Source organism: Streptomyces doebereineriae (assembly GCF_031845645.1).
Classification (GTDB): domain Bacteria; phylum Actinomycetota; class Actinomycetes; order Streptomycetales; family Streptomycetaceae; genus Streptomyces; species Streptomyces canus.
Genome location: NZ_JAVREZ010000024.1, coordinates 1 through 115343, shown reverse-complemented (window position 1 = coordinate 115343; position 115343 = coordinate 1). Strand labels below are relative to the sequence as shown.

Annotated in this window: 104 protein-coding genes and 1 pseudogene (1 of these 105 running past the window's edge); 56 read left to right on the top strand and 49 right to left on the bottom strand. The window is 70.2% G+C overall.

What is annotated here, in order from left to right; translation table 11 throughout:
* From RNB18_RS43735 to RNB18_RS43715, 5 genes are all read left to right on the top strand, one after another.
* A protein-coding gene (locus tag RNB18_RS43735; protein WP_311719715.1) for a serine hydrolase crosses the window boundary here: on the top strand, positions 1-481 show its 3' portion. The gene continues 362 nt to the left of window position 1, outside the view; only the last 481 of its 843 coding nucleotides appear in the window; its start codon lies off the left edge, out of view; its stop codon occupies positions 479-481.
* Positions 482-529: 48 nt separating this feature from the next.
* A complete protein-coding gene (locus RNB18_RS43730) occupies positions 530-1555 on the top strand; it encodes an esterase-like activity of phytase family protein (RefSeq protein ID WP_311719714.1) in 1026 nt (341 codons plus the stop codon).
* 103 nt (positions 1556-1658) lie between these two features.
* Positions 1659-5372, top strand: a complete 3714-nt coding sequence (locus RNB18_RS43725; protein WP_311719713.1) for an ABC transporter ATP-binding protein — start codon at positions 1659-1661, stop codon at positions 5370-5372.
* 73 nt (positions 5373-5445) lie between these two features.
* Positions 5446-5835 carry a hypothetical protein gene (locus RNB18_RS43720; protein WP_311719712.1) on the top strand — a complete coding sequence of 130 codons (390 nt, stop codon included), beginning with the start codon at positions 5446-5448 and terminating at the stop codon, positions 5833-5835.
* A gap of 110 nt (positions 5836-5945) precedes the next feature.
* Positions 5946-7385, top strand: a complete 1440-nt coding sequence (locus RNB18_RS43715; protein WP_311719711.1) for a S28 family serine protease — start codon at positions 5946-5948, stop codon at positions 7383-7385.
* Positions 7386-7409: 24 nt separating this feature from the next.
* Here RNB18_RS43715 and RNB18_RS43710 read toward each other — a convergent pair whose 3' ends face one another.
* Positions 7410-8051: a hypothetical protein gene (locus tag RNB18_RS43710; protein WP_311719710.1), complete on the bottom strand. Its 642-nt coding sequence runs from the start codon at positions 8049-8051 to the stop codon at positions 7410-7412.
* Between the two features lie 133 nt (positions 8052-8184).
* On the bottom strand, positions 8185-9969 hold the full coding sequence (locus tag RNB18_RS43705) for a glycoside hydrolase family 3 protein (protein WP_311719709.1): 1785 nt from the start codon (positions 9967-9969) through the stop codon (positions 8185-8187).
* 550 nt (positions 9970-10519) lie between these two features.
* Between RNB18_RS43705 and aroA the strand changes: the two genes are divergently transcribed.
* The 6 genes and pseudogenes from aroA to RNB18_RS54210 all read left to right on the top strand — a co-directional run.
* On the top strand, positions 10520-11785 hold the full coding sequence (gene aroA, locus RNB18_RS43700; RefSeq protein ID WP_311719708.1) for a 3-phosphoshikimate 1-carboxyvinyltransferase: 1266 nt from the start codon (positions 10520-10522) through the stop codon (positions 11783-11785).
* Positions 11786-11791: 6 nt separating this feature from the next.
* Positions 11792-12424 (top strand): GNAT family N-acetyltransferase, encoded by a 633-nt coding sequence (locus RNB18_RS43695; protein WP_311719706.1) that lies wholly within the window; start codon positions 11792-11794, stop codon positions 12422-12424.
* Positions 12425-12996: 572 nt separating this feature from the next.
* Positions 12997-16389 (top strand): LamG domain-containing protein, encoded by a 3393-nt coding sequence (locus RNB18_RS43690; protein ID WP_311719705.1) that lies wholly within the window; start codon positions 12997-12999, stop codon positions 16387-16389.
* 241 nt (positions 16390-16630) lie between these two features.
* Complete coding sequence (locus tag RNB18_RS43685; RefSeq protein WP_311719704.1) at positions 16631-23140, top strand: RHS repeat-associated core domain-containing protein; 6510 nt, start codon at positions 16631-16633, stop codon at positions 23138-23140.
* Entirely contained in the window at positions 23122-23508 is a 387-nt protein-coding gene (locus RNB18_RS43680) for an SCO4402 family protein (protein WP_311719703.1), read from the top strand. Before RNB18_RS43685 ends, RNB18_RS43680 begins: the two co-directional genes overlap by 19 nt.
* A 106-nt stretch (positions 23509-23614) precedes the next feature.
* A pseudogene (locus RNB18_RS54210) lies at positions 23615-24411 on the top strand (IS630 family transposase); the annotation flags it as partial.
* A gap of 260 nt (positions 24412-24671) precedes the next feature.
* On the opposite strand, the gene RNB18_RS43665 reads toward RNB18_RS54210, so the two are convergent.
* Positions 24672-25106 carry a LysR family transcriptional regulator gene (locus RNB18_RS43665; RefSeq protein WP_311719702.1) on the bottom strand — a complete coding sequence of 145 codons (435 nt, stop codon included), beginning with the start codon at positions 25104-25106 and terminating at the stop codon, positions 24672-24674.
* A 51-nt stretch (positions 25107-25157) separates the two neighbouring features.
* Between RNB18_RS43665 and RNB18_RS43660 the strand changes: the two genes are divergently transcribed.
* Positions 25158-25736 (top strand): RBBP9/YdeN family alpha/beta hydrolase, encoded by a 579-nt coding sequence (locus RNB18_RS43660; protein WP_311719701.1) that lies wholly within the window; start codon positions 25158-25160, stop codon positions 25734-25736.
* On the opposite strand, the gene RNB18_RS43655 is transcribed toward RNB18_RS43660, so the two are convergent.
* Both RNB18_RS43655 and pdxR read right to left on the bottom strand, forming a co-directional pair.
* Positions 25720-26955 (bottom strand): MFS transporter, encoded by a 1236-nt coding sequence (locus RNB18_RS43655; protein ID WP_311719700.1) that lies wholly within the window; start codon positions 26953-26955, stop codon positions 25720-25722. The two genes, RNB18_RS43660 and RNB18_RS43655, sit on opposite strands and share 17 nt — an antisense overlap.
* A gap of 75 nt (positions 26956-27030) precedes the next feature.
* Entirely contained in the window at positions 27031-28440 is a 1410-nt protein-coding gene (gene pdxR, locus RNB18_RS43650) for a MocR-like pyridoxine biosynthesis transcription factor PdxR (protein WP_311719699.1), read from the bottom strand.
* A 77-nt stretch (positions 28441-28517) separates the two neighbouring features.
* Between pdxR and RNB18_RS43645 the strand changes: the two genes are divergently transcribed.
* A complete protein-coding gene (locus RNB18_RS43645; RefSeq protein ID WP_311719698.1) occupies positions 28518-28715 on the top strand; it encodes a hypothetical protein in 198 nt (65 codons plus the stop codon).
* A gap of 30 nt (positions 28716-28745) precedes the next feature.
* Here the strand turns inward: RNB18_RS43645 and RNB18_RS43640 are convergent, their stop codons facing one another.
* From RNB18_RS43640 to RNB18_RS43625, 4 genes are all read right to left on the bottom strand, one after another.
* The gene (locus RNB18_RS43640; RefSeq protein ID WP_311719697.1) at positions 28746-29546 is read right to left on the bottom strand and encodes a sugar phosphate isomerase/epimerase family protein; all 801 of its coding nucleotides are present in this window, start codon (positions 29544-29546) and stop codon (positions 28746-28748) included.
* A 438-nt stretch (positions 29547-29984) separates the two neighbouring features.
* A complete protein-coding gene (locus RNB18_RS43635; protein WP_311719696.1) occupies positions 29985-30917 on the bottom strand; it encodes a bifunctional helix-turn-helix transcriptional regulator/GNAT family N-acetyltransferase in 933 nt (310 codons plus the stop codon).
* A 77-nt stretch (positions 30918-30994) separates the two neighbouring features.
* The gene (locus RNB18_RS43630; protein WP_311719695.1) at positions 30995-31591 is read right to left on the bottom strand and encodes a dihydrofolate reductase family protein; all 597 of its coding nucleotides are present in this window, start codon (positions 31589-31591) and stop codon (positions 30995-30997) included.
* A 92-nt stretch (positions 31592-31683) separates the two neighbouring features.
* Positions 31684-32475, bottom strand: a complete 792-nt coding sequence (locus RNB18_RS43625; RefSeq protein WP_311719694.1) for a DUF4253 domain-containing protein — start codon at positions 32473-32475, stop codon at positions 31684-31686.
* A 91-nt stretch (positions 32476-32566) separates the two neighbouring features.
* Between RNB18_RS43625 and RNB18_RS43620 the strand changes: the two genes are divergently transcribed.
* Positions 32567-33238 carry a class I SAM-dependent methyltransferase gene (locus tag RNB18_RS43620; protein ID WP_311719693.1) on the top strand — a complete coding sequence of 224 codons (672 nt, stop codon included), beginning with the start codon at positions 32567-32569 and terminating at the stop codon, positions 33236-33238.
* A gap of 46 nt (positions 33239-33284) precedes the next feature.
* Positions 33285-33884: a DinB family protein gene (locus RNB18_RS43615; RefSeq protein WP_311719692.1), complete on the top strand. Its 600-nt coding sequence runs from the start codon at positions 33285-33287 to the stop codon at positions 33882-33884.
* 92 nt (positions 33885-33976) lie between these two features.
* On the opposite strand, the gene RNB18_RS43610 is transcribed toward RNB18_RS43615, so the two are convergent.
* Positions 33977-35023 (bottom strand): LacI family DNA-binding transcriptional regulator, encoded by a 1047-nt coding sequence (locus tag RNB18_RS43610; RefSeq protein ID WP_057609701.1) that lies wholly within the window; start codon positions 35021-35023, stop codon positions 33977-33979.
* A 264-nt stretch (positions 35024-35287) separates the two neighbouring features.
* On the opposite strand from RNB18_RS43610, the gene RNB18_RS43605 reads away from it, so the two are divergent.
* From RNB18_RS43605 to RNB18_RS43595, 3 genes are read left to right on the top strand one after another with little or no spacing between them, the layout of a single operon-like run.
* Positions 35288-36439 (top strand): Gfo/Idh/MocA family protein, encoded by a 1152-nt coding sequence (locus RNB18_RS43605; RefSeq protein WP_311719691.1) that lies wholly within the window; start codon positions 35288-35290, stop codon positions 36437-36439.
* Entirely contained in the window at positions 36436-37590 is a 1155-nt protein-coding gene (locus RNB18_RS43600; RefSeq protein WP_311719690.1) for a dihydrodipicolinate synthase family protein, read from the top strand. Before RNB18_RS43605 ends, RNB18_RS43600 begins: the two co-directional genes overlap by 4 nt.
* Positions 37587-38417 carry a sugar phosphate isomerase/epimerase family protein gene (locus RNB18_RS43595; RefSeq protein ID WP_311719689.1) on the top strand — a complete coding sequence of 277 codons (831 nt, stop codon included), beginning with the start codon at positions 37587-37589 and terminating at the stop codon, positions 38415-38417. The genes RNB18_RS43600 and RNB18_RS43595 overlap by 4 nt, the downstream gene beginning before the upstream one ends.
* A 54-nt stretch (positions 38418-38471) precedes the next feature.
* Here the strand turns inward: RNB18_RS43595 and RNB18_RS43590 are convergent, their stop codons facing one another.
* The 3 genes from RNB18_RS43590 to rbsD all read right to left on the bottom strand — a co-directional run bounded on the left by RNB18_RS43590 (position 38472) and on the right by rbsD (position 40235).
* Positions 38472-39176 carry a DUF1963 domain-containing protein gene (locus RNB18_RS43590; protein WP_311719688.1) on the bottom strand — a complete coding sequence of 235 codons (705 nt, stop codon included), beginning with the start codon at positions 39174-39176 and terminating at the stop codon, positions 38472-38474.
* Between the two features lie 32 nt (positions 39177-39208).
* Complete coding sequence (locus tag RNB18_RS43585; protein ID WP_311719687.1) at positions 39209-39343, bottom strand: hypothetical protein; 135 nt, start codon at positions 39341-39343, stop codon at positions 39209-39211.
* 436 nt (positions 39344-39779) lie between these two features.
* Positions 39780-40235 (bottom strand): D-ribose pyranase, encoded by a 456-nt coding sequence (gene rbsD, locus RNB18_RS43580; protein ID WP_311719686.1) that lies wholly within the window; start codon positions 40233-40235, stop codon positions 39780-39782.
* 92 nt (positions 40236-40327) lie between these two features.
* Here rbsD and RNB18_RS43575 point away from each other — a divergent pair, with 92 nt between their 5' ends.
* Positions 40328-41566: an RNA-guided endonuclease InsQ/TnpB family protein gene (locus tag RNB18_RS43575; protein ID WP_311719685.1), complete on the top strand. Its 1239-nt coding sequence runs from the start codon at positions 40328-40330 to the stop codon at positions 41564-41566.
* A gap of 29 nt (positions 41567-41595) precedes the next feature.
* Here the strand turns inward: RNB18_RS43575 and RNB18_RS43570 are convergent, their stop codons facing one another.
* The 4 genes from RNB18_RS43570 to RNB18_RS43555 form a co-directional block, all read right to left on the bottom strand.
* On the bottom strand, positions 41596-42585 hold the full coding sequence (locus RNB18_RS43570) for a ribokinase (protein ID WP_311719683.1): 990 nt from the start codon (positions 42583-42585) through the stop codon (positions 41596-41598).
* A gap of 66 nt (positions 42586-42651) precedes the next feature.
* Positions 42652-44601 (bottom strand): ABC transporter permease/substrate-binding protein, encoded by a 1950-nt coding sequence (locus tag RNB18_RS43565; protein WP_311719682.1) that lies wholly within the window; start codon positions 44599-44601, stop codon positions 42652-42654.
* A complete protein-coding gene (locus RNB18_RS43560) occupies positions 44591-46111 on the bottom strand; it encodes a sugar ABC transporter ATP-binding protein (protein ID WP_311719681.1) in 1521 nt (506 codons plus the stop codon). The genes RNB18_RS43565 and RNB18_RS43560 overlap by 11 nt, the downstream gene beginning before the upstream one ends.
* Positions 46108-47148: a LacI family DNA-binding transcriptional regulator gene (locus RNB18_RS43555; RefSeq protein ID WP_311719680.1), complete on the bottom strand. Its 1041-nt coding sequence runs from the start codon at positions 47146-47148 to the stop codon at positions 46108-46110. Before RNB18_RS43555 ends, RNB18_RS43560 begins: the two co-directional genes overlap by 4 nt.
* 195 nt (positions 47149-47343) lie before the next feature.
* Between RNB18_RS43555 and RNB18_RS43550 the strand changes: the two genes are divergently transcribed.
* From RNB18_RS43550 to RNB18_RS43540, 3 genes are all read left to right on the top strand, one after another.
* Positions 47344-47709 (top strand): cupin domain-containing protein, encoded by a 366-nt coding sequence (locus RNB18_RS43550; protein WP_280857751.1) that lies wholly within the window; start codon positions 47344-47346, stop codon positions 47707-47709.
* A gap of 235 nt (positions 47710-47944) precedes the next feature.
* Positions 47945-50200 (top strand): SF1B family DNA helicase RecD2, encoded by a 2256-nt coding sequence (recD2, locus tag RNB18_RS43545; protein ID WP_311719679.1) that lies wholly within the window; start codon positions 47945-47947, stop codon positions 50198-50200.
* Positions 50201-50431: 231 nt separating this feature from the next.
* Positions 50432-51721 carry a citrate synthase gene (locus tag RNB18_RS43540; protein ID WP_057609626.1) on the top strand — a complete coding sequence of 430 codons (1290 nt, stop codon included), beginning with the start codon at positions 50432-50434 and terminating at the stop codon, positions 51719-51721.
* 614 nt (positions 51722-52335) lie between these two features.
* Here the strand turns inward: RNB18_RS43540 and RNB18_RS43535 are convergent.
* The 3 genes from RNB18_RS43535 to RNB18_RS43525 all read right to left on the bottom strand — a co-directional run bounded on the left by RNB18_RS43535 (position 52336) and on the right by RNB18_RS43525 (position 55661).
* Positions 52336-54558 carry a heavy metal translocating P-type ATPase gene (locus RNB18_RS43535; protein WP_311719678.1) on the bottom strand — a complete coding sequence of 741 codons (2223 nt, stop codon included), beginning with the start codon at positions 54556-54558 and terminating at the stop codon, positions 52336-52338.
* Between the two features lie 69 nt (positions 54559-54627).
* Positions 54628-54867 (bottom strand): heavy-metal-associated domain-containing protein, encoded by a 240-nt coding sequence (locus RNB18_RS43530; protein WP_069764220.1) that lies wholly within the window; start codon positions 54865-54867, stop codon positions 54628-54630.
* 137 nt (positions 54868-55004) lie between these two features.
* Entirely contained in the window at positions 55005-55661 is a 657-nt protein-coding gene (locus RNB18_RS43525; protein ID WP_311719676.1) for a TetR/AcrR family transcriptional regulator, read from the bottom strand.
* Between the two features lie 122 nt (positions 55662-55783).
* Here RNB18_RS43525 and RNB18_RS43520 point away from each other — a divergent pair, with 122 nt between their 5' ends.
* Together RNB18_RS43520 and RNB18_RS43515 are read left to right on the top strand one after the other, a co-directional pair.
* Entirely contained in the window at positions 55784-58060 is a 2277-nt protein-coding gene (locus RNB18_RS43520) for an MMPL family transporter (protein ID WP_311719675.1), read from the top strand.
* Positions 58011-59054, top strand: coding sequence for a zinc-dependent alcohol dehydrogenase family protein (locus RNB18_RS43515; RefSeq protein WP_311719674.1), 1044 nt, complete (start codon positions 58011-58013; stop codon positions 59052-59054). The genes RNB18_RS43520 and RNB18_RS43515 overlap by 50 nt, the downstream gene beginning before the upstream one ends.
* On the opposite strand, the gene RNB18_RS43510 is transcribed toward RNB18_RS43515, so the two are convergent.
* From RNB18_RS43510 to RNB18_RS43495, 4 genes are all read right to left on the bottom strand, one after another.
* Positions 59035-59601: a GNAT family N-acetyltransferase gene (locus RNB18_RS43510; protein WP_311719672.1), complete on the bottom strand. Its 567-nt coding sequence runs from the start codon at positions 59599-59601 to the stop codon at positions 59035-59037. The two genes, RNB18_RS43515 and RNB18_RS43510, sit on opposite strands and share 20 nt — an antisense overlap.
* A gap of 139 nt (positions 59602-59740) precedes the next feature.
* On the bottom strand, positions 59741-59941 hold the full coding sequence (locus RNB18_RS43505) for a helix-turn-helix transcriptional regulator (RefSeq protein WP_020116516.1): 201 nt from the start codon (positions 59939-59941) through the stop codon (positions 59741-59743).
* A 451-nt stretch (positions 59942-60392) separates the two neighbouring features.
* The gene (locus RNB18_RS43500; RefSeq protein ID WP_311719670.1) at positions 60393-61253 is read right to left on the bottom strand and encodes a helix-turn-helix domain-containing protein; all 861 of its coding nucleotides are present in this window, start codon (positions 61251-61253) and stop codon (positions 60393-60395) included.
* Between the two features lie 161 nt (positions 61254-61414).
* Positions 61415-62332: a sugar phosphate isomerase/epimerase family protein gene (locus RNB18_RS43495; protein WP_266527891.1), complete on the bottom strand. Its 918-nt coding sequence runs from the start codon at positions 62330-62332 to the stop codon at positions 61415-61417.
* A gap of 131 nt (positions 62333-62463) precedes the next feature.
* Between RNB18_RS43495 and iolC the strand changes: the two genes are divergently transcribed.
* From iolC to RNB18_RS43455, 8 genes are all read left to right on the top strand, one after another.
* Entirely contained in the window at positions 62464-63414 is a 951-nt protein-coding gene (gene iolC / locus RNB18_RS43490; RefSeq protein WP_311719668.1) for a 5-dehydro-2-deoxygluconokinase, read from the top strand.
* The gene (locus RNB18_RS43485) at positions 63411-64292 is read left to right on the top strand and encodes a Cgl0159 family (beta/alpha)8-fold protein (RefSeq protein WP_266527885.1); all 882 of its coding nucleotides are present in this window, start codon (positions 63411-63413) and stop codon (positions 64290-64292) included. Before iolC ends, RNB18_RS43485 begins: the two co-directional genes overlap by 4 nt.
* Positions 64293-64302: 10 nt before the next feature.
* Positions 64303-65118: a 5-deoxy-glucuronate isomerase gene (gene iolB / locus RNB18_RS43480; RefSeq protein WP_057609616.1), complete on the top strand. Its 816-nt coding sequence runs from the start codon at positions 64303-64305 to the stop codon at positions 65116-65118.
* Positions 65115-66992, top strand: a complete 1878-nt coding sequence (iolD, locus tag RNB18_RS43475) for a 3D-(3,5/4)-trihydroxycyclohexane-1,2-dione acylhydrolase (decyclizing) (RefSeq protein ID WP_311719667.1) — start codon at positions 65115-65117, stop codon at positions 66990-66992. The genes iolB and iolD overlap by 4 nt, the downstream gene beginning before the upstream one ends.
* Positions 66993-67006: 14 nt before the next feature.
* Positions 67007-68509: a CoA-acylating methylmalonate-semialdehyde dehydrogenase gene (gene mmsA, locus RNB18_RS43470; protein ID WP_311719666.1), complete on the top strand. Its 1503-nt coding sequence runs from the start codon at positions 67007-67009 to the stop codon at positions 68507-68509.
* A gap of 165 nt (positions 68510-68674) precedes the next feature.
* Entirely contained in the window at positions 68675-71323 is a 2649-nt protein-coding gene (locus RNB18_RS43465) for an alpha/beta fold hydrolase (RefSeq protein WP_311719664.1), read from the top strand.
* Positions 71320-72186, top strand: coding sequence for an ABC transporter permease (locus RNB18_RS43460; RefSeq protein WP_311719663.1), 867 nt, complete (start codon positions 71320-71322; stop codon positions 72184-72186). Before RNB18_RS43465 ends, RNB18_RS43460 begins: the two co-directional genes overlap by 4 nt.
* Before the next feature lie 146 nt (positions 72187-72332).
* Complete coding sequence (locus RNB18_RS43455; RefSeq protein WP_311719662.1) at positions 72333-73853, top strand: vWA domain-containing protein; 1521 nt, start codon at positions 72333-72335, stop codon at positions 73851-73853.
* Positions 73854-73879: 26 nt separating this feature from the next.
* Here RNB18_RS43455 and RNB18_RS43450 read toward each other — a convergent pair whose 3' ends face one another.
* From RNB18_RS43450 to RNB18_RS43440, 3 genes are all read right to left on the bottom strand, one after another.
* Complete coding sequence (locus RNB18_RS43450) at positions 73880-74575, bottom strand: chaplin (protein ID WP_311719661.1); 696 nt, start codon at positions 74573-74575, stop codon at positions 73880-73882.
* A 230-nt stretch (positions 74576-74805) separates the two neighbouring features.
* Positions 74806-75081 carry a hypothetical protein gene (locus RNB18_RS43445; protein ID WP_311719660.1) on the bottom strand — a complete coding sequence of 92 codons (276 nt, stop codon included), beginning with the start codon at positions 75079-75081 and terminating at the stop codon, positions 74806-74808.
* Positions 75082-75156: 75 nt separating this feature from the next.
* Entirely contained in the window at positions 75157-75900 is a 744-nt protein-coding gene (locus RNB18_RS43440) for a hypothetical protein (protein ID WP_311719659.1), read from the bottom strand.
* Between the two features lie 466 nt (positions 75901-76366).
* Between RNB18_RS43440 and RNB18_RS43435 the strand changes: the two genes are divergently transcribed.
* The 3 genes from RNB18_RS43435 (at position 76367) to RNB18_RS43425 (ending at position 77809) form a co-directional block, all read left to right on the top strand.
* Positions 76367-76891, top strand: coding sequence for a hypothetical protein (locus RNB18_RS43435; protein WP_311719657.1), 525 nt, complete (start codon positions 76367-76369; stop codon positions 76889-76891).
* Between the two features lie 155 nt (positions 76892-77046).
* Positions 77047-77325 (top strand): hypothetical protein, encoded by a 279-nt coding sequence (locus RNB18_RS43430; protein WP_057609606.1) that lies wholly within the window; start codon positions 77047-77049, stop codon positions 77323-77325.
* A 199-nt stretch (positions 77326-77524) separates the two neighbouring features.
* The gene (locus RNB18_RS43425) at positions 77525-77809 is read left to right on the top strand and encodes a hypothetical protein (RefSeq protein ID WP_311719656.1); all 285 of its coding nucleotides are present in this window, start codon (positions 77525-77527) and stop codon (positions 77807-77809) included.
* Positions 77810-77938: 129 nt separating this feature from the next.
* Here the strand turns inward: RNB18_RS43425 and RNB18_RS43420 are convergent, their stop codons facing one another.
* The 6 genes from RNB18_RS43420 to RNB18_RS43395 form a co-directional block, all read right to left on the bottom strand.
* The gene (locus RNB18_RS43420) at positions 77939-78295 is read right to left on the bottom strand and encodes a hypothetical protein (RefSeq protein WP_311719655.1); all 357 of its coding nucleotides are present in this window, start codon (positions 78293-78295) and stop codon (positions 77939-77941) included.
* Positions 78296-78575: 280 nt separating this feature from the next.
* On the bottom strand, positions 78576-78884 hold the full coding sequence (locus RNB18_RS43415; protein WP_311719654.1) for a hypothetical protein: 309 nt from the start codon (positions 78882-78884) through the stop codon (positions 78576-78578).
* Between the two features lie 121 nt (positions 78885-79005).
* A complete protein-coding gene (locus tag RNB18_RS43410; protein WP_057609603.1) occupies positions 79006-79353 on the bottom strand; it encodes a hypothetical protein in 348 nt (115 codons plus the stop codon).
* A 37-nt stretch (positions 79354-79390) separates the two neighbouring features.
* Positions 79391-79636, bottom strand: a complete 246-nt coding sequence (locus tag RNB18_RS43405; RefSeq protein WP_057609602.1) for a hypothetical protein — start codon at positions 79634-79636, stop codon at positions 79391-79393.
* Between the two features lie 214 nt (positions 79637-79850).
* Complete coding sequence (locus RNB18_RS43400; protein WP_311719653.1) at positions 79851-81263, bottom strand: condensation domain-containing protein; 1413 nt, start codon at positions 81261-81263, stop codon at positions 79851-79853.
* A 268-nt stretch (positions 81264-81531) separates the two neighbouring features.
* Entirely contained in the window at positions 81532-81924 is a 393-nt protein-coding gene (locus RNB18_RS43395) for a rodlin (RefSeq protein WP_311719652.1), read from the bottom strand.
* Positions 81925-82170: 246 nt separating this feature from the next.
* Between RNB18_RS43395 and RNB18_RS43390 the strand changes: the two genes are divergently transcribed.
* The 3 genes from RNB18_RS43390 to RNB18_RS43380 all read left to right on the top strand — a co-directional run bounded on the left by RNB18_RS43390 (position 82171) and on the right by RNB18_RS43380 (position 83806).
* Positions 82171-82563 (top strand): rodlin, encoded by a 393-nt coding sequence (locus RNB18_RS43390; RefSeq protein ID WP_311719651.1) that lies wholly within the window; start codon positions 82171-82173, stop codon positions 82561-82563.
* Between the two features lie 199 nt (positions 82564-82762).
* Entirely contained in the window at positions 82763-83014 is a 252-nt protein-coding gene (locus RNB18_RS43385) for a chaplin (protein ID WP_311719650.1), read from the top strand.
* A gap of 105 nt (positions 83015-83119) precedes the next feature.
* Positions 83120-83806: a chaplin gene (locus RNB18_RS43380; RefSeq protein ID WP_311719649.1), complete on the top strand. Its 687-nt coding sequence runs from the start codon at positions 83120-83122 to the stop codon at positions 83804-83806.
* 73 nt (positions 83807-83879) lie between these two features.
* Here RNB18_RS43380 and RNB18_RS43375 read toward each other — a convergent pair whose 3' ends face one another.
* Together RNB18_RS43375 and RNB18_RS43370 are read right to left on the bottom strand one after the other, a co-directional pair.
* Positions 83880-85172: an NAD(P)-binding domain-containing protein gene (locus tag RNB18_RS43375; RefSeq protein WP_311719647.1), complete on the bottom strand. Its 1293-nt coding sequence runs from the start codon at positions 85170-85172 to the stop codon at positions 83880-83882.
* Positions 85172-86488: a carboxylate--amine ligase gene (locus RNB18_RS43370; RefSeq protein WP_311719646.1), complete on the bottom strand. Its 1317-nt coding sequence runs from the start codon at positions 86486-86488 to the stop codon at positions 85172-85174. Before RNB18_RS43370 ends, RNB18_RS43375 begins: the two co-directional genes overlap by 1 nt.
* Before the next feature lie 169 nt (positions 86489-86657).
* Between RNB18_RS43370 and RNB18_RS43365 the strand changes: the two genes are divergently transcribed.
* Complete coding sequence (locus RNB18_RS43365) at positions 86658-87941, top strand: glycoside hydrolase family 26 protein (RefSeq protein ID WP_311719644.1); 1284 nt, start codon at positions 86658-86660, stop codon at positions 87939-87941.
* 28 nt (positions 87942-87969) lie between these two features.
* Here the strand turns inward: RNB18_RS43365 and RNB18_RS43360 are convergent, their stop codons facing one another.
* From RNB18_RS43360 to RNB18_RS43320, 9 genes are read right to left on the bottom strand one after another with little or no spacing between them, the layout of a single operon-like run.
* Positions 87970-89091, bottom strand: coding sequence for a GNAT family N-acetyltransferase (locus tag RNB18_RS43360; protein WP_311719643.1), 1122 nt, complete (start codon positions 89089-89091; stop codon positions 87970-87972).
* Complete coding sequence (locus RNB18_RS43355; RefSeq protein WP_311719642.1) at positions 89088-89744, bottom strand: YveK family protein; 657 nt, start codon at positions 89742-89744, stop codon at positions 89088-89090. Before RNB18_RS43355 ends, RNB18_RS43360 begins: the two co-directional genes overlap by 4 nt.
* Entirely contained in the window at positions 89741-90895 is a 1155-nt protein-coding gene (locus tag RNB18_RS43350) for a glycosyltransferase (protein WP_311719641.1), read from the bottom strand. Before RNB18_RS43350 ends, RNB18_RS43355 begins: the two co-directional genes overlap by 4 nt.
* Before the next feature lies 1 nt (position 90896).
* Entirely contained in the window at positions 90897-91640 is a 744-nt protein-coding gene (locus tag RNB18_RS43345) for a polysaccharide deacetylase family protein (RefSeq protein WP_311719639.1), read from the bottom strand.
* A complete protein-coding gene (gene murJ / locus RNB18_RS43340; RefSeq protein WP_311719637.1) occupies positions 91624-93282 on the bottom strand; it encodes a murein biosynthesis integral membrane protein MurJ in 1659 nt (552 codons plus the stop codon). The genes RNB18_RS43345 and murJ overlap by 17 nt, the downstream gene beginning before the upstream one ends.
* Positions 93279-94592: an O-antigen ligase family protein gene (locus RNB18_RS43335; RefSeq protein WP_311719636.1), complete on the bottom strand. Its 1314-nt coding sequence runs from the start codon at positions 94590-94592 to the stop codon at positions 93279-93281. Before RNB18_RS43335 ends, murJ begins: the two co-directional genes overlap by 4 nt.
* A gap of 4 nt (positions 94593-94596) precedes the next feature.
* Positions 94597-96021, bottom strand: coding sequence for a sugar transferase (locus RNB18_RS43330; RefSeq protein WP_311719635.1), 1425 nt, complete (start codon positions 96019-96021; stop codon positions 94597-94599).
* Positions 96018-97193, bottom strand: a complete 1176-nt coding sequence (locus tag RNB18_RS43325; RefSeq protein ID WP_311719634.1) for a glycosyltransferase — start codon at positions 97191-97193, stop codon at positions 96018-96020. Before RNB18_RS43325 ends, RNB18_RS43330 begins: the two co-directional genes overlap by 4 nt.
* A gap of 48 nt (positions 97194-97241) precedes the next feature.
* Entirely contained in the window at positions 97242-97517 is a 276-nt protein-coding gene (locus RNB18_RS43320; protein WP_311719633.1) for a hypothetical protein, read from the bottom strand.
* Between the two features lie 254 nt (positions 97518-97771).
* On the opposite strand from RNB18_RS43320, the gene RNB18_RS43315 reads away from it, so the two are divergent.
* The 8 genes from RNB18_RS43315 to RNB18_RS43280 all read left to right on the top strand — a co-directional run bounded on the left by RNB18_RS43315 (position 97772) and on the right by RNB18_RS43280 (position 102782).
* The gene (locus RNB18_RS43315) at positions 97772-98011 is read left to right on the top strand and encodes a chaplin (protein ID WP_311719632.1); all 240 of its coding nucleotides are present in this window, start codon (positions 97772-97774) and stop codon (positions 98009-98011) included.
* Positions 98012-98257: 246 nt separating this feature from the next.
* The gene (locus tag RNB18_RS43310; protein ID WP_311719631.1) at positions 98258-98920 is read left to right on the top strand and encodes a hypothetical protein; all 663 of its coding nucleotides are present in this window, start codon (positions 98258-98260) and stop codon (positions 98918-98920) included.
* Positions 98921-99082: 162 nt separating this feature from the next.
* A complete protein-coding gene (locus tag RNB18_RS43305; RefSeq protein WP_311719630.1) occupies positions 99083-99364 on the top strand; it encodes a hypothetical protein in 282 nt (93 codons plus the stop codon).
* A 187-nt stretch (positions 99365-99551) separates the two neighbouring features.
* Positions 99552-100049, top strand: a complete 498-nt coding sequence (locus tag RNB18_RS43300; RefSeq protein ID WP_311719629.1) for a DUF5949 family protein — start codon at positions 99552-99554, stop codon at positions 100047-100049.
* Positions 100049-100633 carry a vitamin K epoxide reductase family protein gene (locus RNB18_RS43295; protein ID WP_311719628.1) on the top strand — a complete coding sequence of 195 codons (585 nt, stop codon included), beginning with the start codon at positions 100049-100051 and terminating at the stop codon, positions 100631-100633. The genes RNB18_RS43300 and RNB18_RS43295 overlap by 1 nt, the downstream gene beginning before the upstream one ends.
* A gap of 116 nt (positions 100634-100749) precedes the next feature.
* A complete protein-coding gene (locus tag RNB18_RS43290) occupies positions 100750-101265 on the top strand; it encodes a hypothetical protein (RefSeq protein ID WP_311719627.1) in 516 nt (171 codons plus the stop codon).
* Between the two features lie 178 nt (positions 101266-101443).
* Entirely contained in the window at positions 101444-101932 is a 489-nt protein-coding gene (locus RNB18_RS43285; protein WP_311719626.1) for a tyrosinase family oxidase copper chaperone, read from the top strand.
* Entirely contained in the window at positions 101916-102782 is an 867-nt protein-coding gene (locus RNB18_RS43280; RefSeq protein WP_311719625.1) for a tyrosinase family protein, read from the top strand. The genes RNB18_RS43285 and RNB18_RS43280 overlap by 17 nt, the downstream gene beginning before the upstream one ends.
* 87 nt (positions 102783-102869) lie before the next feature.
* On the opposite strand, the gene RNB18_RS43275 is transcribed toward RNB18_RS43280, so the two are convergent.
* Both RNB18_RS43275 and RNB18_RS43270 read right to left on the bottom strand, forming a co-directional pair.
* A complete protein-coding gene (locus RNB18_RS43275; RefSeq protein WP_311719624.1) occupies positions 102870-103214 on the bottom strand; it encodes a chaplin in 345 nt (114 codons plus the stop codon).
* A gap of 132 nt (positions 103215-103346) precedes the next feature.
* On the bottom strand, positions 103347-104306 hold the full coding sequence (locus RNB18_RS43270; protein WP_311719623.1) for a D-2-hydroxyacid dehydrogenase family protein: 960 nt from the start codon (positions 104304-104306) through the stop codon (positions 103347-103349).
* Between the two features lie 311 nt (positions 104307-104617).
* Here RNB18_RS43270 and RNB18_RS43265 point away from each other — a divergent pair, with 311 nt between their 5' ends.
* Positions 104618-105070 carry a hypothetical protein gene (locus tag RNB18_RS43265; protein WP_311719621.1) on the top strand — a complete coding sequence of 151 codons (453 nt, stop codon included), beginning with the start codon at positions 104618-104620 and terminating at the stop codon, positions 105068-105070.
* A 171-nt stretch (positions 105071-105241) separates the two neighbouring features.
* Here RNB18_RS43265 and RNB18_RS43260 read toward each other — a convergent pair whose 3' ends face one another.
* The gene (locus RNB18_RS43260; protein WP_311719620.1) at positions 105242-105805 is read right to left on the bottom strand and encodes a dihydrofolate reductase family protein; all 564 of its coding nucleotides are present in this window, start codon (positions 105803-105805) and stop codon (positions 105242-105244) included.
* A 323-nt stretch (positions 105806-106128) separates the two neighbouring features.
* Here RNB18_RS43260 and RNB18_RS43255 point away from each other — a divergent pair, with 323 nt between their 5' ends.
* Both RNB18_RS43255 and RNB18_RS43250 read left to right on the top strand, forming a co-directional pair.
* Positions 106129-106623 (top strand): hypothetical protein, encoded by a 495-nt coding sequence (locus tag RNB18_RS43255; protein WP_311719618.1) that lies wholly within the window; start codon positions 106129-106131, stop codon positions 106621-106623.
* A gap of 77 nt (positions 106624-106700) precedes the next feature.
* Complete coding sequence (locus RNB18_RS43250) at positions 106701-107246, top strand: hypothetical protein (RefSeq protein WP_311719617.1); 546 nt, start codon at positions 106701-106703, stop codon at positions 107244-107246.
* 360 nt (positions 107247-107606) lie between these two features.
* Here RNB18_RS43250 and RNB18_RS43245 read toward each other — a convergent pair whose 3' ends face one another.
* Entirely contained in the window at positions 107607-109277 is a 1671-nt protein-coding gene (locus RNB18_RS43245) for a glutamate--tRNA ligase (protein WP_311719616.1), read from the bottom strand.
* A 92-nt stretch (positions 109278-109369) separates the two neighbouring features.
* The gene (locus RNB18_RS43240; RefSeq protein WP_311719615.1) at positions 109370-109693 is read right to left on the bottom strand and encodes an ArsR/SmtB family transcription factor; all 324 of its coding nucleotides are present in this window, start codon (positions 109691-109693) and stop codon (positions 109370-109372) included.
* Between the two features lie 126 nt (positions 109694-109819).
* Between RNB18_RS43240 and RNB18_RS43235 the strand changes: the two genes are divergently transcribed.
* The 6 genes from RNB18_RS43235 to RNB18_RS43210 all read left to right on the top strand — a co-directional run bounded on the left by RNB18_RS43235 (position 109820) and on the right by RNB18_RS43210 (position 115313).
* Positions 109820-111052: an MFS transporter gene (locus RNB18_RS43235; RefSeq protein WP_311719614.1), complete on the top strand. Its 1233-nt coding sequence runs from the start codon at positions 109820-109822 to the stop codon at positions 111050-111052.
* The gene (locus RNB18_RS43230; protein ID WP_311719613.1) at positions 111015-111932 is read left to right on the top strand and encodes a TIGR03619 family F420-dependent LLM class oxidoreductase; all 918 of its coding nucleotides are present in this window, start codon (positions 111015-111017) and stop codon (positions 111930-111932) included. The genes RNB18_RS43235 and RNB18_RS43230 overlap by 38 nt, the downstream gene beginning before the upstream one ends.
* 76 nt (positions 111933-112008) lie before the next feature.
* Positions 112009-112947, top strand: a complete 939-nt coding sequence (locus RNB18_RS43225) for a LysR family transcriptional regulator (RefSeq protein ID WP_311719612.1) — start codon at positions 112009-112011, stop codon at positions 112945-112947.
* Positions 112948-113089: 142 nt separating this feature from the next.
* Positions 113090-114028 carry a DMT family transporter gene (locus RNB18_RS43220; protein ID WP_311719611.1) on the top strand — a complete coding sequence of 313 codons (939 nt, stop codon included), beginning with the start codon at positions 113090-113092 and terminating at the stop codon, positions 114026-114028.
* 163 nt (positions 114029-114191) lie between these two features.
* Entirely contained in the window at positions 114192-114782 is a 591-nt protein-coding gene (locus RNB18_RS43215; RefSeq protein ID WP_311719610.1) for a LuxR C-terminal-related transcriptional regulator, read from the top strand.
* Between the two features lie 111 nt (positions 114783-114893).
* Positions 114894-115313: a tautomerase family protein gene (locus RNB18_RS43210; RefSeq protein WP_311719608.1), complete on the top strand. Its 420-nt coding sequence runs from the start codon at positions 114894-114896 to the stop codon at positions 115311-115313.
* Positions 115314-115343: the final 30 nt, after the last annotated feature.

The window sequence follows — 115343 nt, the reverse complement described above, 5'->3', positions numbered from 1 at the left end:
CACCAAGTCGGACAACGACGCGACCAGCAAGCTGTGGCGGCAGCTCGGCCTGACGAAGATCAAGGGATTCCTCACCGCGGCCGGCATGACGCAGACCAAGCCCGGGGCGAACGGCTACTGGGGCCTGACCCAGATCACCGTCACCGACGAGCAGAAGCTGCTCAAGCTGGTCACCGCGAAGAACACGGTCCTGAGCGACAACGCCCGTGCCTACATCCTCAAGTTGATGGGCCAGGTCATCTCGTCGCAGCGCTGGGGCACACCGTACGGCGCCGGATCGGGCATCTCCTGGCACGTCAAGAACGGCTGGCTGCAGCGCTCCACCCACGGCTGGCGGGTGCACAGCGTCGGCACCTTCAAGGGCGGCGGCCACGACTACATGATCACGGTGCTCACCCACGGCAACAGCACCATGAACTACGGCATCACGACGATCCAGGGCGTCGCGAAGGTCATCCACCGGGATCTCGCGGCGAGCTGACGCCTGCCGGACTCCCGTACGTCACCGACCCGCCCTACGGTGACGCCCATGCAGCTGAGAACCGTACTCGCCACCACCACCGCGGCCCTGGCGGCGGCGGCCTGCCTCACGGCCACAGGCCCGGCGCAGGCCGCCGCGCCGGTGCGCCACGCCTGCTCCCCGTCCGTCTCCCTCGACCGCTTCTCCGACGCGCTCGACAAGACGACGTACGACGGCACCTTCGTCGGCAACCTCTCCGCGCTCGCGGTGGACCGGGACGGCTCGCTCGCCGCCCTCTCGGACCGCTCCTCGCTGTTCTCCCTGGACGCGAAGACCCTCGCGCCGACGGCGGTCGTCCCGCTCGCCGACGAGAAGGGCGCCGCGCTGGACTCCGAGGGCCTGGTGATCGACCGGGACGGCACCCGGCTGATCACGTCGGAGACCGAGCCGTCGATCCGCCGCTACGGCACCGACGGCACGATCCTCGACCGCCTCCCCGTCCCGGCCTCCCTCCAGGTGGCCCCGGCCGGCCGCGCCACGTCGAACCAGACCTTCGAGGGCCTGACCCTCATGAACGGCGGCCACACCCTGCTCGCCTCCATGGAGTACGCGCTCTCCGGCGACACGGCCGGCACCGTCCGCTTCCAGACCTGGCGGCGCCACCACGGCAGTTTCGAGCTCGCGGCCCAGTACGCCTACCGCACCGACGCCGCCTTCCTCGGCGTCCCCGAGGTCCAGGCCCTCCCCGACGGCCGCCTCCTCGTCCTGGAGCGCGGCTTCACCTCCGGCGTCGGCAACACGGTCCGCCTGTACCTGGCCGACCCCCGCCACGCGACGGACACGAGCGGCGTCGAGAACCTGGCGGGCCAGTCCGGTGTGCGCCTGATCAAGAAGACCCTGCTCACGGACATCGCGAGCTGCCCGACCCTGGGCGCGACGGCCAAGCAGCCCCAGCCGAACCCGCTCCTCGACAACATCGAGGGCATGGCCGTCACGGGCGTGAGCAAGGGCCGCCTCAAGGTCCTCCTGGTCAGCGACGACAACCAGAACACGGTGCAGACGACCCGGTTCTACTACCTCAGGGTGCGGGTCTGACCGGGTCTGACCCTCGAAAATGTTGCGGAGGGATGAAATCCGCTTAATTTCGCGTTGGTGCCTTCCGGTAGATCAGGTCGAGGGACAAACCGGAGGGCACCGCGTGGAACCGCAACGGGGATGGGCACGACGACTGGCAGGGTACGCCTGGCGCTACCCCAAGGACGTCGTCCTCGCTCTGGTCTCATCCCTCGGCGGCATGGCCGTCATGGCGATCGTCCCCCTGATCACCAAGGTGATCATCGACGACGTCATCGGCGACCACACCCGGGACATGGCCCCCTGGGCCGGCGGCCTGGTCGTCGCGGCAGTCCTCGTCTACGTCCTCACCTACATCCGCCGCTACTACGGCGGCCGCCTCGCCCTCGACGTCCAGCACGACCTCCGCACGGAGATGTTCGGCACGATCACCCGCCTGGACGGCCGCCGCCAGGACGAGCTGTCCACGGGCCAGGTCGTCGGCCGGGCCACCAGCGACCTCCAGCTGATCCAGGGCCTGCTCTTCATGCTGCCGATGACGATCGGCAACTTCGCCCTCTTCCTGATCTCCCTGATCGTGATGGCCTGGCTGTCGATCCCGCTCACCCTGGTCGCCCTCGCGGTGGCACCGGCCCTGTGGTGGATCGCGAGGCGCTCCCGCTCCAAGCTGCACCCCGCCACCTGGTACGCCCAGGCCCAGGCCGCCGCCGTCGCGGGCGTGGTCGACGGCTCCGTCAGCGGCGTACGCGTGGTCAAGGGCTTCGGCCAGGAGGACCAGGAGACCGGGAAGCTCAGGGAGGTCGGCCGCCGCCTCTACGCGGGCCGCCTGCGCACGATCCGCTTCAACTCGAAGTACACCCCGGCCCTCCAGGCCGTCCCCGCCCTCGGCCAGGTCGCGATGCTGGCCGTCGGCGGCTGGCTCGCGGTCCGCGGTCACATCACGCTCGGCACCTTCGTCGCCTTCTCCACCTATCTCGCCCAGCTCGTCGGCCCGGTCCGCATGCTCGCCATGGTCCTCACGGTCGCCCAGCAGGCCCGCGCCGGCACCGAGCGCGTCCTGGAGCTGATCGACACCGAGCCGTACCTGAAGGACGGCACCAAGGAACTCCCCGCCGACGCCCCGGCCACGGTCGAGTTCGACGACGTGTCCTTCGGCTACGACCACGAGCGCCCTGTTCTCGACGGCCTCAGCTTCGAGATCCGCGCCGGCGAGACCCTCGCGGTCGTAGGCTCTTCCGGCTCGGGCAAGTCCACCGTCTCCCTGCTCCTGCCGCGCTTCTACGACGTCACCCACGGCGCCGTCCTCATCGGCGGCCACGACGTCCGCGAGCTCACCCTCGACTCGCTGCGGGCCGCGATCGGCCTGGTCCCCGAGGACTCCTTCCTGTTCTCGGACACGGTCCGGAACAACATCGCGTACGGCCGTCCCGAGGCGACGCAGGAGGAGGTCGAGAAGGCCGCCCGCGCCGCCCAGGCGGACCGTTTCATCGCCGAGCTCCCCCTGGGCTACGACACCAAGGTCGGTGAACACGGCCTCACCCTCTCCGGCGGCCAGCGTCAGCGCGTCGCGCTCGCCCGCGCGATCCTCACCGACCCGCGCCTGCTCGTCCTGGACGACGCCACCTCCGCCGTGGACGCGCAGGTCGAGCACGAGATCCACGAGGCCCTGAAGCAGGTCATGGAGGGCCGCACCACCCTCCTCATCGCCCACCGCCGCTCCACCCTGAACCTCGCCGACCGCATCGCCGTCCTGGAGAACGGCCGCCTCGCCGACCTCGGCACCCACGAGGAACTCCAGCGCCGGTCGCCCCTCTACCGCCGCCTGCTCACCGACCCCGACGGCCTCGGTGGCACCTCCCCGGGCCACGCCCACCCGGTTGCCGTACAAGCCGCGGACGAGGACACCTCCGTACGCGACGAGCTGGACGCCGAGTTCGACGCCGAGCGCGGAGTCACCCCCCGCCTGTGGACCGGCGACCGCGAGCCCAAGGACACGGCGCTGGCCGGCACCCCGGCCACCCCCGAACTCCTCGCCGAGGTCGACGCCTTGCCCCCGGCGACGGACACCCCCGACATCGACGAGGGACGCGCGGTCACGCCCGAGGAGTCGTACGGCCTGCGTCGGCTGCTGCGGGGCTTCGGCCGCCCGCTCCTGATCAGCCTGGGCCTGGTCGCCGTGGACGCCGGCATGGGCCTGCTGCTCCCGGTGATGATCCGGCACGGCATCGACGACGGCGTGTCGCGGATGGCGATGGCCGCGATCTGGACGGCGACCCTGTTCGCCCTGCTCTCGGTCCTCGCCCAGTGGGCGGCTCAGATCGGCGAGACCCGGATGACCGGACGCACCGGCGAGCGGGTCCTGTACTCCCTGCGTCTGAAGATCTTCGCCCAGCTCCAGCGGCTCGGACTCGACTACTACGAGCGGGAGCTGACGGGCCGGATCATGACGAGGATGACGACGGACGTCGACGCCCTCTCGACCTTCCTGCAGACCGGCCTGGTCACCGCGTTCGTCTCGGTCGTCACCTTCTTCGGCATCATGGGCGCCCTGCTGGTGATCGACGTACAGCTGGCGCTGGTCGTCTTCGCGACGCTCCCGCCGCTGATCGTCGCCACGTACTTCTTCCGTAAGGCGAGCGTGAAGGCGTACGAACTCGCCCGTGAACGCGTCTCGGTGGTCAACGCCGACCTCCAGGAGTCGGTGTCCGGGCTGCGGATCGTGCAGGCGTTCCGCCGGGAGCGGGACGGCGGGGCGCGCTTCGCGGAGCGCAGCGACAGTTACCGCCAGGCCCGCGTCCGGGGCCAGTGGCTGATCTCGATCTACTTCCCCTTCGTCCAGCTGCTGTCCTCGGTGGCCGCCGCGGCCGTGCTGATCGCGGGCGCGGGCCGAGTGGACGCGGCGACCCTGACGACCGGCGCCCTGGTGGCCTACCTCCTCTACATCGACCTGTTCTTCGCCCCTGTCCAGCAGCTCTCCCAGGTCTTCGACGGTTACCAGCAGGCGACCGTCTCCCTGGGGCGCATCCAGGAGCTGCTCCAGGAACCGACGTCCACGAAGGCGGCCGAGGAGCCCCTGGACGTGCTGTCGTTGCGGGGCGAAGTGGCCTTCGAGAACGTGCACTTCGCGTACGGCGACGACGAGGAGGCCCTCGGCGGCATCGACCTGAAGATCCCCGCCGGTCAGACGGTCGCGTTCGTCGGCGAGACGGGCGCGGGCAAGTCCACCGTGGTCAAGCTGGTGGCCCGGTTCTACGACCCGACGGGCGGCCGGGTGACGGTCGACGGCACGGACCTGCGCGCCCTGGACCTGACCTCCTACCGCCACCGCCTCGGCGTGGTCCCCCAGGAGGCCTACCTCTTCCAGGGCACGATCCGCGACGCCATCGCCTACGGCCGCCCGGAGGCCACCGACGCCGAGGTCGAGGCGGCGGCCCGCGCGGTCGGCGCCCACGAGATGATCGCCACACTGGAGGGCGGCTACCTCCACGAGGTCGCCGAACGCGGCCGCAACCTCTCCGCGGGCCAGCGCCAGCTGATCGCGCTGGCCCGGGCGGAACTGGTCGACCCGGACATCCTGCTCCTCGACGAGGCCACGGCAGCCCTGGACCTCGCCACCGAGGCCCTGGTCAACCAGGCCACCGACCGTCTCGCGGGCCGCCGTACGACCCTCGTCGTGGCCCACCGCCTGACCACGGCGGCCCGCGCGGACCGGGTCGTGGTGATGGCCCACGGCCGCGTGGTCGAGGACGGAACCCACGATGAGCTGCTCGCGCTGGACGGGCGGTACGCCGAGTTGTGGCGGACTTTCGTGGGGGAGCCGGTCGAGGTGTCCGGCTGACGGTCGTGCAACCGTCCGACATATGTTCTGCGTCCGTACACCTGTACGCCCAAGAGCTGCGGGAGGGACGGCAGTGAAGAGTGGAGCGATACGGCGGCTGGCGGTGGGACTGGCCGTGACGGTGGCGGCCGGGATGCTCGGGGTCGCCGTGCCGGGACAGGCGCAGGCCGCGGCCTCGTCCTGCGAGGGGCGCAAGGTCAGGTCGTTCCCGTTCTCCACCGGCACCGTGGAGGTGTACAAGCGGCGCGGTTACGTGTGCGCGGTGACACTTCCCAAGCGCCCCGGGGTCCGGCAGCACATGAAGGTGAGTCTGCGGGCGTACGGGCTGCGGCCGGTCGAGGACGTGGGCCGGTACAAGTACCGGGCAGGTCCGGTCACCGTGCACGCCGGGCAGCGGAAGGTGTGGGTGAAGGGCGAGGTCGGCCGGGGCAAGTACGACTCGGACGGCTGGATTCGGCTCTGAGACACAGGTTTCTCACAGGGTTTTCCCCATCATGGCGTCACCTCCCCTGGTGCGGACCGGACTTGCGCCGCTAGCGTCCGGCGCACATCTGTACTCACAGGGGAGGGTGCATGCGCAAGGCGCTCAGATGGCTCCTCACGCTGGTCGTGCTCATCGGCACGGTCAGTACGGCAGGGGCGGCCACCGCCGCCGAGCCGGAGGCCGACGGCACCAGTGCCGCCACCGACATCAAGGACCAGCTCCTCGCCATCCAGGGGATGAGCCTGATCGAGGAGAAGCCGTACACCGGCTACCGCTTCTTCGTCCTGAACTACACCCAGCCGGTCGACCACCGGCACCCGTCCAAGGGCACGTTCCAGCAGCGCATCACCGTGCTGCACAAGGACGCCGGCCGGCCGACGGTCTTCTACACCGGCGGCTACAGCGTCTCGACGACGCCGAGCCGCCGCGAGCCGACCCAGATCGTGGACGGCAACCAGGTCTCCATGGAGTACCGCTTCTTCACGCCCTCCCGGCCCGACCCGGCCGACTGGACCAAGCTGGACATCTGGCAGGCCGCCAGCGACCAGCACCGCATCTTCAAGGCGCTGAAGAAGATCTACTCGAAGAACTGGATCTCCACGGGCGGCTCAAAGGGCGGCATGACCGCCACCTACTACGAGCGCTTCTACCCGCGCGACATGGACGGCGTCGTCGCGTACGTCGCCCCCAACGACGTGGTGAACAACGAGGACTCCGCCTACGACCGCTTCTTCGAGAAGGTCGGCACCGAGGAGTGCCGCGACCGGCTGAACGCGGTGCAGCGCGAGGCCCTGGTGCGGCGCGAGCCGCTGGAGAAGAAGTACGCCCAGTACGCGGCGGCGGAGGGCTTCACCTTCACCACCGTCGGCAGCCTGGACCGGGCCTACGAGGCCGTCGTCCTCGACTACGTCTGGGGCTTCTGGCAGTACAACCTGCTGGCCAACTGCGGCGACGACGAGCTGATCCCGCCGAACGCGAAGACCGCGACCGACGACCAGATCTGGAACTCCATCGACACCGTCTCCGGGTTCTCCTTCTACACCGACCAGGGCCTGGCACCGTACACGCCGTACTACTACCAGGCCGCCACCCAGCTCGGCGCCCCGACGATCCACTTCCCGCACATCGAGAAGAAGTACATCCGCTACGGCTACCAGCCGCCGCGCAACTTCGTCCCGCGGGACATCCCGACGAAGTTCCAGCCGTACGCGATGCGGGACGTGGACAACTGGGTGCGGAACAACGCCCGTCACATGCTCTACGTCTACGGCCAGAACGACCCGTGGGGCGCGGAGCGGTTCCGCGTCGACAAGGGAGCGAAGGACGCGTACGTGTTCACCGCGCCCGGCATGAACCACGGGGCGAACGTCGCCGGTCTGGTCGCCGACCAGAAGGCGTTCGCCACGGCCAGGATCCTGGCCTGGGCGGGCGTCCCGGCCGCGGCCGTTACCGAGGCGAAGCCGCTCGCGAAGTTCGACAAGAAGCTGGACGTCCGTGACGTGGAGCGCGAGCCCGCTCTGCGTCCGTAGTCCGCTCGCCGCGCCCGGCCGGGATCACAACGGCCGGGCGCAGCCCACCGGCTGAGCGCCGCCGAGCTGGACGTACAGGGCTGTCGACAGCGGGCACCGGCTGCGCTCGGCGACCGCCTGCACCACCTTGTACTGCGGTCTCTTCGCGCCCTTGCCGTCACACGCGGTCTCCCTGACCTGCCCGCTGCCCGAGCTGTACACGCAGTCGCCGACGATGGTCCGCGGCCCGCCCCCGCCGCCGGGGTCACCGGGGTGCGGCGGTTGCAGGTTGCGCATGCAGGCGTATCCCTGCGGCACCGCCCCGTCGCCGTCCTCGTCGGAGATCTGGCTCTGCTCGCTGATGTGCAGCACGAAGTCGGTGGTCGCCGGGCACGGCGGCCCGCCGGACGGGGTGCCGTCGTGCCGGGCCACGACCCGTGCCGCCGCCCGCTCACTGGTGCAGGGCACCTCGGTGAAGCTGGCCTTGCCGAAGGAGCTGCACTCGTCGACCGCGAGGAACACCGCGCCGAAACCGGAGGCCCGGGTCGCGGACGGCGAGACCGAGGCCGTGGCGCCGGTCGGGTCGTCGCTCTCCCCGCCGGCCGCCGGCTGGGTGCACCCCGTCAGCAGGGCGGCGAGCAGCGCCGGCAGTACACACACCACCCCCGTGGAAAACCTGTCGCGCATCGCCATCCCCCCGCACTACCCCCACCGCCCAGCGTGACCGTCGCGACGGGGCCACGCCAGACGTGTGGGGTCCTTTGCGCCTTTCGGGGGTGATGTACGAGTTGCGAGTCGTACGGGAACTACGTCCCGCGCGCTATCGGCCGTACGACAGCCCGTACCCGACCGGGTACAGCACCTTCGCCGGATCGTCCGCCCGCTGCACCGGCACCGGCAGCTTCCCGCGCGGTGCCGCCTTTCCGGCGATCACCCGTGCCGCCGCCCGCAGTTCGACATCGGTCCAGGAGTAGGCCGCCAGGTATGCCGGGACAGTGGGGAGTCGGGCCACGTCGTAGGGATTGCGGATCGCGACGGCCACCACCGGCCTCCCGGTCGCCACGAGCTGCTCGACGAGCGTCTTCTGGGCGGCCGTGATGTTGTACGTCCCCACGATCACCGCGTCCGCGTCCTGCGCGGCGGCGACGGCCTGGGCGACGGTGGCCGCCGAGGGGGCCGTACCGGTCGGCAGGGCGGTGGCCGTGAAGCCGAGTTCGGTGAGGGCGGTGGCCAGGACCCCGGTCGGCGGGCCCGTCGTACCGGAGGGAGAGGCGGGGTCGGCGCCCACCACCAGCAGCTTGCGATGGGTGCTGCGGTTCAGGGGCAGCAGTCGCCTCTCGTTGACCAGCAGGGTCGTCGTCCGCTCGGCGATCCGGTCGGCTTCGGCGAGGTGGGCCGGGGTGCCGACGGACCGGGTGACGCCGCCGTGGCTGACGTACGGCTCCTCGAAGAGCCCCAGCCGGGCCTTGAGCCGCAGGATCCGCAGGATCGACTCGTCCAGCCGCGCCTCGGTGAGCTCGCCGTCCTGTACGGCCTTCAGGACGGCGTTCCACGCGATGTCCAGGGAGGGCGGGTTGAGGAGCTGGTCCACACCGGCCTTGAGGGCGAGTACGGGGACGCGGTCGTCGCCGTACTTCGTGCGGACGCCCTCCATGCCGAGGGAGTCCGTGACCACGACCCCGTCGTAACCGAGTTCGCCGCGCAGGATGCCGGTGAGGATCGGGTGGGAGAGGGTGGCCGGGTCGCCGGAGTCGTCGAGGGCCGGGAACTGGATGTGCGCGGTCATGATCGAGTCGATGCCGGCGCGGATCGCGGCCCGGAAGGGAACGGCGTCCAGCTTCTCCCACAGTTCCCGGCTGTGGGTGATGACCGGGAAGCCGTAGTGGCTGTCGACGGCGGTGTCCCCGTGCCCCGGGAAGTGCTTGGCGGTCGCGGTGACCCCGGCGCCCTGGTACCCGGCGACCTCGGCGGCCACGAGCCCGGCGACCGCGCCGGCCTCGGAGCCGAAGGAGCGGACGCCGATGACGGGGTTGGCCGGGTTGACGTTGACGTCGGCGACGGGGGAGTAGTTCTGCCGGATGCCGATGGCTCGCAGTTCCTGCCCCGCGATCCGGCCGAGGGTGCGGGCGTCTTTGCGCGCGCCACCCGCACCGATCGCCATCGCGCCCGGGAAGAGGGTCGCGGGCTCACCTACCCGGCAGACGATCCCGTGCTCCTGGTCGGTGGAGACGAGGACGGGCAGTCCGCGCGGCTGTCGCAGTGACGCCTTCTGGATGCCGTTGGACAGGTCGGCCATCTGGTGCGGGTCACGGGTGTTGTGCGCCCAGGTGAAGTAGATGATCCCGCCCACCCGGTACCTGGCGATCATCTCGGCGGCCGTACGGACGCCGATCTCCTTGAGGTTGGCGTCGATGTCGGCCTGGTCGGGGGCGGTGGCGGAGTGGCCGTAGACCCGCATCACGAAGAGCTGGCCGACCTTCTCCTCGAGCGTCATACGGGAGATGAGGGAGCGGAGCTTCTTGTCGCTGGCGTGTGCGGTCCCGCTGATGGCGAGTGAGGCGGCGACGCCTGCTGTGGCGGCGAGGACGGTACGTCTGGAGGGCACGTGCGCTCCTTCCGGAGGTGATCCGCTGAAGGAAACTTCCGAGGGGTCACCAATATCCGGGAAGTTTCTGCCAGTCAAGGGAGCGCGCAGCAACCAGGGAGGGGCCGCCATCGGCGCAGTTGGAGGGGGGCGCGCCGATGACGGCGTGCTGCCGGCCGCAGTACGGAGGAGAGGGTTGGTCAGCGTTCGCAGCCAGCAGCGAGGCCGACGCCGTACCACGGTGACTCTCCGGCAGCTTGCGCATTGGACGAGCGGCGGCGGGGCGGGGTTCCCGGCTTTGGCCTGATTTCCCCAAGTTGGTGCGGCCGGGGTCAACGGGACGGATGAGCCGACATATCGGGCCGGCCACGCCCCCGCGCAGGGTCGGTGCATGGCGTGGCACGGGACGGCGGCCGACTCGTACTACGAGCTTCAGGTGCAGACGGACCGCAAGGCGCCGCTGCCGGACGACCGGTGGAGGCGGGGGCCACGCTCCGGGCGTCGCGCCTGACCGAGGTCCACCCCGTGGACGTCCCGGCGTCTGAGGTGGTCGTGGGCGATCATGAGGGGCATGCCCGCCGACACGCCCGCCCCGCAGACCCTCTCGCTCCCCGGCTCGAAGTCCATCACCGCCCGGGCCCTCTTCCTGGCCGCCGCGGCCGACGGAGTGACCACCCTCGTACGCCCCCTCCGCTCGGACGACACGGAGGGCTTCGCCGAGGGCCTGGTACGGCTGGGCTACCGGGTGGGCCGTACACCGGACGCGTGGCAGGTGGACGGCCGCCCGCAGGGACCGGCGCTCGCCGAGGCGGACGTGTACTGCCGTGACGGCGCGACGACCGCCCGCTTCCTGCCCACCCTGGCCGCGGCCGGCCACGGAACATACCGTTTCGACGCCTCGCCCCAGATGCGCAGGCGTCCCCTGCTGCCGCTGTCGCGTGCGCTGCGCGACCTGGGCGTGGACCTGCGGCACGAGGAGGCGGAGGGGCACCACCCGCTGACGGTGCGGGCGGCGGGCGTGGAGGGCGGCGAGGTGACGCTGGACGCGGGCCAGTCCTCCCAGTACCTCACCGCACTCCTGCTGCTGGGCCCCCTGACCCGCCGGGGCCTGCGCATCCGCGTCACGGACCTGGTGTCGGCGCCGTACGTCGAGATCACCCTCGCGATGATGCGGGCGTTCGGGGTGGAGGTGGCGAGGGAGGGCGACGTCTTCGTGGTCCCGCCGGGCGGCTACCGCGCCACGACCTACGCGATCGAGCCCGACGCGTCCACGGCGAGCTACTTCTTCGCGGCGGCGGCGGTGACCCCGGGCGCCGAGGTGACGGTCCCGGGCCTGGGCACGGGCGCGCTCCAGGGCGACCTCGGCTTCGTGGACGTGCTGCGGCGGATGGGGGCGGAGGTGTCCGTCGGCGCCGCGGCCACCACGGTCCGGGGCACCGGCGAACTGCGCGGCCTCACGATCAACATGCGGGACATCTCGGACACGATGCCGACGCTCGCGGCGATCGCCCCCTTCGCCTCCGCCCCCGTCCGCATCGAGGACGTGGCGAACACACGGGTGAAGGAGTGCGACCGCCTGGAGGCCTGCGCGGAGAACCTGCGGCGGCTGGGCGTGCGGGTGGCGACGGGCCCGGACTGGATCGAGATCCACCCGGGGGTGGCTCCTTCGGCAGACACCCGCATCACGACGTACGGCGACCACCGCATCGTCATGTCCTTCGCGGTCACCGGCCTTCGGGTACCGGGAATCTCGTTCGACGACCCCGGATGCGTGCGCAAGACTTTCCCCGGTTTCCATGAGGCGTTCGCGGAGCTGCGAAGGACCATCGGGGGTTGAAGGGCGTTGAGTTTCCAGTTGGAAGGGCCGGTCCTGGCAGGCGAGTTGGTGCGCCTGGAACCGCTGGACCACGGGCACACGGCGGACCTGGCCAGGGCGGCGGAGGAGAACCGCGGCACGTACGAGTTCACCTGGGTGCCCAGGGCCGACGAGGTCGGTGACTACGTCGACGCGCAGCTCGCGCGGGCGGCGACGGGGCGGCTCGCGCCGTACGCGCAGGTGTCGGTCGCGACGGGGCGGGCGGTGGGGGCCACGTCGTTCTGGGAGCCGCGGTGCTGGCTGTCGGAGGACCGACTCGACGCCGTGGAGGTCGGTTTCACCTGGCTGGCGGGCTCGGCGCAGGGCACGGGCATCAACGCCGAGGCCAAGCTGCTGCTCTTCCGGCACGCCTTCGAGGAGTGGGGCGTCGCACGCGTCGACCTGAAGACGGACGCCCGCAACGAACGCTCCCGCGCGGCGATCCAGAGCGTCGGCGCCCGCTTCGAGGGCGTCCTGCGGAACTGGTCGCGCTCCTGGGCGCCCGGTGAGGACGGACGGCTGCGGGACTCGGCGATCTTCTCGATCACGGCACAGGAGTGGCCGGGGTGCCGGAAGCGGCTGGAGGAGCGGGTGGCGGGGTTCGTGGCGCGGCGGGGGTAGTTGTGCCCCTGCGCTCTGGTTGGTTGTTTGGCAGCCTCACCCCGGCAACGTAGTCAGACATTCATATCCCGAACTGTGGACTGGTGGACTTGGGAGCCCGGATCGATTCCGCTCCTGACATGTGCCTGCCGAGTTCATCACTCAAAAGTGTTGACGTGCTGCACTCAGTGAACTTAGATCTTCAACTTATAAAGATCCTTTAAGGGTGGGGTGGCGGGGGCTATGGGGTGGGGTGTGTCGCGCCGTCATGTCGGCGTGCAGGGCAGTGGCCCGGAACGTAGACGGTGTGGCGGAAGGCGGTTCTTTGCTGGCGCGGCGGTGACGGCGTTGCTGGCAGGGCTTCCGGTCTTGGGGGTGTCCGTGCCGGCGGCTCGCGCGGATGCGACGTCGGAGGCGCAGGCTGCTTCGACGCAGGCGGCTGAGTCCGGTGAACGGGTCGAGGTGGTGGGCCAGCGCACTGAGTACTCGTCGACGTACGCCAACCCTGACGGTCTGACCTTCAAACTGGTGCAGTCGGCAGTTCCGTGCGGGCCAAGCTTCCTGATGGTTCGTGGGCGGCACCGGATGCGACGTTGGAACGGCGCCCGGACGGCTCGATCGGGCCGAAGGCGGCCGTGCTGAACGTCTCGCTGTCCGGTGGCGGCGATGGCGCCGATCTGGTGACGCTGGCTGACGACGGCATGTCCCTGTCGTTGGGCTGGCCTGGGGCGCTTCCCGAGCCGGCGCTGGAGGGTGCGTCCGCGCTGTATGCGGACGTGCTGCCGGGTGTGGACTTGCGCATGACGGCCACGGTCGAAGGCGTTCGGCAGGTGCTGGTGGTCAAGAGCGCGGCCGCGGCCGCCAATCCGCAGTTGAAGAAGCTCGATTTCTCCCTGCAGGCCAAGGGCCTCACCATCCGCGACGGGGGCGGGAGCCTGTCTGCGGTGGACGCCAACGGCAACACGGTCTTCCGTGCCCCGTCCGCGCAGATGTGGGACTCCGCAGGGGACTCGGTCTCCTCCTCGCCGAGTGCCTCGTCGGCGAACGCGTCGCAGGCTTCGTTCAGTCTGGCGTCGGCGGCCGGCACCTCGGCAGCGGACGAGGACGGGTCCGGTGAGGCATCGGCAGATCCGGCGGATGGCCCGGGCGAGGGCGATGCCTCGGTGATGTTGCCGGTGTCGGCGGATGCGGATTCGGTGACGGTGGTACCGAACGCGGAGCTCCTTACCGGCGAGGACACGGTGTACCCGCTGTATATCGACCCGGATGTGTCGTGGGGCGAGTCGGAGCGCACGCTGCTGTCCTCTGACGGGGACACGTTCTACAACTTCTCCGGCGGTGACGACGGCAAGGGCGTCGGCTACTGCGACACTTATGTGACCGGCGGCTACGCCTACTACTGCGGTTCGGGTTACAGGAACCGGATGTACTTCGAGTTCTCGCCGAGCCAGCTGGCGGGCAAGCAGGTGCTGGATGCAACCTTCCGGATCACCGAGCGATTCTCGATGTCCTGCGAACCGACCTGGGTGGATCTGGCGCGTACCGGGAACATCTCCTCGTCTACCAAGTGGCCGGGGCCGACGGCGAACTGGGACCTGATGGTCGACCGGTACGTATCGGCGGGCCGGGGTTCGGCCTGCGATCCGAGCCAGCCGGACGCGCCGATTGAGTTCAACGACAACCCGGACGAGACCAACGAGAACCTCACCTCGACCGTGAAGAAGTTCGCGGCCGGTGACATCTCCCGTCTCACTCTGATGCTGAAGGCGCACGACGAGTCCGACCCCAACGGCTGGAAGCGGTTCGACGACGACGCGACCCTGGACGTGGACTTCGTCGGCATTCCGGCCAAGCCCACCGCGATCGGCCTGGTCACCGGTGATGGCACCCAGTGCGAGACCGACCAGAGCGATCCGTTGATCGTCTCGACCCCCAAGGCCCGGTTGACCGCGACCGTGCAGACCGCCAAGGGCGGCGAGGAGGACGCGCTGCTGCGCGCGGCTTTCGACGTGGACAAGTACACCGCCAGCAGCAATTCCTGGTCTCAGGCGGTCGATGAGATGGAGCGGCCCACCAGCGGCCACGCCGCCGACAACGCCCAGTTGTTCGCGGACACTCCGACGCTGACGGATGGCACGCTGTACCGCTACCGGACCTGGACCCGCTCGTACTACAACAGCTACAACAGCCATCTGTCCTCGGCGTCCAACGCTGCTACGAACGACTGGTGTTACTTCAAGGTTGATTCGTCTCGCCCGAAAGCCCCCGGAATCGCGGTGGCCAGCCCGTACTCCCGGTGCGCGTCCACCTGCGTGCCGGGTGGCGGACCGGGCGTCGATGCGTCCTTCACCTTCATTCCATCTTCGGGGGACACGAACACCGCCTACATGTACAAGTTGTCCACGGAGGTCTCCTGGTCTGCTCCGATCCCCGGCTCGACCGTGACCAAGGTCATCACTCCATCGGCACCGGGTACGTACACCATCTTTGTGCGTGCCAAGGACACCCTCGGCTGGGGTGCCCAAAACGCGATCGATTTCGTGGTCGACGAGGGCCCCGGTCCGGTCGGGCAATGGCATTTCGACGAGCCCAGCGGGGCTGCCGTCGACTCCTCAACCACGGTGACGGCCAACCAGGACAACGCCGCCCTCTCCGCCTCGGGCGCCTCCCGTGACGGACGCGGCCGACGTGGCGTCATCACCAAGGACGCCACCGGCAACGACCTCGGCACCCCGGTGACCGACACCGGGCTGACCCTGGACGGCTCCACCGGCTACGCGGCGACCTCCGGCGCGGTATTGGAGACCCGGGCCTCCTACACGGTCTCGGCGTGGGCCCGCATCGCCTCGGCCCCGGCCCACAACTACGCCGTCGTCTCGCAGGTGAGCAGCGACGCCACCGCGTCGGGCTTCTCGATCTACTACTCCACCTCCTACAAGGGCTGGATCTTCAACTGGCACTGGCGGGACGCCGCGGGGACCTCGCACATCGTCCGCTCCTACGCCAACCAGACCTCGGTCCCCTTCGGCGTGTGGACCCACCTGGCCGGCGTTTACGACTCGAAGGCCAAGACCATCCAGCTGTACGTCAACGGCAAGCCCCAGGGCTCCCCGGTCGTCCTGGACAGCGGGCAGCCCACGGCCGCCAACGGAAGCTTCCTGATCGGCCGGAGCCTCTACACGGCCGGATCTCCCACCGACTACTTCGGCGGCCAGATCGACGAGGTCCGGGCCTGGCAGGTCAATCTCACCGATGCCCTGATTTCCACGGACGCACGGCTGATGAACTCCAACGGCTATGCGGGTGCCGAGCTGGTGGCGTCCTGGAACCCGGCCGATCACAGCGGCACCACCCTCGCGGACAGCGACTCCGGCTACGGCCGCGCGCTCACTCTCTCCGGTGGCGCCTCGTTGGACGGTGAAGGGATCGTCCTCCACGGCGCGGACAGCGCGGCCACAGCCTCCGGGCCGCTGGTGGATGAGACCGGCTCGTTCACCGCGACCACCGCCGTGCAACTGGACGCTGATGCGCTGCTTGCCAAGAACATCGGCTACACCGCGCAGGTGATCGGTCAGCCCAGCGCCGACGGGTCCGCCTGGGGGTTTTGGTACGAGCTGAAGAACACCGACACTGACCTGGAGACAGACAAAACGATCCCAGTCGGCCTCTGGCACTTTGGACGCCTTGACCCCAACGGCGGCTTCACCGGCGTCACGTCCGACGCAGCAGCCATGCTGGGCAGCCCGGTCCGAATGACCGGGGTGTACGACGCCCAGTCCGGCACAGTCAGCCTCTATCTGGGCCTCAACCAGAACGGTGACGACACCGCCTACACGGCCGTCGTCGGATCCGGCGACTTCGCGGTCGGCAAGGGGTTCGCGAACTCTGCCTGGGGCCACTACTTGCCGGGATCCGTCACCGACATCCGGGTCTGGGCCGGCGCCATGGCCAGCCAGGACCAGATCCGCAACACCGTCGGGGACTGACCCCGAAGCATGGCACGGCCGGGCGGCGGCACAGGTCGCCGCCCGCCTCACACCTCGTCCGCTGTCGTCACCCGTGACGCGTGTTGCCGCCCGTGCCACCACTGAGTCTGCTGGGTCGCTGCCCGTAGCCCACGCCGCACTCTCGGACTTTCCCGATCTTTCTTCGCCTGGGGGTTTCGTGCGTATCCGAATACCAGCCCGATGGACGCCACTTGTGGTGACCCTGTCCCTGTCTTTGACCGTGCCAGTCGCTCTGACACCCGTCGCGGCTGCCGCGACAGGCGGTGGCCTGGGCAAGCCCGCGGTGGCCGAGCAGCGGGTGAGCAAGGTCCGGGAGGTGACCGGCCTGGGCGCCAAGAAGGCCCGCGCCACGGTCGCCAAGGCCAAGGCGGCCAACGCCGCGCAGGCCCAGCGGGCCGCAGCGGAACAGAAAGCGTCCTGGCCCGCGGCAGCCGAGGACACCGCGCAGATCCCGGGACACGGCAAGGCCAAGGTTACTGCCGGCGGACTGCCGGTCACGATTTCCTCCTCCAGTGCGAAGGACGACGCAGCCTCGGGCCAGGCCCGGGTACGCGTTCTGAGCCGCGAGGCCGCCACAGCCGCCGGTATCAAGGGGGTTTTGCTCACCGCGGACGCCACCGCCCCAGGCACGGCCGAAGTGAGTGTCGACTACTCGGCGTTCGCGTCAGGGTACGGAGGCGGCTGGTCCGGCCGCCTCCGCCTGGTCCAGCTGCCCGCGTGCGCCCTCACCACGCCGAAGAAGGCGGCATGCCGAGTTAAGACTCCGCTCGACTCGAGTAATGACATCTCGGGCCAGACCGTTTCGGCCAAGGTTGACCTCACCTCTCCTTCGGCCACGACCGCAACCAGCCTGCAGAGCACCTCCCAGACGGCGGCCGACGCAGCGTCCTCCGGCACGGTCCTCGCATTGACCGCGTCCGCCGGCGAGTCCGCCTCGGGCGCGGGCAACTACGCAGCTTCCCCGCTGTCGTCGTCCTCGACCTGGGAGGCGGGCGGCTCCTCCGGCGCGTTCACCTGGTCGTACCCGCTGAGCACCCCCCCTGCCGCGGCAGGCCCTGCCCCGTCGCTGTCGCTGTCGTACGACTCCGGCAGCTCGGACGGCAAGACGGCATCCACGAACAACCAGTCCACGCAGGTCGGCGAGGGCTTCGACCTCACCTCCTCCTACATCGACCGCTCCTACGGTGCCTGCGACAACGACGGCCAGGACGACAAGTACGACCAGTGCTGGAAGTACGACAACGCCTCGCTGGTCCTCAACGGCAAATCCAGCGAACTGGTCAAGGACGACATCGACGGCAAGTGGCGGCTGAAGAACGACGACGCCTCCACCGTCACCCACTCCACCGGCGCCGAGAATGATGACGACGGCAACGACAACATCGACGGCAAAGGCGAGTACTGGACCGTCACTACCGGAGACGGAACAAAGTACGTCTTCGGCCTCAACAAACTCAGCGGCGCCGGCACCGAGCGGACCAACTCCGTATGGACCGTCCCCGTCTACGGTGACGACTCCGGTGAGCCCGGCTACAACCAGGGCGACTCCTTCTCCGGCCGCTCTCTCACCCAAGCCTGGCGCTGGAACCTGGACTATGTCGTAGACCCGCACGGTAACGCGATGACGTATTGGTACACCGCCGAGACCAACTACTACGCCAAGAACGGCGCCGCCACCGCCACCACCGCCTACACGCGCGGCGGCTATCTCTCCAAGATCCTTTACGGGCAGAACAAGGACACCCTGTTCAGCGGGGTCACCTCGGACAAGGTCACCTTCTCCTACGACGAGCGCTGCACCGCCTCCGACTGCTCCTCGCTGACGGACTCCACCGCCGACAACTGGCCCGATGTCCCCTTTGACTCCGTGTGCAAGCAGGACGCGGACTGCGACGCCAAGAGCCCGTCCTTCTTCACCCGCAAGCGCTTGACCGGCATCGACACCTACGCCTGGTCGGCCGCGTCGAGCGCCTTCACCGCCGTCGACTCCTGGACGCTCACCCAGAAATTCCTGGACGGCGGTGACCTGGACGGGGACACCTCTGACCAGACGCTGGCGTTGATGTCCATCCGGCACACCGGCAAGAACGGCACCGACATCGCGCTGGATCCGGTGACCTTCGATTACCAGATGCGCCCCAACCGGGTCGACTCCAACGACGACGACATCCTTCCGCTGACCCGCCCGCGCATCGAGACGGTGACGTCCGAGACCGGCGCGATCACCACCGTGACCCTCTCCGACCCGGAATGTGTGCGCGGCTCCAACATGCCGGTCGCCGAGGACAACGACACCAAGAGCTGCTACCCGACCTACTGGCACATCAACGGCGCCGCCGAGTCATTGATCGACTGGTTCCACAAGTACCGCGTAACCGCGGTCCTCTCCTCGGACCCGGCCGGCAAGAACCTCGCGGTCGAACACGCCTACAGCTACGCCAACCCGGCCTGGCACTACAACGACGACCCCATCACCCCCGCAGACGAGCGCACCTGGTCCATCTGGCGCGGCTACGGCAAGGTCACCGAGACCACCGGCGCCTCCGGCGGCACCCAGTCCAAGACCGTGTCGCTCTACCTGCAGGGCATGAACGGCGACAAGCAGAAGAACGGCACCACACGTCCCGCGTCCGTCGCCGGAATCGACTTCAGCGGCCTGGACGTCGCCGACCAGACAGACAGCGACCCCTACGCCGGCCAACTGCGCCAGCAGATCACCTACAACGGCTCTACGCCGATTGCGGTCACCGTCAACGATCCCTGGCTGAAGAAGACAGCCACCCAGCACAAGTCGTACGCCGACATCGAGGCGTACTACGTCCGCACCGCGAAGTCCTACACCCACACCTACCTCACCGCCACGTCGAAGTGGCGCACCAGCGCCTCCTCAACCACCACCTTCGACGACTACGGCATGCCCACCAAGGTCTACGACGAGGGCGACACTGCCGTCACCGGCGACGAGACCTGCACCCGCACCTGGTACGCCCGCAACGACACGCTGGGCATCAACTCCCTCGTCTCCCGCACCCGCACGGTCGGCCAGCCCTGCTCGGTCGCCGAAACCTCCCTGTCCCTGCCCACCTCCACTGCTACGCGCGGTGACGTCCTGGCCGACTCCGCCACCGTCTACGACACCGCCACCGCCACTTCGTGGACCGCCTCCCAGACACCGACCAAGGGCGAGGTGACCTGGACCGGCCGCGCCTCCGCCTATCCCGCCACGGCCAGCAGCGGCGAGCGCTCCCCGAGTTCCTGGCAGACGCTCTCCAAGCTGACCTACGACACCCTCGGCCGCGTCCTTACGTCGTCCGACGCCGCCAGCAACACCACGACCACGGCCTACACCCCCACGGCCGCCGGCCCGCTGACCAAGACCAAGGTCACCAACCCCAAGTCCCAGAACGTCTACACCTACGCCGACTACGCCCGCGGCACACCCACCAAGGTCAACGACGCCAACAACAAGATCACCGAGAGCAGCTACGACGCGCTCGGCCGCAAGACAGCAACCTGGCTGCCCAACCGATCCCGGTCGCTGGAGCAGACCCCCAACTACACCTACGCCTACTCCGTCTCGAAGACCGAACCCTCCTGGACGTCTACCTCGACGCTCAAGGCCGACGGCAGCACGTACAACACCACGTACACCGTCTACGACTCCCTGCTGCGCACCCTCCAGACACAGTCCCCGACGCCGGTCGGGGGCCAGTTGCTGACGGACACCCGCTACGACAGCCGGGGCCTGGCCTACGAGACGTACGCCGACATCTTCGACTCCACGGCGACCCCGTCGGGCACTTACACCCGGGCGGAGTACGGCGAAGCGCCCAAGCAGACAGAGGTCGTCTTCGACGGCGCCGGGCGCCCTACTTCCAGCACCCTGCTCGTCTACGGCGTACAGAAATGGACCGTATCCAGCAGCTACACCGGTGACTCCACCGCCACCACCGCCCCCTCAGGCGGCTCCGCGGTACGGACCATCACCGATGCGCAGGGCCGGACGGTACAGCGCCGCGAATACGCCAGCACCTCCCCTGCCGACACGGCCTACGGAGCCACGGTCGGGGCCGCCTACACCTCCACCGCGTACACCTACACCCGCGACGGCAAGCAAGCCTCGATCACCGGCCCCGACAGCAAGTGGACCTACTCCTACGACCTCTTCGGTCGTCAGACTTCCAGCACAGACCCCGACAAGGGCACCGCAACCACCGGCTACACCAACCTCGACCAGACGTCCTGGACCAAGGACGGCGCGGGCCGCGTCACCGTCTTCGCCTACGACGTCCTCGGCCGCACCACCGACACGTGGAGCGCCGCCTCGACCGCCGATCTGACCTCCACGCTGGAGGAACAGGTCGACGCGAACAAGCTCACCCACTACGCCTACGACACCCTGGCCAAGGGCCAGCAGGACTCCTCCACCCGCTATGTCGGCGGAGCCTCCGCAAGTGGCAGTGCCTACACCAAGCAGGTCACGGCCTACGACAGCCTCTACCGCGCGACCACCACCCAGGTGGTCCTGCCCGCAGGCGACGCCCTGGTGAAGTCCGGCGCGGTCCCGTCCTCGACGCTGGCCTTCTCGACGTACTACAACATCGACGGCACCCAGCAGTACACCTCCGAGCCCGCAGCGGGCGGCCTCAGCGCCGAAACCGTCAACACCGACTACAACGGGCTCGGTCTGCCCACCGCCGTCAGCGGTACCACCGGCTACCTGCTGGGCGCCAGCTATTCCGCTCTCGGCCAGAGCGAACAGCTCACTCTGGGCACGTCCTCTGCGTCCGGCACCAAAAAGGCGTACATCACTAACAAGTACGAAGAGGGCACCGACCGGCTGACCGAATCCATGGTCACCGACCAGACCCACAGCTACCAGTTGCAGGACCTCAACTACACCTACGACGACGCCGGCAACGTCACCGCGATCACTGACCCCACCACCCTGGGCGGCACCAGTGCGGCCGACAACCAGTGCTTCACCTACGACGGCTACCGCCGTCTGACCAACGCCTGGTCGCCGGCCACCGCCGACTGCTCCACCAGTAAGCGCATTACCGCCAACCTCGGCGGCGCCAGCCCGTACTGGACCTCCTACACCTACACCGACTCCGGCCTGCGCAAAACCGAGACCGCCCACACCGCCAGCGCCGACACCACCAAGACCTACTGCTACAGCGCCACCAAGCCCCACCAGCTCGCCGCCACCACGACCGGCAGCACCTGCACCGGCGTCACCCCCACCTACGTCTACGACGACACAGGCAACACCACCACCCGCCTCGACGGCACCACCTCCCAGACCCTGGCCTGGGACAACGAAAGCCGCCTCAACCGGCTGGTGGAAGGCAGCAGCACCACCGGGTACGTCTACGACGCCGACGGAAGCCTGCTCATCCGCCGCAACACAGCCGGCGAGACGGTCCTCTACCTCGGCGCCACCGAAATCCACCTGGACACCAGCACCTCCACCACCAAGTACTGGGCCCAGCGCTACTACTCGGCCGGCCCCGCCGCCATCGCGGTCCGCAGCAACAAGTCCGGCACCTCAACCCTCTCCTACCTCGCCGCGGACCACCACGGCACATCCAGCCTCGCCCTGGACGCCACCACCCAGGCCATCACCAAGCGCTACACCACCCCCTTCGGAGCCGCCCGCACCGGCGGCACCGGAACCTGGCCGGACGACAAGACCTTCCTCGGCAAGAGCCGTGATTCATCTTCCGGCCTCACCCACATCGGCGCCCGCGAGTACGACCCCGTCCTCGCCCGATTCATCAGCGTCGACCCGCTCCTGGAAACCGACAAACCACAGACCCTCAACGGCTACACCTACAGCGCCAACAACCCCGCCACCTTCTCCGACCCCACCGGCGAAGGACTCGCCTGCGGCGCCGGCTTCGACGTCGGCTGCGGCAACGGCGTCGTCACCCACGGTGACGGCAGCCTGTCCAAGAACGGCAACCCAACCGGCGGCGGAGTAGCACCCGGGTGGAACACCGGCACCGCTTACACCAGCAGCACTGGCTCCACGATCACCACCACGAGCACCAACGGAGGCGGTGACGATGACGGAGGCGGCGGCTTCCTCCATTGGGTCTCCGGGGCTGTGGACACCACCATCAACTACGGCACCGCCATCCTCAGCCAGCCCGACGTCTGGATCGGAGCCCTCGAGACGATCGGCAGCGTCGGCCTGATCAACTACGGCGGCGAGATGTTCATCGGCGGTGCCCTCATTTGCACAACCGTCGCGGGGTGCGTCGTCGGAGCCCCCGCAGCGGCAGGCGGCGCCACCCTCGTCGGCGCCGGCGTCATGGGCGGCGCCGACGGCATCAACCGCATCGACAACGGCCTCAACAAAGCCCTCAACCAGGCACAACAGAGCGGTAGTCAGTCGGCTGCCACTGCGCCTGCGGCACCCTCGTGGATTCCTCAATCCGCGACCAGTAAGGTGCCTAGCGAATTGGGATCTGGTAAGGCCACGAAGAAGGGCATCGGTTGGCGCTGGAACGATGGGAAGGGGAACGGCGTCAGGATCGACCAAGGGAACCTGAACAACTCCCAGAAATACCAGCAGGTCGATCACGTAGTGATCAATTCGGGAGGGAAGGTCATAGGCCGTGACGGTAAGCCCATAGCTGGCGACATCAAGGCTAATGCCTACGATGCGCATATTCCGTTGACGGACTGGCTCAAATGGAAGACATGGAACTCGCCGACATGACAGACGTCGAATTTCCCGAAATGAGAGAAAATGTTCTCTCTGCGGTGCGGGCATTGAGTGACGCGGAGTATCAGAACCGGGTTTGGATTCGTCGCGAATATCCCCACGAAGGATACTTCGACGATTTCAGCCTGAATCTGAACATCCTCTACGACGACACGCTTGTACTGGAGGACCCTGCGTTGGCCTTGGGGAAAGTCCTTAGGTCGCACGAAGAAGTATCTGTCATGGCGGAACTCGCTGAGAGGATTGATTTGGTACTGAGAGAGGAAGGATCTGGCCGCTCCGACGCCGAGTACCTGAGGTCACGTCACTGGGCAGGTGTACTAATCGCGGCATCTCGCGCCTACTCGGTTCTCGCTGCGTAGCCCGCCGCTGGGTCTGGCTGATCGGTAGCTGCTACTTGAACTTGATTGAGTGATGTCGGGACGGTTCGCCTGACAGCGGTCTGCTGGCTCCGGTAGGTCCTGGGTAGTGAGATACGCGCAGGGTGGTGGGCTGACCGACGCCGAGAGGGCCGCGCGGGAGGGGATTCGGTTGCAGGCCGTCGTCTGCTTCGAGCGCGGGGAGACGAACCGCGAGGTCGCTCGCCGCCGCTCTGCGGGTGAGCGAGCGGTCGGTGGAGCGGTGGCGTCGGGCCTGGCGTGAGCACGGCGAGGCCGGGGTCCTGTAGCAGGGCTCTCCGGGTCGGTCCCGGCTCGGCGAAACGCAGATCGCCAGGCTGGAGCGAGAGTTGGAGCGTGGCCCGCTGGTTCATGGCTGGGCGGACCAGCGTTGGACGCTGGCGGATCAAGACGCTGATCGGCCGACTGTTCCACGTCTCCTACACCGTCGAGGGCACGTGGCGGTTACTGAAGCGGCATGGCTGGAGCTGGCAGCAGCCAGCCAGACGGGCCATCGAGCGGGACGACGATGCGGTCGAGGCGTGGAAGAAGGAGACCTGGCCGCGGGTAAGAGCACCGCGGCGGAGCGCGGCGCCTGGATCGTCTTCGAGGACGAGGCCGGACAGTCGATGACTCCGCCGCGTGCCAGGACCTGGGGTCGGATCGGGCAGACCCCGGTCGTGCGGGTGCGGGGCCGGGGCTCCGGGCGGGTGTCGATGGCGGGCATGGTCTGCTTCAAGCCAGGCCAGTGGTCCCGGCTCATCTACGCGATCCGCGAGTACCGGGGCCGTAAGGACGAGCCGAAGTTCTTCGGCTGGCGGGACTTCCGCGACCTGGTCGTCCGCGCCCCGCATCCAGCTCGGGGGCCCGATCGTGCTGGTCTGGGACTGTGAGAATGACGGTGTCTCGTTCGAACCACGGTCTGGCTCGGTCTGGGACTGACCTTGCTGTCCAGAGAGTTGATCTGCCGACCGTGGTACGGACGGGCATGCCGACCCGGCGAACGGACGTGTCTCCATAGGGGCTTTCGTATTCAGCATCGTCACAGTCTTGACCGCCCGTATCCGTCGAGCCGGTTCACCCCAGCCAGTCCGGACGGAGGCACTCATGACAACGGCGTCGATCGATCAGCGTCCCAAAGCGGCTGTTCACGGCGGGTCCTGTGAACTCGTTCTGGGCGTCGATACCCATAAGGACGTCCACGTTGCCGCTGTACTCACCGCGCTGGGCGCCTTGCTGGCCACGCCGAGGATCCCGCTCGACAGACAGCCGATCGTCACCGACCCCCGCCCGCCCTCCCCGTACGCCCCCAAGTCGGCCCGCGCCCGCTCCAGTTGGGCCGCGATGGCGTCGGCGTGAGCCAGCAGCACACGCGCCTGACCGGTCAGCCGTACGCCTCGGCCGTCCTTCTCCGTCAGCGGTACGCCCGTCTCGCGGGCCAGCGCCGCGATCTGCTGCGAGACGGCGGACGGGGTGAGGTGCAGGGCCTCCGCCGTCCTCGCCAGACTGCCCCGGCGCTGGAGCTCGCGCAGGACGGTCAGCCGACGCAGATCGATGGTGAAGGGTTCGCTTACCTGTTCCACCGTGAAAGATTAACTGGACCTGCGCATCGGCGATCGGAAACCATCGACGCCATGACCGCCTACCTCATCCTCCACGGCTGGCAGAACCACCGGCCTGGCAACCACTGGCAGCACTGGCTCGCCGACCGCCTCACCGACCTCGGCCACCACGTCACCTACCCCCAGCTGCCCGACCCCGACGACCCCGACCTCGACACCTGGCTCACCGAACTCGCCCGGCATCTCGGTCGACTGCCCGCCGGCGGGGAGCGCGTCGTCATCGCCCACAGCGCCTCGGCCCTGCTGTGGCTGCACGCCGTCTCACGCGGGCTCGTGCGGCACGGCTCCGCCGACCGCGTGCTGCTCGTCGCCCCGCCCTCCGCCTCCGTCCTCGGACACCATCCCGAGGTCACCGAATTCGCCGCGCCCGCCCTGGAGTTCGCCCTCCCCGGGCCCACCCGCCTGGTCGCCGGCGACAACGACCCGTACTGCCCGGAGGGGGCCCGCGAGACCTTCGGCGAGCCGCTCGGCATCTCCGCCGACATCCTCCCCGGCGCCGCCCACCTCGACCTGGACGCCGGCTACGGCTCCTGGCCCGCGGTACTGGACTGGTGTCTGGACCCGGATGCGCGGATCACACCTCGTCCGTAGCCGGAACCGCCCGCAACTCCGGTGTGCTCACCCCGACATAGCCCACCGCCGCCACACACATGAGACCGCCCGTGATCAGCGCCGTCACGCCCGAGCTCCAGCCCGCGAGCAGGCCGCCGCGCAGGTTGCCGAGGTGCGGGCCCGCCTGGCCGACGATCATCTCGGCGGCCGTGACCCGGCCGAGCAGGGCGTCGGGGGTGCGGGTCTGGACGATGGTGGTGCGGGACAGGACGGCGAGGGCGTCCGCCGCTCCGGCCAGCCCCAGGAAGCCGAGGCCCGCCCAGGCGCTGGTGGTCAGGCCGAACAGCGCCAGGGCCGCACCCCAGGTCGCCGACGCGCACAGCATCACCGGGCCGGGGCGGGCCAGGCGCGTGACCGGGCCGGAGAAGACCGTCGCGGCGACACCGCCCACGGCGAGCGCGGACAGGAACAGGCCGAGCGTGCGCGGGTCGCCGCCGAAGCGCTCCTCGTTGACCAGCGGAAACAGGCTCACCGGCATGGACAGGACGGTGGCGGCCAGGTCGGTCAGCAGCGCGCCGCGCACCACCCGGTCGCCGGTGAGAAAGCGCAGCCCGTCCAGGACACCGTGCACACCGGGGCGGGACTTCTCGCCCTCGGGCGGCAGCGCGGGCAGACCGTAGGCGCCGTAGAAGGACATCGCGAAGCTCAGGGTGTCCAGGAGGTAGCAGACGCCGATGCCCCACCAGCCGAGTACGACCCCGGCGACGGCCGGCCCGACCAGCATCATCGCCTGGCCGGTGACCTGCTGGAGCGCGAGACCGGCGGCCACCTGCTCCCGGGGCAGCAGGCGCGGCACGAACACGCCGGCGGCGGGCGCGCCGAGCGCGGCGAAGGAGGTCTGCGCGGCGACCAACAGCAGGACGACGGCCACCGGCGCGTGCCCCGCGAAGCCCTGCACGGCCAGCAGCAGGGAGCAGACCGCCGAGCCGACGGTGCCCGTGAGGTAGACCCGGCGCCGGTCGGCCCGGTCGACCCAGGCGCCCGCGAACAGGCTGACCCCGACCATCGGCACCGCCTGAGCGACACCGACCGCGCCGCTCCAGATCGTGCTGTGGGTCATGTCCCAGACCTGGTACATGACGGTGACCATGGTCATGAAGGTGCCGAGCGTGGACACCGTGCGCCCGAACAGCAGCCGCCGGAAGACCGGGGAGGCGCGCAGGGGCCGTACATCGAGGAACGTACGGCTGAGGCTCATGACAGGGGGACCGGGGCAGGGGCGGGCTGATGCACCCCGGGACGGTAACGGGCCGCCACCGTCCCGGCCACCGAATTACCGGCTCTCCTCGATCGCCGCACGGAGGTGCCCCACCGCCTGCTCCACCATGCTGTCGGCGAGGTTGCCGTAGCCGAGGACCAGGCCGTGGCCGGCGTGGTCCTCGGTGGCGTGATAGGCGGCGAGGTCGGCGACGGACAGCGACCGGGCGGCCGCCGCCCTGACCACGGCCGCGGTGTCCACGGCGGCCGGCAGCCGCAGGATGAGGTGGAGCCCGGCCGCGATGCCGGACACGGGGGCGTCGGGCAGCTGTCCGGCGAGGGTCCGCACGAGCGTGTCGCGCCGGTCGCGGTAGCGCTGTCGACAGGCCCGAAGATGGCGGTCGTAGGCGCCCGACTCCAGCAGGGTGGCGAACGCGAGCTGGTCGAGGACCGGGGGATGGGTCGCCGCCTGGTCGATCCGGTGCAGGATGTCGGTCCAGCGCGAGGGCGCCACCAGCCATCCGATGCCGAGCGCCGGGGACAGAGTCTTGCTCAGGGACTTCAACAGGACGACCCGGGAGGGGTCCATACCCTGCAAGGCCGCGACCGGGCGGCGGTCGTAGCGGAACTCCGCGTCGTAGTCGTCCTCCAGTACGACGCCGTCCACCCGGCGGGCCCAGTCGAGCAGCGCGGCCCGCCGCTCGGGCACGAGCACGGTGCCCAGCGGGAACTGGTGCGCCGGGGCGGCCAGCACGGCCCGCAGCCCGGAGTGTCCGGCGAGGTCGTCCACGCGCAGACCGCCGCCGTCCGTGCGCACGGGCACCGGCTCCAGGCCGGCGGCGCGGATCACCTGGCGCAGTCGTGTCCAGCCCGGCTCCTCGCAGCCGACGGCGGTGATGCCCTGGGAGCGCAGGGCACGGCAGACGCGCCGCACCCCGTCCGTCACGCTCATGCACACCGTCACGTCCTGGGCGGTCGTCGAGACGCCGCGGGAACGGCCCAGGTACTCGGCGAGCAGTCCTCTGAGCCGGGGGTGACCGCCGGGCGGCGGATAGCCGAACTCAGTGAACGCCGTGTTCGTCACCTGGGCGCGGACGGCATCGGCCCACCGGCGGCGCGGGAAGGCTCGCAGATCCGGCAGGCCCGGCGCGAGGTCGAAACGGGCCTCGGAGACCTTGCGGGCCGCGGGGCGTTCGACGACGCCGTCCCGGTCGCCGGACCAGCGCACCCGGGTCGCGGAGCCGCTGCGGGCCTCCAGATACCCCTCGGCGACGAGCTGGCCGTACGCCTCGGTCACCGCCCAGCGGGAACAGCCGAGGTCACTGGCGAGCTGCCGGCTGGGCGGCAGGGCGGTGCCGACCTCGACCCGCCCGCTGCGGATCGCCGAGCGCAGCGCCCGCTTGACCCGTTCGTGCAAGGGGCCCTCGCCCGTCCGGCTCAGATCGATCAGGAGATCGCCCGCCAGATTGGTCTGTGATACCCGCATGCCATTGGACGGTAGCAGCGGACCGTTTCTCCCTACCTTCGACAGTGAGCTTCGGCAGACACACGAAGGAGGACGCGATGACCGCACCGAGGAGTTCGCTGCCCGGCCAGGACCACCCGCTGTTCCAGGGCGTGTTCAAGGACTGGCAGGCGAAGGCCGGTGTCCTGTCCGCGCTGCCGGACGCACCGGTCGTCCCGGACGACTGCGGGACGCAGCGGCCGGTGTGGCACCGGCTGCGGCCCCGCCCTGGACGGCGGAGCCTCAGCCCTTCCTGACCGCTTGATTGTTTGACCCCTCGATGCCGCTTACGCCGAGTCGTTCAGGAGTCGCGCCAGGTGCTCGCGGCCCGCCCCCAGCAGCTCCTCCAGCGGCGCGGCCGCCTCGTACCACCGCTTCTCGTACTCCCAGCACAGCCAGCCGTCCCAGCCGTGCCGGGAGAGGACCTCCACGCACTCCGAGAGCGGCAGGACCCCGGAGCCGAGCGCGACCGGGGTGGTGTCGTCGGCCGACGCGATGTCCTTGACCTGGACGTATCCGAGGTGCGGGGCGAGGGCCGCGTAGGTCTCGGAGGGCTGTTCGCCGCCGAGCCAGGTGTGCATGACGTCCCAGAGCGAGCCGACCTGACGGTGGCCGACCGGCCCGAGGATGCGGATCGCGTCGGCGCCCGTGCGGTGCGAGTCATGGGTTTCGAGGAGGATGCGTACGTCGAGGTCGCCGGCGTACTCCGCGGCGGTGCCGAGCCGCCGGGCGGCCGTGGCGTCGGCCTCCTCGCGGGACTGGTCGGAGGCGGCGCCGGGGAAGACGCGCACGAAGCCGGCGCCGAGGTCGCGGGCGAGGTCCAGGAGACGGTGGATCTCCTCCACGACGGGTTCGTCGTCGCCGGGCGCGGCCACGCGCGCGTACCCGGCGAGACCGAGGACCTCCACGCCCGCCGCCTTGAACTCGGCGACCGCGTCGGCCCGTTCGGCGAGCCCGATACCGGGGTGCACGGGCTCCTCCGGATGCGCGCGCAGTTCTACTCCGTGATAGCCGTGCGTGGTCGCGAGCCGTAGCACGTCGGTGAGGGGGAGGCCGGGGACACCGAGGGTGGAGAACGCCAGTTTCATGCGCCCTACTCTCACCCGGTCGAGTCGGTGAGGTCCAGTCCGGGCGGGTGGTGCGGGTGCGTGGCTGAGCCAATGGGTGACGCAGCCGCTGGGCGGATGGACCGCAGGCCGGCCGACCGGCTCCGCCACGCCCTGGGCGCGTGGCTCAGCCACTCCCGGGCCGACCGGCCGAGCGGCTCTCCGATGGAACGGCCGAGTGGGCCGAGCCGGTCATGCGGGTTGTGTGGCCGAGGGGGCCCGAGCCAGGTCACGCCGGCTGGCTGGCCGAGTGGGCGGAACAGGTCATGCCGGCTGGCTGGCCGAGTGGGCGGAACAGGTCATGCCGGGTGAGTGGCCGAGGGGGCCGAGCCAGGTCACGCCGATTGACTGGCCGAACGGGCCGAGCGGCTCTCCGGTTGACCGGCCGATCCAGCCGAGCCGCTCACCCGCCGCCCCACCTCACTCACCCGTGCCCGTCAGGTCCAGTCGCCAGTCCTGCCCGTTCAGGTCCCTGCCGAAGGAGCGGTGGGGTTTCTCGGCGGCCAGGACGAATCCGTGGCGCTGGTAGACGCGGCGGGCGGCGGCGAGGACGTCGTTGGTCCACAGGACCAGGTCGCGGTAGCCGACACCGCGCGCGAAGTCGACGACGGCCGCCACCAGCCGGTCCCCGATGCCGAGTCCGCGCGCGTCGGGCTCGACGAGGAGCAGCCGCAGGCGGGCCGTGGCGGGCGCTTCGTCCCGTACGCACATGACGCACCCCACCGGCCGCCCGTCCAGCTCGGCGATCCACACACGCTCCAGATGCGGATCGTGATCCTCCGCGAAGTCGGCGACGATCCTCGCGACCAGTCCCTCGTAGTCGGCGTTGAAGCCGTACTCGGCGGCGTAGAGGGCCGCATTGCGGGCCACGATCCAGCCGAGGTCACCGGGTCGCGGCTCGCGCAGCAGGACGTCCTCGCGGCGGGGAGGGCGGCCGTCGGACAGGAGCGTGCGGACGGTCCGCATCGCCTCGGAGAGCCGGGGCCGGTCGGCGGAGGGGACGGTCGCGAGGAGCGCGCCCACCGATTCGTCGGCGCGCTCGGCGAGCAGCGCGGCGGTCTCCCGGCCGCGCGAGGTGAGCGTGACCCGGCGCCGGCGCGGATCACGGGCCGAGGCCGTGCGCTCGATCAGTCCGTCCTGCTCGAACTTGTTCAGGATCCGGCTCAAGTACCCCGCGTCCAGAGAGAGTTCGGTGCGCAGATCGGCCGCGTCGGTGCGCGGCGAGTGCGCGAGTTCGTACAGGACTCGGGACTCCGTGAGGGTGTAGGGGGCGTAGAGCTGGCGGCTGTAGTCGAGAGCCCCGATGACGTTCGTGTAGAAGCGGTTGAAGGCGCGGATGTCCTGGACGGTCATGATCGGTCGACCCCCGGATGCTTGACTCAGTCAGAGATATCGATGGACTGAGCGTAGGACGTCCGCGCCCGCCGCGGCTACCCCTCGGTAGCGGGCCGGTAGACGCACACCTGCACGCCGGTCTTCCCGGTGACCGTGGACACGAGCTCGAACGGCCGCTTCCCACCGTCCTCCGGGAAGATCGACTTGCCGCCACCGAGCAGTACCGGCATCACGATGAGCTGGAGCTCGTCGACGAGCCCCTCACTGATCAGCGTGCGGACGAGAGTGGGGCTGCCCATCATCGCCAGGTCACCGCCCTCGCGCTCACGCAGCGCACGGATCCGCGCGACGGCCTCGGAGCCCGGAACCCGCTCGGTGTTGTTCCAGGTCAGCTCGGAGTCGCCGAGGGTGTCGGTCACGACGTACTTCTTCAAGGAGTTCAGCCGGTCGGCGAACGGGTCCCCGGCGCGCTCCGGCCAGGCCCCCGCCATCGTCAGATACGTCCGCCGCCCGTACAGCAGCGCCTCGGCCCGCTCCATCCCCTCGGTGAACGCCGGTCCGAGCACCTCCTCGTCGAAGTAGGGGTGCGACCAGCCGCCGTGCGCGAACCCGCCGTCGGTGTCCTCCTCGGGCCCGCCGGGCGCCTGCACGACCCCGTCCAGACTGATGAACTCACTGACCACGATGCGCATGGGACTCACTCCAGTTCCTAGCCGGTTACGGCGTTGCAGACCGAGGTGGGGCGGAAAACTCATCGGTGCGGGAGCGTACGGCGTCTTCCGGCTCAGTCCCACCAGAACCGCCACTCCGTCCGCCCGACGAGTTCGCGCGCGTACTCCGGGAAGGGCGTCGGCGGGTCGTCCACGATGTTGTCCGCGGTGGACAGCACATGCTCCAGGGCGAGCCTCTCGGCGTGTGCCGGGTCGAGGGGCGGGCGGGCGACGGAGACATACAGCTCACCGCCGTACGCGGCCACGACCCGGGCCCCGAACCGCTCCTCCCAGCTCCGCAGCAGGGCACCCATGAGCGGCATCGGCGGGCTGTCGGTCCACCCGATCACCGCCGGGACGTCGGCGGAACTGCGGGCGGGGACGAGGACCAGGCTGAGGGACGCCGCGTAGGGCCCGGTGCGCAGGAGGTCGGCGACGGTACGGCCCGCGGCCTCATCGGCGCCCGGACCGGTACCGGTGTCCGGACCGGCGGGCGCGAGCCCCGGCCAGCTCGCGAACGGTGGCCCCGGATCGTGCGGCCAGGGCTCGACGTCCTCCGGGGTGTCGTCCGGCTCCGCGGAGGAGGGATCGGACCAGAACGGCAGCCGCCGCTCCCGGTACTCCGTGAAGTCGGCCGCGAGGACCTCTTCCAGGCGTACGGCGTCGGCGGCGGCCGGATCCGCGGGGCGCGCGGGGTCGTCGGGCCAACAGAGATGCGGCTGCAGCCCGGTGACCGGGGCCCGCCCGAGCAGCTCCGCCCACACCTTCCCGACATCGTCGGGCAGTTCGTCGCAGATCCAGACCTCCGACGGGCCCCGTTGCTCGAACCGCCCCGAAGGCAGCCCGTCGGGCAGCGAAAAGACCATGCCGGGACGATAGAGGCGAGCACTGACAACGAACCGTGAGCCGTGAGCGAACGGCAGGCTGTGGCACCGGAGCGGTCCCTAGCATCCAGCCATGACGACAGCGACGTACGACGACCACGCGGACTGGTACAACGACTACATGTCGCCCTCCTCCGCCGGGGAGTTCATCGACAGGGTGCACACCACGCTCGGGCAACTGCTGGGCCCCGGCGAGGGAATCTGCCTGGACGTCTGCTGCGGCACCGGCGCGCACACGGCCCCGGTGGCGGCTCTCGGCTGGACACCGGTCGGCGTCGACCTCTCACGCGGCCAACTCCGCCACGCGGGCCACCGGTTGCCGGTCGTGGTCGGCGACGCGACGGCCCTTCCGCTGGCCGACGCTTCGGTCCCCGCCGCGATGTGCGTGCTGGCGAGCACGGACGTCCCCGACTACGCCGCGGTCCTGAGGGAGGTCGCCCGCGTACTGAGCCCCGGCGGCCGGTTCGTGCACCTCGGCGTCCATCCCTGTTTCATCGGCGCGTTCGCCGACTGGAGCGAGGGGACGAGGATCGTGCTGGACGAGCGGTACGCGGACCGCACCCGCACCCTCGACTCATGGAACCCGGCCGGGGTACGCGCCCGCGTCGGCGCCTGGCACCTCCCGCTGGCCGACCTGCTCAACGCCACGCTCGCGGCGGGCCTGCGCCTGGAGCGGACCACCGAGACCGGCTCGGGCGGGATCCCCAACCTGTTCGCATTCGCGGCGGTGAAGGCCCGCCACTGATCCGTTTATCGGTGGACAAAGATCGCGCCGACGACAGACTGACTCGATGACCGCAACAGACGCCGCCACCGACCTTCGCCTCTACCTCCAGGACGCCCGCGACTCCCTGCTCCTGAAGCTCGACGGCCTCTCCGAGTACGACGTCCGCCGCCCCCTCACCCCGACCGGCACCAACCTCCTGGGACTGGTCAAGCACCTCACCGGTGCCGAGGCGATCTACTTCGGCGAGACCTTCGGCCGGCCGCTCCCCGGGGCCCAGCCCCTGTGGATCACCGGCGCCGCCGAACCGAACGCCGACCTGTGGGCGACCGCCGAGGAGACCCGCGAGCAGATCGTCGACGGCTACCGCCGGGCCTGCGCCCACTCGGACGAGACCCTCGACTCCCTTCCCCTGGACACCGTCGGCCGCGTCCCCTGGCCCCCGCACTCCGAGCTCACCCTCGGTCGCATCCTGATCCACATGATCGCCGAGTCCCACCGCCACGTCGGTCACGCCGACGTCGTACGCGAACTCGCCGACGGGTCGGTGGGGCAGAGGGCGGAGGGGGACAACATGGCGCCGGGGGACGGGGATTGGTGGGAGCAGTACCGGAACAGGGTGGAAGAGGCGGCGAGGAAGGCTTCCGCAGGGGATTCGGACAACTGAACCCACCCAAGGGGCGCGGGGCCCTGTCGATCTGCGGCCGTCGCCGCGTGGGCGCGACCAGCTCCCACCGGCCCGCACCCGCCCACGCCTCCTCAGCCCCGAGGAACCCCCGACGACCCCCGCACCATCAGCTCCCCCCGAACCGTCGCGATCCCCCCGGGCGGCGGCTCCTCCCGTCCCATCGCGATCCGCCCCGCCCGGGCCCCCGCCTCCGCCAGCGGCAACCGCACCGTCGTCAGGGCAGGCACCGCGTCGATGCTGAACGGCAGGTCGTCGAACCCGGCGACGGACACGTCCTCCGGGATCCGCAGCCCGGAGTCCCGCAGGGCCGCGCACGCGCCCAGCGCGACGGAGTCGTTCGCGGCCACCACAGCCGTCAGCGACGGATCCCGCCGCAGCAGCTCCAGCGTGGCCTCGTACCCGGACCGCCGGTCGTAGCGGCCATGGACGGTCCACCGCGGGTCCTCGGTGATCCCGTGCGCCTCCAGCGCCGCCCGGTGCCCCTCCAGCCGGTGCCGGGTCGTCGTGCGCTCCTCCGGCCCCGCGATGTACCCGAGCCGCCGATGCCCGAGTCCGATGAGGTGCTCGGTGAGTTCCTTGCCCCCGCCCCGGTTGTCGAAGGTCAGCGCGAACGCCCCGGTCTCCGGCGCCGGCGGCCGCCCGCACAGCACGATCCGGGTCCCGGCGTCCGCGAGCTTGCGCAGCTTGGCGGACATCGCGGCCTTGTGCGGCGCGTCCTCCACCGCCCCACCCGTCAGGACGACCGCCGCCGCCCGCTGCCGCTGCAGCAGGGTGAGATACGTCAGCTCCCGCTCCGGAGAGCCCCCTGTGTTGCAGACGACCCCGAGCCGCTCACCGCCCGCGCGCCCGCCCGGCCCCCCGATCTCCGACTGGATCGCACCGGCCATGATTCCGAAGAAGGGGTCCGCGATGTCGTTCACGAGGATCCCGACCAGATCCGACGTGGCGGCGGCGAGCGAGCTCGCCGGGCCGTTGAGCACGTAGTCCAGCTCGTCCACGGCCCGCAGCACCCGCTCACGCGTGGTCGCGGCCACGGGGTAGTTGCCGTTCAATACGCGCGACACCGTCGCGGGGGAGACCTGGGCGCGGGCCGCCACGTCCGCCAGGGTCACCGTCATCTGTCGTCCTCCGGTCGCGCGCCGCAGCGCATCTCAGTCGTACTCCGTCGTACACGCGGGCACCAAGGTCCCGGTTCCGAGCCGACCTTAAGGCCATGACGCCCAGCTGTTCGCCCCCTCGAACAACTCACCCGGTTCACGCTCTTGTCCAGACCGCTGGTCAGAGGCTAGCTTCTTCCTAGATAGAAAGCGCTTGCTGTAACGCTCATCAGTGGAGCGTGCGCGGCGCGCACGACCGCGTACGACTCCTACGAAGGGAATGACGTGACACGCAAGACGGTGCGTATCGCCATGAACGGTGTGACAGGGCGCATGGGCTACCGCCAGCACCTCGTCCGCTCGATCCTCGCGATCCGCGAGCAGGGCGGTCTCGACCTGGGCGACGGCACGGTGCTGTGGCCCGAGCCGATCCTGGTGGGCCGCCGCGAGCACGCCCTGAAGGCCCTGGCCGAGCAGCACGGCATCGAGCACATCTCCACCGACGTGGACGCGGTCCTCGCCGACCCGACCGTCGACATCTACTTCGACGCGCAGGTCACCTCCGCCCGCGAGCAGGCGATCAAGAAGGCGATCGCGGCGGGCAAGCACATCTACACGGAGAAGCCCACCGCCACCGGCCTGGAGGGCGCCCTGGAGCTGGCCCGTCTCGCCAACGAGAAGGGCATCAAGCACGGCGTCGTCCAGGACAAGCTCTTCCTCCCCGGCCTGCTCAAGCTGAAGCGCCTCATCGACGGCGGCTTCTTCGGCCGGATCCTCTCGATCCGCGGCGAGTTCGGCTACTGGGTCTTCGAGGGCGACTGGCAGACCGCCCAGCGACCCTCCTGGAACTACCGGGCCGAAGACGGCGGTGGCATCGTTGTCGACATGTTCCCGCACTGGGAGTACGTGCTCCACGAGCTCTTCGGCCGGGTGAAGTCCGTCCAGGCCCTCACCGCCACCCACATCCCGCAGCGCTGGGACGAGAACGACAAGCCGTACGACGCCACCGCCGACGACGCCGCCTACGGCATCTTCGAGCTCGAGGGCGGCGCCATCGCCCAGATCAACTCCTCCTGGGCCGTCCGCGTCAACCGCGACGAGCTCGTCGAGTTCCAGGTCGACGGCACCGAGGGCTCCGCCGTCGCCGGTCTGCGCAACTGCCGTGTCCAGCACCGCAGCGCCACCCCCAAGCCGGTCTGGAACCCCGACATCCCCGCCACCGAGGTCTTCCGCGACCAGTGGCAGGAGGTCCCGGACAACGCCGAGTTCGACAACGGCTTCAAGGCCCAGTGGGAGCTCTTCCTCAAGCACGTCTACGCCGACGCCCCCTACCAGTGGGACCTCCTGGCCGGCGCCCGCGGCGTCCAGCTCGCCGAACTGGGCCTGAAGTCCTCGGCCGAGGGCCGCCGTTTCGACGTACCGGAGATCTCGCTGTGACGATCCGACTTCCTGCCGGTGACGGGGGATTCAGGGCCTACGAGCCCCGCAAGGAACCCCTCGCCGCCACCCCCGGCACCCCCTTCACCTCCCGTACGGTCTTCTCGGCGGCGCACGTCGTCGCCGACCCGTTCGCCGACTCCACGCCGGACTCCCCGGCCGCCGTCGACTGGGACGCCACCCTCGCCTTCCGCCGCCACCTGTGGTCGCACGGGCTCGGGGTCGCCGAGGCGATGGACACCGCCCAGCGCGGGATGGGCCTGGACTGGGCGGGCGCGGCCGAGCTGATCCGGCGCAGCGCCGCCGAGGCCAAGTCGGTCGGCGGCCTCATCGCCTGCGGTGTCGGCACCGACCAGCTCACCGGCCCCGCGACCCTGGACGAGGTCCGTGCCGCCTACGAGGAGCAGCTCGCCCTCGTCGAGGAGTCCGGCGCCCAGGCCATCCTGATGGCCTCCCGGGCCCTCGCGGCGGCGGCGAAGGGCCCCGAGGACTATCTGGAGATCTACGGCCACCTCCTGCGCCAGTCCGCCGAGCCGGTCGTCCTGCACTGGCTGGGCCCGATGTTCGACCCGGCGCTGGAGGGCTACTGGGGATCGAGCGACCTCGACGCAGCCACGGACACGTTCCTCGAGGTCATCGCCGCCCACCCGGACAAGGTCGACGGCATCAAGGTCTCGCTCCTCGACGCCCGGCGTGAGATCGACATCCGGCGCCGGCTCCCGCAGGGAGTCCGCTGCTACACGGGTGACGACTTCAACTATCCCGAGCTGATCGCGGGTGACGAGCAGGGCTTCAGCCACGCCCTGCTCGGCATCTTCGACCCACTGGGCCCGCTGGCGGCCGAGGCGGTGCGCGTCCTGGACACCGGTGACGCCAAGGGATTCCGCGAACTCCTCGACCCCACCGTCGAGCTGTCCCGCCACCTCTTCCAGGCACCCACCCGCTTCTACAAGACGGGCGTGGTCTTCCTGGCCTGGCTGGCCGGCCACCAGTCGCACTTCACGATGGTCGGCGGCCTCCAGTCGGCCCGCTCCCTCCCGCACTTCGCGCGCGCCTACGAACTCGCCGACGGCCTGGGCCTGTTCCCGGACCCGAAGCTGGCGGAGGAGCGGATGAAGAACCTGCTGTCCCTGTACGGGGTGAACCAGTGACCGACCTGTCCCGCTTCTCCATCAACCAGATGACGGTCAAGCAGCTGTCGCTGCCGGAACTGGTCGACGCCTGCCGCGAGTCGGGCGTCGGCAACGTCGGCCTGTGGCGGGAGCCCGTCCAGTCGTACGGCGTCGAGGAGACGGCCAAGCTGGTCCGTGACGCGGGCCTCACGGTCACCACCCTGTGCCGGGGCGGCTTCTTCACGGCGATCGACCCGGACGAGCGGGCCGCGGCGCTGGACGACAACCGCCGCGCGGTCGACGAGGCGGCGACGCTGGGCACCGACACCCTGGTGCTGGTCTCCGGCGGCCTCCCGGCCGGTTCCAAGGACCTGCACGGCGCCCGCGAACGCATCGCGGACGCCCTGTCCGTCCTGGGCCCGTACGCGGAGGAGCACGGGGTGAAGCTGGCCATCGAGCCGCTGCACCCCATGTACGCCTCGGACCGCTGCGTGGTCTCGACGCTCACCCAGGCCCTCGACCTGGCGGAGCGCTTCCCCGCCCAGCAGGTCGGCGTCACGGTGGACACGTACCACATCTGGTGGGACGACAACGCGCCCGCACAGATCGCCCGCGCGGGCGCGGGCGGCCGTATCCACACCTTCCAGCTCGCGGACTGGACGACCCCGCTCCCCGAGGGCGTCCTCAACGGCCGCGGCCAGATCGGCGACGGCTCGATCGACATGCGGGAGTGGCAGCGGTACGTCGAGGCGGCCGGGTACACGGGCGCGATCGAGGTCGAGCTGTTCAACGACGCGCTGTGGGCCCGGGACGGCCGCGAGGTGCTCGCCGAGACCGCCGAACGGTTCGTGGCCCACACCCTGTGAAGCGGGGGTCGGAGGGGAACCTCGGGAGTTCCCCTCCGGCCCCGTCCGGAGCCCCTACGGATTCCGGAAAACCGTCGTGAACGCGCGCTCGAAGCGCCGTGCCGCCAAGTCCGTGCGCTGGATCGACCAGTGGACGGTGGCGCCCTCCAAGCCGTCGATCCAGGGACCCCACTCGGCGAGCAGCACCCAGTCCGCGAGGTCGTCCGACACCGGCTCGCGACGGCCCGCTGCCGCCTCCTTCAGCGCGCAGGTCATCGCCGTCCCGACGGGGTCGGTGTCGACGGCCTCCTGGTCGGCGTACCCGCCGAGCCGGAGCCGCCCCGAGGAGGCGATGTCGTCGTGGGTCTCGGCCCACACCGCGGCCAGTTCCTCGGAGCGCGGATGCCCGGGCAGCGGTACCCAGCGGGGCTCCTCGGGTATCTCGACCCAGTAGTGGTACGGCAGCGAGACGTCGACCGTCGCCCTGAGCGTCTCCTGCGGGAACTGCGCGAAGACCTCCTGGTACTCGTCGTCGTTCGCGAACCAGGCCCATCCCTCCTTGTCCCGCTCCTCCACGGCGGCCCCCGCGGGGACGTACACCACGTTCCCCATGTCGGTCAGCTCGCCGAAGTCCTCGGGATAGGCGAACAGCAGCAGCCGGCCGTCGGGCGGCAGGGGGAGATCCGTCGCGTCCGCGGACAGGGTCGCGAGGTCGATGGACGCGACGAAGGGATGGCAGGGGTTGTTGCTGCTCGCCAGGGGGTGCGCACAGGTCGGCATTAGCTCGCTTGCGGCGCCCTGGGCTGTTTGGGCTAGCGTGGTTGTGCGACCTGGGACACCGGGTACGGCGTCAGCGTGCGGGGCCCCTGCTCCACCTGAGGATGGGTCAGGGCCTCCCCGTCGCCTCTGGCCGTACCGACCTGCCAGGTCGTGAGGGCTGTGTCCATCAGCGGCCTCCGGCCGCGGGGGCCTCCCGGGCTCGGACCGCGCACAGGATGCGTGTCGCCGCCCCGGGGTCGAGTACGCCGGGGACCAGCTCGCCCAAGACCGTTCGGGGCGCGCGGCTGAACGGACTCACTCCGCTCAGTCCACAGGAACGGTGTGGCATGCCGACGGGCAGCAGCGGCCTCCCGAACCGCCAGGGACGTAACCTGTCCCGCATTTCCTCAGGAGTCACAGAAGCCATGGGGGGAACCGTGGAGGCGGGCACCGACACCCGGGCATTTCGAAGGGGCCCGGTCGATGACCGGGCCCCCTCGGGTTTCCCTCCCCATCAGAACCCCCGCGATCCCCCCAGATCCCCCTCCAAGAGTCCTGATGCCAAGTACGACCCGCGAGGTCGGGAGAGGGTTGTACGGCTCTCCGGGTTTTTTTCTGCGGACGTCAGAAGAACACCCCGCACCTGAGGAGCACGTTCGCGTACGGCCGGGCCTCACCCGTGCGTACGACCAGCCGCGCGCCCGCCGACAGCTCCTTGAGCTTCGCGTGGGAGACCAGGTGCAGTTCGGGCAGCCGGGTGTCCAGCAGTTCCGCGGTCGCGGGATTGGCGCCCCGCACCTCCGCCGCCGCCGTCCCCCCTTCCACGACCAGCTCGGCGAGCAGCCCGTCGAGGACCTCCGCGAAGGACGGCACCCCGGCCCTGAAAGCCAGGTCGACCACGCGCGGCCCGTCGGGGATCGGCATCCCGGCGTCACACACCAGCACCCCGTCCCCGTGCCCCAGCTCGGCGAGCGCGCCGGAGAGATGACGGTTCAGCTTTGTTTCTTGCGAGGAAACCCGGGCGTTCACGCCCAGGATGTCTGCCCGGCCGCGGAGCAGCCGGGTCTGTGGTCCGGTCATGGGGTCGCCACACGGCCATGGGTGTCACTCGTTCAGGTGATCCACTTCGAACGTGCGGTGGTCTGTCGTGCGGGTGTGTAGGTTCGGTGCTTGTGAAGCTGGTGGTGCAGGTCAGGCTGCTGCCGACGCCCGAGCAGGCGGCGGCACTGGAGGCGACCCTGCACGCCTGCAACGAGGCCTCCTCCTGGGTGAGCGAGGTGGCTTTCGCGCGCGGTGAGTTCAAGAACTTCGCCCTGCGCCGACACACCTACGACACCGTCAAGTCGCGCTGGGGGCTGGGCGCGCAGGCAGCCCAGCACGTCATCAAGAAGACGTGTGATGCGTACACCACCTTGAGGGCGAACCTGAAGGCCGGAAACCTCGGCAGGCCCGGCTCCAAGCGCTACCGCCGGGCGACCGAGAAGCCGGTCGTCTTCCGCCCCGAAGGTGCGCAGCCCTACGACGACCGCATGCTGTCCTGGCAGGTCCCTGGCCGAACGGTGTCGATCTGGACCACCGGCGGGCGGGTCAAGAGTGTGGCGTTCACCGCCTCTGCGGAGCAGCTGGCCACCCTGGCCCTGTATCGCAAGGGCGAGTCCGACCTACTGGAGCGGGACGGCATGTGGTTCCTGAACGCCACCTGTGAAGTCCCCCAAGCGCCGCTGAACACGGAGCCGGTGGACTTCCTCGGGATCGACCTGGGCATCGTGAACATCGCCACCACGTCCGACGGCGAGATCATGGCCGGGCGCGAGCTCAACAGGATCCGCACCCGCGAGCGCGGCCTACGTAAGAAGCTGCAGAAGAAGAACACCCCGTCCGCCAAGCGGCGGCTGAAGAAGCGCAGGCGCAAGGAGGCGCGGCGGGCGAAGGACATCAACCACAAGATCGCGAAGCATATGGTGGCCGAGGCGGAACGCACCGGTCGTGGGATCGCCCTGGAGGATCTGACGGGCATCCGCGAGCGGGTACGGCTTCGCAAGCCCCAACGGGCCACCCACGCCAGCTGGTCCTTCGCTCAGCTGGGGCAGTTCATCGCGTACAAGGGCCGCAGGGCGGGGGTGCCGGTGGTGCACGTCGATCCGGCGTACACCTCCCGCGCCTGCGCCGAGTGCGGCCACATCGACAAGGCGAACCGGGTCTCCCAGGCCTGGTTCGCGTGCCGGAGCTGCGGATTCGTTGATCACGCAGACCGCAACAGCTCCCGCAACATCCGCGCCAGAGCGTGGGAGTTGTGGCGACGCGGGGCCCCGTCAACGGCCCCTGCCTCGCCCCGGACATCTCGGGGTGGGACTGGACGCAAACGCGGCATCACCGCCAGTGATGCCCGTTGTGCAAGCCCGGCGCTTTAGCGCTGGGTAGTTGCCTATTCCGGCCTTCTTCACCGGGACTCACCTCGCCGCGTCGCTCCGGGCGCCTCGTCCGGCCTTCTGCCGAGGGTCCGGGGGCCGCCCCCCGAGCCGGCACAGCACAGGTCGTCGACCTCATCCGCCGTGGGGAAGGAGTCCTGCGCACCCTTCCGGGTCACCGCGACCGCCCCGACCCGGGACGCGTAGGCGGCCGCCTCCGCCAGTGCGGAACCGGCCCCGAGCCGGAACGCCAGCGCCGCCGTGAAGGCGTCCCCCGCACCCGTCGTGTCCACGGCGTCCACCTTCACCGACGCCACCCGGGTCACCCCCGCCGAGGAGGCCACCAGCGACCCCTGCGCGCCCAGCGTCACCACCACCGACCGCGGCCCCTTCGCGAGCAGCAGCCGCGCCCAGTCCTCCGGCGCGTCACTCACGCACGCGTCCCCGAGGATCACCTTCGCCTCGTGCTCGTTGACGATCAGCGGATCACAGGCCGCGAGGACCTCGGTCGGCAGCGGCCGCGGCGGCGACGGGTTCAGCACGAACCGGCTGCCCGGCGCCAGATTCCGTACGACCTCCACGACCGTCTCCAGCGGGATCTCCAGCTGGGTCGACACCACCCGCGAGGCGTGGAAGAGGCTGATTGCGGTCCGTACGTCCCCGGGCGTGAGGCGCCCGTTGGCGCCCGGCGACACCACGATGCTGTTGTCCCCCGACGGGTCGACGGTGATCAGCGCGACCCCCGTCGGCGCCCCGCCCACCAGCACGCCCACCGTGTCGACCCCGGCCGCCCGCTGCGAGTCCAGAAGCAGCCGCCCGTGACCGTCGTCGCCGACGCGGGCCAGCAGCGCCGTACGCGCGCCCAGCCGGGCGGCCGCGACCGCCTGGTTGGCGCCCTTGCCCCCCGGATGCACGGCCAGGTCCGAGCCGAGCACCGTCTCTCCGGCCCCCGGCCGCCGCTCCACACCGATCACCAGGTCGGCGTTGGCCGACCCCACGACCAGAAGGTCGTAGTCGTCCATGAATGACTCCCCTAGTCAGTGACGCGGGGCGGGCAGTCGAAGGGACTGCCCGCCCGTGCGCCGTCGTCAGCCCGTGAAACCGGCCACGTTCTCCTTGGTGACCACCTTCACCGGCACCTTGATCGTCTCCTCGACCTTCTTGCCCTCGAGAGCCTTCAGCGCGTTGTCCACCGCGATCTTGCCCAGCTGGGAAGGCTGTTGTGCCACAGATGCGTACAGGGTGCCGTCCTTCACCGCGTTCAGGCCGTCCGGCGTGCCGTCGAAGCCGACCACCGAGACCGACGTGCCGGCCTTGGAGCCCAGCGCCTTGATCGCGCCGAGCGCCATCTCGTCGTTGGCGGCGATGACACCCTGGACGTCCGGGTGGGCCTGGAGCAGGTTCGACATCACGTCGAGCCCCTTGGTGCGGTCGAAGTCGGCGGGCTGCTGCGCGACGACCTGGATGCCCGGGTACGCCTTGAGACCCTGGGCGAAACCCTCCGCGCGCTCACGGGCGGCCGACGTGCCCGCCTGGCCCTGAAGGATCACGATCTTGCCCTTGCCGCCGAGCTTCTCGCCGATGGACTTGGCCGCGAGCTCACCGCCGGCGACGTTGTCGGAGGCGACCAGCGCGTCCACGGAGGCCTTGTTGACGCCCCGGTCCACCGCGATGACCGGGATCTTCGCCTTGTCGGCGGCCTTCACCGAGTTGCTCGCCGCGTCCGAGTCCACCGGGTTGACGATGATCGCGCCGAGGCTCGAACTGGTGAAGTTCTGGAGCTGGTTGGCCTGCTGGGAGGCGTCGTTCTGGGCGTCCGTGACGGTCAGGTCCACGCCCAGCTTCTCCGCCTCGGCCTGGGCGCCCGACCGGATCTGCACGAAGAAGGGGTTGTTGAGGGTCGACAGCGACAGACCCACCTTCGGGTTCGCCGTCGAGGACGAGCCGTTGTGCAGGAAGGAGGTCGCGCCGACGATCGCCACGGTGACCACGGCCGCGAGACCGTACGTCGCCGCCTGCCGCCCCTTGCCGCCCTGCGAGGCACCGGCCACCGGGGTCGCCCCGGCCTTGCGGCGCAGAGTGTCGAGCAGCACGGCCAGCGCGATGACGACACCGATGACGACCTGCTGCCAGAACGCGGACACGTTCAGCAGGTTGAGGCCGTTGCGCAGCACCGCCAGGATCAGCGCGCCGATCAGCGTCCCGGACGCCTTGCCGGTGCCACCGGCCAGTGAGGCACCGCCGATGACGACCGCGGCGATCGCGTCCAGTTCATAACCGTCGGCGGCCTGCGGCTGAGCGGAGGACAGCCGGGCGGCGAGCACGACACCCGCGACGGCGGCGAACACACCGGACATCGCGTAGATGGCGAGCTTCTGCTTCTTCACCCGGAGGCCGGAGAGACGGGCCGCCTCCTCGTTGCCGCCGATCGCGTACATCGAGCGGCCGATGTACGTCCGTGCGAGCACGAAGGCCGCGAGGAGCCCCATGACGACCATGACGAGCACGGGTACCGGCAGCCAGCCGCCCAGCGTGTCACCGAGGTGCGAGACCGAGTCGGGGAAGGCGATCGGGGAGCCCTCGGAGATCACCAGCGACAGACCGCGGGCCACGGAGAGCATCGCCAGGGTCGCGATGAACGGGGGGAGTTTGCCGTACGCGATCAGGAAGCCGTTGACGAGACCGGCCGCGATGCCGGTCACGACGGCCAGCAGGACCGCTATGAGGACCGGCACCCCGTGTGACGTCGCGCTCCAGGCGAGGACGGTGGCCGACAGGGCCGCCACCGAGCCCACCGACAGGTCGATGCCCGCCGAGACGATCACGAAGGTCACACCGAAGGCGAGGATGGCGGTCACGGCCGCCTGGACGCCGACGTTGAGCAGGTTGTCGGTGGTGAGGAAGTCGCCCGACAGCGCCGACATGGCGATGACGAGAACGATCAGCGCGGTCAGCGCGCCGTTGTCGAGGAGCAGCCGGCGCAGGCCGCCGGTGGCGCTATCAGCGCTCGATGTGCTCTTGAGCGTGTCAGTGGCCACGAGCGGCCTCCTTGTCGGTCGTGGGGTTGCTGACGGCGAGTGCCATCACGGAGTCCTGCGTGGCCTCGTCGGCGGCGAGTTCGCCGGCGATCCGGCCCTGGGCCATCACGAGCACCCGGTCGCTCATGCCGAGCACCTCGGGCAGATCGCTGGAGATCATGAGGACGGCGGCACCGGCCGCGGTGAGTTCGTTGATGAGCTGGTAGATCTCGACCTTGGCGCCGACGTCGATCCCGCGCGTGGGCTCGTCGAGGATCAGCACCTTGGTGTCGGCGAGCAGCCACTTGCCGATGACGACCTTCTGCTGGTTGCCGCCGGAGAGCGTCCGGACGTGCTGGTGCAGGCCCGCCATCCGCACCCCGAGCTGCTCGGCGATCCGCGCGGCGGCCTCCCGCTGCCCCTTGAGGTCGACGAGCCCCGCGCGCGTGGCGGCCCGCATGGTCACCAGCCCCAGGTTCTCCTCGACCGACTGGTCCAGCACCAGACCCTGGCCCTTGCGGTCCTCGGGGATCAGACCGATACCGGCCGCCATGGCGGCGCCCACGTCATGCCCCTTGAGGGGCGCACCGGAGACCTTCACGGCCCCCTGGTCGTACGGGTCCGCGCCGAACACGGCCCGCACCACCTCGGTACGGCCCGCTCCGACCAGCCCGGCGATGCCGACGACCTCTCCGGCGTGCACCTCGAAGCCGATGTCGTGGAAGACGCCGTCGCGGGTGAGCCCCTCGACCTTCAGAAGGGCCGCTCCGGCATCCCCGCGCTCGCGCGGGTACTGCTGCTCGATCGACCGCCCCACCATCAGGCGTACGAGCTCGTCCTCGGGCGTGGAGGCAGGCACCTGCCCGACCGACTTCCCGTCCCGGATGACCGTGACCCGGTCGCCCAGGGCGGCGATCTCCTCCAGGTGATGGGTGATGAAGACGATCCCGACCCCGTCCTCGCGCAGCCTGCGCACGATCGCGAAGAGCTTGTCGACCTCCTCGGAGGTCAGCACGGCCGTCGGCTCGTCCATGATCAGCACCCGCGCGTTCAGGCTCAGCGCCTTGGCGATCTCGACCATCTGGAGCCGGGCGATGCCCAGTTCACGCACACGCGCGCGTGGCGACACCTTGACTCCGACGCGCTTCAGCAGCACCTCGGCGTCGGCCTCCATCGTCTTCCGGTCGATCATCCCGAGGCGGCGCGGCTGCCGGCCCAGGAAGATGTTCTCGGCGACCGTCAGATCGGGGACGAGGTTGAACTCCTGGTAGATGGTGGCGATACCCAGCCGCTCGGCGTCCTGCGCCCCGCGGATGTGCACCTGATGGCCGTCCACCAGCACGCGGCCCTCGTCGGGGTGGTAGGCGCCCGACAGCATCTTGATCAGCGTGCTCTTGCCGGCGCCGTTCTCGCCGAGCAGTACGTGCACCTCGCCCCGGCGCAGGTCGAAGTCGACGCCGTCGAGCGCGACCACGCCGGGGAAGGACTTCCGTATGCCCTCGATGCGCAGCAACTCGTCCTCGTTGCTCACGACTCGCTCCTGTTCGTTACGGGGTTCACTGCGACGTTCCTGGGGGAGGGCTCGCCGCAGGAGCGGCGAACGACGAGACGGGCGGGGAGGGTGACCGACTCGGGGTGCCGCCCCTCGATGCGGTCGACGAGCGCGCGCACCGCGGCCCGCCCCAGCTCGCCCGTGGGCTGGGCGATCGCGGTGATCGGCGGATCGGTGTGCACGAACCACGGGATGTCGTCGAAGGCGGCCAGGGCGATGTCCTGCGGTACGCGCATCCCACGCGCGCGTACGGCGTCCAGCGCGCCGAGCACCATCAGGTTGTCGGCCGCGAAGACGACCTCGGGCGGCTCGGGCAGGTCGAGGAAGCCCTCGGTGACCCGCCGCCCGCTCTCGGCCTGGAAGTCGCCCTGCCCGATATAGGCGTCGGGCAGATCGAGGCCGTACGCCTGGAGGGCCTCCCGGAAGGCCGCGACACGCTCCTGGCCGGTGGTGGTCGCCGCCGGGCCCGCGATGATGGCGAGCCTGCGGTGCCCCAGCCCGTGCAGATGGGCGACGAGATCGCGTACGGCGGCCCGCCCGTCGGACCTGACGACCGGCACGGCCACGCCCGGCATCCACCGGTCCACGAAGACCATCGGTGTCCCCGCGCGCACGGCGTCCAGCATCAGCGGGGAGCCGCCGTCGGTGGGGGAGACCAGGAGTCCGTCGATCCGCCGGTCGAGCAGGTTCCGTACGTGATGATCCTGGAGGTCGGGCCGCTCGTCGGCGTTGCCGATGATCACGCTGTACCCCAGCGCGCGGGCCTCCTCCTCGACGGAGCGGGCCAGCTCGGTGAAGTAGGGGTTCATGACGTCGCTGATGACCAGGCCGAGGGTGTGGGTCTGGTCGGTGCGCAGGGAGCGGGCAACGGCGTTGGGGCGGTAGCCCAGCGCTTCCACGGCGGCCAGCACGCGCGTGCGTGCGTCGGCGCTGACCGACGGATGGTCGTTCAGTACCCGCGACACCGTGGCGACGGAGACTCCCGCCTCGGCAGCGACATCCTTGATGCTCGCCATCGCCGCTCCACCTCCTTGTGGATCGTTCGTGGAATCGATTACATCGATGTATGCAGTGGATTGGAATCGATTACACGACGGTTTGGCAAGACCCCGAGACAGGATCGTGATGTCGCGGGCCGTGCGAGGGCGGACCAGGCTGGGAGGCGCAGGAGTCGTTTCCCCAAGGCCATGGCGGGCCGGAGCGGAGGAACCATGACAGGAGCCACTCACGACGACGTGCCCGTCGTCCTCGCGGGCGACGGAGTGGAGGTGCGCACCGGTCCCATCGGCGGCGGCATGTCCGTCGGCTATCTCCGGCTGCCGGAGGGCACGGACATGGGCCCCGCCCTCAAGGGCCTCGACGGCGACGCCTGCCAGTGCCCGCACTGGGGCTACCTGTTGAAGGGCCGGCTGAAGATGCTCACGCCCACGGGCGAGGAGGAGTACTCGGCGGGACAGGCGTACTACTGGGGACCCGGCCATGTCCCCGTCGCCCTGGAGGACTGCGAGTTCGTCGAGTTCTCCCCGACCGAGGACTTCCGGAAGGTGATCGACCACGTGACGTCGCAGGCGACATAGCCGGATCTGGGCGGCGGAGATCGTGGTGGTCGTGTCCCTGACCGGGAGGGGTGGGATGCCCGGGGCGAGCGATGGGAGCGGTACTGGATTTGGTGTGGTGGGGCTTGGGTTGCCCGGAGGGCGAACCGCACGGCGCTGCCCCCGGAGTCCGGGGTGATACGCGGGGACCCGCGTGAAGCGGACCGGCTGATCCGGTGACCGGGGCGCTGTCGGTGCCGGGCGGTACCGTCGGATCATGTCCAATCAGGCGGGGGCCTCCACGGGTGAACGACGACTGGCCGTACTCGAAGGCGTGCTGGAGCGGATCACGTACGCCAACGAGGACAACGGCTACACGGTCGCCCGCGTCGACACCGGCAGGGGCGGCGCCGACCTCCTCACTGTCGTCGGCGCGCTGCTCGGCGCCCAGGTGGGGGAGTCCCTGCGGATGGAGGGGCGTTGGGGCTCCCATCCGCAGTACGGCAAGCAGTTCACCGTCGAGAACTACACGACCGTCCTGCCGGCCACCGTCCAGGGCATCCGCCGCTATCTGGGCTCCGGGCTGGTCAAGGGCATCGGTCCCGTCTTCGCCGACCGCATCACCCAGCACTTCGGCATGGACACCCTGCAGGTCATCGAGGAGGAGCCGAAGCGGCTCATCGAGGTTCCGGGGCTCGGCCCCAAGCGCACCAAGAAGATCGCCGACGCCTGGGAGGAGCAGAAGGCGATCAAGGAGGTCATGCTCTTCCTCCAGAGTGTCGAGGTGTCCACCTCCGTCGCCGTGCGCATCTACAAGAAGTACGGCGACGCCTCGATCTCGGTCGTGAAGAACCAGCCCTACCGGCTCGCCGCCGACGTCTGGGGCATCGGCTTCCTCACCGCCGACAAGATCGCCCAGTCCGTCGGCATCCCCCACGACAGCCCGGAGCGCGTCAAGGCGGGCCTGCAGTACGCCCTTTCACAGTCCGCCGACCAGGGGCACTGCTACCTCCCCGAGGAACAACTGATCGCCGACGCGGTGAAACTCCTCCAGGTCGACACCGGCCTGGTCATCGAGTGCCTCGCCGAACTCGCCCTGCCCGACGAGGACTCCGGCGAGCCGGGTGTCGTACGGGAGAAGGTGCCCGGCTCGGAGCCCGGATCCGAGCCCGTCACCGCCATCTACCTCGTCCCCTTCCAGCTCGCCGAACTCTCCCTCTCCGCCCAGCTGCTGCGGCTCCTGCGTACCGACCAGGACCGTATGCCGGCCTTCCACGACGTGGCCTGGGACAAGGCGCTGGGCTGGCTGAAGTCCCGCACCGGAGTGGAGCTCGCGCCCGAGCAGGAGGCCGCCGTCAGGCTCGCGCTGACCAAGAAGGTCGCCGTCCTCACCGGCGGCCCGGGCTGCGGAAAGTCCTTCACCGTCCGCTCGATCGTGGAGCTGGCCCGCGCCAAGAAGGCCAAGGTCGTCCTCGCCGCCCCGACCGGCCGGGCCGCCAAGCGCCTCGCCGAACTCACCGGTGCCGACGCCTCCACCGTCCACCGCCTGCTGGAGCTGAAGCCCGGCGGCGACGCGGCCTACGACAAGGACCGCCCGCTCGACGCCGACCTGGTGGTGGTCGACGAAGCATCCATGCTCGACCTGCTGCTCGCCAACAAGCTGGTGAAGGCCGTGCCTCCGGGCGCGCACCTGCTGTTCGTCGGGGACGTCGACCAACTGCCCAGCGTCGGCGCGGGGGAGGTCCTGCGGGATCTGCTCGCCGACGGCGGCCCGGTCCCCGCGGTGCGCCTCACGCGCGTGTTCCGGCAGGCCCAGCAGTCCGGTGTGGTGACCAACGCGCACCGGATCAACGCCGGGCAGCACCCCGTCACCGACGGCATGAAGGACTTCTTCCTCTTCGTCGAGGACGACACCGAGGAGGTCGGCCGGCTCACGGTGGATGTGGCGGCCCGTCGGATTCCGGCCAAATTCGGCCTCGACCCGCGCCGGGACGTTCAGGTGCTCGCCCCCATGCACCGAGGCCCCGCGGGCGCCGGCACGCTCAACGGTCTGCTCCAGCAGGCCATCACCCCGGCCCGTCCCGACCTCGCGGAGAAGCGGTTCGGCGGCCGGGTCTTCCGGGTCGGCGACAAGGTCACCCAGATTCGCAACAATTACGAGAAGGGCACCAACGGTGTCTTCAACGGCACCGTGGGCGTGGTGACCTCGCTCGATCCGGTCGACCAGCGCCTCACCGTGCTGACGGACGAGGACGAGGAGGTGCCGTACGAGTTCGACGAGCTGGACGAACTGGCCCACGCGTACGCGGTGACCATCCACCGTTCACAGGGCAGCGAGTATCCCGCCGTGGTGATCCCGGTCACCACCAGCGCCTGGATGATGCTTCAGCGGAATTTGCTGTACACGGCGGTCACGCGGGCGAAGAAACTGGTCGTCCTCGTCGGTTCGCGCAAGGCGATCGGTCAGGCGGTGCGCACGGTCTCGGCGGGGCGGCGCTGCACGGCGCTCGACTTCCGGCTCTCGGGCCCGTGAGGAGCGTCAATGGTGAGGCAACACAAAAAATGATCGATCAAATGAGTCACGTGGGTCACAGAGCCCTTCCGGAAGCGGTTGCGGACGGGCAGGATGAGCAAGTTGGCGGCACTCAGTGCCGCCGATACGCCCAACGGCCGACCCCGAGTGCACTCTCCTGCGCCAAATGGGGGATGGTAGAGACAGTCAGGGCAACCTCGAAGAAGAGGCACAACGTCGGTGAGGGATGACGTGAGCGACAACTCTGTAGTAGTGCGGTACGGCGATGGCGAGTACACCTACCCGGTGATCGACAGCACCGTCGGCGACAAGGGCTTCGACATCGGAAAGCTCCGCGCCCAGACCGGTCTGGTCACCCTGGACAGCGGCTACGGCAACACCGCCGCCTATAAATCCGCCATCACCTACCTCGACGGCGAGGCCGGGATTCTCCGGTACCGCGGCTATCCGATCGAGCAGCTGGCCGAGCGCTCCACGTTCCTGGAGGTCGCCTACCTCCTGATCAACGGTGAGCTTCCGTCCGTCGACGAGCTCTCGGTGTTCAAGAACGACATCACGCAGCACACCCTGCTGCACGAGGACGTCAAGAACTTCTACCGTGGCTTCCCGCGCGACGCCCACCCGATGGCCATGCTGTCGTCGGTCGTCTCCGCGCTGTCCACGTTCTACCAGGACAGTCACAACCCCTTCGACGAGAAGCAGCGCAACCTCTCGACGATCCGCCTGCTTGCCAAGCTTCCGACGATCGCGGCGTACGCGTACAAGAAGTCGATCGGGCACCCGTTCGTCTACCCGCGCAACGACCTTGGTTACGTGGAGAACTTCCTGCGCATGACCTTCTCGGTCCCGGCGCAGGAGTACGAGCCCGACCCGGTCGTGGTCTCCGCCCTCGACAAGTTGCTGATCCTGCACGCCGACCACGAGCAGAACTGCTCGACCTCCACGGTCCGCCTCGTCGGCTCGTCCCAGGCGAACATGTTCGCGTCGATCTCCGCCGGCATCAACGCCCTGTGGGGCCCGCTGCACGGCGGTGCCAACCAGTCCGTCCTGGAGATGCTCGAGGGCATCCAGGCCAGCGGCGGCGATGTCGACTCCTTCATCCGCAAGGTGAAGAACAAGGAGGACGGCGTCCGCCTGATGGGCTTCGGCCACCGGGTCTACAAGAACTTCGACCCGCGCGCGAAGATCATCAAGGCGGCCGCGCACGACGTCCTCTCGGCCCTCGGCAAGTCCGACGAGCTGCTGGACATCGCGCTCAAGCTGGAGGAGCACGCGCTCTCCGACGACTACTTCGTCTCGCGCAGCCTCTACCCGAACGTCGACTTCTACACCGGCCTGATCTACCGCGCCATGGGCTTCCCGACCGAGATGTTCACGGTCCTGTTCGCCCTCGGCCGCCTTCCGGGCTGGATCGCCCAGTGGCACGAGATGATCAAGGAGCCCGGCTCCCGCATCGGCCGCCCGCGCCAGATCTACACGGGCGTGGTCGAGCGCGACTTCGTCCCGGTGGAAGAGCGCTGACACCTGGCGGTGAGGTTGTAGAGGGGCGTCGCTTCGGCGGCGCCCCTTCGGCGTCCGCGGTGCCCACGCCGTCGTAGCCGACGAAAAAAGCGGAAGGCGCCCTGGCGCCGGTCCCCCCACGGGCCGGCGTCCAGGGCGCCTTCCCATGTCCCGGTGCGGATTCCCCCCACGGGATCCGGCCGGGCGTCTGAGAGACCAGCGCCTGAATCGCTGTCTTTCCGGTACTGCTGGTACTGCTGTTGAGCAGAACGAGCAAAACTCCTCGTACTACTCCTGTGTGCGGTCTGCCGGGACAACGCACGGTCGGGAGGGCCGCTCAAAGCTTCCCTAAGTGCGTGCCCCGGCAACGCAGCTCCGAGGAAGTCCCCCAAGACATCCTCAGATGCCAGTCAACGCCCCCCAAGACGCTGCCTGACATCGCCAACTTAGACCTTCGAACCCCTTCGATGGTTACGTTCACATCACTGTGATCTGCGTCTCTTGCAAATGTCCGTTAGATACGCAAGAGCCCGGATACGGCGAACGAGACCCAAGCGTAAGGACGATGCGCGAGTCTTGTGAAGAGCTTATGTGAGTGGGGCCCCGGACTCCAGAGGGGTCGGTCAAAGGAATCCTCAACGGAAGGCACGCAGCCGCAGGCTGTTGGTCACCACGAACACCGAGGAGAACGCCATCGCCGCCCCGGCGATCATCGGGTTCAGCAACCCGGCGGCGGCCAGCGGCAGCGCCGCCACGTTGTACCCGAAGGCCCACACGAGATTGCCCTTGATCGTGGAGAGCGTGCACCGCGAGAGCCGGATCGCGTCCGCGGCCACCCGCAGATCCCCGCGCACCAGCGTCAGATCCCCCGCCTCGATCGCCGCGTCGGTCCCGGTCCCCATGGCGAGCCCCAGATCGGCGGCGGCGAGCGCGGCCGCGTCATTGACCCCGTCACCGACCATCGCGACGGCACGTCCCTCGCCCTGAAGCCGCCGTACGGCATCGACCTTGTCCTCGGGCAGCACCTCGGCGATCACCTCGTCGATTCCGACCGCCCGGGCCACCGCCTCGGCCACCACCCGGTTGTCCCCGGTCAGCAGCACCGGCGTGAGCCCCAGCGCCCGCAGTGACCGCACCGCCTCCGCACTGGTCTCCTTGACCGCGTCCGCGACGGCCAGGACACCCTGCGCCACGCCGTCCCACCCGACGACGACAGCTGTACGACCGTCCCGCTCGGCCTCTTCCCTCGCCCGGGCCAGTTCGGCGGGCAGCACGTCGATCAGCCGCCCCACCACCACCTCATGGCCCTCCACGCGCCCGCGTACGCCCTTCCCGGGGACGTTCTCGAACCCTTCGGCCTCGGGCAGCGGTCCTACCCGCTCCTCGGCGCCCACGGCGATCGCCCGGGCGACCGGGTGCTCGGAGGCGTGCTCCAGGGCGCCCGCGACCCGCAGCACCTGCTTCTCGTCGGCGTCCTGGGCGACGTAGACCTCCTGGAGGGTCATCCGGCCGGTGGTGACCGTGCCGGTCTTGTCCAGGACGACGGTGTCCACGCGCCGCGTGGACTCCAGGACCTCGGGCCCCTTGATGAGGATGCCCAGCTGGGCGCCGCGTCCGGTGCCGACCATGAGCGCGGTCGGTGTGGCCAGGCCCAGCGCGCACGGGCAGGCGATGATCAGCACGGCGACGGCCGCCGTGAACGCGGCGACGGTGTCCCCGGTGGCGCCGAGCCATCCTCCGAAGGTGGCCACCGCGATGAGGATGACAGCCGGCACGAAGACCGCGGAGACCCGGTCGGCCAGCCGCTGCACCTCCGCCTTGCCGTTCTGCGCGTCCTCCACCAGCTTCGCCATCCGCGCGAGCTGCGTGTCCGCCCCGACCCGCGTGGCCGCTACGACGATCCGCCCACCCGCGTTGACGGTCGCGCCGGTGACGACGTCCCCGACGCCGACGTCCACCGGTACCGACTCACCGGTCAGCATGGAGGCGTCCACGGCGGAGGCACCTTCGACGACGGTGCCGTCGGTCGCGATCTTCTCGCCGGGCCGTACGACGAACCGGTCCCCGACGCCCAGCCGCTCCGCCGGAATCCGCACCTCCCGCCCGTCCCGCAGCACGGAGACGTCCTTGGCCCCGAGCTCCATCAGGGCCCTGAGAGCCGCCCCCGCGCGGCGCTTGGCGCGAGCCTCGAGATACCGGCCGAGCAGGATGAAGGCGGTGACTCCGGCGGCCACCTCGAGATAGATCGTCGAGGCGCCGTCCATGCCGCCGGCGGTGAGCTCGAACCGCTCCCGCATGCCCGTCATGCCGGCGTCACCGAAGAACAGGGCCCACAGCGACCAGCCGAACGCGGCGAGGGTCCCGACCGAGACGAGGGTGTCCATGGTGGCCGCGGCGTGCCTGATGTTCGTCCAGGCGGCCCGGTGGAAGGGCCACGCACCCCAGACGACGACGGGCGAGGCGAGGGTCAGCGCGAGCCACTGCCAGTTGTCGAACTGGAGGGCCGGGACCATGGAGAGCGCGACGACAGGGACGGCGAGCGCCACGGATACGAGGAGCCGCTGTCGGAGGGTGGTGAGCTCGGGGTCGTCCCGGGACGGCTCTTGCGCGGGTGGCGCGGGCTCCTCGGCCGTGTACCCGGTCTTCACCACGGTCGCGATGAGATCGGCGACGTCAACTCCCGCGGGGTAGCTGACCCGGGCCTTCTCGGTCGCGTAGTTGACCGTGGCGGTGACGCCGTCCATCCGGTTGAGCTTCTTCTCGACCCGGGCGGCGCACGAGGCACAGGTCATTCCACCGATGAGCAGCTCGACTTCGGAGGTCGTCCCCATGGGCGCGGCTTCGGTGATGCTGGACATGTACGGCAACTCCCTCAGGGGTGCGGAGCCGCATCGATGTGCGGCTCCGCACCTCCTGTCGCGACGTTCTCAGGCCCGTCCTACAAGCTCGAACCCGGCCTCGTCCACAGCGGCGCGTACCGCCTCCTCGTCCAGCGGCGCCGAGGAGACGACCGTCACCTCGCCGCTGGAGGCGACCGCCTTCACCGAGCTGACCCCGTCGATCTCGGAGATCTCCCCGGAGACGGCGCCCTCGCAGTGTCCGCAGCTCATCCCGCTCACCTTGTAGACGGCGGTGACGGACCCGGCGGTGTCGGTCTGAGTGGTCATGTCGTTCTCCTGATGACTCATGAGAGGTGGGCACGGTCTATGGTGCCCAGCCTATACCCCTAGGGGGTATTTCTCCAAGAGAGGTCCCGAAGGGAGCGAGTACCCCACGCAGGGGTGCTGGTGCCGGGCCGGGCGGGCTACGGGGTCGTCGTGAGGCCGGGTCTGCCGAGCCGGTCACCGAGCAGCGGGTCGAGATAGCGGGTCAGCGCGGTCTTCACTTCCCGGATGTACGCGTCGCGCTCGGCGCCCTCGTGGGCGAGGACCAGCTCCAGGCCCGCCATGTAGATGCCCAGCACCATCTGCGCGGTTCGCTTGATGTCGGCGACGGGCGCCTCGGGGAGGATCGAGGAGAGCAGCCCTTCGACCCGGCCCACGAGGGCCACATGCAGCGCGTCGTGCTCCTCGGTGAGCCTGCCGGGGATGTCGGGGCCGTGCATCAGCGCGAAGAACACCGGGTGTCGGCAGTTGAAGGCGATGAACCGGTCCACGGCGGCGCCGACCGCCTCCTCCAGCGGGGTCGCCGGGTCGACCGGGGCGAGCGCCTCGCCGTACGCCGTCTGCATCTCGTGCACGAGCCGGCCGCCCAGCTCGATCGCGATCGCTTCCTTGTTCGGGAAGAACTGGTAGAGCGTGCCGGGTGAGACGCCGGCCTCGCGGGCGATGGCGTTGGTGCTGGCCGCGGTGTAGCCCGTGGTGGTGAAGACGGTGGCCGCCGCGTCCAGGAGCTGGGCGATCCGGCGTTCGCCGCGTGCCTGGCGGCGGCGGGGCTGTTCCTTCTGCTCGTTGTCGGGCACGCGTTATCCCCAGCTCTCCGTCCACGGTTGACAAACACGAGCGGTCGCTCGCATTCTGGAAACGCGAGCGATCTCTCGTGTTTTGCATTCTACGGTTTCCACGGTGAAGGGGACACCGCACCATGACCGAAGTAAACAGCCCGCCTCGTGTCGGCCGATGGACCCGCCTCGTCACCGCCCGTCCCAGGTTGTCGCTCCTCGTGGCCCTGGTGCTCACCCTCCTCGCCGTAGTGGCCGGCAGCGGTGTCGCCGACCGCCTGGGCGCGGGCGGCTGGGAGGACCCGGACGCGGAGTCGACGTACGCCACCAAGGCGTTGGAGCGTGAGTTCCCGGACTCCCAGCCCAACCTCCTGCTGCTCGTCGACGCGGGCGACGCCTCGGTGGACGACCCGGCGGTGGCCGCGGAGGCCAAGCGCCTCACCGCCCGCCTGGCCGCCGAGAAGGACATCACCGGGGTCGGTTCCTACTGGTCCGCCGCATCACCGGCCCTGCGCGCCGAGGACGGCCATGAGGCGCTGATCGCCGCCCGCATCACCGGTGACGAGAAGCAGATGGGGGAGACGCTCGACCGCGTCGCCCCTTCCCTCCGGGGGACGCACGGCCCGGTGAAGGTCGAGATCGGCGGCATCGTCGCGGTGCGGCACGAGATGCAGACGATCATCCAGGAGGACCTCACCCGAGCCGAGATGATCGCCCTGCCGATCACGCTCCTGCTGCTGGTGATGGTCTTCGGCAGTGCGATCGCGGCCCTTCTCCCGCTCGGCATCGGCATCGTGGCGATCCTCGGGACGAACGCCGTGCTGCGCGGCCTGACCGAGTTCACCGACGTCTCCGTCTTCGCGATGAACCTCACCACGGCCCTCGGACTGGGCCTGGCCATCGACTACGCGCTGTTCATCGTCCGCCGCTTCCGCGAGGAACTGGCCACCGGTGCCGACCCGTTGACGGCCATCGGGACCACCCTGCGCACGGCGGGCCGCACCGTCCTCTTCTCCGCCCTCACGGTCGCGGTGTCCCTGGCGGCGATGCTGCTCTTCCCGCAGTACTTCCTACGGTCCTTCGCCTACGCCGGGATGGCCGTCGTCCTGCTGGCCGCGGCAGCCGCCCTGATCCTCCTCCCGGCCGCCCTGATCCTGCTGGGTCACCGGGTCAACTCCCTGGACCTGCGCCGGCTGTTCAGGCGCGGAGCACCGAAGAAGACCGAAGCGCAGGACGCCGGCACCGCCTGGGCACGCACGGCGACCCTCGTCATGCGCCGCGCCCCCTTCTTCGCCCTGGGCACCACCGCCGTCCTGGTCCTGCTCGGACTGCCCTTCCTGGGGGTGAAGTTCGGCACCGCCGACGACCGCCAACTGCCCGCTTCCGCCGAGTCCCATGTGGTGCAGCAGCACCTCAGGGACGGCTTCCCCGGCAGCCCCGGCGGCGGCCTGGAAGTCCTGGCCGAGGGCAGGGCGACCCCGGCACAGTACGTCTCCTACAAGGAGCGGATCGCCGCCCTCCCCGAGGTCCTGCGGGTCGACGGCCCGTTGGTGAAGGGAGACTCGGCGTACTTCACGGTCCAGCCCAGGGGCGAGGCCGTGGACGACGGAGCCCAGCGCCTGGTCGGTGAGCTGCGCTCCACGAAGGCCCCCTTCGACACCAAGGTCACCGGCACTGCGGCCGTCCTGGTCGATTCCAAGCACGCGATAGGCGACCGCCTGCCGTGGGCGGCGGTCTTCATCACGATCGTCACCCTGCTGCTGGTGTTCTTGCTGACGGGCAGCGTCCTGATCCCGATCCAGGCGGTCCTCCTCAACGCCCTCAGCCTGACGGCGATGTTCGGCGCGGTGGTCTGGGTCTTCCAGGACGGACACCTCTCCGGCCTCCTCGGCTTCACCAGCCCGGGCTCCATAGAGACCACACTCCCGGTCCTGATGTTCTGCGTCGCCTTCGGCCTTTCCATGGACTACGGCGTCTTCCTCCTTTCCCGCATCAAGGAGGAGTACGACAGGACCGGCGACCACGAGGAGGCGGTCCGCCACGGCCTGCAACGCACGGGAGGCCTGATCACAGCGGCCGCGGTCATCCTCGCCGTGGTGATGGTGGCGATAGGCACGTCGAGGGTGACCAACACGAAGATGCTGGGCCTGGGCATCGCGCTGGCGGTGCTGATGGACGCGATGATCGTCCGCAGTCTGCTGGTACCGGCGGTGATGAGGCTGACGGGCCGCGCGACCTGGTGGGCACCGGCTCCTCTGAGGCGCTTCCATGAACGGTTCGGACTGAGCGAAGGGGAGGCCGAACCCCCCAGGGGCGCGACCGGCGACGATGTAACGGCAGAGGAAGAGGAATACGGCGAGGGGACGGCAGATGCGAGCGGTGATCTTCGAACGATACGGCGAACGCCCGGAGGTACGTGACGTCCCCGACCCCCACCCGTCGGACCACGGCGTGATCGTCCGAGTGGAAGCCACGGGCCTCTGCAGAAGCGACTGGCACGGCTGGCAGGGGCACGACCCGGACATCACCCTCCCTCACGTACCGGGCCATGAACTCGCCGGCGTCGTGGAAGCGGTCGGCCTTCGCGTGAGCGCCTGGCGCCCCGGCGACCGGGTGACCGTCCCGTTCGTCTGCGCCTGCGGCACCTGCGCGTCCTGCGCCACCGGTGACCACCAGATCTGCGAGCGCCAGACACAGCCCGGCTTCACCCACTGGGGCTCCTTCGCCCAGTACGTGGCGCTGGACCACGCGGAGGTGAATCTGGTGGCCGTTCCGCAGGACATGTCCTTCACCACGGCCGCGTCGCTCGGCTGCCGTTTCGCCACGGCGTTCAGGGCGGTCGTGCAGCAGGGCGGGGTCACCGCGGGGGAGTGGGTCGCGGTGCATGGCTGCGGCGGCGTGGGCCTGTCCGCGGTGATGATCGCGGCGGCTTCGGGAGCCCGGGTGGTGGCCGTGGACGTGTCTCCCCAGGCCCTGGCCCTGGCGAGGAAGTTCGGCGCGGCGGAGTGCGTGGACGCGACCGGTACGAAGGACACCGCGGCGGCGATCCGGGACCTGACCGGCGGCGGAGCCCATGTCTCCCTGGACGCCCTCGGCTCACCCGCCACCTGCGCGGCCTCCGTCAACTCCCTGCGCCGCCGCGGCCGGCACATCCAGGTCGGCCTGCTGCCCTCACCGGACGGCACGACCCCGGTCCCCATGGCCCGCGCGATCGCCCTGGAACTCGAACTCCTCGGCAGTCACGGCATGGCCGCGCACACCTACCCGCCGATGCTGGAACTGGTCCGGGCGGGCGTGCTGCGCCCTGATCTGCTGCTCACGTCCACGATCACACTGGACGCGGTCCCGGACGCCCTGGCGGCGATGGGCACGGCACCCGGAGCGGGGGTGACGGTCATCGAGCCGTGGAGCTGAGCGCGGCCCACTCGCGGTCGAGGATGCCCATGATCACCCAGTCCACCCACTCGCCGTCCCGTAGATCGGCCTCCCGCCGCACACCTTCGACCACGAATCCGGCCTTCTCGTAGACCCGCAGGGCACGGGCGTTGTAGCCGTAGGCCTCCAACTCGATCCGGTGCAGGCCGAGTTGCTCGAAGCCGTAGCCGACGATCAGGCGGGTGGCCTCGGTGCCGAGGCCCCGGCCGCGTCCCCGGGGGCCGATGAGGGTGCGGTAGGTACAGCTGCGGGCGTGGCTGTCCCACTCGTACAGGACGACCTCGCCGACGAGTTCGCCGGTGGCGCGGTCGGTGACGGCGAGGTCGAGACGGTCGGGCTGCTCGGAGCGGGTGCCGTACCAGGACCGCAGCCGCTCCAGGGTGAGTTCGCCGGAGGGAGCGCCGGTGAAGTGGACGACCTCGGGGTCCTCGATGATCTCCGCCATGACCTCGGCGTCCGCCTCCGTGAACGGTCGCAGCACGGTCCTGTCGCCGGTCAGCACGGGTTTGACGGAGAAGTCGCTCATGGGTCGACTGTGCCAGACGCCGACCCCTCCTGCCCCGGGATTTTCGGCGGGCGGGCACGGGACGGCTGCGGCGCCGCTCATATCCCACAGGGACGGGACTCGGTCAGTCCCGGCTTGGTGTCACCGGGCGAGCCGGCCCTCAGTCCTCTCTCCGCCCCCGGTTGCCCGGCCGGGACGCGACCCACGCGCGCACGGTGTCCGCGTACCAGAAGGGCTTGCCGCCCTCGACGTGATCGGGTGGCGGCAGCAGCCCGTGCTTGCGGTACGACCGCACGGTGTCCGGCTGCACCCGGATGTGCGCCGCGATCTCCTTGTACGACCAGAGCCTTCGGTCGGTCATGTGGTGCACCTCCCCGCGCGCACCGCGGCGGCGGCCGGGAAAGGCCGTCGGGGGGACCGGGCGCTGCGCTGGCGATCACAAATCCTGCGTCCGGTGAACGACTCGCGGTGACTTTCCGTCAGCGCCTGTATGCCCGGTGTGACGCGCAGCTCGCGTACACGGGACATGTGTGACACGGACGGGGCGTTTGTGACAGAGGTGACGCAAAGACGTACGCGGGCGCGAGGGCGTGGCGCGTTGACAAAGGGGCCGTTTCAGACCCCGCGGCCTCTCTTGAAGACTGACGGCGCTGCGCGTCGAGCCGAGCGGGACCCCGGGCCCGCCAAGGAGGACCTCGCTCGCGCAACTCCCCTCCGGCAGCAGGGTGGGCCGGACCCGCTGCGCCGGGCCCGACCCACCGGCTCCCCCCGGCCGTCCCCCGATCAACCGGCTGGACGCGCACAGCGTGCAGTCAGGTGGTCCCGTGGGTCTTGGAGAAATCCGCACTTCGCCGGGAAGCATCGGCTGCAGCAGGCGTACCTGATGCAGCGGTTGTCCCGGACGCAAGGATCAGGCTCGTCGCCTCACCGTCCATCCGGTCCCCGGGCGGGGCGCCGGCGAAGGGCAGCCGTCGTGCCGTCGTGAACTCCCGCGGTGTGCACCCGGTCATCGCCTTGAACTCGCCGCTCAGATGCGCCTGGTCGTAGAACCCGCAGGCCGCCGCGGTCTCCGCCTGTCCACGCCCCGCGGCGAGCAGCCGTCGAGCCCGCTGCAACCGCAGGACTCTCGCCGCCGCCTTGGGCCCCAGCCCGATCTGCTCCCGGAACCGGTTCTCCAGATGCCGCACACTCCAGCCCACCTCCTCGGCGAGCCGCCGCACCGGCATGGCACCGCCCGTCCGCACGAGCTCCGACCAGGCCCGCACCACCCGGGCCGAACAGGGCGTACCGGCGTCCCACCACCGCGCGAACACGTCGTCCAGCAACCGGAAGCGCTCCTCCCAGGAGGGCAACACGGCCAGCGCGGCGGCGAGTTCACCGACCCGCCGGTCCAGCGCGTGCGGCAGCGCGTCGGGATCGACGACCCGGTCGGCGGTCTCGTACTGCGGGGTCCCGAACAGCGTGAACCCGGCCCAGGGCGTGAGCATCACTTCGATGCCGGACAGCCGGCCGCCGTGTTCACCGACGGCGGGTGTGGTGGTGGGCCCGCAGAAGACGGAGACGAGCGTCTCCGGAGCCCGCCCCGCGCGCGTGATGCGCACGGGCTGCTCGAACCCCAGCAGCAGCGTGGCGGCCCCGACGGGCGTTTCGAGGCGCCGCCGCGGCCGGTCCATCGCCAGCCGAACCCCGCGATAGCTCAACACCCCGGGCCGCAGCCGAGGATGAGGCGCCCCGAGGGCGAACTCCCACAACCCACCGGACCCACGTCCGGTACGGACCAACACCATCGCCCCAGCTTCACAGCCGATGGGGCACAGCAACACCCTCTGGGGCGCTACGCCCCGCAGGACCGCAGGAACGCCCTGGTCCGCTGAGCGATCGGCAACGGCCGATCCGGCTCACACGGATACATGTCCTGCTCGACGATCGCGAACAGATCGACATCCAGCCGTCCCGCCGCCTCCAGCACGGGCCCGAGCGCCGGCACACCCGAAGGCGGCTCACACATCACGCCCTGCGCCACCGCGGGCCCGAACGGCGTTCCCTTGGCCCGTACGTCCGCGAGGATCTCCGGGTCCACCTGCTTGAGGTGCAGATACCCGATCCGCGACCCGTAGGTCTCGATCAGCTTGACGCTGTCGCCGCCGCAGTACGCGTAGTGCCCGGTGTCCAGGCACAGCGACACCAGGGAGGAGTCCGTCCCGTCGAGGAACCGGACGACGTTCTCCTCGCTGTCGATGTGGGTGTCCGCATGCGGGTGGACGACGATCTGGAGGCCGTACTCCTCCCGCACCCGCTGCCCCAGCCGCTCGGTCAGCGAGGTCAGGTTCCGCCACTGCTCGGGCGTCAGCGAGGACGACTCCAGCACCTCACCCGTCTTGTCGTCCCGCCAGAACGACGGAATCACGACAAGATGCCTGGCACCCATGGCCTGCGCCAGCACCGCGTTGTCCGCGACATGCGCCCAGGTCTTTTCCCACACGGCCTCGCCGTGGTGCAGGCCGGTGAAGACGGTACCGGCGGACACCTTCAGGCCACGCCGGGACACCTCCTCGGTGAGAACCGTGGGGTCGGTCGGCAGATACCCGTACGGCCCCAGCTCGATCCACTCGTAACCGGAGTCCGCGACCTCGTCGAGGAAGCGCTGCCAGGGGACCTGCTGGGGGTCGTCGGGGAACCACACGCCCCAGGAGTCCGGAGCCGAGCCGATCCGGATGCGGGACAGTGAGGGCTGAGGTGCGGGCGCTGTCATGCCGGTCAGCTTCGGTTCGGACAGCAAGCGCTGTCAAGGTCTCGTCCGAATGTCTGGACAAAACATTGACAGGGCTCGGCGTCCGGGGCTACAAACGCCGGGAGAGCCGACGCAGGTACGAAGGGAAGCCGATGGCGTACGACCTGATCACCATGGGGCGGATCGGTGTGGACCTGTATCCACTCCAGACCGGTGTCCCGCTGCCGCAGGTGACGTCCTTCGGCAAGTTCCTCGGAGGATCGGCGACCAATGTCGCGGTCGCCGCGTCGCGCCTGGGACGGCGGACCGCGGTGATCACCCGCACCGGCGACGACCCCTTCGGCACCTATCTGCACGAGGCCCTCCAGGGCTTCGGCGTGGACGACCGCTGGGTCACCCCGGTCCCGGGCCTGCCGACCCCCGTCACCTTCTGCGAGATCTTCCCGCCGGACGACTTCCCGCTGTACTTCTACCGGCAGCCCAAGGCCCCCGACCTGGAGATCGACGCCCACGAGCTGGACCTCGACGCGATCCGCGAGGCGAGCATCTTCTGGGTCACCGGCACCGGTCTGAGCGAGGAGCCCAGTCGTACGGCGACCCTGGCGGCCCTCGCCCACCGTGCGAAGGCCGGCACCACCGTCTTCGACCTGGACTGGCGCCCGATGTTCTGGTCGGACCCGGCCACGGCCCGCCCCTTCTACGAAGAGGCCCTGCGCCACACCACCGTCGCCGTCGGAAACCTCGACGAGGTCGAGGTCGCCACCGGCGTACGCGAGCCGCACGCCGCCGCCCGCGCCCTCCTGGACGCCGGTGTCGAACTGGCGGTCGTCAAGCAGGGCCCCAAGGGTGTCCTCGCCGTCAACAGCAGGGGCGAGTCCGCCGAGGTCCCGCCCCTGCCCGTGAACGTCCTCAACGGCCTCGGCGCCGGTGACGCCTTCGGCGGCTCCCTCTGCCACGGCCTGCTCAACGGCTGGGACCTGGAGAAGATCATGCGGCACGCCAACGCGGCCGGGGCCATCGTCGCCTCCCGTCTGGAGTGCAGCTCGGCGATGCCGACGCCCGACGAGATCGACAGTGCAATCGCGGCGGGAGCGGTCAAGTGAGGGTCGACATCGCGGAACTCGTCCGCCTGCGTGCCGAACACCCCGAAGCGATCGCCGAGGCGGCCGCCCGCCGCCCCCGCAGGCCGCTGCTCAACGACAACGGCCGCCTGATGATCGTCGCCGCCGACCACCCCGCCCGGGGCGCGCTCGGCGTCGGCGGCAACCGGATGGCCATGGCCAACCGCGGCGACCTGCTCGAGCGTCTCTGCCTGGCGCTGTCCCGCCCCGGCGTCGACGGCGTCCTCGCCACCGCCGACATCCTGGACGACCTGCTCCTGCTCGGCGCCCTGGACGGCAAGGTCGTCCTGGGCTCCATGAACCGCGGCGGCCTCCAGGGCGCGAGCTTCGAGCTCGACGACCGTTTCACCGGCCACCGCCCCGAGGACATCGAGCGCCTCGGCTTCGACGCCGGCAAGCTCCTCCTGCGTATCGACTACGACGACCCGGGCTCCCTCACCACCATGGAGTCCACGGCCCGCGCCATCGACGACATGGCGGCTCGCAAGCTCCCCGTCTTCGTCGAGCCGTTCATCAGCGGCCGCACCACCGAGGGCAAGGTCAGGAACGACCTCTCCGCCGAGGCCGTCAGCAAGTCGATCGCCATCGCCTCGGGTCTGGGCGGCAGTTCGGCCTACACCTGGCTCAAGGTCCCGGTCACCGACAACCCCGACGACATGGGCGAGGTCATGGCGACCTCCACGCTCCCCGCCGTACTGCTCGGCGGCGAGGTCGGGGACGACCAGGACGGCGCGTACGAGAAGTGGCGTGGCGCCCTGCAACTCCCCACCGTGCGCGGCCTGGTGGTCGGCCGTTCGCTGCTGTATCCGGCGGACGGCGACGTGGCCGCCGCCGTGGACACCGCCGTAGGACTGCTGTGAGGGCCGCCGCATGACACAGAACGAGCTGTACGTCCCCAAGGGCGGCTCCGCCAACGCCCAGTACACGCTGGACATCGACCCCAAGCGGGCCGGCTGGACCCACAGCAGCCTGCGCATCGTCGAGCTGGCACCCGGCGGCACCCACACCTTCACCTCCGGTGACAGCGAGTGGATCGTGCTTCCGCTGGAGGGCGCCTGTACCGTCCACACCGACAACGAAGAGTTCCAACTCCTGGGCCGGGAAAGCGTGTTCGCCGGAGTCTCGGACTTCGCGTACGTGCCCCGGGACGCCCAGGCATCGATCGCCTCCGGCGCGGGAGGCCGCTTCGCCCTGGCAGGAGCGAAGTGCGAGCGACGACTCCCCGCCCGCTACGGCCCCGCGCCGGAGGTCCCCGTCGAAGAACGCGGCAGTGGCAGCCAGTTGCGGCACGTCCGCAACTTCGCCTCCGCCGACGCCTTCGACTGCGACAAGCTCATCGCCGTCGAGGTGGTCACGCCCGGCGGCAACTGGTCCTCGTATCCGCCGCACAAGCACGACGAGCACCGGCCCGGCGTGGAAGCGGAGCTGGAGGAGATCTACTACTTCGAGATCGACGGCCCGAACGGTTTCGGCTATCAGCGCGTATCTCCCTCCCGTGAGGGCGGATCCGACGTCCTCGCCGAGGTCCGCTCCGGCGACGCCGTCCTCGTCCCCGACGGATGGCACGGCCCGTCCATCGCCCAGCCCGGCCACGACATGTACTACCTGAACGTCATGGCGGGACCGGGTGAGACGCGGGAGTGGCGGATCTGCTTCCATCCGGACCACACGGAGGGTTACCGATGACCACCCGCCTGACCGTCGCGCAAGCGCTGGTCCGCTTCCTCGCCGCCCAGTACACCGAACGCGACGGCGTACGGCAGCGGTTGATCTCCGCGACCTGGGGCATCTTCGGCCACGGCAATGTCGCGGGCCTCGGCCAGGCGCTCGTCGAGTACGCCGACGACATGCCGTACCACCAGGGCCGCAACGAGCAGTCCATGGTGCACGCGGCCGTGGGCTACGCGCGTCAGTCGAACCGCCTCTCCACCCACGCGGTGACGACCTCCATCGGACCGGGCGCCACCAACCTGGTGACGGGAGCGGCCCTCGCGACCGTCAACCGCCTACCGGTTCTGCTCCTGCCCGGCGACATCTTCGCCACCCGGGTCGCCGACCCGGTCCTCCAGCAGCTCGAAGTGCCGTACGCGGGCGACATCAGCGTCAACGACTGTCTGCGGCCCGTGTCGAAGTACTTCGACCGCGTCACGCGTCCGGAAGCCCTGATCCCGGCCGCCCTCCAGGCGATGCGGGTCCTCACCGACCCCGTCGAGACCGGCGCCGTGACCCTGGCCCTCCCGCAGGACGTCCAGGCCGAGGCCCACGACTGGCCGGACGAGTTCTTCGCCGAGCGCACCTGGGTCGTACGACGGCCGGGCGCCGACCCCACCGAACTCGCGGAAGCGGTGCAGGCCATCAGGTCGGCCCGGCGCCCCCTGCTCGTCGCCGGCGGCGGAGTCCACCACAGCCGCGCCGAGGAGGCCCTCGCCGAGTTCGCGAGCGCCACCGGCATCCCGGTCGCCTCCACCCAGGCCGGCAAGGGCTCCCTGCGCCACGACCATCCCCAGGACGTCGGCGGTGTCGGCCACACCGGCACCGCCACCGCGAACGAACTGGCCCGCCAGGCCGACCTGGTGATAGGCGTCGGCACCCGCTGGACCGACTTCACCACGGCCTCCGGCACGCTGTTCGCCGCCGACGGAGTCCGCTTCCTCAACCTCAACATCGCGCCCTACGACGGCCACAAGCTCGCCGGTACACCCCTGGTCGCGGACGCCCGCAGCGCCCTCCAGGAGCTCACCGGCGCCCTCCAGCTGCACGCCCACCGGGTCACGGGCGCGTACGTCGACGAGTACACGCTCGACAAGGAGCGCTGGGAGCAGCGCGTCGACGCCTGCTACGAGGCCGACGAGCCCGACATCAGGCCGACCCAGCCGCAGGTCCTCGGCGCCCTGGATGTCCTGGTGGACGAGTCGGACGTCGTCATCAACGCGGCCGGCTCCCTCCCCGGCGACCTGCACAAGCTGTGGCGCGCCCGGTCGAGGGACCAGTACCACCTGGAGTACGGCTACTCCTGCATGGGCTACGAGATCCCGGCCGCGATCGGTGTCAAGATGGCCGCGCCCGACCGCAACGTCTGGGCGCTGGTCGGCGACGGAACGTACCTGATGATGCCGACGGAGATCGTCACGGCCGTGCAGGAGGGCATCGCGATCAAGCTGCTCCTGATCCAGAACCACGGCTACGCCTCCATCGGCGGCCTGTCCGAGACGGTCGGCGGCGAGCGGTTCGGAACCGCCTACCGCTACCAGTCCGACGACGGCACCTACACGGGCGCCCCGCTGCCCGTGGACCTGGCCGCCAACGTGGCCAGCCTCGGTATGCGCGTGCTGCGCGCGAAGACCGTACGAGACCTCCGCGCCGCCCTCGAGGAGGCGCGGGCCGCCGACACTCCCACATGTGTCTACGTCGAGACCGAAACGGCAGACACAGTGTCGGGCGCGCCTCCGGCGCAGGCCTGGTGGGATGTACCTGTGGCCGAAACCGCGACCCGACCGTCTGCGGTGAAGGCCCGAGAGCTGTACGAACGGCACGTCTCTACCCGACGCCGCCATCTGTGAAGGAGTACTCGGTCATGACGAAGATCGTCAACCACTGGATCGGCGGCAAGACCGTCGAAGGCGCGTCGGGGAACTACGGGCCGGTCACCGACCCGGCGACCGGCGCGGTCACCACCAAGGTCGCGTTCGCGTCGGTCGACGAGGTGGACGCCGCGGTCGGCGCCGCCAAGGACGCGTTCGCGACCTGGGGCACCTCCTCGCTCGCCAAGCGCACCACGATCCTGTTCCGCTTCCGGGCGCTGCTCGAGGCGAACCGGGACGCGATCGCCGAGCTGATCACCGCCGAGCACGGCAAGGTGCACAGCGACGCCCTCGGTGAGGTCGCGCGCGGCCTGGAGATCGTGGACCTGGCGTGCGGGATCACCGTGCAGCTCAAGGGCGAGCTGTCCACCGAGGTCGCCAGCCGCGTGGACGTCGCCTCCATCCGCCAGCCGCTCGGTGTCGTCGCGGGCATCACGCCGTTCAACTTCCCGGCGATGGTCCCGATGTGGATGTTCCCGATCGCCATCGCGACCGGCAACACCTTCGTCCTCAAGCCGTCCGAGAAGGACCCGTCGGCCTCCCTGAAGATCGCCGAGCTGCTGGCCGAGGCCGGTCTGCCCGACGGTGTCTTCAACGTCGTCCACGGTGACAAGGTGGCCGTCGACCGCCTCCTGGAGCACCCGGACGTCAAGGCCGTCTCCTTCGTCGGCTCGACCCCGATCGCCCGCTACATCCACACCACCGCCTCCGCCAACGGCAAGCGGGTCCAGGCCCTGGGCGGCGCCAAGAACCACATGCTCGTCCTGCCGGACGCCGACCTGGACGCGGCCGCCGACGCCGCCGTCTCCGCCGCCTACGGCTCCGCGGGCGAGCGCTGCATGGCCATCTCCGCGGTCGTCGCCGTCGGCGCCATCGGCGACCAGCTGGTCGACAAGATCCGCGAGCGCGCCGAGAAGATCAAGATCGGCCCCGGCAACGACCCGACCTCCGAGATGGGCCCGCTCATCACCAAGGTGCACCGCGACAAGGTGGCGTCCTACGTCACGGGTGCGGCGGCCGAGGGCTGCGAGGTCGTCCTGGACGGCTCCGGCTTCACGGTCGAGGGCTTCGAGGACGGCCACTGGATCGGCATCTCGCTCCTCGACAAGGTCCCGACCACGGCGAAGGCCTACCAGGACGAGATCTTCGGCCCGGTGCTGACCGTGCTGCGCGTCGACACCTACGACGAGGGCATCGCCCTCATCAACGCCTCGCCGTTCGGCAACGGCACCGCGATCTTCACCCGGGACGGCGGCGCCGCCCGCCGCTTCCAGCTGGAGGTCGAGGCAGGCATGGTCGGCGTGAACGTCCCGATCCCGGTCCCCGTCGGCTACCACAGCTTCGGTGGCTGGAAGGACTCGCTCTTCGGCGACCACCACATCTACGGCAACGACGGCACGCACTTCTACACCCGCGGCAAGGTCGTCACCACCCGCTGGCCCGACCCGGCCGACGCCCCGGCGGGCGTGGACCTGGGCTTCCCGCGCAACCACTGAGCGCGTACGGCGCCCCGACCCTCCGCCGGAGGGCCGGGGCGCCGTCGTGTCACCGGCCGTACCGCGAACGCGGTACACGAGAACGCCGTTGTACCCCCACGGGATGGCCCCGGTTCACCCCCTGGTCGACGACTCACCGGCCTTTTCACCCCGTACCGTTGACACATGGATCTTCGACTGCCGCCGCTGCGTGACCTACGTCGGCGGCCACGACGGCTCGCAGCCGCCGTGGCCGCCGTCGTCGTGCTCGCCGGTGCCGGGACATGGACGGCCGTGGCCGACGACAAGCCGGCCCCGGTGCACCGGGAGGACCAGGTGATGGCTCTCGACGGCGTCCGCATCGACACCTCGTACTTCACCTCGTCCGACGCGGGACGCCGCCCCGCCGTACTGCTCGCGCACGGCTTCGGCGGCAGCAAGGACGACGTGCGGGAACAGGCCGAGAACCTGGCCCGGGACGGGTACGCGGTACTGACCTGGTCGGCGCGGAGTTTCGGCAGGTCCACCGGGAAGATCGGACTGAACGACCCGAAGGGCGAGGTCCAGGACGTCAGGAAGCTGATCGACTGGCTCGCCCGGCAGCCGCAGGTCCAGCTCGACAAGCCCGGCGACCCCCGCGTCGGCGTCGCGGGCGCCTCGTACGGCGGCGCGATCTCCCTGCTCGCCGCCGGCTACGACGACCGCGTGGACGCCATCGCCCCGGCGATCACCTACTGGAACCTCAGCGACGCGCTCTTCCCCAACGGCGTGTTCAAGAAGCTCTGGGCGGGCATCTTCGTCAACTCCGGCGGCGGCTGCGCCAAGTTCGAGCCGCAGCTGTGCCGGATGTACGAGCGGGTCGCCGAGTCCGGCACCCCGGACGCGCAGGCCGAGAAGCTGCTGGACGAGCGTTCGCCGTCGGCCGTCGGCGACCGCATCAAGGTGCCCACCCTGCTGCTGCAGGGCCAGACCGACTCCCTCTTCCCGCTCGGCCAAGCCGACGCCGCGGCCAAGGCGATCCGCGCCAACGGCGCCCCCGTCGACGTCGACTGGATCGCGGGCGGCCACGACGGCGGCGACATGGAGACCGGCCGGGTCCAGGCCCGGGTCGCCTTCTGGTTCGACCGCTACCTCAAGGACGACAAGGGCGCCGACACCGGCCCCGCCTTCCGTGTCACCCGCACCCTCGGCACCGACACCGGCGACGGCGAGACCCGGCTGAGCGGCGTGGACGCCGACACCTACCCCGGCCTCGAAGGCGACCCGCGCGCCGTCGCCCTCGCCGGACGCGAGCAGTCCTTCGAGAACCCGGCCGGTTCCAGCCCGCCCGCCGTCTCCGCCCTGCCCGGCATCGGCGGCGCCGGCGGCCTCTCCCAGCTCTCCGCGCTCGGCGTCGGGATCTCCCTCGACTTCCCCGGCCAGTACGCCGCCTTCGAGTCGGCCCCCGTCAAGGACGACCTGCAGATCACCGGGTCCCCGACGGTCACCGTCCACGTGAAGTCGACGAGCGACGACGCGGTCCTCTTCGCCAAGGTGTACGACGTCGGCCCCGGCCGCGGACAGCAGGTGCTGCCCTCCCAACTGGTCGAGCCCCTCCGCGTGGAGGGCGCCAAGGCCGGCAAGGACGTCACCCTCACCCTCCCGGCGATCGACCACGAGGTCCAGGACGGCCACCGGCTGCGCCTGGTCCTCGCCTCCACCGACCTCGGCTACGCCTCACCGGCCGCCCCCGCCACGTACACGGTCTCCCTCAAGGGCGACCTGAAGGTGCCGACCACCCTCGCCGACAGCGACGCGGCCGCGCCGCTGCCCTCATGGGTGTGGTGGCTGCCCCTGGCGGGCGCGGTGACCGCGCTCGCCCTCCTCCTGACGGCGAGGCGCCGCACCACCGCCCCCGCCCCCGACCCCGGCCTCGCCGAAGTCCCCCTCCAGATAAGGGACCTCAGCAAGCGCTACGCCAAGTCCGCCGACCGGTATGCCGTCCGCGACCTGTCCTTTCGGGTCGAGAAGGGCCAGGTCCTCGGCCTGCTCGGCCCGAACGGCGCGGGCAAGACGACCACCCTGCGCATGCTGATGGGCCTGATCACACCGGACGGCGGTGAGATCCGCGTCTTCGGCCACGCCATCGCGCCCGGCGCCCCCGTGCTGTCCCGCGTCGGCGCCTTCGTCGAGGGTGCGGGCTTCCTGCCGCACCTGTCCGGCCGGGAGAACCTGGAGCTGTACTGGCGGGCCACCGGGCGCCCGCCTCAGGACGCCCACCTGGACGAGGCCCTGGAGATCGCCGGCCTCGGCGCCGCCCTGGAGCGCGCGGTCCGCACCTACTCGCAGGGCATGCGCCAGCGCCTCGCCATCGCCCAGGCCATGCTCGGCCTGCCCGACCTGCTGATACTGGACGAGCCGACCAACGGACTCGACCCGCCGCAGATCCGCGAGATGCGCGAGGTGATGATCCGCTACGCGGCGGCCGGCCGCACGGTGATCGTCTCCAGCCACATGCTGTCCGAGGTCGAGCAGTCCTGCACCCACCTGGTGGTGATGGACCACGGACAGCTCGTCCAGGCGGGACCGGTCGGCGAGATCATCGGCTCCGGCGACACCCTGCTGGTCGGCACGGCCGGCCCGCTCGACGAACCCCTCGTCGAGAAGGTCGCCGCGCTGCCCGGCGTGGCCTCGGCGGTCCGTACCGACGGCGGGCTGGTGGTCCGCCTCGACGCCGACGGCAGCGCCCGGCACCTGGTCGCCGAACTCGTCCGGCTGGAGGTCCCCGTGGAAGCGGTCGGCCCCCACCGTCGCCTCGAGGACGCCTTCCTCACCCTGATCGGAGACTCCGCATGAGCAGCACGCTGATCGACAGCGCGGAGGTCGCCGACGGTTACCGCGCCGGCCGCACGCTGCCCCTCCGGGTGGAACTGGTCCGGCAGCTGAAGCGACGCCGCACGATGGTCATGGGCGGGATCCTGGTCGCCCTGCCGTTCGTGCTGCTCATCGCCTTCCAGGTGGGTGGCGGGCCGGGCGGTGACAACAACCGGGTGAACCTGATGGACACGGCCACCCTGTCCGGCGCGAACTTCGCCGCGGTGAACCTGTTCGCCTCGGCGGGCTTCCTCCTGGTCATCCCCGTCGCCCTGTTCTGCGGGGACACGGTCGCCTCCGAGGCCGGCTGGTCCTCCCTGCGCTACCTGCTGGCGGCGCCCGTGCCCCGGGCCCGGCTGCTGTGGTCGAAGCTGGTCGTCGGACTCGGGCTCAGCCTGGCCGCGATGCTGCTCCTGCCGCTCGTCGCGCTCGCCGTCGGCACGGCGGCATACGGCTGGGGCCCGCTGGAGCTGCCCACCGGCGGTGAGCTGGCCGCCGGCACCGCGGCGCAGCGCCTCCTGGTCACGGTGGCGTACATCTTCGTGTCCCAACTGGTCACCGCGGCCCTGGCGTTCTGGTTGTCCACCAGGACGGACGCCCCGCTGGGCGCGGTCGGCGGCGCGGTAGGCCTGACCATCGTCGGCAATGTGCTCGACCAGGTGACGGCGCTCGGCGACTGGCGGGACTTCCTGCCCTCGCACTGGCAGTACGCCTGGCTCGACGCCGTCCGCCCCCGACTGGAGTGGTCCGACATGATCCAGGGAACGGCCCTGTCGATAACGTACGCCCTCGTGCTGTTCGCGCTGGCCTTCCGCGGTTTTGCCCGCAAGGACGTGGTGTCGTAGGTCACCGGAGGATCACCCACCGGTCTCGACGGCCGTCGTCCGTGCCCTGTTCGAGATCCATCCGCAACCCCCCGTAGCGCACGTTCCGGCCCGTCGGCCCGTCACAGTCACAGACACGGCGTCAACTGGCCAAGGGGGCACGGACGATGGACCGGTACGGGACACGGCGGCTGCGGGCCGCTCTCCTCGCACTCACCGCGACGGGCGGCCTGCTCCTCACGGGATGCGGGGCGGGCGGCTCGGGCGACGACAGCAGTAAGGACCGGGCGAACGGCGCAAGCGCCTTCCCGGCCCCCGAGTACAGCCGGGGAAGCGGCGAACGCGACGACGAGTCCCGCGACACCGCCCCCGACCACCTCTCCACCTTCGCCCTCGACGTCGACACCGCGTCCTACGGCTACGCCCGCCGCACTCTCGCCGACGGACAGCGCCCCGACCCCTCGACGATCCGCCCCGAGGAGTTCGTCAACAGCTTCCGCCAGGACTACGAGCGTCCCGACGGCAACGGCTTCACGGTGACCGTCGACGGCGCCCGCACCGACGAGAAGAACTGGTCCCTGGTCCGCGTGGGCCTGGCCACCCGGAACGCGGACGGGCAGCGCGGCGAACGCCCGCCGGCCGCCCTCACCTTCGTCATCGACATCTCCGGCTCCATGTCCGAACCCGGCCGGCTCGACCTCGCCCAGGAGTCCCTCGGCGTGATGACGGACCGGCTGCGCGACGACGACTCGGTCGCGATCGTCACCTTCAGCGACAAGGCCGAGACCGTCCTGCCGATGACCCGCCTCGACGGCAACCGCGACGAGATCCACGACGCGATCGACGGCCTGGAGCCCACCTTCTCCACCAACCTCGCGGCCGGCGTCGAGACCGGCTACGCCACCGCCGTCAAGGGCCTGCGCGAGGGCGCCACCAACCGGGTCGTCCTGGTATCCGACGCCCTTGCCAACAACGGCGACACCGACCCCGACACCATCCTCGACCGCATCGACGGCGCCCGCCGCGAGCACGGCATCACCCTCTTCGGCGTCGGCGTGGGCAGCGACTACGGCGACGCCCTGATGGAACGCCTCGCCGACAAGGGCGACGGCCACACCACGTACGTCTCGGACGAGAAGGACGCCCGCGAGGTCTTCTGCGAGCAGCTCCCGCAGAACATCGACCTCACCGCCCGCGACGCCAAGGCCCAGGTCGCCTTCGACCCGGAGACGGTCACCGACTTCCGGCTCGTCGGCTACGACAACCGCCGCGTCGCCGACGACGACTTCCGCGACGACCGCGTCGACGGCGGCGAGGTCGGCCCCGGCCACACCGTCACCGCCCTCTACGCCGTCCGCACCCGGCCGGGCGCGGACGGCCACCTCGCCACCGCCACCGTTCGCTGGCAGGACCCCGAGACCCGCACCCCGCACGAGGAGTCGGGCCAACTGGAGTCGGACAGCCTCGCCGACTCCCTGGGCAGCGCGAGCCCGCGCCTCCAGGTCACCGCGGTGGCCGCCTACTTCGCCGACGCCCTCCGCCGGGGCGACGACCGCTGGAGCCCCCTGCCGGGAGCCCCACACCTGAGCGAACTGGCCGACCGGGCGGACAGGTTGGCGGACATCACGGAGGACCGGGCGGTACGACAGCTCGCCGACACCATCCGGCAGGCGGGTCACCTCGACTGACCATCCCGCCAGGCAGCCGACCGGGATCACCCCTGGCGGCTGCCCACGCTCGAACGGGAGCGCCGGTACAGCACCGCTCCGGCGGTCAGCAGGGCCAGGCTCGCCACGCTCGGCACCCAGGGGTTGTCGGACCCGGTGTGCGCGAGGGTGGCGGCCGCCTCCGGCTGTACGACGGCGGGGGACCCCTCCGGCGCCGAGTGCGCCTTGCCCGGGTGCGACGGCTGGTGAGGGACCCGCGGCGTGGACGGTACGGACCGGTCCTCGGACTCGTTGGGACGGTCGACCGGGCCGTTGACCGACTCGTTGCCGAAGGCGGGATTGCCGATACCCACCAGGTTCGCGCTGTTGCCGGTGAGGTTCACGGGCAGATCGACCGGAAGCTGGACGTTGTTGCCGGAGACCACGCCCGGCGAGTCGTGGGCGCTGCCGTGGGCCGCGGCCCCGCCCGGCGCCTCGGACGACTTGCCGTGCCCGGCTTTGCCGTCCTCGTTGGCACAGCGGTTGCCCATGGCGGGGTTGAGGAGCCCGACCACGTTCAGGGTGTTCCCGCACACGTTCACCGGGACGTCCACGGGCAACTGGACGCCGTTGCCGGAGATCAGCCCGGGCGAGCCCTCTGCGGAGCCGTCAGCTGTGGAGTCGGCCTGCGCCGGCCCCGCGACCGCCATCGCACCAGAGGCGACGGCGACGGCGATCACACTGTTTCGGATAGCCCGTTTCATGGGTCCCTGCCCTTCAGAGATGTCGCGGGTACTCACCCGCACTCGGTAAAACATGCGCGAAACCATGGAAGTAATGGTTTTTCAGTCTTTTGCCCGGAACGGGGTTGTGTGCGTACACCAGTTGGGGCCCGTTCGCACGCCAAGCCGCTCCACGGAAAAACCCTCGCCCCGCACCGAGAGGGTCTCGGCGCAGGGGAGGGTCAAGGCCGCCTGTAGGGCGGTGAAGGCGGTCAGAACGCCTGGTTGTCGCAACCCATGTCCGAACCGAGGTGGTTCTGCTGCGCACCGGGGTTGCCCTCGCCGTTCACCAGGTTGCCCGCCAGGCCGGTCAGGGCGCCGACGCTGCCCAGCACCTCGATGTTCATGTCGTGCGAGCGGCATTCGATGCCCTGCGTGATGTCGAAGTCGTTGCCCGGCTCACCGTGTGCCAAAGCGGTGCCGGCGCCGAAGGAGCCGACACTGCCGAGGATGGCGCCCACGAGGACTGCCTTGTGGAACGTGCGCATGGGGTACTCCATTTCGAGCGGATGGGGTCTGCAACAGATCGAGCTGGGATGGGGCGGACGAGGCTCGGGCGGCCGTCAGCCGAGTCGGGGAAGCCCCAGTTGGCCGACGGGAGGCGCCGCGAGCTGTCCGAGGCCGACCGGCGCCAGCTGCGGCGCGCCCGCCGACGCGAGCTGCGGGTTGATGAGCGGGTTCACCTGCGGGTTGACCTGCGGGTTCACCTGAGGGGTGACAGTCGGCGCCGGCTCTGGCGCGAAGGTCTGGGGGACGGCCAACTGGGGGGCGACCTGCGGCATGACCTGCGGCATGACCTGGGGCGGTGCGGGGGCGGGCGCGGCCTGCGGTGCCGTCTGCGCGGGTACCGCCTGCTGCGCGGACGGCGAGGCGGAGGCCTGTGCCGACCCCTGCGACGAGGCGGCGGCGTAGCTGGTGTGCTGCGGTGCCTGCTGGTAGACGGGCGCCGGGGCGGCCTGCGGTGCCTGCTGGTAGGCGGGTGCGGGCGCGGCCTGGGGGGCCTGCTGGTAGGCGGGTGCGGGTGCGGGTGCGGGTGCGGGTGCGGGTGCGGGCGCGGGCGCGGCCTGCGGTGCCGGCTGGTACGCCGGCGCCGGGGCGGCCTGGGGGGCCTGCTGGTAGGCGGGTGCGGGCGCGGCCTGAGGTGCCGACTGGTAGGCGGGCGCCGGGGCGGCCTGCGGTGCCGCGTTGTCGGGAGCCGGCGCCGGCGGGGGAGTGATGGGAGAGTCGGCATGGCTGATGCCGGTGCCCATGGCGGACAGACCGCTGGCCGCTGCTACTAGGAGCACGGCCTTGTGAAGCTTGCGCATGAAACTCTCGGCCCTTCATACCTGAAATAGGGAAGTTCGTTGCATTGAATGCGGTCACGCGTGCAGCCGGTGCGCTGCTCCCAACTGCACGGTCAGCAACGGTGATCCCGAGTGGCACGCGGACTTCGCATCAAAGCCGGCAGCGACTCGACTCACCCGTTTCAGGTCCACGACCGCTGCCCTCTCCCGGTTGGAACGAGGGCGCCTGGCCGTGGTCACGGATTCCCACGGCCCATCACCCGTTTGCCGCGTGGGGGGCGCGTGTCGCGGCCGGTACGCCGTTTGCGGCAAATGGGTGACCGCGCCCCGGCGCCCGTATCTGCGTCTCTTCTCGTGTCGTTCCCCACGGGGCAAGGACGTTGGTCCATCGCAGCCACTCAGAGCAGTGCGAACAGCTGCAACTGCGCTGCCGTATCAGCGTTTCCCCAGATTTTCGTGCACAGGTCAATGAAGGGCCGAGAATTCCATGCGCAAGCTCCAGCAAATCGCGTTCGTCGTCGCAGCGGCCGGCGGACTGGCCGCCGGCGGGGCAGGATCGAGCTCAGCCGTCACCCCCGTCGCCTTCAACGGGGCTGTGCCGCCTCCCGTTTCGCAGCCGGACGCCCAGGCCACCACAGCCACGTCCGCTCAGGCGACCACGCAGAGCTACGGCTCGCCGGCCGTTCAGCAGCCGGCCCCGGCCCCGGCATCGCAGCGCGGTACCCAGGTTGCACCGCAGCTCAACCCTCAGCTCAACCCGCAGATCAACCCTCAGCTCTCCTCTCCGGCCCCGCAGACGGGGCAGACGGGGCAGACCGGCCGGACGGGGCAGAGCGTCGCTCCGGCCCAGAACAACCTGTTCCGGCCGGCCCAGGAGTGCAGCCCCCAGTCCCTGCTCGACGCGAACGTCCCGGTCGCGGTGCTCGCCGCCTCCCAGACGCGGGGCATCGAATGCACCCAGGCCAACAGTCAGTCGAACGCCCTCTCCAGCGCCTTCGCCAACGCGCGCTAGCTCTTCGCGCGCGATACGACTTTCGGGTGTTTTCGCTCCGCGATCACGAAATCGGCGCGCCTCTGACCGTTTTGAGATACTTCGCACTAATCTCTTGTAACTGTAAGGAGTCGATCTAACACAGATCGCACCCAATCACTCTCACCGGAGATGACATGCGCAAGCTTCGCAACGTTGCCGTCCTGGTCGTTGCCCTCGGCAGCATCGGCCTCGTGGGTGGCACCGCCCACGCCGACGGTCATGGAGGGAAGGACGGCGGGGACCTGTTCAAGATCACGCAGGGCAACACCTGCCGCTCGCACGACGTGAACATTGACGTCCTCGGCAACCTCGGCCTCCTCAACGGCCTTGTGGGCATCGGCGACGAGGGCAACCCGGGTGCTCAGTCCTTCGACCAGGGCTCCAAGGTGAGCTGCAGCAACAGCGCCTTCTGAGGTTCTGACCGGCGTTAGGCGCCGAACTCCGCAAATGGTCCCGGCGCAGGGCCGGGACCATTTGCGTACCGCCAGGCCTGCCAGGCGGCGATGGTTCCGGCGTGTCGCCGGAACCTGTCGGCTGTTCCCTTCGGCCTTCTTGACCGCACTGATGTCGATCAACACGGATCGCGTCCACCTCACTCTCACCGGAGATGACATGCACAAGCTCCGCACGGCTGCCGTCCTCGTCGCCGCATTCGGGACCATCGGCCTCCTGGGTGCCGGCACCGCCCACGCCGACCAGGGTGGTCACAGGGGCGGTGGCGACACTTTCGATGTCATGCAGACCAGCAATTGCAAGTCGCACGACACCAACATCGACATCCTCGGCAACATCGGCATCGGCAACGGCCTGCTGGGCATCAACGACGAGGGTAACCCGGGCGCCCAGCAGATGTCCCAGGGCTCGAGCGTGGGCTGCAGCAACACGTTCGGCAAGTAAGACAAAGATTTTCCCCGGTGCCCCGAATCGCTGACGGGGTACCGGGGATTTTCGTTTCGTCGGCAGACCTTCCGTAAAAGCCGAAATGCCGGGCCGGGAATCATCCCGGCCCGGCATTCGCCGTCATGCTCAGAACTCGATGTGCGGCCTCTTGAACTCCTTGGGCTTCTTGTACTCCTTGGGCAGGGGAGCGTTGTTGGAGCACTCCACGACCGGCCCGACGCTCGTGGCCCCGCCCTTGAGCATCTTGTCCTGCCAGTCCACCATGTGCGGCTGGTCCGACGTCGAGCAGTCCTGTGCCTGCTTGACGATGTGCGCGCCATCCTTGTCGATCTGGGTCTCACTCTTGCGAATGCAGATGATGTCACCCTGCGCGGTGGTCGCGCAGTTGCCGTCGTCCGCGTAGGCGTACGGGGCGCCGAGGCAGATCGCGGCGAGACTCGTGATGAGCCCCGAGGCGGCGGCGATCTTCTGTGCAGTGAACATGTGCGGTATTCCTTTACGATGGAGGCCCGAGCGCACGTGCCATCAATGGGAGTGCACTCGAGCCCGAGAAGGTCGAAACAGACGGCCGCAGCCCGGACGCGTGCCCTGATCGAGCGGCGCGTCCGGGCTGCATTCGCCACGGGGATTCACTCAGCACACCGTTGAACCCGCTGAAGCGGTGCGGGACCGAGACGTTGAGTTCGTGCAATGTGCGTCAGGCTTCCCAGGAACGCGGATGCGTCCGTTGTGGCGCTGTGCGGATGGGCTTGCGGCAAGGTTCTTACTCGCCGTGCTGCTCCTCCGGCTGAGCCTCGGGCTCGGCCTCCGGCTGCTCCTCCGGCTGGGCCTGGGGCTGGGCCTCGGGCTGCTGCTGCTCCTCCGGCTGGGCTTCCGGCTGGCCCTCGGGCTGGGCCTGCGGCAGGGTGTAGTAGTCGCCCCCGAAGGCGACGGCGCTGGCCGACGAGTTGGCCACGGCGCTGATCGGCGGAGGCGCTTCGCCGTTGTCGCCGGCGAAACCGACACCGGCACCGAGGGTGGACAGCCCCGCAATTGCCGCCGCTACGACTGCAGCGCGCTGAAACATACGCATGGTTGACCCTTTCTCACCCGGGCAGGACCGCCCGGCTTGGCTACTCAATGTGAGCATATACACACACCGTGTAGCTATCGAGGATCTACGTTCGCCATGTCGCGTCGTCGGTTTGTGGGGCTCAGCCCAACAGGCCCAACAGGCCGGTCTCCTCCGGTGCGGTGTCGGTCGCGTCGGGTGCAGTCGATGCCGGGGCGGCACAGGTCACCTCGGGGCCTAGCCGCGCCCTGCCATTGCCCAGGGCTGCGGGCGACGTCGCGGGCTTCACCTGTGCGCAGGTCTCCTGGTGGGGGATGACGCCGTCTTCGGGAATCACTCCCGTGATCCGCTGGGTGCAGATGAAACCGAACAGGTCGCGAGTGCAGTTTCCCGGGCCCGCCGCAACATGCGCCTGGGCGATGCCGACGCAGGTCATGAGGAGGCCCCCGGCCAACACCGAAAGGGTCGCGATCTTCCTTCTGTTGAACATCTGATGCGTTGTCCTTTGTGGGGGGTGCCTGCCGAGTTCAGCCCTGGAAGGCGGTGTTGAACTGGCCGCAGGTGGTGGCCGTGGTGGTCGCGAGGCCGAGCACGCCGATCGGGACGTTGTTCTCGGCCACCGTCTGCGGACTGCATTCCTGGTAGGGGCGGTAGAGGTTGTTCACCTGCAGCCCCCCGTCGGAGGTGTCGGCGGCGGCGGTGCCGGCGCCGACGGCGGACAGGCCGCCGGCCGCCACTGCTGCTGCGATCACGACCTGCTGAATCTTGCGCATGGAACACCTCGTTCGTCGCTCGTACGTCACCACTGATTGCCCAGCGTGACTGAACGAATACTAGCAGTAGTCACAGTAGGCACCCGCACGCAACAGGCGTGTTCCTGAGGGGGATACACCCCGCACCATCACCGGGTTGACGCCAACTGCAGTCTCTGGAAACGGGTTGCCGACGGGCGACGGCCCAACACGGTTGAAACAAAGGCAAGTCGCGTCAGGTGAACACCGGCTCCGCTACCCGCAAGCGACCATGCGCGGGCACGGAGACGATCACGTCTCGCAGTCCTTCGGCGTACCGCCGCACGTTCTTGTGGGCGACCTCGGTGTCCGGGTAGCGACAGGCGAACCACAGGCCCTCGTGCAGCCGGTTGACCCAGGCGCACACCTGGTCGCCGTAGGACACCCGGATCAGCCCGTACGCCCTCTGCTCGGCCCAGCGGGCCGAGCCGGGAATGAGGCGGGCATCCACGTACGAGACCATCGAGTACATGTCGGGTGACGTCGGACGGAAGTCCGTGCCGAGCAGGCGCAGTACGCGGGCCAGCGGAATGCGCGCCAGCGACCGGTTGGCCCGCAACTCGGCGCGGACCGCGCCGAGCGCTTCCTCGAAGTCCCGGGCCGCGGGCACCTCGATCGGGGCGCCGCCGACATACCAGCCCACGGAATCCGACCACGCCGACTTCAGCCGGGTGTGGAACGGCACGACCGTGCGGTAGACCGGCTGTCCGCCGAGTTGATGGACGATGAGGCTGGTCGCCGCCAGGATGCCCACCAAACTGCCGCCGTAGGGACGGCAGTACTCCTCGAACGCGGCGGCGGCGCTCGCGTCGACGAGTGGCTCGCACAGCAGCTTCTGGGCGGGCAGAACACCGCCGGGCTGCACACCGAGGTCGACGGGAAACTCCGGGAGCCTTCCGTCGCACCGGCTAACGAACTCCCGCCAGCGCGCGACGATCGCGTGGGTGTCGTCGATCCCGTCCGCGTTCGCGCGCTCCTGCTCGCAGAAGTCGACGTAACTTCCCACCGGCGTACCGACGACGGGCTCTCCCGTGACTCCGGCCATGTACAGCTCGCTGATCTCCTCCGGGATGCGCTGCAGGGAGTAGGCGTCGACATTGGTGTGGTCGAAGGCCATGTACACACTGACGGAGTCCTCGCGAACGACCGCCGCGTACATGAGGTTCGGCCAACCCAGTGCGTCCGCCGCGATGTCGAACCGGCCCTGGAGGTAACTGACCAGCGCCTCCGGCTCGGTGAAGTCACCGACCACCTCACGTTGCAGCGACACGTCCCTCGCATCGAGCGTGAAGCGCTGCATGTCGTCCCCGGCCCACCTGAACCCGCTGCGCAGCGTCTCGTGCCGCAACGTCCAGTCCCGCAGGGCCCCTTCCAGCGCGCCGAGGTCCACGCGCCCCGGCAGGTCGAAGGCCGCCCCGAGCCACGTGGGCACGAACAGACCGTCCTCACGCACCGACCGTGCCGTCCTGACGTGCGACTCCTGGATGTACGCCGGCGGCCGCGGATCCGGTGGCAGCACCGCCGCAGCCGCGACGGTCGCCGCACTGACCGTCCACTCGACGAGTTGTCCGGGCCGGACCTCGCAGCGCTGCATGTCAGAAATTCGCACGGTGGTGTCTCCTTCGCAGAAGACACCAGCTTGATCAAGAGGCCGCCGTGTGGCAGCAGTGGCCGCCGTGTCGCCGTCATTTCAGCAACACGTGTGACACCTCGAACGACGAAGCGATCCCTGTAGACACCAGGACGAGACGGCCTAGTTGAGCACGAGTGTCGCACAACCGGTGCGGTCGGCAAGCCAGTTGCGCGGGGCGCCCGGTCGAGGGCGCACGAAGGGCGGGGCCACCGATCGGTTCGGTGGCCCCGCCCTCCCGTCGATGTCAGCCCTCGCCGTTCTGGGACAGGACCGACACGTCCTCCAGCAGGTGCGCCAGTGCGCCGTCACGCTTGGTCTGGGTGGAGTTCTCGGCACACTGCTGGGTCATGTCGTCCGAGAGGATCGGCACGTCGTGGACCGGGATGAGGTTGACGACAGGGACGCTGACGTCATCCAGAGCGAGGCACGGCTTGTTGAAGGAGCCCTGAATAAGAGCCATCTGGGGGCTCATGTTGCCGTACGTGGTCGAGTTGCCGAAGCTCTGCATCGCCCCGTTGCCGTTCGAGGAGACCGGCCCGGCGTCGTCGCCGAGCGCCATCGCCTGCGGAGCCGCGGCAGCGGCGGCGCCCATGACGGAAGCGGCAATCGCGGCGGTGGCAAAAACCTTCTTGATCACTGGCCAGTCCTTTCGGGGGAAACATCTGCATGGGAGCGATCTGGTTCAACTGCATCGGCGCAGCATGGTTTCTCCCGTTCACTCCGTCGGCCCACACGGAAACCGCCTGGCGAGCCTCGTCGGCCCTGGTGATCAGGTGCACCGGCATTTCATGCGGGCCAACCGGGTGAATCCCCGCAACCAATTCACGAGGGTCCGGTTGATGAGGCCGTAGGACATGCGTCGCTACGACGAAAGGAAAGCGAAGTGCTCAAGAAGGCAATGGTCGCCGCAGCGGCTGCCGCTGGTGTCATTGGCATGTCGGTGGCGGCCGCGCCCCAGGCGCTTGCCATCGGCGACGACAAGGGGCCGACCGTGGCCAACGGGAACGGCGCCTCGTCGAAATTCGGCAACTCGGCGACCAAGGGCGACATGAGCCCGCAGCTCTCCCTGGTCAGTGGCACGCTGAACAAGCCGTGCGCCGCCCTGGAGGACATCAACGTCGCCGTCATCAACCTCATCCCGGTCCAGGACGTGCCGATCCTCTCGGACGACCTGACCCAGCAGTGTGCCGACAACTCCACGCAGGCCAAGCGTGACGGCGCGCTGTCGCACGTCCTGGAGGACGTGTCGGTCCTGTCGTCGAACAGCGAGAAGTAAGCCGCCTCGCAGGGTGAGGGTGTCGGCGGCTGTGTAGCTCTTTCGGCGGTACGGCGGCGGTATTGTGCGGCCCAACCGAGTGAATTTCGGAGTGTCGCACGTTGATTTTCCCTTCTTTGGTCAATTTCTCGTGTGCAGGCTGCTGGTCATGGTGCGAGCCGTACGGCTGTGCTCGCGCGGTTTCGGCCGTCAATGAGGCATGACCGCAGAGAAGGGAAAGTTCATGAAGAAGACCGCTGCTGTCGTTGCGGGCGTGATCATGGCTCTGGGTGCGGCCACTCCGGCCTTCGCTGACGCGGAGGCCCAGGGTGTCGCCGTCAATTCCGGAGGGTTCCTGTCCGGCAACGTGGTCCAGGTTCCCATTCACGCGGCCATCAATGTGTGTGGCAACTCCGTGAATGTTTTCGGGGCCTTGAACCCGGCGTTCGGCAACGTGTGCGTGAACGGCTGACGTCGTTCCGCACCAGCCGTACGGCTGCGTCATGGCCGGCCTTGGACATCCTTGTCCGTTCCAAGGCCGGCTTTTCCATTTCTTCAAGCAGGAAGACGATCAAGAGTGCGACAGACCCTGAGCAGGGGAATGTTCGCGGCCGCCGCCGCGACGAGCCTTCTGTCCCTGTGCGGTAGTCCCGCCCTGGCCGATTCGCAGGCGAACGGGTCCGCCGTGGACTCGCCGGGTGTGGTGTCCGGCAACGACGTGCAGGTCCCGGTCGAGGTGCCGTTGAACCTGTGCGGCAACACGATCGACGTGGTCGCCGCACTCGACCCCGCTTTCGGCAATGACTGCGCAGCGCGGAACGAGGGCGCCGAGGACGACTCCTCATACGGCTCGGGTCAGGACCACGACGAGGACGCGGACGGCGGGACCGAGGGTTCGCCCGGCGTCGGCTCGGGCAACGACGTGCGGGTTCCGGTCGAGGTGCCGTTGAACGTGTGCGGCGACAGCGTCGGTCTGGCCACCGTACTCAACCCCGCCTTCGGCAACGCCTGCGCCGAGGACACCGCCGACGGATACGGCGACACACCTGCGACGACTCCTCCGTCCACCCCACCGCCCGGGGGGAAGAGCACGCCTCCCCCCGCCGACGGCGACCACGTCACCCCGTCGTACACCGGAGACGACCAGCCCGCTCTGGCGGAGACCGGCAGCGAGGCTCTGCTGGCCACATCGGCCGCGAGCGCCGCACTGATCGCGGCCGGAGCCGTCCTGTACCGGCGAAGCCGAGCAACGTCCCGTCGATGACACGTGGAGGGTGCCGGCCGCGCACGCCCGGCATCCTCCACGTGGTCGCCGAGCCACCCGGCCAGGAGTTGTGTCAGGGCCGCACGGCGGGCGCCGCCCCGCGCCGTCCCCGGCCGCTGGGTGCCGGGATCGTTCCGCCGGGTGTGCCTGTGGACAGGTGCCTGCGCACTCCGCCCACGAGCGTGCTCGCCGTGAAGGTGGCCCCGTGCACGAAGCGCATGGCCGGGCCGAAGCCGGACGCCGTCACCAGACCCGCGAGGAACAGCCCTGGACACGAGGACTCGAAGTCCCGCCCGACCTGCGGCGCGCCGTCGGCCACCGTCACCAGGGAGCCGCGCAGTTCGTCGGAGAGCAACCGCAGCCGCTCTCCCGTCGCCCTGAAGCCGGTGGCGGCGATGACATGCTCGGTCTCCAGGGAGCGCAGGGCCCGCCCCGACCCCGACGGTTCCGATCCGGCCCCGCCGCTCACCACATCCAGCCGCACCCCGCCGTGCACCGGACGGGCCGCCGCCACCTCGTGGCCGAGCTGCACCTCGACCACCGGCTCGATCCGGTCCCGCAGCCACCAGGCTCCGGCCGGTCCCAGCGCCGAGGCGCAGATCCGCGTCCGCCTCGCCTCGGGAAGCCGGTGGAAGAGGCCGGGGCGTTCGGAGTAGAACCAGTTGCGCCAGCCGGGGCCGAGGCCGCTGTGAGGAGCGCGCGCCCTCTGCCACCAGGGGCGTTGCCAGGGCGGCGGCACGTCGTTCCACTCCAGCTGGTCGGCGCGCGCGAGGACCCGTACGCGTGTGCCCTGCTCGGCGAGGAGGGCCGCCGTCTCCAGGGCCGCCTGGCCACCGCCGATCACGGTGACGTCCCGGTCGCGGAAGCGGACGAGGTCGTCGTGATGGCTGCTGTGGGAGACCAGGGAGGCGGGGAGCGCGCGCAGGGCGGCCGGCAGCTCCACGAAGGGCATCACACCGACCGCCAGCGCGACCGCGCGGGCGTGCAGGGTCTCGCCGTCCTCGGTGACCGCCTCGAAGCCGCCCGGGCAGGGGGCGATCCGCGCGACCGTGCGCTCGTCCACCTCCGGTACCGCGTTACGGGCGAACCACTGGCCGTACGCGGCGAACATCTCCACCGGGATCGGCTCCCCGTGCTCGGCTGCCACGCCCTGGCCGGCGCAGTACGCGTCCAGCCGCAGACGGCCCGCCGGGTCCGACAGGTTGGACGCCCACGGCTCCGACTTGAGGAACATCCCGCGCGGCATGTGGTCACGCCACGAGGCCATGGGGCGACCGAACACCCGCAGCCGCAGTCCGGCAGCCGCGGCATGGGACGCGATGGACAGACCGTACGGGCCCGCGCCCACCACCAGGAGGTCGTACATCAGCAGCTGCTCACTTTCTTTTCGTCGGACAACCCGTCGGGGAGCCCGTTCGCAAGTGCGGGGGACAGGTAGGGCGTGCCGGGGGAGGGCGGTGGCACGGACACGGTGGCCCCGACCATGCGTCCGGTTCCGTCTCCGCCCGGCCGTCGCAGTCGCTCCCGCACACGGCGGGACACATGGCGTGCCCACAGCCCTCGCATCGCCCGGCCCGGCTCCGGGTCGTCCTCCGCGTGCCAGGCCAGCTCACGTCCGTCGGGGGCGGGACGCAGCAGGGTGAGCGGGGAGTAGTTCTCCACCACGAAGGCGCGCCCCGGCAGGGGCGATCCCTCCGGCAGCGGACGGTGGGTCAGGTCCAGGTGCAGGGCCCGTACGACGTCCAGGTCCGCGCTGTCGCTGAAGAGCCGGAACTGGGCACCGGGGCGCGGGTTGAAGTCGAGAAGGTGGTAGGCGCCGGTCGTGCCGCAGCGGCGGAAGTCGAGATCGAGGATTCCGCGGTAGCCCAGTGCGTCGGTGAGCCGCTCGGCGAGCGCCTGCACGTCCGGGTTCGGCCGCCAGCGCCCCACCGCGGTCAGGCCCGCCGCGCGCGGCCAGGACCGTTCCTTCACACCGGGACCGCCGCCGATCACCGCGCCCGTGCGGGCGGCGTACCCGTGGAAGAACCAGTCGCGGTCCGGGCCCGGCGGCAGGAACGCCTGCAGCAGCAGCCGGCTGCCCGCCTCCTCGGTGCGCAGGTACAGCTCGTGCGCCTCCTGCGGGCTGCGCACCACGACCGTGCTGCGCAGCCCGCCCGTCGTCGGCAGCAGCCAGGGGCGGCTCCACTTCGCCACCACCGGAAGGCCCAGCCGCCAGGCCGCGGCGGCGGCCTCGCCGGCGCCGGCCGGGACGACCGTCTCCGGATGCGGGATGTCCGCGGCCGCGCACACCGCCGCCAACTCGGCCTTGTCGGCCACCCGCTCGGGCAGCGCCGGGGGCTGCTGCGGCAGGAGGTAGGAGGGGGCCAGGTCCTCGCGCAGCCGGCCGACCGCGACCGCGCTCGCGTCGTCCATCGGGATCAGGACGGCGGGGCCGTCGATCCGGGCGGCCACCTGACGCAGTACGACGGCGATGTCGGCCGGGGACGCGCCGGGCGGCGGCGGGGGATGCAACTGCCGTACGAAACGGGACGCGCGGACCGGACTTCCCGCGCAGTCGGCGACCAGGTGCACCTCCAGACCCGCCCGGCCGAGTGAGCGCACGGCACCGAGCGTTCCGTGGTGAAAGGGATTGGGGTCGATCCGCAGCAGTACTGCGGGGACCCGGCTGTCGAACGGCGACACGGCATCGTCCTTCGGTTGTGTCACTCGTGCGGGCGATCGGAACACACGAAAGCCGTAAGCACGGTGGCGGAATTCATATTGATATGACTGAGTGTCAGGTAAGGGAAAGGCCTGAGGGCGCGGCAGAGAGAGCGAAAGCGAAAGTCCGAGCGTGGAGAGAGGAGCAGGCATGGCCCCACAGCATCGACGGACCCGGTCCGGGCGGTTGGCCGTCGTCGCGGCGTCGGTCGTCGCGACGACGGCTCTGGCGTCCGGTCCAGGATTCGCCGCGGGTGCGGGGGTGGCGCGGGCCGCCGATCCTCCCGCTCCGGCACCCGCCGCCACACCGGTCCCCGTGATCCCGGCCCTGCCCGAGCGGCCGAAGGTGACCCCGCCGCCACTCCCGGCCCCGGCATGGCCCGGAAAGCATGCTCCCGCGTTCGGCGCCTACCTCGACTACGGCCCCAGTGGCGTGGCCCGCATGCTCGACCTCAGCCGCTGGCTGGGCGGTGCCGAACTGCGCGTCGGCCACACCTATCTGCCCGGCGACCGCTGGAGCAACATCGAGGGTGCCCCCGGCTTCCTCGACGCGTGGGCGCGCTGGCGCACCGGGCGGGACGACCGGATGTTCGTCCTCAACGTGCCCATGCTGGAGCGCAACGAGGAACACGTCTCCGACGCCGAGGTGCGGCTGCTGCTGCGCCAGGGCGCCGCCGGCCGGTACGACCATCACTTCCGCGCCCTGGCCGAACGGCTGGTGCGGCTGAAGGTGCCGGACACGGTGATCGTGCTCGGCTGGGAGATGAACGGCACCACGTACACCCATCGCTGCGGGCCCGACCCGGAGTCCTGGAAGACGTACTGGAACAGGATCGTCACGACCATGCGTGCGGTGCCGGGGCAGAAGTTCCGGTTCGACTTCGCGCCGTCCCGGGGACGGGACGCCGTGCCCTGGACGCAGTGTTATCCGGGGGACGACTCGGTCGACATCGTTGGCATGGATTCCTACGACCAGCCGTCCGGGGTGACATTCGACGAACAGGTGAATGAGCCCTACGGCCTTCAGGCGCAGGTGGATTTCGCCAAGGCCCACGGCAAGCCCGTCTCCTATCCGGAATGGGGACTGTTCCGCAACGGGGACAACGCCGAATACATGCGGCGCATGCTCGCCTGGATGAACGAGCACAAGCCGCTCTACAACACACTGACCGACTACTGCCCGCACGGTGTGTGGCAGTGCCCGGACAACCCGAGGGCGGCAGAGATCTACCGGTCCCTCCTCTCCGGCACCATCACCGTCCCCACGGAGCCGGTCGAGCCCACCGACCCCGTCACGGAGCCGGTCGAGCCCACCGTCCCCGCCAGCCCGACGAGTCCGCCCAAGTGCTCGCCGTTGGATCTGGGCGACTGGGTCGAGTACTGGCTCGGCGGGAAGCTGTGCCTGCGCTTCGACTGGTGGGCGCGCAACCGGTAGCGCGACCGGCCGGTGGCGGCGGACTCCCTCAGGACCCGCCGCCACCGTGGCGCTCCTTCCGCTCCGTCCTGCCCTGCCAGTGGAGCAGCAGTTCCTTGCCCCGCCGCCGCGCGGCCACGTCGCACTCGACCGCCGCCAGCAGCGGGGCCGTGCGCCGACGGGCCAGCAGCAGCCGCTGGTTGACGACCTCCTTGGGCCGCCAGTGGTGCTTGTACGGCTCGTTGCCGCGCAGCAGGCTCAGCGCGCCGTGCCCGCCGTCCTGGGTGTGCCGGCTGCACGCGTCGAGCAGCATCACCGCCACGTCCGCCCTGCGTTCGCGCAGACACGGGTGGGCGCCGTACAGGTAGCCGCCCGCGAGCCGCCGCGACAGCAGGGTCAGGTCCACGGCCACCACGTCGTCGTCGAGGCGGAACTCGGTGACCACCGCGTCCCCGGAGCGCACCATCGGCGCGACCGAGCGCACCAGGTGTTCGCGGAACCGCGGCCGCAGATGCTCGGGCGTCACCCCTCGGCCCTCCCACTGGAGTGCGTGCAGCTCGATGAGCCGCCGCAGCGCCTTGTCCACCTCGCCCGGTGTCACGGTGTGCCGCTGGATCCCGAGCGCGGTCAGCTTGCGCAGCTTGGCGCGGACCCGCTGCTGGGCCTTGGCCGTGGGCAGGCGCGTGATCAGTTCGTCCATGGAAGCGGCGGGCAGTTCCAGGCACACCGAGTCGTCCACCCGGCGCCGGGGCCCGCTCCAGTGGCCGTAGATCCGCTCGGCGGCCCCGCCCGGGCGGACCTCGCGGAGGTCGATCAGGGCGGTGCGAGCGGCAGCGGACAGGCCCCCGGCGAGCGCGGCGACCGCCTCCGGGCCGCGCTCGTCGTCCAGCAGGACGTCCCCGTAGTCGGAGATGGACCCGCCGAGCGGCACGAGTGAGGGCACCGGGCGGTCCACGCGCATCAGCGGCGCGGCGGCGGCAAGGTCGGCCCCGTCGCGTACCAGCACCAGCCGCAGCCTGCCGCGTCTGCCGTACGACAGCCACCAGGAGTGCAGCCAGGCGTGACTCTGGAAGGGGGTGGCGGACCCGCACCGGCGGTACAGGTCACCCCACTCCGCGGCCAGTTCGGCGAAGTCCCGCTCTGTGGTGACGAGTTCCGCCCGGTACCTCACAGCTGCCCGTGGGTGTCGCCGGCCATGGCCGGACCCGGTACGGACGCGGGGCGCCCGGACGCCTCGTCGGACCGCCTGGGCCGGGCCAGCAGCGCCAGGCCGCCGAGCAGGCCGCCCGCGCTCGCGCCCACCAGGCCGACCAGGGCAGGGGAGGCCGAGGACGGCGCGCTGGGCTTGGTGGCCCGGGCGAACTGCTGAAGCTCGACGCGGGTGGCGTCCTTGGTGTCGTTGGCGTGCCGGGTCAGCGCGCGGGAGACGGCGTTGGCCATGTCGGCGGCGAGGTCGCGGCGGGTGGAGGTGGCCGTGATGGCGACCATCGGGGCGTCCGGCGAGGTCTCCGTCCGCACGCTCGACTTCAGCGTGGTCACCGGCACTCCGGCCCACACCTGCGCATCCCCGAGCACCGCGAGCTGCGTGGCGACCCGGCCGTAGGCCTGCGCGAAGCCGGTCGCGGTCGCCGGGTCGGACTTCGCGGTCGGGACGGCGACGACGTAGGACGTGGCGGTGTACTCGGGCGGCTCGACGACCCCGTACACCCCGCCGAGCAGGCCGCCGACGAGGGTTCCGGCCGCGAGGAGGTACCAGGGCGGCAGGGTCCTGACGCGGGCCAGGCCGGTGGCCGGGTGGCTTGGTCCGGTGGGGTTCTCGGTCATGAGAAAGGGACTCCCTGGGGTGATGGAGACATGGAAGGGGCGGCCAACGCCGCCGCGTAGACGTTCATCAGGCGGTCGGCGCTGCGGGTGATGCTGTAGCGGTCGGCGGCCTCGGGCGCGGTGCGCGGGCCAGGGCCCATGGCCCGGGTCGCGGTGACGGCCCGCGCGAAGGCGTCGGGGCCGCCCCGGACGAGGCGCGCGGCCGCCGCGGTGTGCGCGGGCAGGTCCTCGAGCGCCGGACAGGAGGAGTAGAGGACGGGCAGCCCGGACGCCAGCGCCTCCACCGTCGCCAGACCGAAGGTCTCCTCCGGGCAGGGGGAGGCGAGCAGGTCCATCGCCGAGGTGAGGGAGGGCAGGTCGGGGCCGGGGGTGCCGTCGGGGACGTAGGGGCGTTCGCCGGTGAACAGCACGCGGTCCGTGACCCCGGCGTCCTGAGCGGTCCGCCGCAGAGCGTGCTCCTCCGGTCCGCCGCCGGCCAGCAACAGCCAGTGGTCGGCGGGGAGTCGGGCAAGAGCCCGGATCAGGACGTCGAAGCGTTTGGCGGCCGTGAGCCGGCCGATGCCGCCGATGAGATACGCCGTCTCGGGCAGGCCCAGCCGCTGTCGGGTGCGCAGGCGCCGGTCCGGGTCGAAGCGGAAGCGGTCCAGGTCGACGCCGTTGGGGACGACCTCGATCCGGGGGGCCGGTACTCCCCAGCGCCTCAGCCGTTCGGCGACGGTAGGGGAGACGGCGACCGTGGTCCGGCCCAGGCGCTCGCTGGCCAGGTAGAGCCCACGTACCCCCGCCGTCAGCCGGCGGCCCTCCATCTGCGAGTCACCCAGGGAGTGTTCGGTGGCGACGATCGCCCGGACGCCCGCGAGCCGCGCGGCGAGTCGGCCGTAGACGCAGGCACGGTAGAGGTGGGTGTGCACGAGGTCGTAGCCGCCCGTGCGGATCAGCCGGATCAGGCGGGGCAGCGCGCCCAGGTCCCGGTTGCCGGCCATCCCCAGGTGGGTCACCCGCACCCCGTCGGCGACCAGCCCGTCGGCGACCGCACCCGGGTTGGTGAGCGTGACGACCTCGCAGTCGACCGGCAGGTGCCTCAGCAGCAGCCGCAGTTGCTGCTCGGCACCGCCGACGCCCAGGCCGGTGATCACATGCAGGGCCCGCACGTCAGACCCCCTCGACAGGACGGCGGCGCAGGCGGTGCAGCCGGTACTTCAGAAACAGGCGTACGGCGTTGTCGTCCTGCCCGATGTACAGGCGGGGCAGTGCGTACCGGCCGTTCAGCGGGCCTGGGTCGATCGCGCAGGCGTACGTGTATCCGGCGGCGCGGACGGCGTCCACGGCACGCCGGTCGATCGCGCCGTACGGGTAGCAGAAGCCGTTGACGGGAGAGCCCGTCAACTGCTCCAGCGCGGCCCGGCTCTCGACGACCTCGGCCTTCATCAGGGCGTCGTCCGCCTTGGTCAGGTCGACATGGGTCAGCCCGTGCGAGCCGATCTCCACCCCCTCGGCCGCCGCCTGCCGGATGCCGTCCGCGGTGAGTAGCGGCTTGCGCGGGCCCAGCCGGTCCCAGGCGTTGTCCCCGCCGAGCCGGCCCGGCAGCGCGAAGAGCGTGGCGCCGAAGCCGTACCGGCGCAGTACCGGCAGGGCGTGGTCGACGAAGTCGGCGTAACCGTCGTCGAAGGTGAGTCCGACCAGCTTGCGGCCCTCGCCGCGGGCGCGGGCGGCCAGCAGGTCGGCCACGGAGACACCGGTGAGGCCGCGTGCGCGCAGCCAGCGCAGCTGCCGGTCCAGCCGCTCGGGCGTGACCGTGACGCGGTAGGGGTCGTCCGAGTAGTCGCCCACGGAGTGGTACATCGCCACCCAGGGCACCGGCCCTCTGAGGGGGGCGCTGTCAGCGGAAACGGGCATGCGAGAGCCTTCGGGTGACGGTGCGTACGGAACGCAGTGCGGAAGCGACGCCCTGGACGTTCAGGGCCCGGGCGAGCAGGACGAAGACGGCGACCACGGTCAGGGAACCCGCGGCCAGACCCGGTACCGCCGAGTCGAATCGGCTCGCCGTGTACGCGCCGGCGACGGCTGCGCCGACCGCCGCGCACAGCGTCCTGCCGAGCCCGGCGAGAACCCGCCGGGTGCGGATCGGGACGTTGCGCGGGCCCATGCCGGCGAGCAGCACCATGGCCGTGACGGTGATGCCGACCGCGTTCGCGGCGGCGATCCCGGCCACTCCCCACGGGCCCACCGTCCAGGTGCCGACGCCGGCGGTGGTGACGATGCCGACGGCCATCGCACCGAGCGGATACCAGGTGGAGCGGCCCGCCGAGAAGTGGGACCGGACCAGGCAGCCGACCAGGGTCTGACTGAGCAGCCCGAGTGCGTACACGCGCATGACCTCCGCGGTCGCCGCCGTGTCCGCCGCGGTGAACTCGCCTCGCTGGAAGAGGAGTCCGACCATCTGTGGGGCGCAGGCGATCACCGTGGCCGCGCCGAGCAGCACCAGACACGCGGCCAGCGCCAGGTCCCGCTCCACGCGGTCCCGGGCCCGCTCCGTGTCGCCGTCGGCCAGCGCCCGCGCCACCACCGGGAAGGTGACCGTGCACAGCATCAGGGACAGCGTCATCGGGATCTGCGCCACCTTCTGCGCGTAGTTGAGGTGCGAGATGGCGCCGGCCGGAAGGGTGGAGGCGAGAAAGCGCTCGATGAGGACCTGGGACTGCCGGCACAGCGCGAAGAGGAGGACGGTGGCGACCATGGCCAGCGTCATGCTCTGCCCGGGCGCCTCGACGGATGCGATGCGAGGCGCTGCCCGGCGTCGCGACTGCCGCCAGACGGACGGCAGTTGGATCGCCACCATCAGTCCACCGCCCACCGCGACCCCGACGGCCGCCGAGCGCACGCCCCACTGCCCGCCGAGCACGAACATCGCGGTGATGATGCCGGCGTTGTAGGCCACGTAGATGGCGGCCGGCGCGAGGAAGGTCCGGTGCGCCCTGAGGGCGGCGCTGCAGTACCCGGCGAGCCCGAAGCCCAGCACGCTCAGCGCGGTCAGCCGGGTGCAGTCGACGGCGAGGCCCGGGTCGGGAAGCCCCGGTGCCAGGGCCTCGACCAGGTAGGGGGCGGCGCCGATGACCGTCGCGGACACACCGACGAAGGCCAGCGACAGCCAGGGGAGCGTGGCGGTCACCAGCGAGCGGACCGGGTCGCCGGGAGCGCCCTGCGCACGGCGGGCCAGCGCCAGGCTGAACGCCGGGATCAGCGCGAAGGCCAGCCCGTCCTCGATGAAGAGGGTGGAGGCGAACTCGGGCACGGTCCAGGCCACCAGGAAGGCGTCCGTCTCGCTCCCGGCACCGAACAGCCGGGCCAGCGCCTGGTCACGGACCAGCCCGAGCAGGGCTCCGACGATCGAGAGGGCGGCCGTGATCAGGGTGGCCTTGGCGACGAACCCCCCGGAGACGGGGGTGAGTTCGCTCGTGTCGGCGGTGCGGGCGGAGGGAACCACCACGGTGCCGTCGGTGTCGGCGTGCGCGTCGGGCCTGGAGGGCGTCACCTTCATCGCACCGTGTCCCGTGCCGTAGTGACGCCGCTTCCGACCAGTGCCCACCACGCCACCAGCCCGAAGCACACCGCCGTCAGCACGGTCGAGGGGCCGCCGATGTCGGCGTACAGGAAATCGGTCAGCTGCCAGATCAGCAGGCCGCAGGCGACGAGCGCGCAGTCGAGCCCCGGGCCGTCACGCCGTACCCGGATCAGGCCGTACAGCCCGCACACCAGCAGGGCCAGCCAGCAGCCCGCGAGCGCGAGCAGACCGAGCAGGCCCTGTTCGGCGAGGACGAGGAGGTACATGTTGTGCGGGGACAGCAGCGGCTGCTTGCGGAAGTCCGCGCCCGCGCCCTCCGTGTCGCTGCCTGAGGACAGCGCGAGCGAGGCGTGCGCGTCCCGGTGCTCGGGGAAGCCCTTCAACCCGACGCCGGTGAGCGGATGTTCGCGCCACATGCCGGCCGCCGCCGCCCACAGCGTGTAGCGGTCGGTGACGGACTGGTCGGGCGAGTCGGTGACCCGTGTGACGCTGTCGATCCGCTCTTGGAGCTGCGCCGTGCCAAGTCCCAACCCGCCCACCAGGATCACGCCCGTCGCGGCCACCGCCGCGGTCACCTTCAGCGCCCGGCGGAGCCCGGCCAGCACCAGCTGCGCCCCGCACGTCACGGCCGTCGCGATCCACGCACCGCGGCTGAAGGACAGCGCGAGCGGCAGCAGCAGCGCGACCGCACAGCCGGCGGCAACCGCCCGCTGTCGTACGGAGGTCCGGCCCAGGGCCAGCCCTACCGAGCACACCAGCCCGAAGGAGACGACCGTCGCCATCCCCATCACGTCGCTCGCCCCGAAGGTACCGACGGCCCGGATGTCCTGGCCGTCGTACGAGGCGCCGGTCCCTGTCATGTACTGATGCGTGCCGATCGCGCCCTGCCACACGGCGAGTCCCACGAACGCCCAGGCCAGCAGCCGGAAGTCGCCCCGGTCGCGGATCAGCAGCATGACGGCGGCCGGGACCAGTACGAACACCTGGAGGTAGCGGCCCATGCCGCTGATCCCCGCACCCGGTGAGGCCGCCCCCGCCGCGGCGAGCGCGAGCCCGGCCACGGGCAGGCCCAGCAGCACGACCGCCGTACGGGACAGGGGGCGCCGCCGGTCCCGTACGAGACGGATCGCGCAGTACCCGACGACGAGCGCGGAGAGCGCGTCGGCCGGTCCCGCGCCGCCGTCGTCGCCCGGTGTGAGCGGTAGCGCGAGCAGGGCGACCACGGCGAGCACGGGCAGGACGGGGGGCCACTGCCGGACGCGGGGCAGGGTCAGGGCGTAGGTCATGTGCTCAGCTCCCTGTCGGGCGCACGAGCGCGGCCGCGGTGCGCAGCAGGATGCACACGTCCTGCCACAGCGACCAGTTGTCGATGTAGGCGTTGTCGAAGCGGGCCCGGTCCTCGATGGAGGTGTCCCCGCGCAGACCGTGGATCTGGGAGAGGCCGGTGATGCCGGTCTGCATGCGGTGGCGGGCCGCGTAACCCGGGTGGGCCTGGCTGAACTTGGTGACGAAGTACGGGCGTTCGGGGCGAGGTCCGACCAGGCTCATGTCGCCCCACAGGACGTTCCACAGCTGGAGCAGCTCGTCCAGTGAGGTGCGGCGCAGGAAGCGGCAGAACCACGGCATGCGGTCTTCGTTCGCCACACTCCAGCGGGTCGCCGCCTCGTGCTCGTCGACCGGGCGGTGGGTGCGGAACTTCAGCAGGGTGAAGGGCCGGCCGTCCCTGCCGATGCGCTCCTGCCGGAACACCACACCCGGCCCGCCGGTCAGCCGCAGCGCCACCGCGCACACCAGCAGCAGCGGGCTGACCATCAGCAACAGCGTCCCGGAGACGGCCACGTCCAGTGCCCGCTTGCCGAAGCCGCCGCGGCGCCGCGAGCCCATGTCCAGCCGACGACAGGAGAACCCGGCGAGCTGGTCCTTGGAGGCGTATGACGGTGAGTCCGGCTCCACCTCCCACACCGCGCAGCCCGACTCGGCGAGCGCCCGCAGCAGCGGCCCCTGCGCGGACCGTGCGGAGGGATGGACGATCAGGACGTCCCGCACATCGTTCTGGATGAGGGCCCGCTCGACCTCCTCGCCGGTCGTCAGCACCGGCAACTGACCGCCGCCGTCCGGCTGCTCGGTCACGATCCCCACCGGCCGCACCCCGCACCGCGGATGCCGCAGCACGGCGGCGGCCACTCGCTGCGCGGTCCCGGCCGGGCCGACGACCAGCGCGGCCCGCGGCCGGGCGCGCCGCAGCACGCGCCGCCGCCAGTGCACGGTGCCCCGGGTCGCGCAGGCCGTCGCCGACTGGAGCACGAAGCCCACGGCGAGGGTGCGGGCGGACAGGGCGTGGTGGGGCGCGTAGGCGGCGACGAGCGCCGCGACCGACAGCCAGGCGATCGCGATCCGGCCGCACACGGCGGGCAGTTCGTCGAGGATCCCCGGTACCGGCCGGGTCGGGTGCCGGCGCAGCAGTATTGACGCGGCCACCAGCAGCGCCACCAGCAGCAGTTGGTGCTCGGTGCCGGCGAGTGGCACCGCGCCCAGCAGGGCGGCGACGCTGTCCGCGGCGAGCAGCGGGGCGGGGGAGCCGGGCCGGGCCGGGGGTCTGCGGGCCGGGAAGCGGAAACCGGCTGCGGTGCCGCGCGACGGCTTGACGAACAGGGGCGCGAAACCGGGATCCCGTGGCTGGGCACCGGGCGAGGGGACGGTACTTTCCGCGGTCACGAGTGGATGAACTCCCTGTACTCGGTGGGCACGGCGCATGCGGCGGCCGGGCCGCCGAGCACGTCGCGGTACACGGCCGCCACCGCCTCGGCGGTGAGCCGTACGTCGTGCGTGGACAGGACGTGGCGGCGCCCCTGGTGGCCGAGCGCCTCGCGCAGCAACGGATCGAGCAGCAGCGCGTTGACCGCCTCGGCGAGCCGTGTCGGATCACCCGGCGGCACCAGGCAGCGGGGCACGAGCGCGGGCGGCAGGCTCTCCCGGGCACCGTCCACGTCCGTCAGCACCACGGGCCGTCCGCAGGACATCGCCTCCAGCGGGGCGAGCGCCATGCCCTCCCAGAGCGAGGGCAGCACGACCAGGTCGGCGGCCTGGTACCAGGGCGCGGTGTCGGTGACGGCCCCGGCGAACAGCACGGACCGCGGTGCGCGGGAGCGCAGCCGTTCCTGGTCGGGCCCGTCGCCGACGAGCACGAGCCGGGCGTCCGGAACACACAGCGACACACTGTCCCAGGCGTCCAGCAGGACGTCCTGCCCCTTCTGCCGGCACAGCCGCCCCACGCAGACCACGAGAGGCGCCGCCGGATCGACACCGGGAAGGACATCGGACCGTACGGTGTCGACGGGGGCGGGGTGGAAGCGTTCGGGCCGGATGCCGTTGGGGACGACCGTCCACCGCCCGCCGATCCCGGCGCGCACGCCGGTCGCGCGCTCCGCCGCGCTCACGCACACCACCTGGGACGCCCAACGCGCCCCCCAACGCTCCCACCGCAGCGCGAGCGCCGCCGTGATCCCGCCGACCGCCTCGAACGACCAGGCGTGCGGCTGGAACACGGTCGGGATCCGCCCCCGTACCGCGAGCCGGCCGACCAGGCCGGCCTTCGCGCTGTGCGCGTGCACCAGGTCGGGCCGCACGTCATCGAGCACCTGACCGAGCCGCCGTACCTCCCGCACGAGGGCCGGACCCGGCGAGCGGGTCGCGTGCCAGTGCCGTACGTCGGCGCCGAGCCCGCGCACGGCGGGGGCGAGGGGGCCGTCCGGGCAGGCGACCGTGACGTGCAGACCGGCCGCGAGCTGGGCTCGGGCCAGGTCCGTCACCACACGGGCGACCCCACCGTCCACGGGCTGGGTCAGATGCAGGACTCGCGGCCGGGGATCGGGGACTGACTGGTGCATGCGCGTTTCCTCGCTCACGGACGGCGCTCGGGACGGGAGGGAAGGCGCCTACGCGCGGGCGGCGACAGCGACGTGGAGCACGCCGGCCCAGGCCGCGTCGCGCTGGGAAACGAGCCGGATGGCCGACTGGTCACCACCGGACCGCGGCGCCTTGCCGAGTTCGATCAGATCGGAGGCGTGATCGAGGGCGTTCACGCCGAGGTCGCGCATCCGCATCCGCATCCCGGTACGGGAGTTGAGAGCCTCGAACCCGTCGAAGTCGTTGTCCGCCGCGCGGACGCCGCCCCTCGCAACGTGGCACAGCGGGACCCGGGAAATACGCATGACCGGCATTGCCCTTTCGGGAAGGTGGCGTGACGAATGCGATGCGCTGGCTGCATGGGTGCGTCAAGAGCTTCGCAACCCTATCCGGTATGCGCATTTAGTCCGTGAAACCCGACATGTGTGTCGGAGTGGTGAGGCACGTTCGTTCGTGAGATCACCCCATTGGCGGCACAACCCGCGCGGGCGCCACGCGTTGACACAGCGCCGGGCATCCCCGCCCGGTTGTTTGTGTCAATCCCAAGGAGCACCTCTCCATGTCGCGTATCGCGAAGGGCCTGGCCCTGACCACCGTTGCGGCCGCCGCCGTTGCGGGCACCGCAGGCATCGCCGCCGCCGACAGCGGCGCGCAGGGCGTTGCCGCCCACTCCCCGGGCTTCCTGTCGGGCAACGTCATCCAGGTCCCGATCCACATCCCGATCAACGTCTGCGGCAACACCGTCAACGGCATCGCCGCGCTGAACCCCGCGTTCGGCAACGAGTGCGAGAACGACTGACGTCGGCTCTGCGCCTTCGCCGGCCGCACTCCCGTGGACCCCTCCACGGGAGTGCGGCCGGTCCGCGTTTCCCCGGATGGGGGTGGCCTGCGGAGAGGGTGGGCCCGGTCTTGACGCGCCTTTCACCAGGGGTGATGTGCGAGGGGCGCAGGCGGGGCGGCGTCAGGGTGTGATCGCTGGGTTGCAGGGCGCGGTAGTGGCTTCCACGGTGGGCTCAAGATCCGACGCACATCGAAAGGAACACCCATGCGTGGTCTGCCCGCACGGTGTATCGCCTCCTGCGCACTCTGCGCCGCACTTCTCGTCGCGGTCGCCGGTCCCACCGCGGCGGCCTCCCGTGGGCCCGTGCCCGTCCCCCACGCGGACGCGCTCCGCCCCCAGGTCGAGGCTCTGGCCGAACTGGGCGGCGTGCTCACCCCGGTCACCGACCTGCTGAACGCCGTGCTCAAGGCCGACAACGGCCAGATCTCCGTCGAGCAGGCGGCCGAGCTCGGGGACGCCGTCAAGGACGCCACCGCGAAGATCACCGAAGAGGCTTCGGTGGCCGCCGTCACCTTGCCCGCCACGGGCATGACGACGACGCCGAGCACGACGACCGGCATTACTACGACGCCGATCCCCTCCCTGCTGCTCACGCTCATCCAGAACGGCGACGACGCCGGGGAGCGGTCCGTCAAGGCGCCGGCCGACCTGCTGGACGACGCGCTCGACGCCCTGGAGAAGGCGATCGACGACCTGCTCACGGCGGTCACCTCCGGAGAGGCCACCCAGGTCGAGTCCACCCTCCCCGCCGTGATCAGCGGCCTGGTCGACACCGTCGCCGCCACCATGCTCGACACCGAACTGCCCGCTCCCGACCTGGCGGGCCTGTCCTCCCTGCCCAGCAGCTCGCAACTGCCCCTGTCGTGAGACGCCCGCAGCACAGGGGGCCGGCCTCTCCCGAGGCCGGCCCTCGGCATTTTCATGAAAGCCCAATATCCGCGCACGGAGTTTCCGCTCCGGCCGGGCCTCGTTGAGCACGGTGTCGGACTTGCCCGCCCGACGACATGAATTGCCGAAGAGAGGAACACGATGAAGTCCCTGAAGGCTGCTGCCGTTGTTGCCGGTTCCCTGGTTCTTGCCGGTGCCGCCGCGCCCGCGTTCGCTCAGGACACCGCCGATCTCACGCCCACCAGCCTCAACGGCGCCGTCAACTCGCTCACCAAGGGCCCCCTCGACGTGCGGCCGCTGCAGCACCAGTCGGACGCGCTGAACACGGAGAAGAAGAAGTCGGTGCTCCACAAAGCCAAGAAGGCGACCACCAAGCTGAACTCCAAGCCCGGACTCCTCGGTGGACTTCCCTTGGGGAAGTGACGTCATCCTCCACGCCGGGGCCGATTACCCAGCGGCGGCTGCCGCCCGGGATCGGCCCTTCGTGCTGTTCGAGCCGGACAGCACGGCGCAGCGGCGCCTCCCTCGTTCGGATGGAGACGGCATCGGCGCTCCTCCGCCCGAGTGAGAAACGGCCGTCCCCCGTCCGGCCCGTGGATACGGTCGCGCGGTGACCACAACCTCCAGCGAAACCCATCCTCTGCGCACCGCCGACCCCGGCACTCTCGTGATCATGGCCTGGAGCGGCGAGGCTCCCGACGGCCACGACATGCCCTACCTCCTCGCGTGTTCCCTCGGGGACGCCCCCGACGGCCCCGAGGCCGCGACCGCCGCTGTCGAGAGGCTGCTGCACGACAACGGCCTGCCCGTCGGCGGTGACCTCGTCGACGGCAACGTCAGGCCGAGCCTGCCGGTCACCCTGCTCGTGGTGGCCGGGCACGCCGTCGTCACCATGCCGCGGCTGAACGCCAAGTGCCCGGTACGGCCGCAGTGGCTCGCGGCGGTCGCCAAGCGCGGTTACGCCTACTTCGTGTTCACCACCCGCCCCTGGCCCGAAGCCTCGGGCCAGTCCGTCACCCCGGACGAACTGGCCGCGTTCGCGGGTTCCGACGAGACGCTGAAGGCCGCCGCCCACATCGTCCTGCCGGCGCGCAGCCTGCGCTCCTGATGCAGCGGGCCGAGGGCGGCGGTCGCGGGTTCGCCCTGCTCCTGCTGCTCACGGGCGCGGCGGGGCTGCTGGCCTCCTGGGTCATCACCCTCGACAAGTTCAAGCTGCTGCAGGACCCCGACTTCACCCCGGGGTGCAGCCTGAACCCGGTGGTGTCCTGCGGCAGTGTCATGGAGAGCGACCAGGCCGAGGCCTTCGGCTTCCCCAACCCGATGCTGGGACTGGTGGCGTACGGCATCGTGATCTGCGTCGGCATGAGCCTGCTGGCCGGCGCCGCCTTCCCGCGCTGGTACTGGCTGACCTTCGACGCCGGCTGCCTGTTCGGCGTCGGCTTCGTGTCGTGGCTGCAGTTCGAGTCGCTGTACCGGATCAACGCCCTGTGTCTGTGGTGCGCTCTGGCGTGGATCGCCACGATCGTCCTGTTCTGGTACGTGACCTCGTTCGCCGTCCGCCGCGCGTTCCTGCCCGCGCCCGGCTGGTCGCGGGCCCTCTTCGCCGAGTTCACCTGGGTGATCCCGCTGTCGCACCTCGGGGTCGTCGGCATGTTGGTCCTGACCCGCTGGTGGGACTTCTGGACGAGCTGACTGCCGAACGTCGTACTACTGCGGCAAGCGGGGGAATCTCGCGCTGGTCACCGCACCAGGATCGTTACCGGTACGGACGTTGAGCCTGCCGAAACCTGAAAGGGACCGTAACTGCCATGAGGTCGACCACCCGAGGAACCCTTGCCGCCGTCATCACGGGCATCGCGGCCGCGGTGGGGGCTGCCGCGTCCCCAGCCGCGGCGGTGGGCACGGTCCCCGTACCCGTGCCGCTGGAGGGCGCCGAGCGCGCCCTCCACATGGAGCTGCCCGAGGTCGGCGGGAAGATCCCGGTGACGACGCCGGGCGTCCCCGAGGCGCCGAAGTTCGTCGAGGGACGGCTCATGCCGGAGCGGGTGATTCCGCGAGTGCCGGTCAACGGCGGGCTGCCCGGCGCTGATCTGACCGCGCCGGTGCCGCACCTCCTCGACGACGACTTCGACCACCTCGGCCTCGACGCGCCCGCCGCCGACGTGCGCACGCTGACGCCGGGCCTGGCCGTGGACGCCCCGCTGACCGCCCCCAAGCCCGGCAGCGGCGCTCTGCCGGAGCCGAAGCTCCCGGAGGCGGGCGTCCTGCTGCCGATGGTGCAGGCCGCGCCGGGCGCCGACCTGACCACGGGGCCCGGCCTGTAGGGCGCGTCGACCCGTGCGACGGGGCCCGGACCGTGACACGGCCCGGGCCCCGTCGGCGCTCCGGGCGCGGAGGTTCACCCCCTTGGGTCCTCGGACGGTGACCGCGCAGGCCGTCGGGCGGTTACCGGTACGGACAACGGAACCCGAACCCTGTTGCGTACGAGACGAGGAGCACACGATGGTCATGAGCGTCGGCCGATCACCGGTGGGCGCCGATCCCTCCCGGGCGAGCCCGGAGAGAGGCGCCCCCGCCCGCCGGAGCAGGCGGGATCTGCTGCTCGGGCTCTTCGGCCCGGCCGCCGTCGCGGTGGCGCTCATCCCGGTCGTCATCGCCTCGCGAGTGCCGCGCGCGGCCGAACGCGTCGCCCACCTCGTCTTCGACGAGACGTACCGGGGCCGCCGGATCCGCGGCATCCGCGGCTCCGCGGCCGCCGCCGGCGGCGCTCTCGGCACCGGAGGGTGGCACGTCACCGTGGACGGACGCCCGCTGCACCTGATGCGCCGCGCCGACGGCACCTGGCTGAGCATGGTCGACCACTACCGGTCGTACGCCACCGCGCTGGACGCCGTCCGGGCGGCCGTCGACGAACTGGGGCCCGGCCGCCAGTTGCGGGAGACGTGGAACGGCGGGGCGGACATGGGGGGACACAGTGGCGTACACGCGTAAGGACGTCAGCACGCTGACCGCGGACGAGAAGCGGCGGTTCGTGCAGGCGATGCTGGAACTGAAACGACGCGGCGAGTACGACGAGTTCGTACGGATGCACATCGACTTCTACGTCTCGGACGGCGAGGACGGACTGCGTACGGCGCACATGTCGCCCTCCTTCCTGCCCTGGCACCGCCGCTTCCTGCTGGAGCTGGAGCGGGCCCTGCGCCGCGTCGACTCCTCGGTGACCGTGCCGTACTGGGACTGGACCCGCGACCGCACGACGAGTGCGGCGCCCTGGACGGACGATCTGCTCGGCGGCACCGGCCGGGCCCGGGACCGGCAGGTGACGACCGGGCCGTTCGCCTATGCGACCGGCAACTGGACGCTCAAGGAGCGCATCACCGACGAGGACTACCTCACCCGGGAGCTCGGGCGGCCCGCCGATCCGATCGAACTGCCGACGCGGAGCGACCTCGAGTGGGCCCTCCAGGACCCCGTCTACGACACCTCGCCCTGGGACTCGACGTCCACCGCGGGGTTCCGCAACAAGCTGGAGGGGTGGGGGAGCGGGAAGGGCGCGGCCGCCTGGCGCAACCACAACCGGGTGCACCGCTGGGTCGGCGGGGTGATGGTGAGCGGCGCCTCCGTCAACGACCCCGTGTTCTGGATGCACCACGCCTTCGTCGACCTGTGCTGGTTGCGCTGGCAGCGCCGGCACCGCGACCACCGCTATCTGCCCGCGAGACCGCCCGGCCAGGGCAGCGCTCAGCGCGGTCGCATCGTCGCCCGCCACGAGAAGCTCCCGCCGTGGGACGTGACCCCGGACGAGTTGGAGGACCACGGCAGCATCTACCGGTACGCGTAGGCCGTACGACGGCACGGAACCACGCGTCCGGACACACGAGAGCCCCGGCGCTGGAAGCTGCCGGGGCTCTCGTGTGGGTGCGGACGATCAGCCGCCGTAGCCCTGCCCGTGGCCCTTCTTGTGGCCACCGGCGCGGTGCTCCTTGTGGCCGCCGTTCTTCTCGTCGTCGGCCTTCTTCTCCTTGTGGTCGCCACTGCCGTTCTCGCAGTGGTTGCCGAACGCCGGGTTCAGCAGGCCGCCCACGTTGACGGTGTTGCCGCACAGGTTGATCGGGATGTGGATCGGCACCTGGACGACGTTGCCCGACAGGAAGCCGGGCGAGTGGACGGCAGCGCCGTTGGCGCCCGCGTCCGCCATGGCCAGGCCGGCGCCGCCGATCATCACGGCACCGGTGCCGAGGGCGACTCCGGCTGCCTTCGCGATGCGAGACATCACGTTCTCCTTTGGTTCGGGGGGTACGACGGCAGGACGCGCCGTCGCACTCCCCCTTCAACGCCGCCCGTCACGGCTGGTAACGGCGCTTCGGTGCAGATCACCCGTTTTGAACAAGGACGCGGAGGGCGGTCAGGGCAGTCGCCGTATCGGAGAGCCCGAGAGGAAGGCCCGGATGTCCTCGATCGCCTGGCCGTAGTACGTCGCGTAGTTGGCGTCGGAGACGTAACCGAGGTGGGGCGTGGCGAGCAGGCGGGGGGCCGTGCGCATCGGGTGGTCGGCGGGCAGGGGCTCGGTGTCGAAGACGTCGACGCCCGCGCCGGCGATGCGGCCCTCGTGCAGGGCGGCGAGGAGGGCGTCCTGGTCGACGATGGCGGCGCGCGAGGTGTTGATCAGGTAGGCGGTCGGCTTGAGGAGGGCGAGTTCGGCCGGGCCGAGCAGGCCGCGGGTGCGGTCGCCGAGGGCCAGGTGGACGGAGACGAAGTCGCTGGTGGCGAGGAGGTCGGGCAAGGAGGGCGCGAGGTCGACGCCCGCCTCGTCGGCGCGCTCCTTGGTGAGGTTCTGGCTCCAGGCGCTGACCTGCATACCGAAGGCGAGGCCGACCCGCGCCACTCGGCTGCCGATCTTCCCGAGGCCGAGCAGCCCGAGCCGACGGCCGTGCAGATCGGCGCCGACCGTCCGCTGCCAGGGGCCGTTCTCGCGCAGGGACCCGCTCTCCTCGACGATCCCCCGGGCGAGGCCGAGCAACAGGGCCCAGGTCAGCTCGACGGGTGGGGTGGAGGAACTCGCCGTACCGCACACGGTGACGCCGTGTGTCTCGGCGGCGGCGTAGTCGATGACGGTGTTGCGCATGCCGGAGGCGACGATCAGCTTCAACCGGGGCAGGCGGGTGATCAACGAGCCGGGGAAAGCCACGCGTTCGCGCAGGGTGACCACGATGTCGACGTCGGCGAGGGCCGCGGCGAGCGCGTCCTCGTCGGGGAAGTGGGTGTCGAAGGTGACGACGTCGACCTCGTCGGCCAGCGGCGACCAGTCGGCGACCTCGGTCGCCACGTTCTGAAAGTCGTCCAGCACAGCGCAACGCAGCCGCACGTCGGGTCCCTTCGGTTCCGCTCCACCGCCAACGAGGCCGACTCTACGGGGGGATGGGCGGCTGCTTCCGGGCGAGGGCCGGCGGCTTGATGCCCGGCAGCACCTCGACGTGTGCCGCCGGGTTGAAGGAGGATCACCTGCTGGGCGACGAGAACTTTGAGGTCGCCGAGCCGGGGTCAGGCAGCAGCCGGGCCGACCAGCGTGCGACGGCGGTCGCGCCCGAGTTGCAGTGCCACACACTGACTTTGGTGACCACCGGTTACGGTACGGGACCCGTCCGTCCTGCCACTGCTCAAGGAGCCGGAAAAGACATGAGTGACGTTCTCTTCGAAGAGATTCCCTCCCTTCTGCTGCGCACCGTCCCCGAATCCGCGGACTGCCTCGGTGAGAAATACGGGATGCCCGCGGAAGAGGCCGTTCTGACCGAGGACGCGGCCCTGGACCTGCACTCGGTGCTGGCCGAATGCTTCACTGCCTCGGTCCTGATGCCGCAGTTGGAGAGTGACACCCCGGACACGGAACTGCTGGCACGATGCTGGGAGTTCGTGGAGCGACTCACGGCGCATTCCCTGGAGAGCGTCCGAGGCGCCGCCTACTTCGAGGTCCTCGAAGCGCTCCTGAACGCCGACGGCCTGGTGGAGGCCGCCTGGCCGTACATGAAGGAGCGGACGCGGGCCCGGGCCCTCATGATGCTGGATTTCTACGGCGTCCACCTGCCCGGCATCAACCGCTCACCGGGCTGCCGGTCACCGCGGTCGACCTGACCGCACCGTCGAGATCAACCAGTTCCGCCACACCTACAACACCTTCCGCCCCACCAGGCACTTGACGACCGGACGCCGCGACAGGCGTACCTCTCCAGCCGGGAGAGCCAGTAGCCACCGGTCGGGTCGTTCATCAGGGGATCCCACCCGCGCTGATCCGCCGTCGGTTACTCAGCGCCTGGTCTCGTACCTGGTCAGCATGATGCCTTCGGGAAACGTCCGGGTCTCCACCAGGCTCAGGTTCACCCAGTTGTCCAGGGCTGTGAAGAACGGCGTGCCGCCGCCCACCAGGACCGGATGGGTGACGAGCGCGTACTCGTCGATCAGCCCGGCCCGCATGGCCGCCGCGGCGAGTGTGGCACCGCCGATGTCCATGGGGCCGCCGTCGTCGGCCTTGAGCCTGGTGATCTCGGTGACCGCGTCGCCCGTGACCAGACGGGTGTTCCAGTCGACCGTGCTGGTCTTGGAGGAGAACACCACCTTCGGCATGTCCCGCCAACGGCCGGCGTACTCGATCGCCGCCGGTGTGGCCCCCGGCTGTTTGTCGGCGGTCGGCCAGTGGGAGCTCATCGTGTCCCACAGTTTGCGCCCGTACAGCGCCAGGCCCGTGGCGTCCACCCGGTCGGACCACCACTGGAACAGCTCGTCGCTCGGCACGCTCCAGCCGAGGTCGTCGCCGGGCGCGGCGATGTAGCCGTCCAGGCTCATGTTCATGGCGAAGGTCAGTTTCCGCATGGCGTCAGCCTCCCGTGAGTCGGTATTCGGCGTACAGACCAGCACGGCGCGCAAAACTCATCGGTCAGGCCACACCGAGGGCCAGTTGACCACCACGGCAGGCAGATGCTCAGGTTCGAGTCGGGGGCCGCTCTGTCCCTCGGGTAGGGCATTACTCCGGGCGCACATGGGCCCGGAGTAATGCCCCCTTTGGGCCGGAAGGGGAGAGAGTGAAATTTTGGGGTGCTCGGGCGGCGTCGTTTGCGGTGCCACTCGGGCTCGGCTTGTTGCTTGGTCTGATAGGGCCTGCCGCTGAGCATGGGGGCGGCCGTCCAGGTACGGCCGTGGGCGCCGTTTTCACCGGTGGGTGGCCGTGGGCCTGTTACGCGTTTCTGGTGGGCTATTTCCGCCGGTCTAAAATCGAATCGGTTGTTCTCGCGCCTCTGGGGCTGGCAATCGGTGTCGTGACCTACTACCTGACCAAGGGAATCCTGGCCTCCCTGGGTGGACTGAACTCCTCAGGTGCGGGATCATCCGGAATTGCCCTCTGGGGTGTGCTGGCATTCTTCTTCGGAGCACCCCTCGGGCTCCTGGGGAACCTCGCACAGGTGCCGGGCATCGGCGGCCTGTTCTTCCGGCTGCTTGTTCCCTTGGTGGCTTTTTATGAGACTTCCATGCGTCTGGAGACGGAGTCGCGCGGGCCGAGTCAGGTTGTTCTGGGTACCTGGACCACCGTTCGGTTCATGGCTGTTGCCGTTGCGGTCGCTCTGGTGGGCCACACGGTCTGGGGTTGGTGGAGGTCTCGCCGTATTCGTTCCGCCGGGGTGGGCGTTGGCTAATTCGCTGGACCTGTTGGCGGGGGCGCGTCATAGGGTTCGGGGCGCGGAGACGCAGTCGGTCGGCGAGGGAATGGTGGATGGCGGGACTGTACGAGATCTGGCAGCGGGCGGAGGTGTCGCGCAGGCTCGACGTGTTGTCGGGGTTCATCGCGATGTGCGTGGCGGGGGACGACGACGCGCGACGTCGTCTCGCCCAGCTGGTTGCCGGCGCGGACGCGGCCCTCTCCGCCTCGCCCCCGGATTCGGGGGTCGCCTCGGAGTACCTGGACGAACTCGTCGGGTGGGCTGACACGGAGTGGGCCGATCACCCCTATCGTCCCGTGGAAGCGCGGCCCGATGAGGCCGACCGGCAGACGCGTGACTACGCCAAGGATCTCCGGCACGCCGCACTCCCGGTCCGCGTCCGGGACGAGATGGGCCGCATCGAACTCAGTCTCGAGGTGCGGTTCCTGGCCTTGTGCCGCCGGCCGGGGTTGGACTGTCGGATCCGACAGGACATCTTCTACGTCGCCGGGCGTGCGGCGATGGCCCTCGACCTCGGGCACTTGGAAGCGGCAGAGCGGGAGATCCGGCGCATGGACCAGGTGGGCTCCATGGAGCCACGGGAGAGCCGCTGCGGCTGAAGCGCGGCTTTCCGAGGTCCACAGGTGTGGAGAACGATCTCTACACATGACTGGTGTGATCACGGCGTCGGAACCGCATCGGGCAGCCCCGTTTCAGCGGGCTGCAACCGCGCGACTTTGCTGGTCACCGCGTACTGGCGGACCCGACCGCCCCACCTGCTCTGAGCAGTAAAAACGCCACCAGCACGCCGTCTACGAGTACCTGTGGGCGCCCTGCACGGTGAGCACCGAGCCCGAACGCAGGTGACGCGGGCCGATGTCGGTGCGGCGATGGTCCGGGATCGGCAAGATCCGGACGTCACCGTCCCGACGTTCGGTGCAGCCCCTTCGCCGCCTTTGTTTCCGTCGGACTTCGCGATGTCAGGTGCGCAGGGTGAGCCGCCTCCGCACCTCCTGTTCTCCCAGGGCCTGCGCGACGGCGAACAAGTCCGGGCTGCGTTCCGCGCCGGTGACGCAGACGCGGATGACACCTGCGACCTGGCGTGGTGGACCGGCGTAGTGATCCGGGTTCTGGCGCCAGTGCCAGGTGTCGGGGGCGAAGCCGTGCCGCTTGGCCACCGCGCGTATCTGGTCGAGCCAGGCGGCGGCGTTGTCGCTGTGCTGGTAGTTGGCGGCGAAGTCCTTCACGATGCGGTGCACGAGGGCGGGGGCCAGGCCGTCGAAGCGCTCGTCGTCGGATGCCGGGTGCTGCGGGGCCAGGGAGGGGAGGAGAAAGCCGAACCGGTCACGGAAGTCGGACCATCGGGTCAGGTCCTTGCGGATCTGCGCGCCGGTGCCCTGGGCGACGGAGATGGCCTGGCGTGCCAGTTGCGGATCCGCGGTGAGCGCGGTGTGCAGGTCGGTGTCATGGTCAGCGGCCCACGAGAGCAGTTGGGCGTGCACTTCATTGGCGGTCAGGGCGGCGATGTACTCCCGGCTGATGGAGTTGAGCTTCGGAAGATCGACCAGGGGGCCCGTGGGGCGCATCTCGTGGATGCGTACGGGTGCGGCGAGAGCTTGGGCGGTCGGCAGGTCCATCAGCCGGGCGTTGGCCAGCCCTGACAGGTAGTGCCGTACTGCCCGGGGCGGGTAGCCGGCGCTGAGGTAGTACTCGACGGCTGCTTCGGGGTCCTTGCGTTTGCTCAGCTTGCGTCGGCTGGGGCCTTCCGCCTTCATCAGCGGGGCCAGGTGGGCGTAGTGGGGGACCGGGAAGCCGAGGGCGGTGTGGAGCTGCAGGTGCAGCGGTGTCGAAGAGAGCCACTCCTCCCCGCGTACGACGAGGGTCACCCCCATCAGGTGGTCGTCGACGACGTGTGCCAGGTGGTAGGTGGGCAGGGGAGCTGTCTCCTGGGACGACTTGAGCAGCACGACGTCGTTGCCGTTGTCCTGCATGACGATCGAGCCGCGTATGCGGTCGTCGATCCGGACACGGCCGGGGAACTCGTGCGGGCAGCGGAACCGGACCACGTAGGGGGTGCCGGCGGCGAGCTTGTCCTCCACCTCGCTGTCGGACAGGGTGCGGCAGGCGGCCCACCTCCCGTAGTACCCCAGGGGTGACCGGGAGGCGCGCTGAGCCTGGGCGTTGGCCGCCAGCTGGTCCTTGTCGCAGAAGCAGAGGTAGGCCATGTCGCGGCGCAGGAGGTCGCGTACGTGGCTGAGGTAGATCTCACGGCGCTCGGACTGCAGGTAGGGACCCCGAACCCCGGCATCGGTGCGCGACTGCGCGTCGGCGGCAACGGAGGCGCCCTCGTCGGGGGAGAGGCCGAATGCCTCCAGCAGGCGGATGAACGAGCCGGCCGCTCCGGCGACCTCGCGGGACTGGTCGGTGTCCTCCACGCGCAGCAGGTGCACACCGCCTGTCTGGTGGGCCAGCGCACGAGAGACCGCCGCGGTGTACAGGCCCCCGATGTGCAGGACGCCGGTGGGGCTCGGGGCGAACCGGGTCACCTCGGCGCCTGCCGGCAGCCGGCGGGGCGGGTAGCGGCGGGGCCAGTCGGCGGCCTCGGGCAGGTCCTGCGGGAACAGCGCGTTGATGACGGATCGGTCGGGCACGGTGGACTCCCTCCAGGTCGTCTCCACCGTAGGCCGGTGATCGGCTGGTTCCGGTGGTCCGGGCGCAGGTTCCTGCGGGACTCCGAACCCGCTCAGGACGTGGTGTGCCTCACAGTCGCATGGGTCAGCAACATGTCGAGCAGGCCGGGAAAGCGCCGCTCGAGGTCGTCCCGGCGCAGCGAGATGAAGCAGCGGGTCCCCTCGGGGCGCGTGCAGGTGAGCCCGGACTCGCGAAGGATCTTGTTGTGGTGGCTGAGCGTGGATTTCGGTACTTGCCCGGCGAGTTGTTCGCCCACGGACAGTTCCCCGGACTTGTCCAGCTCGGTGACCAGGGCGAGCCGGGTGGGGTCGCTGAGTGCGAACAGGACCCGGTGCAGCTCGAGCTCGTCCGCGGGAGGCATGGGATAGGTACGCACGTGTCCAGGATTCCACGCCGTCCTGAGATCGCCGCTGCTTCTCATGCTCTATGGTTCATTGGACTAGATCTATAGAACATTGCTGGGCGGCTCACGGCAGCCCTGAAACGGAAGGGGGCGCTGACGGTGACACGGTCCTTACGCCGCGTGTCCGTGCTCGCCTTCGGGGCCTTCGCCACGGGCATGGACGCCTACGTCATGGCCGGACTCCTCGACGGCATCGGCCGGGAACTGGAGGTGTCCACCTCCCAGGCAGGCCAGTGCGTCACCGTGTTCACGGTCTGCTACGCCGTGTCCGCCCCGATGCTCTCGGCCGTACTCGCCCGCCTGCCGACGCGCACCGTCCTGGTCGCTGCGCTACTCGTCTTCACCCTGGCCAACGCCGGGAGCGCCCTGGCCGGGACCTATCCGTTCCTGCTCGCCTGCCGCGCGGTGGCCGGAGCGGGAGCCGGTCTTTTCAGTCCCACCGCGGCCACCGCCGCCGCCGCACTGGTCCCGGACGGACAGCGCGGGCGCGCGCTCGCCCTGGTCCTCGGCGGGATGAGCGGCGGCACAGTGCTGGGGGTCCCACTCGGACTGCTGCTCGCCGACGGGCAGGGCTGGCGGGCCGCACTGTGGCTGGTGACGGGGGTCGGGGCGCTCGCCTGCCTCGCCCTCGCCACCGGGCTGCCCCGTGTGCAAGCCCGTCCGGCGCCGTCCCTGCGCACGCGCCTTGCCGGACTGACCCACGCCAGGATCGTCCTGGTCATCGGTATGACACTGCTGCAGACGGTGGCCAGCCTGGGCCTGTACACCTACCTGCAGCCGGTACTCCACGCCACCGCGGGCATCGAGAACCCCACCGGGTATCTGTGGGTCTGGGGCCTGGGCGGGGTCTGCGGCAGCCTGATCGCCGGAACGCTCGCGGACCGCGCCGGCCACCCGGCCCGGCTCTCCGCCCTCCTGCTGGCTCTGCTGGGCCTCAGCCTCGTCACGCTTCCCTGGGCCGGCACCATTCCCGGCCTGGTGCTGCTCCCGCTGCTGCTCTGGGGCGCGGTGGGCTGGGCCTTCGTGGTGCCCCAGCAACACCGGCTGATCGCGGCCGACGCCCCCGGCGGTGCGGCCGTCGCCCTGAACAGCTCGGCCACCTATCTGGGCGGCTCGGCCGGCTCGGCCCTCGGTGGCCTGGCCCTCGCCACCGGTATGGACGCGCGGTGGCTTCCGCTCGGCGCCGCGGCGGCCACCGCGGCCGGACTCCTCCTGTACCTCCTCGCGCCGCACCGGGCGACCACCGGCCCGCGTGGCCATGACAGTCCCACCACCCCGACGAAGGGAACCAGCCATGAAGATCGGTGTGAATCTTCCGAATTACGGCCCTGAGGCATCGCCCGACAACCTGGCCGAGTGGGCCTGCCGGATCGAGAAGGCCGGCTACCACTACGTGATGCTGTCCGACCACGTGGCGCTCACCCCCGAGGTCCACAACCTCTTTCCCGCCCCGTTCTACGACCCGCTGACCGCGCTCGCCTACCTGGCTGCCGCCACCGACCGCATCGGCCTGGGCACCACCGTGGCGATCCTGCCGTACCGCCACCCGGTGCACACCGCACGGGTCGTCGCGAACATCGACCGCTTCAGCAACGGACGTATGACCTTCGGGGCCGCGGCCGGCTGGGCCGCCCGCGAGTTCGCCGTGCTCGGCGTCCCCTACCGCAAGCGCGGCGCGATCAGTGACGAGTACCTTGCCGCCATGAAGGCGTGTTGGGCCGACGAAGTGGCCTCCTTCGACGGCGAGCACGTCTCCTTCCGGCAGGTCCACACCGGGCCGCTGCCCGTGCAGCGCCCGGGGCCCCCGGTGTGGATCGGCGGTCACAGCTATGGGGCACTGCGCCGCGCGGTACGTCACGGGGATGCCTGGCATCCCACCTCCGTCTCCGGCGACTGGCTGCTCGGTATCGGTCTTCCCTCGCTCCAGCAGGTCGCCGAGAACGAGCAGATGCCGGTGCCCGCTCTGGCCCCGCGGATCAAACTGCGGCTCACCGAACGGCCTTTGAGCACGGCCCGCGTCCTCGGTGAGGGAACCCTTGCGCAGATCCGCGATGACCTGGAACTTCTCGCCGAGGCGGGTGCTCATTCAGTGATCCTCGACCCGACCTACCCCGGCGAGCACCGCGCCCACGGACGCACTGACCAAGACATCGAGGTTCTTGAAATGTTTGTAAATGAAGTCTTCGATGTTGCAACTGGTGACCTATTGTGAGTGACGGGTGACGGCTCGTGCGCGTGACCCGCTGACAGTGCGTTATGCACACGAGGGGACAGGGGGTACGCAGGGCATGCTTGACCTGCGCAAATTACGGGTGCTCCGGGAACTGAGCCGCCTGGGTACCGTCGGCGCGGCCGCCCAGGCGCTGCACCTGACGCCACAGGCGGTCTCCCAGCAGATCGCCACACTCGGCAAGGAACTGGGCGTCCAACTCACCGAGCCGGCCGGGCGGCGGCTCCGGCTGACCGCGGCCGCCCGGATCGTGCTGCGCCACACCGACGCCGTCTTCGAGCAGGTCGAGCAGATGCAAGCCGAACTGGCCGCACACCAGAGCGGTGAGTGCGGGCAGGTGGCGGTGGCGGGATTCTCCACCACGCTTTCGGCGCTGATCCTGCCCGCGGTGGTACGGCTGAAGCAGCAACGCCCGATGCTGCGCACGGTGCTCGCCGAGGCCGATCCACCGGAAAGCTTCGCCATGCTGCACCGCGGCGAGACCGACGTGGTCATCTCCGCCGACACCGTGCGCAGTCCAGGCGGGGAGGGAGCACGCTTCCACCGGGTGCCGTTGTGCGAGGACCCCTTCGACGTGGCACTGCCCGACGGCCACCGGCTCGCGGACAAGCCCGGGCTGCGACTGGCGGACCTGGCGGACGAGACGTGGATCTTCGCCACCACCGGGATGTGCCACGACATCGGGGTGGCCGCCTGTACCGCGGCGGGCTTCATCCCGCAGGAGTCCCACGCCATCGGCGACTGGGACGCCACCCTGTCCGCCGTCCAAGTCGGCCTGGGAGTAGCCCTGGTGCCCCGTCTGGCCAGCCCCGCACCCCGCTCCGGAGTGACCATCAGGGCATTTACCTCCCTTCCTCCCTGCCGGCAGGTGTTCGCCGCGGTCCGCGAGGGAAGCCAGGAGTCCCCGGAGATCGCCGCCGTACTGGGTGTGCTGCGCGAGGTCGCCACCGAGACCGTGCGGCAGGAACACCCCGAGGCAGGGGACGCCGCCGCCTGACCGTCCACATTTCGTGGACAGTACCCTCCACCAGACATAGATGGACCCTGAAGGAAACGAATGCCACGCTGAAGCCAGGTCATTTCCCTGGCGCATCACGCCAATTCCATTGACGCATTCTGTCCGGAGGGCGGGCATTCCCATGTCCAGAGCAACCTATGCGCGGCTTGCCGCACTGAGCCTGATTTGGGGCTCGGTCTTCTTATGGATCAAAATTTCCGGCTACGGCTTCTCGCCCGTCCAGATGGTTCTCATCCGGCTGGCACTCGGCGCCGCGGTGATCCTCGCGATCGCCTACGCGAAGGGACTGAAGCTGCCCAAGGACGCCGTCGTGTGGGGCCACATCACCGTGGCGGCCCTGCTGGGCAACGCCATTCCCTGGACCCTGTACGCCGAGGGCGAGCGGAACGGATCCAGCAGCGTGGCCGCGGTGGTCAACGGCAGCGCCCCGATCTGGACCCTGGCCGCCGCCCTGCTGCTGGCCACCGAGAAGCGCATCACCGGCGCCAAGGCGGCCGGCGTACTGCTCGGCCTGGGCGGCACCGCGCTGATCGCCTCCCCATGGAACGGGGCCGGCACTGGCAGCGGCGCCAGCATCCTGTGCTTCTTCCTCGGCTCCATCAGCTTCGGCGCCAGCTTCGCCTACATGGGCAAGTTCCTGGTCGGCCGAGGCATCCCACCGCTGATGCTGGCCGGCAGCCAGCTCACCGTCGCCACCGGCCTCCTGCTCGTGGCCTTCCCCTTCCTGGGGCTGCAGCCCGTCATCTGGCGGACCGACGCGGTGATCTCCGTGATCATCCTGGGTGTGGTGTGTACCGGGTTCGCCGCCCTGCTCAACTTTGAACTGATCATCAAGGACGGGGCGACCGTCGCCTCCACCGTCACTTACCTCATGACCGCGGTTGCCGTCGTCCTGGGCGCCGTGGCCCTGAATGAACCGCTGGGCTGGACCGTCTGGGCCGGAGCCGTCGCGGTCCTGGCCGCCACCGGCCTGCTGCGCAAGAAGCCCCGCACACCGGCAGCGGCGGCACCAACGGAAGCTGCCGCACGGCAGGTCAGCAACGCGACCGCGAAACCGTAGACCGCCGGGGTGACCCCGTGTGCCCGGCCGCAACGAGGCGGCCAGGCACACGGGTTCGCCATGCTCGAAGCAGTTCCGACAGCGACACATGAACACCTGCGGCGTACCGGCAGTTGCCACGCGAAGAACATCTGGGACCTCAATCATCCAACGGGGAGAAGACATGGCGTTCGTAGTGGAGATGGCATTCCGGGACAACGAAGGAGAGCGCATCAGAGTCGGTGAGGCACACCGCTCCTACTGGGAGCGGATGGCTGAGCGCGGCGTCCTCATCGGCGGCGGGCCCTGGCGGGACGGCAGCGGAGAGTTCCTCCTGTGCGAAGCACGTGACCGCGCCTCACTGCTCCGGATCGTCTACTCCTCCCCGTACGCCCAGGCGCAGATCATCAACGAGATCAAGATCAGGGAATGGGAAGCCGAGGTGGGCCACCTCGTCCTGGCGGCCCTGGAGCGCGGCACCGCCCTCCACGGACCCCTCGGGGTGGTCCGCGACGATGCGAAATCCGCCGCCGTCCGCTCCGGAGCGACCCCGCCGAAACATCGCCCCGCGATTCATGAAGACCTGACCGCCCACGAGCGCCGTATCGCCACCCTGATGCTCGACGGCATGACGAACAGGCAGATAGCCGAGAGGTTCACCGTGTCCACCCGGGCGATCGAACTGCACATCACCCGCATCTACCGCAAGTTAGGCATCCGTCGGCGCGCACAGTTAGCCACCGTCCTCAACCAAGCCGTATCCAATTTTGTGTGAGTACCCCTTCGTATCTCCGTAGTGCATGCAGTAGGTAGCCAAGATACTTTTCATGCAGCCGAGAACGGCGAGTAGACAATTCACGCCGACTGGAATGCCAGGGGACACATCATGCCGCTTGTCGAAATCACCGCCCCGGCCGATGCTCTGCCGGGACCTGCCTTCGCCACCGTCCAGAAGAGCGTGGCCGACGCGGTCCTGAGGTGGATGGAGCTGCCGCAGACCGACTTCTTCGCCGGTGCTACCTGGGTGTACGTCCACGAAACCGGCAAGGGGAGCGCCGCGACCGGGGCGGCCGGAGTCGAACCCGGATTTCTGGTCGTAGTGACTCCCCTGGAGGGATTCCTCACCCCGGAGAAGAACGAGTCACTGGCCAAGGAGATCACTGCGGTGCTTCAGGAGGCATCCGGCAAGGAGTACCCCGTCTGGACTCTGGTGAACGAAGTGCCCGAGGGATTCTGGGCCGTGAACGGATCGCTCACCCGACGGGCGAAGCTCGACGAGCTGATATCCCAGTCCTCCACCCGGTAGTTGAAAACAGAAAGGGCCGGGGGGGGCGCC

Bases quoted from the DNA above. Each gene is read 5' to 3' on its own strand.
- murJ (WP_311719637.1), bottom strand. From the start codon at position 93,282: ATGAAGGTGACGCCCTCCAGGCCCGACGCGCACGCCGACACCGACGGC.
- RNB18_RS43615 (WP_311719692.1), top strand. From the start codon at position 33,285: ATGACCGCAACAGACGCCGCCACCGACCTTCGCCTCTACCTCCAGGAC.
- RNB18_RS43355 (WP_311719642.1), bottom strand. From the start codon at position 89,744: ATGACCGAGAACCCCACCGGACCAAGCCACCCGGCCACCGGCCTGGCC.
- RNB18_RS43645 (WP_311719698.1), top strand. From the start codon at position 28,518: ATGACCGCACCGAGGAGTTCGCTGCCCGGCCAGGACCACCCGCTGTTC.
- RNB18_RS43225 (WP_311719612.1), top strand. From the start codon at position 112,009: ATGCTTGACCTGCGCAAATTACGGGTGCTCCGGGAACTGAGCCGCCTG.
- RNB18_RS43405 (WP_057609602.1), bottom strand. From the start codon at position 79,636: ATGCGCAAGATTCAGCAGGTCGTGATCGCAGCAGCAGTGGCGGCCGGC.
- iolB (WP_057609616.1), top strand. From the start codon at position 64,303: ATGACACAGAACGAGCTGTACGTCCCCAAGGGCGGCTCCGCCAACGCC.
- RNB18_RS43455 (WP_311719662.1), top strand. From the start codon at position 72,333: ATGGACCGGTACGGGACACGGCGGCTGCGGGCCGCTCTCCTCGCACTC.
- RNB18_RS43445 (WP_311719660.1), bottom strand. From the start codon at position 75,081: ATGCGCACGTTCCACAAGGCAGTCCTCGTGGGCGCCATCCTCGGCAGT.
- RNB18_RS43640 (WP_311719697.1), bottom strand. From the start codon at position 29,546: ATGAAACTGGCGTTCTCCACCCTCGGTGTCCCCGGCCTCCCCCTCACC.
- rbsD (WP_311719686.1), bottom strand. From the start codon at position 40,235: ATGACCGGACCACAGACCCGGCTGCTCCGCGGCCGGGCAGACATCCTG.
- RNB18_RS43325 (WP_311719634.1), bottom strand. From the start codon at position 97,193: ATGCACCAGTCAGTCCCCGATCCCCGGCCGCGAGTCCTGCATCTGACC.
- RNB18_RS43385 (WP_311719650.1), top strand. From the start codon at position 82,763: ATGACCGCAGAGAAGGGAAAGTTCATGAAGAAGACCGCTGCTGTCGTT.
- RNB18_RS43555 (WP_311719680.1), bottom strand. From the start codon at position 47,148: ATGGCGAGCATCAAGGATGTCGCTGCCGAGGCGGGAGTCTCCGTCGCC.
- RNB18_RS43415 (WP_311719654.1), bottom strand. From the start codon at position 78,884: ATGCGTATGTTTCAGCGCGCTGCAGTCGTAGCGGCGGCAATTGCGGGG.
- RNB18_RS43635 (WP_311719696.1), bottom strand. From the start codon at position 30,917: ATGACCGTCCAGGACATCCGCGCCTTCAACCGCTTCTACACGAACGTC.
- RNB18_RS43655 (WP_311719700.1), bottom strand. From the start codon at position 26,955: ATGAGCCTCAGCCGTACGTTCCTCGATGTACGGCCCCTGCGCGCCTCC.
- RNB18_RS43345 (WP_311719639.1), bottom strand. From the start codon at position 91,640: ATGCCCGTTTCCGCTGACAGCGCCCCCCTCAGAGGGCCGGTGCCCTGG.
- RNB18_RS43625 (WP_311719694.1), bottom strand. From the start codon at position 32,475: ATGGTCTTTTCGCTGCCCGACGGGCTGCCTTCGGGGCGGTTCGAGCAA.
- RNB18_RS43315 (WP_311719632.1), top strand. From the start codon at position 97,772: ATGTCGCGTATCGCGAAGGGCCTGGCCCTGACCACCGTTGCGGCCGCC.
- RNB18_RS43460 (WP_311719663.1), top strand. From the start codon at position 71,320: ATGAGCAGCACGCTGATCGACAGCGCGGAGGTCGCCGACGGTTACCGC.
- RNB18_RS43335 (WP_311719636.1), bottom strand. From the start codon at position 94,592: ATGACCTACGCCCTGACCCTGCCCCGCGTCCGGCAGTGGCCCCCCGTC.
- RNB18_RS43210 (WP_311719608.1), top strand. From the start codon at position 114,894: ATGCCGCTTGTCGAAATCACCGCCCCGGCCGATGCTCTGCCGGGACCT.
- RNB18_RS43520 (WP_311719675.1), top strand. From the start codon at position 55,784: ATGACCGAAGTAAACAGCCCGCCTCGTGTCGGCCGATGGACCCGCCTC.
- RNB18_RS43530 (WP_069764220.1), bottom strand. From the start codon at position 54,867: ATGACCACTCAGACCGACACCGCCGGGTCCGTCACCGCCGTCTACAAG.
- RNB18_RS43680 (WP_311719703.1), top strand. From the start codon at position 23,122: ATGGAACTCGCCGACATGACAGACGTCGAATTTCCCGAAATGAGAGAA.
- RNB18_RS43275 (WP_311719624.1), bottom strand. From the start codon at position 103,214: ATGTCTCGCATCGCGAAGGCAGCCGGAGTCGCCCTCGGCACCGGTGCC.
- RNB18_RS43410 (WP_057609603.1), bottom strand. From the start codon at position 79,353: ATGTTCAACAGAAGGAAGATCGCGACCCTTTCGGTGTTGGCCGGGGGC.
- RNB18_RS43265 (WP_311719621.1), top strand. From the start codon at position 104,618: ATGAGTGACGTTCTCTTCGAAGAGATTCCCTCCCTTCTGCTGCGCACC.
- RNB18_RS43450 (WP_311719661.1), bottom strand. From the start codon at position 74,575: ATGAAACGGGCTATCCGAAACAGTGTGATCGCCGTCGCCGTCGCCTCT.
- iolD (WP_311719667.1), top strand. From the start codon at position 65,115: ATGACCACCCGCCTGACCGTCGCGCAAGCGCTGGTCCGCTTCCTCGCC.
- RNB18_RS43290 (WP_311719627.1), top strand. From the start codon at position 100,750: ATGAGGTCGACCACCCGAGGAACCCTTGCCGCCGTCATCACGGGCATC.
- iolC (WP_311719668.1), top strand. From the start codon at position 62,464: ATGGCGTACGACCTGATCACCATGGGGCGGATCGGTGTGGACCTGTAT.
- RNB18_RS43375 (WP_311719647.1), bottom strand. From the start codon at position 85,172: ATGTACGACCTCCTGGTGGTGGGCGCGGGCCCGTACGGTCTGTCCATC.
- RNB18_RS43660 (WP_311719701.1), top strand. From the start codon at position 25,158: ATGACCGCCTACCTCATCCTCCACGGCTGGCAGAACCACCGGCCTGGC.
- RNB18_RS43570 (WP_311719683.1), bottom strand. From the start codon at position 42,585: ATGGACGACTACGACCTTCTGGTCGTGGGGTCGGCCAACGCCGACCTG.
- RNB18_RS43535 (WP_311719678.1), bottom strand. From the start codon at position 54,558: ATGTCCAGCATCACCGAAGCCGCGCCCATGGGGACGACCTCCGAAGTC.
- RNB18_RS43250 (WP_311719617.1), top strand. From the start codon at position 106,701: ATGGCGGGACTGTACGAGATCTGGCAGCGGGCGGAGGTGTCGCGCAGG.
- RNB18_RS43585 (WP_311719687.1), bottom strand. From the start codon at position 39,343: ATGGACACAGCCCTCACGACCTGGCAGGTCGGTACGGCCAGAGGCGAC.
- RNB18_RS43590 (WP_311719688.1), bottom strand. From the start codon at position 39,176: ATGCCGACCTGTGCGCACCCCCTGGCGAGCAGCAACAACCCCTGCCAT.
- aroA (WP_311719708.1), top strand. From the start codon at position 10,520: ATGCCCGCCGACACGCCCGCCCCGCAGACCCTCTCGCTCCCCGGCTCG.
- RNB18_RS43230 (WP_311719613.1), top strand. From the start codon at position 111,015: ATGAAGATCGGTGTGAATCTTCCGAATTACGGCCCTGAGGCATCGCCC.
- RNB18_RS43305 (WP_311719630.1), top strand. From the start codon at position 99,083: ATGAAGTCCCTGAAGGCTGCTGCCGTTGTTGCCGGTTCCCTGGTTCTT.
- RNB18_RS43320 (WP_311719633.1), bottom strand. From the start codon at position 97,517: ATGCGTATTTCCCGGGTCCCGCTGTGCCACGTTGCGAGGGGCGGCGTC.
- RNB18_RS43310 (WP_311719631.1), top strand. From the start codon at position 98,258: ATGCGTGGTCTGCCCGCACGGTGTATCGCCTCCTGCGCACTCTGCGCC.
- RNB18_RS43505 (WP_020116516.1), bottom strand. From the start codon at position 59,941: ATGACCGACCGAAGGCTCTGGTCGTACAAGGAGATCGCGGCGCACATC.
- RNB18_RS43365 (WP_311719644.1), top strand. From the start codon at position 86,658: ATGGCCCCACAGCATCGACGGACCCGGTCCGGGCGGTTGGCCGTCGTC.
- RNB18_RS43220 (WP_311719611.1), top strand. From the start codon at position 113,090: ATGTCCAGAGCAACCTATGCGCGGCTTGCCGCACTGAGCCTGATTTGG.
- RNB18_RS43510 (WP_311719672.1), bottom strand. From the start codon at position 59,601: ATGAGCGACTTCTCCGTCAAACCCGTGCTGACCGGCGACAGGACCGTG.
- RNB18_RS43500 (WP_311719670.1), bottom strand. From the start codon at position 61,253: ATGGACCGGCCGCGGCGGCGCCTCGAAACGCCCGTCGGGGCCGCCACG.
- RNB18_RS43430 (WP_057609606.1), top strand. From the start codon at position 77,047: ATGCGCAAGCTTCGCAACGTTGCCGTCCTGGTCGTTGCCCTCGGCAGC.
- RNB18_RS43215 (WP_311719610.1), top strand. From the start codon at position 114,192: ATGGCGTTCGTAGTGGAGATGGCATTCCGGGACAACGAAGGAGAGCGC.
- recD2 (WP_311719679.1), top strand. From the start codon at position 47,945: ATGTCCAATCAGGCGGGGGCCTCCACGGGTGAACGACGACTGGCCGTA.
- RNB18_RS43715 (WP_311719711.1), top strand. From the start codon at position 5,946: ATGCGCAAGGCGCTCAGATGGCTCCTCACGCTGGTCGTGCTCATCGGC.
- pdxR (WP_311719699.1), bottom strand. From the start codon at position 28,440: ATGCGGGTATCACAGACCAATCTGGCGGGCGATCTCCTGATCGATCTG.
- RNB18_RS43440 (WP_311719659.1), bottom strand. From the start codon at position 75,900: ATGCGCAAGCTTCACAAGGCCGTGCTCCTAGTAGCAGCGGCCAGCGGT.
- mmsA (WP_311719666.1), top strand. From the start codon at position 67,007: ATGACGAAGATCGTCAACCACTGGATCGGCGGCAAGACCGTCGAAGGC.
- RNB18_RS43730 (WP_311719714.1), top strand. From the start codon at position 530: ATGCAGCTGAGAACCGTACTCGCCACCACCACCGCGGCCCTGGCGGCG.
- RNB18_RS43550 (WP_280857751.1), top strand. From the start codon at position 47,344: ATGACAGGAGCCACTCACGACGACGTGCCCGTCGTCCTCGCGGGCGAC.
- RNB18_RS43425 (WP_311719656.1), top strand. From the start codon at position 77,525: ATGCACAAGCTCCGCACGGCTGCCGTCCTCGTCGCCGCATTCGGGACC.
- RNB18_RS43630 (WP_311719695.1), bottom strand. From the start codon at position 31,591: ATGCGCATCGTGGTCAGTGAGTTCATCAGTCTGGACGGGGTCGTGCAG.
- RNB18_RS43285 (WP_311719626.1), top strand. From the start codon at position 101,444: ATGGTCATGAGCGTCGGCCGATCACCGGTGGGCGCCGATCCCTCCCGG.
- RNB18_RS43295 (WP_311719628.1), top strand. From the start codon at position 100,049: ATGCAGCGGGCCGAGGGCGGCGGTCGCGGGTTCGCCCTGCTCCTGCTG.
- RNB18_RS43710 (WP_311719710.1), bottom strand. From the start codon at position 8,051: ATGCGCGACAGGTTTTCCACGGGGGTGGTGTGTGTACTGCCGGCGCTG.
- RNB18_RS43465 (WP_311719664.1), top strand. From the start codon at position 68,675: ATGGATCTTCGACTGCCGCCGCTGCGTGACCTACGTCGGCGGCCACGA.
- RNB18_RS43515 (WP_311719674.1), top strand. From the start codon at position 58,011: ATGCGAGCGGTGATCTTCGAACGATACGGCGAACGCCCGGAGGTACGT.
- RNB18_RS43420 (WP_311719655.1), bottom strand. From the start codon at position 78,295: ATGTTCACTGCACAGAAGATCGCCGCCGCCTCGGGGCTCATCACGAGT.
- RNB18_RS43260 (WP_311719620.1), bottom strand. From the start codon at position 105,805: ATGCGGAAACTGACCTTCGCCATGAACATGAGCCTGGACGGCTACATC.
- RNB18_RS43435 (WP_311719657.1), top strand. From the start codon at position 76,367: ATGCGCAAGCTCCAGCAAATCGCGTTCGTCGTCGCAGCGGCCGGCGGA.
- RNB18_RS43610 (WP_057609701.1), bottom strand. From the start codon at position 35,023: ATGACGGTGACCCTGGCGGACGTGGCGGCCCGCGCCCAGGTCTCCCCC.
- RNB18_RS43620 (WP_311719693.1), top strand. From the start codon at position 32,567: ATGACGACAGCGACGTACGACGACCACGCGGACTGGTACAACGACTAC.
- RNB18_RS43495 (WP_266527891.1), bottom strand. From the start codon at position 62,332: ATGACAGCGCCCGCACCTCAGCCCTCACTGTCCCGCATCCGGATCGGC.